The sequence below is a fragment of the Pseudescherichia vulneris NBRC 102420 genome (assembly GCF_000759795.1).
Classification (GTDB): Bacteria; Pseudomonadota; Gammaproteobacteria; order Enterobacterales; family Enterobacteriaceae; genus Pseudescherichia; species Pseudescherichia vulneris.
This window is the reverse complement of record NZ_BBMZ01000015.1, coordinates 1-113,180: the sequence shown is the minus strand read 5'-3', so window position 1 is coordinate 113,180 and position 113,180 is coordinate 1. Positions and strand designations below refer to the sequence as shown.

At 55.4% G+C, this 113,180-nt stretch carries 114 protein-coding genes, 2 tRNA genes and 3 pseudogenes (1 of these 119 running past the window's edge); 47 read left to right on the top strand and 72 right to left on the bottom strand.

The features are described from left to right. The 4 genes in view from nagK to lolC are tightly spaced (at most 44 nt apart) and all read right to left on the bottom strand, a layout consistent with a single transcriptional unit that may run on beyond the window. Positions 1–371: the start of an N-acetylglucosamine kinase gene (gene nagK / locus EV102420_RS14225; protein WP_042392856.1), read on the bottom strand. Its footprint begins 541 nt before the window's first position; only the first 371 of its 912 coding nucleotides appear in the window; it begins with the start codon at positions 369–371; the stop codon falls past the left edge of the window. 44 nt (positions 372–415) lie between these two features. Then, on the bottom strand, positions 416–1,660 hold the full coding sequence (gene lolE / locus EV102420_RS14220) for a lipoprotein-releasing ABC transporter permease subunit LolE (protein WP_042392854.1): 1,245 nt from the start codon (positions 1,658–1,660) through the stop codon (positions 416–418). Continuing rightward, a complete protein-coding gene (gene lolD, locus EV102420_RS14215; protein ID WP_042392852.1) occupies positions 1,660–2,361 on the bottom strand; it encodes a lipoprotein-releasing ABC transporter ATP-binding protein LolD in 702 nt (233 codons plus the stop codon). Before lolD ends, lolE begins: the two co-directional genes overlap by 1 nt. Beyond that, positions 2,354–3,553 carry a lipoprotein-releasing ABC transporter permease subunit LolC gene (lolC, locus tag EV102420_RS14210; protein ID WP_042392851.1) on the bottom strand — a complete coding sequence of 400 codons (1,200 nt, stop codon included), beginning with the start codon at positions 3,551–3,553 and terminating at the stop codon, positions 2,354–2,356. The genes lolD and lolC overlap by 8 nt, the downstream gene beginning before the upstream one ends. A gap of 278 nt (positions 3,554–3,831) precedes the next feature. Here lolC and EV102420_RS14205 point away from each other — a divergent pair, with 278 nt between their 5' ends. The 4 genes from EV102420_RS14205 (at position 3,832) to EV102420_RS14190 (ending at position 10,325) form a co-directional block, all read left to right on the top strand. Continuing rightward, positions 3,832–4,905, top strand: coding sequence for an acyltransferase family protein (locus tag EV102420_RS14205; protein WP_042392849.1), 1,074 nt, complete (start codon positions 3,832–3,834; stop codon positions 4,903–4,905). Positions 4,906–5,014: 109 nt separating this feature from the next. Further along, entirely contained in the window at positions 5,015–8,461 is a 3,447-nt protein-coding gene (mfd, locus tag EV102420_RS14200; RefSeq protein WP_042392848.1) for a transcription-repair coupling factor, read from the top strand. 140 nt (positions 8,462–8,601) lie between these two features. Next, complete coding sequence (gene ldtC / locus EV102420_RS14195) at positions 8,602–9,564, top strand: L,D-transpeptidase LdtC (RefSeq protein ID WP_042392846.1); 963 nt, start codon at positions 8,602–8,604, stop codon at positions 9,562–9,564. A 125-nt stretch (positions 9,565–9,689) separates the two neighbouring features. Next, on the top strand, positions 9,690–10,325 hold the full coding sequence (locus EV102420_RS14190) for a TetR/AcrR family transcriptional regulator (RefSeq protein ID WP_042392845.1): 636 nt from the start codon (positions 9,690–9,692) through the stop codon (positions 10,323–10,325). A gap of 422 nt (positions 10,326–10,747) precedes the next feature. Here EV102420_RS14190 and EV102420_RS14185 read toward each other — a convergent pair whose 3' ends face one another. From EV102420_RS14185 to hinT, 8 genes are all read right to left on the bottom strand, one after another. Next, positions 10,748–11,287, bottom strand: coding sequence for a glycine zipper 2TM domain-containing protein (locus EV102420_RS14185; RefSeq protein ID WP_042392843.1), 540 nt, complete (start codon positions 11,285–11,287; stop codon positions 10,748–10,750). A 191-nt stretch (positions 11,288–11,478) separates the two neighbouring features. Continuing rightward, positions 11,479–12,783, bottom strand: a complete 1,305-nt coding sequence (locus tag EV102420_RS14180) for an NAD(P)/FAD-dependent oxidoreductase (protein ID WP_042392841.1) — start codon at positions 12,781–12,783, stop codon at positions 11,479–11,481. Positions 12,784–13,016: 233 nt separating this feature from the next. Continuing rightward, entirely contained in the window at positions 13,017–13,559 is a 543-nt protein-coding gene (gene ycfP, locus EV102420_RS14175) for an alpha/beta hydrolase YcfP (RefSeq protein WP_042392839.1), read from the bottom strand. A 37-nt stretch (positions 13,560–13,596) separates the two neighbouring features. After that, positions 13,597–14,622 (bottom strand): beta-N-acetylhexosaminidase, encoded by a 1,026-nt coding sequence (gene nagZ, locus EV102420_RS14170; RefSeq protein ID WP_072015271.1) that lies wholly within the window; start codon positions 14,620–14,622, stop codon positions 13,597–13,599. Positions 14,623–14,633: 11 nt separating this feature from the next. Further along, positions 14,634–15,455, bottom strand: a complete 822-nt coding sequence (gene thiK / locus EV102420_RS14165) for a thiamine kinase (protein WP_042392836.1) — start codon at positions 15,453–15,455, stop codon at positions 14,634–14,636. After that, positions 15,436–16,089, bottom strand: coding sequence for a penicillin-binding protein activator LpoB (gene lpoB, locus EV102420_RS14160; RefSeq protein WP_042393003.1), 654 nt, complete (start codon positions 16,087–16,089; stop codon positions 15,436–15,438). The genes thiK and lpoB overlap by 20 nt, the downstream gene beginning before the upstream one ends. 13 nt (positions 16,090–16,102) lie before the next feature. Beyond that, positions 16,103–16,477, bottom strand: a complete 375-nt coding sequence (locus EV102420_RS14155) for a YcfL family putative periplasmic lipoprotein (protein ID WP_042392833.1) — start codon at positions 16,475–16,477, stop codon at positions 16,103–16,105. 4 nt (positions 16,478–16,481) lie between these two features. Then, positions 16,482–16,838: a purine nucleoside phosphoramidase gene (gene hinT / locus EV102420_RS14150; protein ID WP_042392832.1), complete on the bottom strand. Its 357-nt coding sequence runs from the start codon at positions 16,836–16,838 to the stop codon at positions 16,482–16,484. A 315-nt stretch (positions 16,839–17,153) separates the two neighbouring features. Between hinT and fhuE the strand changes: the two genes are divergently transcribed. Continuing rightward, positions 17,154–19,349: a ferric-rhodotorulic acid/ferric-coprogen receptor FhuE gene (gene fhuE, locus EV102420_RS14145; protein WP_042392829.1), complete on the top strand. Its 2,196-nt coding sequence runs from the start codon at positions 17,154–17,156 to the stop codon at positions 19,347–19,349. 107 nt (positions 19,350–19,456) lie between these two features. Here fhuE and EV102420_RS14140 read toward each other — a convergent pair whose 3' ends face one another. After that, positions 19,457–19,879, bottom strand: coding sequence for an OsmC family protein (locus EV102420_RS14140; protein WP_042392826.1), 423 nt, complete (start codon positions 19,877–19,879; stop codon positions 19,457–19,459). A 119-nt stretch (positions 19,880–19,998) separates the two neighbouring features. Between EV102420_RS14140 and EV102420_RS14135 the strand changes: the two genes are divergently transcribed. Together EV102420_RS14135 and EV102420_RS14130 are read left to right on the top strand one after the other, a co-directional pair. Then, a complete protein-coding gene (locus tag EV102420_RS14135) occupies positions 19,999–20,979 on the top strand; it encodes a GlxA family transcriptional regulator (RefSeq protein ID WP_042392823.1) in 981 nt (326 codons plus the stop codon). Positions 20,980–21,084: 105 nt separating this feature from the next. Beyond that, on the top strand, positions 21,085–21,633 hold the full coding sequence (locus EV102420_RS14130) for a cysteine hydrolase family protein (RefSeq protein ID WP_042392822.1): 549 nt from the start codon (positions 21,085–21,087) through the stop codon (positions 21,631–21,633). 61 nt (positions 21,634–21,694) lie between these two features. Here the strand turns inward: EV102420_RS14130 and EV102420_RS14125 are convergent, their stop codons facing one another. The 4 genes from EV102420_RS14125 to EV102420_RS14110 form a co-directional block, all read right to left on the bottom strand. Then, positions 21,695–22,786 carry an LLM class flavin-dependent oxidoreductase gene (locus EV102420_RS14125; protein WP_255211685.1) on the bottom strand — a complete coding sequence of 364 codons (1,092 nt, stop codon included), beginning with the start codon at positions 22,784–22,786 and terminating at the stop codon, positions 21,695–21,697. A gap of 131 nt (positions 22,787–22,917) precedes the next feature. Then, positions 22,918–23,898 carry a GlxA family transcriptional regulator gene (locus EV102420_RS14120; RefSeq protein WP_042392819.1) on the bottom strand — a complete coding sequence of 327 codons (981 nt, stop codon included), beginning with the start codon at positions 23,896–23,898 and terminating at the stop codon, positions 22,918–22,920. 126 nt (positions 23,899–24,024) lie between these two features. Continuing rightward, positions 24,025–24,780 (bottom strand): thiol:disulfide interchange protein DsbG, encoded by a 756-nt coding sequence (dsbG, locus tag EV102420_RS14115; RefSeq protein ID WP_042392816.1) that lies wholly within the window; start codon positions 24,778–24,780, stop codon positions 24,025–24,027. Further along, positions 24,777–26,798 (bottom strand): protein-disulfide reductase DsbD family protein, encoded by a 2,022-nt coding sequence (locus EV102420_RS14110; RefSeq protein ID WP_042392814.1) that lies wholly within the window; start codon positions 26,796–26,798, stop codon positions 24,777–24,779. The genes dsbG and EV102420_RS14110 overlap by 4 nt, the downstream gene beginning before the upstream one ends. A gap of 1,077 nt (positions 26,799–27,875) precedes the next feature. On the opposite strand from EV102420_RS14110, the gene EV102420_RS14105 reads away from it, so the two are divergent. Next, complete coding sequence (locus EV102420_RS14105; protein ID WP_042392811.1) at positions 27,876–29,849, top strand: glycoside hydrolase family 3 protein; 1,974 nt, start codon at positions 27,876–27,878, stop codon at positions 29,847–29,849. Between the two features lie 80 nt (positions 29,850–29,929). Here EV102420_RS14105 and EV102420_RS22365 read toward each other — a convergent pair whose 3' ends face one another. After that, positions 29,930–30,112 carry a hypothetical protein gene (locus tag EV102420_RS22365; protein WP_131406019.1) on the bottom strand — a complete coding sequence of 61 codons (183 nt, stop codon included), beginning with the start codon at positions 30,110–30,112 and terminating at the stop codon, positions 29,930–29,932. Positions 30,113–30,260: 148 nt separating this feature from the next. Between EV102420_RS22365 and EV102420_RS14100 the strand changes: the two genes are divergently transcribed. The 3 genes and pseudogenes from EV102420_RS14100 to EV102420_RS14090 all read left to right on the top strand — a co-directional run. Then, on the top strand, positions 30,261–31,037 hold the full coding sequence (locus EV102420_RS14100) for an MBL fold metallo-hydrolase (RefSeq protein WP_042392809.1): 777 nt from the start codon (positions 30,261–30,263) through the stop codon (positions 31,035–31,037). Between the two features lie 112 nt (positions 31,038–31,149). Then, a complete protein-coding gene (locus EV102420_RS14095) occupies positions 31,150–32,112 on the top strand; it encodes a GlxA family transcriptional regulator (protein WP_042392807.1) in 963 nt (320 codons plus the stop codon). Positions 32,113–32,229: 117 nt separating this feature from the next. Continuing rightward, positions 32,230–33,336: pseudogene (locus EV102420_RS14090) on the top strand (MFS transporter); the annotation flags it as partial. Positions 33,337–33,871: 535 nt separating this feature from the next. Here EV102420_RS14090 and EV102420_RS21475 read toward each other — a convergent pair. Further along, positions 33,872–34,084: a VOC family protein gene (locus EV102420_RS21475; RefSeq protein ID WP_255211684.1), complete on the bottom strand. Its 213-nt coding sequence runs from the start codon at positions 34,082–34,084 to the stop codon at positions 33,872–33,874. Positions 34,085–34,174: 90 nt separating this feature from the next. Next, positions 34,175–35,110 (bottom strand): alpha/beta fold hydrolase, encoded by a 936-nt coding sequence (locus EV102420_RS14085; RefSeq protein ID WP_042392803.1) that lies wholly within the window; start codon positions 35,108–35,110, stop codon positions 34,175–34,177. A gap of 92 nt (positions 35,111–35,202) precedes the next feature. On the opposite strand from EV102420_RS14085, the gene EV102420_RS14080 reads away from it, so the two are divergent. The 4 genes and pseudogenes from EV102420_RS14080 to EV102420_RS14065 form a co-directional block, all read left to right on the top strand. After that, on the top strand, positions 35,203–35,778 hold the full coding sequence (locus EV102420_RS14080) for a CGNR zinc finger domain-containing protein (RefSeq protein WP_042392802.1): 576 nt from the start codon (positions 35,203–35,205) through the stop codon (positions 35,776–35,778). A gap of 253 nt (positions 35,779–36,031) precedes the next feature. Next, positions 36,032–36,607 (top strand): TetR/AcrR family transcriptional regulator, encoded by a 576-nt coding sequence (locus EV102420_RS14075; RefSeq protein ID WP_042392799.1) that lies wholly within the window; start codon positions 36,032–36,034, stop codon positions 36,605–36,607. A gap of 50 nt (positions 36,608–36,657) precedes the next feature. After that, entirely contained in the window at positions 36,658–37,134 is a 477-nt protein-coding gene (locus EV102420_RS14070; RefSeq protein ID WP_042392797.1) for a nuclear transport factor 2 family protein, read from the top strand. 55 nt (positions 37,135–37,189) lie between these two features. Beyond that, positions 37,190–37,738, top strand: a pseudogene (locus EV102420_RS14065) (alpha/beta hydrolase); the annotation flags it as partial. Positions 37,739–37,792: 54 nt separating this feature from the next. Here the strand turns inward: EV102420_RS14065 and EV102420_RS14060 are convergent. Then, entirely contained in the window at positions 37,793–38,518 is a 726-nt protein-coding gene (locus EV102420_RS14060; RefSeq protein ID WP_042392795.1) for a type 1 glutamine amidotransferase, read from the bottom strand. A gap of 90 nt (positions 38,519–38,608) precedes the next feature. On the opposite strand from EV102420_RS14060, the gene EV102420_RS14055 reads away from it, so the two are divergent. Continuing rightward, the gene (locus EV102420_RS14055) at positions 38,609–39,403 is read left to right on the top strand and encodes an AraC family transcriptional regulator (RefSeq protein ID WP_042392794.1); all 795 of its coding nucleotides are present in this window, start codon (positions 38,609–38,611) and stop codon (positions 39,401–39,403) included. Positions 39,404–39,482: 79 nt separating this feature from the next. On the opposite strand, the gene cynS is transcribed toward EV102420_RS14055, so the two are convergent. After that, complete coding sequence (gene cynS, locus EV102420_RS14050) at positions 39,483–39,953, bottom strand: cyanase (protein ID WP_042392792.1); 471 nt, start codon at positions 39,951–39,953, stop codon at positions 39,483–39,485. 27 nt (positions 39,954–39,980) lie between these two features. Continuing rightward, complete coding sequence (locus EV102420_RS14045; RefSeq protein ID WP_042392791.1) at positions 39,981–40,640, bottom strand: carbonic anhydrase; 660 nt, start codon at positions 40,638–40,640, stop codon at positions 39,981–39,983. A gap of 109 nt (positions 40,641–40,749) precedes the next feature. On the opposite strand from EV102420_RS14045, the gene cynR reads away from it, so the two are divergent. Continuing rightward, positions 40,750–41,637 (top strand): transcriptional regulator CynR, encoded by an 888-nt coding sequence (gene cynR / locus EV102420_RS14040; protein ID WP_042392789.1) that lies wholly within the window; start codon positions 40,750–40,752, stop codon positions 41,635–41,637. 97 nt (positions 41,638–41,734) lie between these two features. Here the strand turns inward: cynR and EV102420_RS14035 are convergent. From EV102420_RS14035 to EV102420_RS22760, 3 genes and pseudogenes are all read right to left on the bottom strand, one after another. After that, positions 41,735–41,899 (bottom strand): annotated as a pseudogene (locus EV102420_RS14035) (hypothetical protein); the annotation flags it as partial. Positions 41,900–42,017: 118 nt separating this feature from the next. Continuing rightward, positions 42,018–42,140: a type I toxin-antitoxin system Hok family toxin gene (locus EV102420_RS14030; RefSeq protein ID WP_303621030.1), complete on the bottom strand. Its 123-nt coding sequence runs from the start codon at positions 42,138–42,140 to the stop codon at positions 42,018–42,020. Next, a complete protein-coding gene (locus EV102420_RS22760) occupies positions 42,082–42,264 on the bottom strand; it encodes a DUF5431 family protein (RefSeq protein WP_255211687.1) in 183 nt (60 codons plus the stop codon). Before EV102420_RS22760 ends, EV102420_RS14030 begins: the two co-directional genes overlap by 59 nt. Positions 42,265–42,565: 301 nt before the next feature. On the opposite strand from EV102420_RS22760, the gene EV102420_RS14025 reads away from it, so the two are divergent. From EV102420_RS14025 to EV102420_RS14015, 3 genes are all read left to right on the top strand, one after another. Then, positions 42,566–43,642, top strand: coding sequence for a mechanosensitive ion channel family protein (locus EV102420_RS14025; protein WP_042392787.1), 1,077 nt, complete (start codon positions 42,566–42,568; stop codon positions 43,640–43,642). A gap of 182 nt (positions 43,643–43,824) precedes the next feature. After that, entirely contained in the window at positions 43,825–44,190 is a 366-nt protein-coding gene (locus EV102420_RS14020; protein ID WP_042392785.1) for a hypothetical protein, read from the top strand. Positions 44,191–44,200: 10 nt separating this feature from the next. Then, on the top strand, positions 44,201–46,297 hold the full coding sequence (locus EV102420_RS14015; RefSeq protein WP_042392784.1) for a pyrroloquinoline quinone-dependent dehydrogenase: 2,097 nt from the start codon (positions 44,201–44,203) through the stop codon (positions 46,295–46,297). 85 nt (positions 46,298–46,382) lie between these two features. On the opposite strand, the gene EV102420_RS14010 is transcribed toward EV102420_RS14015, so the two are convergent. The 16 genes from EV102420_RS14010 to yceD all read right to left on the bottom strand — a co-directional run bounded on the left by EV102420_RS14010 (position 46,383) and on the right by yceD (position 61,025). Beyond that, on the bottom strand, positions 46,383–47,249 hold the full coding sequence (locus tag EV102420_RS14010) for an alpha/beta fold hydrolase (protein ID WP_042392783.1): 867 nt from the start codon (positions 47,247–47,249) through the stop codon (positions 46,383–46,385). Positions 47,250–47,308: 59 nt separating this feature from the next. Further along, positions 47,309–48,412, bottom strand: coding sequence for an NADH:flavin oxidoreductase/NADH oxidase (locus EV102420_RS14005; RefSeq protein ID WP_042392781.1), 1,104 nt, complete (start codon positions 48,410–48,412; stop codon positions 47,309–47,311). Between the two features lie 94 nt (positions 48,413–48,506). Then, entirely contained in the window at positions 48,507–49,940 is a 1,434-nt protein-coding gene (gene ptsG / locus EV102420_RS14000; protein WP_042392780.1) for a PTS glucose transporter subunit IIBC, read from the bottom strand. A 295-nt stretch (positions 49,941–50,235) separates the two neighbouring features. Beyond that, complete coding sequence (locus tag EV102420_RS13995; RefSeq protein WP_042392778.1) at positions 50,236–51,033, bottom strand: metal-dependent hydrolase; 798 nt, start codon at positions 51,031–51,033, stop codon at positions 50,236–50,238. Between the two features lie 10 nt (positions 51,034–51,043). Continuing rightward, complete coding sequence (gene holB / locus EV102420_RS13990; RefSeq protein ID WP_042392776.1) at positions 51,044–52,048, bottom strand: DNA polymerase III subunit delta'; 1,005 nt, start codon at positions 52,046–52,048, stop codon at positions 51,044–51,046. Next, a complete protein-coding gene (gene tmk, locus EV102420_RS13985) occupies positions 52,045–52,686 on the bottom strand; it encodes a dTMP kinase (protein ID WP_042392774.1) in 642 nt (213 codons plus the stop codon). Before tmk ends, holB begins: the two co-directional genes overlap by 4 nt. Further along, the gene (gene yceG / locus EV102420_RS13980) at positions 52,676–53,698 is read right to left on the bottom strand and encodes a cell division protein YceG (protein WP_042392773.1); all 1,023 of its coding nucleotides are present in this window, start codon (positions 53,696–53,698) and stop codon (positions 52,676–52,678) included. The genes tmk and yceG overlap by 11 nt, the downstream gene beginning before the upstream one ends. Next, positions 53,695–54,510 (bottom strand): aminodeoxychorismate lyase, encoded by an 816-nt coding sequence (gene pabC / locus EV102420_RS13975; RefSeq protein ID WP_042392770.1) that lies wholly within the window; start codon positions 54,508–54,510, stop codon positions 53,695–53,697. The genes yceG and pabC overlap by 4 nt, the downstream gene beginning before the upstream one ends. Before the next feature lie 130 nt (positions 54,511–54,640). Continuing rightward, on the bottom strand, positions 54,641–55,882 hold the full coding sequence (gene fabF, locus EV102420_RS13970) for a beta-ketoacyl-ACP synthase II (protein ID WP_042392769.1): 1,242 nt from the start codon (positions 55,880–55,882) through the stop codon (positions 54,641–54,643). An 88-nt stretch (positions 55,883–55,970) separates the two neighbouring features. Continuing rightward, positions 55,971–56,210, bottom strand: coding sequence for an acyl carrier protein (gene acpP, locus EV102420_RS13965; protein WP_042392766.1), 240 nt, complete (start codon positions 56,208–56,210; stop codon positions 55,971–55,973). Between the two features lie 178 nt (positions 56,211–56,388). Beyond that, positions 56,389–57,123 carry a 3-oxoacyl-ACP reductase FabG gene (gene fabG / locus EV102420_RS13960; protein WP_042392763.1) on the bottom strand — a complete coding sequence of 245 codons (735 nt, stop codon included), beginning with the start codon at positions 57,121–57,123 and terminating at the stop codon, positions 56,389–56,391. Positions 57,124–57,139: 16 nt separating this feature from the next. Continuing rightward, positions 57,140–58,069: an ACP S-malonyltransferase gene (gene fabD / locus EV102420_RS13955; RefSeq protein ID WP_042392761.1), complete on the bottom strand. Its 930-nt coding sequence runs from the start codon at positions 58,067–58,069 to the stop codon at positions 57,140–57,142. 17 nt (positions 58,070–58,086) lie between these two features. After that, positions 58,087–59,040 carry a beta-ketoacyl-ACP synthase III gene (locus tag EV102420_RS13950; protein WP_042392759.1) on the bottom strand — a complete coding sequence of 318 codons (954 nt, stop codon included), beginning with the start codon at positions 59,038–59,040 and terminating at the stop codon, positions 58,087–58,089. A gap of 6 nt (positions 59,041–59,046) precedes the next feature. After that, positions 59,047–60,081: a phosphate acyltransferase PlsX gene (gene plsX / locus EV102420_RS13945; protein ID WP_106403935.1), complete on the bottom strand. Its 1,035-nt coding sequence runs from the start codon at positions 60,079–60,081 to the stop codon at positions 59,047–59,049. 200 nt (positions 60,082–60,281) lie between these two features. Continuing rightward, on the bottom strand, positions 60,282–60,455 hold the full coding sequence (rpmF, locus tag EV102420_RS13940) for a 50S ribosomal protein L32 (protein ID WP_042392755.1): 174 nt from the start codon (positions 60,453–60,455) through the stop codon (positions 60,282–60,284). A 48-nt stretch (positions 60,456–60,503) separates the two neighbouring features. Further along, a complete protein-coding gene (gene yceD / locus EV102420_RS13935; RefSeq protein ID WP_042392753.1) occupies positions 60,504–61,025 on the bottom strand; it encodes a 23S rRNA accumulation protein YceD in 522 nt (173 codons plus the stop codon). 141 nt (positions 61,026–61,166) lie between these two features. Here yceD and EV102420_RS13930 point away from each other — a divergent pair, with 141 nt between their 5' ends. Continuing rightward, a complete protein-coding gene (locus EV102420_RS13930; protein ID WP_042392751.1) occupies positions 61,167–61,751 on the top strand; it encodes a Maf family protein in 585 nt (194 codons plus the stop codon). Positions 61,752–61,809: 58 nt separating this feature from the next. Here EV102420_RS13930 and rluC read toward each other — a convergent pair whose 3' ends face one another. Then, positions 61,810–62,757, bottom strand: coding sequence for a 23S rRNA pseudouridine(955/2504/2580) synthase RluC (gene rluC / locus EV102420_RS13925; RefSeq protein ID WP_042392749.1), 948 nt, complete (start codon positions 62,755–62,757; stop codon positions 61,810–61,812). A gap of 567 nt (positions 62,758–63,324) precedes the next feature. On the opposite strand from rluC, the gene rne reads away from it, so the two are divergent. After that, positions 63,325–66,669 (top strand): ribonuclease E, encoded by a 3,345-nt coding sequence (rne, locus tag EV102420_RS13920; RefSeq protein WP_042392746.1) that lies wholly within the window; start codon positions 63,325–63,327, stop codon positions 66,667–66,669. A 41-nt stretch (positions 66,670–66,710) separates the two neighbouring features. Here rne and EV102420_RS13915 read toward each other — a convergent pair whose 3' ends face one another. Continuing rightward, positions 66,711–67,646: a LysR family transcriptional regulator gene (locus EV102420_RS13915; RefSeq protein ID WP_042392995.1), complete on the bottom strand. Its 936-nt coding sequence runs from the start codon at positions 67,644–67,646 to the stop codon at positions 66,711–66,713. 109 nt (positions 67,647–67,755) lie between these two features. Between EV102420_RS13915 and EV102420_RS13910 the strand changes: the two genes are divergently transcribed. Beyond that, positions 67,756–68,967 (top strand): MFS transporter, encoded by a 1,212-nt coding sequence (locus tag EV102420_RS13910; RefSeq protein ID WP_042392744.1) that lies wholly within the window; start codon positions 67,756–67,758, stop codon positions 68,965–68,967. An 80-nt stretch (positions 68,968–69,047) separates the two neighbouring features. On the opposite strand, the gene flgL is transcribed toward EV102420_RS13910, so the two are convergent. The 11 genes from flgL to flgB form a co-directional block, all read right to left on the bottom strand. After that, on the bottom strand, positions 69,048–70,001 hold the full coding sequence (gene flgL / locus EV102420_RS13905) for a flagellar hook-associated protein FlgL (protein ID WP_042392991.1): 954 nt from the start codon (positions 69,999–70,001) through the stop codon (positions 69,048–69,050). A gap of 14 nt (positions 70,002–70,015) precedes the next feature. Then, positions 70,016–71,668 (bottom strand): flagellar hook-associated protein FlgK, encoded by a 1,653-nt coding sequence (gene flgK / locus EV102420_RS13900; RefSeq protein WP_042392741.1) that lies wholly within the window; start codon positions 71,666–71,668, stop codon positions 70,016–70,018. 75 nt (positions 71,669–71,743) lie between these two features. Continuing rightward, positions 71,744–72,700, bottom strand: coding sequence for a flagellar assembly peptidoglycan hydrolase FlgJ (gene flgJ, locus EV102420_RS13895; RefSeq protein WP_042392738.1), 957 nt, complete (start codon positions 72,698–72,700; stop codon positions 71,744–71,746). Next, a complete protein-coding gene (locus EV102420_RS13890) occupies positions 72,700–73,797 on the bottom strand; it encodes a flagellar basal body P-ring protein FlgI (RefSeq protein WP_042392737.1) in 1,098 nt (365 codons plus the stop codon). The genes flgJ and EV102420_RS13890 overlap by 1 nt, the downstream gene beginning before the upstream one ends. Positions 73,798–73,808: 11 nt before the next feature. Continuing rightward, entirely contained in the window at positions 73,809–74,507 is a 699-nt protein-coding gene (gene flgH / locus EV102420_RS13885; RefSeq protein ID WP_106403933.1) for a flagellar basal body L-ring protein FlgH, read from the bottom strand. 60 nt (positions 74,508–74,567) lie between these two features. Next, entirely contained in the window at positions 74,568–75,350 is a 783-nt protein-coding gene (flgG, locus tag EV102420_RS13880; RefSeq protein WP_042392733.1) for a flagellar basal-body rod protein FlgG, read from the bottom strand. 13 nt (positions 75,351–75,363) lie between these two features. Continuing rightward, entirely contained in the window at positions 75,364–76,119 is a 756-nt protein-coding gene (locus EV102420_RS13875) for a flagellar basal body rod protein FlgF (RefSeq protein ID WP_042392731.1), read from the bottom strand. Between the two features lie 20 nt (positions 76,120–76,139). Further along, positions 76,140–77,345: a flagellar hook protein FlgE gene (gene flgE, locus EV102420_RS13870; protein WP_042392729.1), complete on the bottom strand. Its 1,206-nt coding sequence runs from the start codon at positions 77,343–77,345 to the stop codon at positions 76,140–76,142. Between the two features lie 26 nt (positions 77,346–77,371). After that, positions 77,372–78,049: a flagellar hook assembly protein FlgD gene (gene flgD / locus EV102420_RS13865; RefSeq protein WP_042392727.1), complete on the bottom strand. Its 678-nt coding sequence runs from the start codon at positions 78,047–78,049 to the stop codon at positions 77,372–77,374. Positions 78,050–78,060: 11 nt separating this feature from the next. Then, a complete protein-coding gene (flgC, locus tag EV102420_RS13860) occupies positions 78,061–78,465 on the bottom strand; it encodes a flagellar basal body rod protein FlgC (protein WP_042392725.1) in 405 nt (134 codons plus the stop codon). A 3-nt stretch (positions 78,466–78,468) separates the two neighbouring features. Further along, positions 78,469–78,885: a flagellar basal body rod protein FlgB gene (flgB, locus tag EV102420_RS13855; protein ID WP_042392724.1), complete on the bottom strand. Its 417-nt coding sequence runs from the start codon at positions 78,883–78,885 to the stop codon at positions 78,469–78,471. Between the two features lie 174 nt (positions 78,886–79,059). On the opposite strand from flgB, the gene flgA reads away from it, so the two are divergent. From flgA to flgN, 3 genes are all read left to right on the top strand, one after another. Then, positions 79,060–79,719 carry a flagellar basal body P-ring formation chaperone FlgA gene (flgA, locus tag EV102420_RS13850; RefSeq protein ID WP_042392721.1) on the top strand — a complete coding sequence of 220 codons (660 nt, stop codon included), beginning with the start codon at positions 79,060–79,062 and terminating at the stop codon, positions 79,717–79,719. Between the two features lie 94 nt (positions 79,720–79,813). Beyond that, the gene (gene flgM / locus EV102420_RS13845) at positions 79,814–80,107 is read left to right on the top strand and encodes a flagellar biosynthesis anti-sigma factor FlgM (protein ID WP_042392719.1); all 294 of its coding nucleotides are present in this window, start codon (positions 79,814–79,816) and stop codon (positions 80,105–80,107) included. Between the two features lie 4 nt (positions 80,108–80,111). After that, the gene (flgN, locus tag EV102420_RS13840) at positions 80,112–80,534 is read left to right on the top strand and encodes a flagella biosynthesis chaperone FlgN (protein ID WP_042392716.1); all 423 of its coding nucleotides are present in this window, start codon (positions 80,112–80,114) and stop codon (positions 80,532–80,534) included. A gap of 47 nt (positions 80,535–80,581) precedes the next feature. Here the strand turns inward: flgN and murJ are convergent, their stop codons facing one another. From murJ to rimJ, 4 genes are all read right to left on the bottom strand, one after another. Then, entirely contained in the window at positions 80,582–82,117 is a 1,536-nt protein-coding gene (murJ, locus tag EV102420_RS13835) for a murein biosynthesis integral membrane protein MurJ (RefSeq protein ID WP_042392714.1), read from the bottom strand. A gap of 123 nt (positions 82,118–82,240) precedes the next feature. Then, positions 82,241–83,164, bottom strand: a complete 924-nt coding sequence (locus EV102420_RS13830; protein ID WP_042392712.1) for a Gfo/Idh/MocA family protein — start codon at positions 83,162–83,164, stop codon at positions 82,241–82,243. Positions 83,165–83,166: 2 nt separating this feature from the next. Next, the gene (locus EV102420_RS13825) at positions 83,167–83,814 is read right to left on the bottom strand and encodes a YceH family protein (RefSeq protein ID WP_042392710.1); all 648 of its coding nucleotides are present in this window, start codon (positions 83,812–83,814) and stop codon (positions 83,167–83,169) included. 12 nt (positions 83,815–83,826) lie between these two features. Continuing rightward, positions 83,827–84,414, bottom strand: coding sequence for a ribosomal protein S5-alanine N-acetyltransferase (rimJ, locus tag EV102420_RS13820; RefSeq protein ID WP_042392708.1), 588 nt, complete (start codon positions 84,412–84,414; stop codon positions 83,827–83,829). A 192-nt stretch (positions 84,415–84,606) separates the two neighbouring features. Between rimJ and mdtH the strand changes: the two genes are divergently transcribed. From mdtH to EV102420_RS13775, 10 genes are all read left to right on the top strand, one after another. Further along, positions 84,607–85,815, top strand: coding sequence for a multidrug efflux MFS transporter MdtH (mdtH, locus tag EV102420_RS13815; RefSeq protein ID WP_042392706.1), 1,209 nt, complete (start codon positions 84,607–84,609; stop codon positions 85,813–85,815). Positions 85,816–85,880: 65 nt separating this feature from the next. Continuing rightward, positions 85,881–86,528 carry a glutaredoxin 2 gene (gene grxB, locus EV102420_RS13810; RefSeq protein WP_042392704.1) on the top strand — a complete coding sequence of 216 codons (648 nt, stop codon included), beginning with the start codon at positions 85,881–85,883 and terminating at the stop codon, positions 86,526–86,528. A 127-nt stretch (positions 86,529–86,655) separates the two neighbouring features. Then, positions 86,656–87,216, top strand: a complete 561-nt coding sequence (locus tag EV102420_RS13805; protein WP_042392701.1) for a lipoprotein — start codon at positions 86,656–86,658, stop codon at positions 87,214–87,216. Between the two features lie 127 nt (positions 87,217–87,343). Continuing rightward, positions 87,344–88,390, top strand: coding sequence for a dihydroorotase (gene pyrC, locus EV102420_RS13800; RefSeq protein WP_042392699.1), 1,047 nt, complete (start codon positions 87,344–87,346; stop codon positions 88,388–88,390). Between the two features lie 75 nt (positions 88,391–88,465). Beyond that, entirely contained in the window at positions 88,466–88,711 is a 246-nt protein-coding gene (gene dinI / locus EV102420_RS13795; protein ID WP_042392697.1) for a DNA damage-inducible protein I, read from the top strand. A gap of 267 nt (positions 88,712–88,978) precedes the next feature. After that, positions 88,979–89,233: a biofilm formation regulator BssS gene (gene bssS / locus EV102420_RS13790; protein WP_042392696.1), complete on the top strand. Its 255-nt coding sequence runs from the start codon at positions 88,979–88,981 to the stop codon at positions 89,231–89,233. Positions 89,234–89,349: 116 nt separating this feature from the next. Next, the gene (gene solA, locus EV102420_RS13785) at positions 89,350–90,471 is read left to right on the top strand and encodes an N-methyl-L-tryptophan oxidase (protein ID WP_042392694.1); all 1,122 of its coding nucleotides are present in this window, start codon (positions 89,350–89,352) and stop codon (positions 90,469–90,471) included. A 51-nt stretch (positions 90,472–90,522) separates the two neighbouring features. Beyond that, positions 90,523–90,639 carry a YceO family protein gene (locus EV102420_RS21465; protein ID WP_072015265.1) on the top strand — a complete coding sequence of 39 codons (117 nt, stop codon included), beginning with the start codon at positions 90,523–90,525 and terminating at the stop codon, positions 90,637–90,639. A gap of 268 nt (positions 90,640–90,907) precedes the next feature. After that, on the top strand, positions 90,908–91,474 hold the full coding sequence (locus EV102420_RS13780) for a cytochrome b (protein WP_042392692.1): 567 nt from the start codon (positions 90,908–90,910) through the stop codon (positions 91,472–91,474). Between the two features lies 1 nt (position 91,475). After that, positions 91,476–92,051, top strand: a complete 576-nt coding sequence (locus tag EV102420_RS13775) for a YceI family protein (protein ID WP_042392691.1) — start codon at positions 91,476–91,478, stop codon at positions 92,049–92,051. A gap of 51 nt (positions 92,052–92,102) precedes the next feature. Here EV102420_RS13775 and trhO read toward each other — a convergent pair whose 3' ends face one another. Then, positions 92,103–93,152 carry an oxygen-dependent tRNA uridine(34) hydroxylase TrhO gene (trhO, locus tag EV102420_RS13770; RefSeq protein ID WP_042392689.1) on the bottom strand — a complete coding sequence of 350 codons (1,050 nt, stop codon included), beginning with the start codon at positions 93,150–93,152 and terminating at the stop codon, positions 92,103–92,105. 132 nt (positions 93,153–93,284) lie between these two features. On the opposite strand from trhO, the gene EV102420_RS13765 reads away from it, so the two are divergent. Together EV102420_RS13765 and EV102420_RS13760 are read left to right on the top strand one after the other, a co-directional pair. Then, the gene (locus EV102420_RS13765; RefSeq protein WP_042392687.1) at positions 93,285–94,223 is read left to right on the top strand and encodes a Kdo(2)-lipid IV(A) acyltransferase; all 939 of its coding nucleotides are present in this window, start codon (positions 93,285–93,287) and stop codon (positions 94,221–94,223) included. Between the two features lie 158 nt (positions 94,224–94,381). Continuing rightward, positions 94,382–94,756: a MysB family protein gene (locus EV102420_RS13760; RefSeq protein WP_042392686.1), complete on the top strand. Its 375-nt coding sequence runs from the start codon at positions 94,382–94,384 to the stop codon at positions 94,754–94,756. Here the strand turns inward: EV102420_RS13760 and EV102420_RS13755 are convergent, their stop codons facing one another. The 3 genes from EV102420_RS13755 to mdoG all read right to left on the bottom strand — a co-directional run bounded on the left by EV102420_RS13755 (position 94,757) and on the right by mdoG (position 99,144). Then, complete coding sequence (locus tag EV102420_RS13755) at positions 94,757–94,984, bottom strand: YceK/YidQ family lipoprotein (protein ID WP_042392684.1); 228 nt, start codon at positions 94,982–94,984, stop codon at positions 94,757–94,759. A gap of 124 nt (positions 94,985–95,108) precedes the next feature. Beyond that, positions 95,109–97,616, bottom strand: coding sequence for a glucans biosynthesis glucosyltransferase MdoH (mdoH, locus tag EV102420_RS13750; protein WP_042392682.1), 2,508 nt, complete (start codon positions 97,614–97,616; stop codon positions 95,109–95,111). After that, positions 97,609–99,144, bottom strand: coding sequence for a glucans biosynthesis protein MdoG (gene mdoG, locus EV102420_RS13745; protein ID WP_106403934.1), 1,536 nt, complete (start codon positions 99,142–99,144; stop codon positions 97,609–97,611). The genes mdoH and mdoG overlap by 8 nt, the downstream gene beginning before the upstream one ends. Positions 99,145–99,415: 271 nt before the next feature. On the opposite strand from mdoG, the gene mdoC reads away from it, so the two are divergent. Further along, complete coding sequence (gene mdoC, locus EV102420_RS13740) at positions 99,416–100,576, top strand: glucans biosynthesis protein MdoC (RefSeq protein WP_042392678.1); 1,161 nt, start codon at positions 99,416–99,418, stop codon at positions 100,574–100,576. Between the two features lie 2 nt (positions 100,577–100,578). On the opposite strand, the gene EV102420_RS13735 is transcribed toward mdoC, so the two are convergent. From EV102420_RS13735 to csgB, 5 genes are all read right to left on the bottom strand, one after another. After that, positions 100,579–102,066: a phospholipase D family protein gene (locus EV102420_RS13735; RefSeq protein WP_042392676.1), complete on the bottom strand. Its 1,488-nt coding sequence runs from the start codon at positions 102,064–102,066 to the stop codon at positions 100,579–100,581. After that, positions 101,999–102,541 (bottom strand): O-acetyl-ADP-ribose deacetylase, encoded by a 543-nt coding sequence (gene ymdB / locus EV102420_RS13730; RefSeq protein ID WP_042392674.1) that lies wholly within the window; start codon positions 102,539–102,541, stop codon positions 101,999–102,001. Before ymdB ends, EV102420_RS13735 begins: the two co-directional genes overlap by 68 nt. 133 nt (positions 102,542–102,674) lie before the next feature. Further along, positions 102,675–102,995, bottom strand: coding sequence for a curli assembly chaperone CsgC (gene csgC, locus EV102420_RS13725; RefSeq protein ID WP_042392672.1), 321 nt, complete (start codon positions 102,993–102,995; stop codon positions 102,675–102,677). Between the two features lie 57 nt (positions 102,996–103,052). Then, on the bottom strand, positions 103,053–103,487 hold the full coding sequence (csgA, locus tag EV102420_RS13720; RefSeq protein ID WP_042392668.1) for a curli major subunit CsgA: 435 nt from the start codon (positions 103,485–103,487) through the stop codon (positions 103,053–103,055). A 42-nt stretch (positions 103,488–103,529) separates the two neighbouring features. Continuing rightward, on the bottom strand, positions 103,530–103,985 hold the full coding sequence (csgB, locus tag EV102420_RS13715) for a curli minor subunit CsgB (RefSeq protein ID WP_042392666.1): 456 nt from the start codon (positions 103,983–103,985) through the stop codon (positions 103,530–103,532). 753 nt (positions 103,986–104,738) lie between these two features. Between csgB and csgD the strand changes: the two genes are divergently transcribed. The 4 genes from csgD to csgG are packed head-to-tail and all read left to right on the top strand — an operon-like array spanning position 104,739 to position 107,096. Beyond that, positions 104,739–105,389, top strand: a complete 651-nt coding sequence (gene csgD, locus EV102420_RS13710) for a biofilm master transcriptional regulator CsgD (protein ID WP_042392665.1) — start codon at positions 104,739–104,741, stop codon at positions 105,387–105,389. A 4-nt stretch (positions 105,390–105,393) separates the two neighbouring features. Next, complete coding sequence (csgE, locus tag EV102420_RS13705) at positions 105,394–105,783, top strand: curli production assembly/transport protein CsgE (RefSeq protein WP_042392662.1); 390 nt, start codon at positions 105,394–105,396, stop codon at positions 105,781–105,783. A 29-nt stretch (positions 105,784–105,812) separates the two neighbouring features. Beyond that, entirely contained in the window at positions 105,813–106,229 is a 417-nt protein-coding gene (gene csgF / locus EV102420_RS13700) for a curli production assembly/transport protein CsgF (protein ID WP_042392660.1), read from the top strand. Between the two features lie 33 nt (positions 106,230–106,262). Next, positions 106,263–107,096, top strand: coding sequence for a curli production assembly/transport protein CsgG (gene csgG / locus EV102420_RS13695; RefSeq protein WP_042392658.1), 834 nt, complete (start codon positions 106,263–106,265; stop codon positions 107,094–107,096). 31 nt (positions 107,097–107,127) lie between these two features. Here csgG and EV102420_RS13690 read toward each other — a convergent pair whose 3' ends face one another. The 4 genes from EV102420_RS13690 to ghrA form a co-directional block, all read right to left on the bottom strand. Beyond that, positions 107,128–107,619, bottom strand: coding sequence for a DUF1097 domain-containing protein (locus EV102420_RS13690; RefSeq protein ID WP_131406018.1), 492 nt, complete (start codon positions 107,617–107,619; stop codon positions 107,128–107,130). A gap of 101 nt (positions 107,620–107,720) precedes the next feature. Continuing rightward, complete coding sequence (locus tag EV102420_RS13685; protein WP_042392653.1) at positions 107,721–108,275, bottom strand: TorD/DmsD family molecular chaperone; 555 nt, start codon at positions 108,273–108,275, stop codon at positions 107,721–107,723. A 20-nt stretch (positions 108,276–108,295) separates the two neighbouring features. After that, positions 108,296–109,033 (bottom strand): phosphatase, encoded by a 738-nt coding sequence (locus EV102420_RS13680; protein WP_042392650.1) that lies wholly within the window; start codon positions 109,031–109,033, stop codon positions 108,296–108,298. A gap of 69 nt (positions 109,034–109,102) precedes the next feature. Continuing rightward, the gene (ghrA, locus tag EV102420_RS13675) at positions 109,103–110,041 is read right to left on the bottom strand and encodes a glyoxylate/hydroxypyruvate reductase GhrA (RefSeq protein ID WP_042392647.1); all 939 of its coding nucleotides are present in this window, start codon (positions 110,039–110,041) and stop codon (positions 109,103–109,105) included. A gap of 242 nt (positions 110,042–110,283) precedes the next feature. On the opposite strand from ghrA, the gene EV102420_RS13670 reads away from it, so the two are divergent. From EV102420_RS13670 to EV102420_RS13655, 4 genes are all read left to right on the top strand, one after another. After that, positions 110,284–110,371: transfer RNA gene (locus tag EV102420_RS13670), tRNA-Ser, on the top strand. 407 nt (positions 110,372–110,778) lie between these two features. Next, on the top strand, positions 110,779–112,005 hold the full coding sequence (locus EV102420_RS13665) for an AAA family ATPase (protein ID WP_042392645.1): 1,227 nt from the start codon (positions 110,779–110,781) through the stop codon (positions 112,003–112,005). A gap of 10 nt (positions 112,006–112,015) precedes the next feature. Then, entirely contained in the window at positions 112,016–112,669 is a 654-nt protein-coding gene (locus EV102420_RS13660; RefSeq protein WP_042392643.1) for an HNH endonuclease family protein, read from the top strand. A 376-nt stretch (positions 112,670–113,045) separates the two neighbouring features. Continuing rightward, positions 113,046–113,133 (top strand) — tRNA-Ser (locus EV102420_RS13655). Positions 113,134–113,180: the final 47 nt, after the last annotated feature.

The following is a 113,180-nucleotide window of genomic DNA, read 5'->3' as shown; positions in this document are numbered from 1 at the left end:
AGCGGATAGCGGGCAAACTCATCGTCCCAGGCTTCCGAGAGAGCAAAACAGTTGGCGTCGTTGTCGAGTCGCACGTCGCGGCCTAACAACGCACAAAGATCGGCCCGCAGCGCCCTGCCGCTGGCGGCGGGAAGATTCGCTGCGTAGAGCGTGCCGTCGGCGGTAACGGGCATGCCGGGAATGCCGATGCCCACCGAGCCGCGTTCACCCGTTCGGGCGTCGGCGTCGTGCACCAGTCCGGCGATGGCGTCTAAAAAGGCGCTGTAGCTCTCATGGGGCGTGGCGATGCGCCGCTCCCACTGTAACGTTCTGCTACTGTCGAAGACGCCCAGCGCAATTTTACTTCCGCCAATGTCCAGCCCGTAATGCATCGCCACTCCTTGTTACTGGCCGCTGAAATTACTGCCCGCTTAAACTATTGTCCGCTTAAAACGCGGGCCGGATCGATATTGCTGGCGCGTCTGGCGGGATACCAGCTCGCCAGCAGGCTCAGCACCAGGGCGGTTACCAGCACGTAGACCACGTCGAGCGCGTGCAGCTCTGACGGCAGGAAATCGATAAAGTAGATATCCCCCGACAGGAATTGATGGCCGATCAGCGTCTCAAGGCCGTTGATAATCGGCGTCAGCTGGAGTGCCACCACAACGCCAATCACCACGCCCGCCACGCTGCCGAACAGCCCGGCCAGCAAGCCATACCAGACGAAGACCGCACGGATCAGACCGTCCTTCGCCCCGAGGGTACGCAGCACGGCGATGTCGCCGCTCTTGTCCTTCACCGCCATCACCAGGGTAGAAACGATGTTGAAGCAGGCCACGCCGATCACCAGCACCATTGCCAGATACATAATGGCGCGGATCATCTGGATATCGCGGTACATGTAGCCGTAGGTGCCGATCCAGCTCTTGATGTAGACGTAGCTGTCGGTCACGCTGCCGGCGTCGCGCACCAGCTTATTGGCGTTAAAGACGTCCTTAACCTTGATGGCAATCCCGGTTATGCCGTCGTTCATCTCCAGGTACTGCTGAGCATCCTGGATTGGGATCATGGCAAAACTGTGATCGAGCTGGCCGCTGAGCTGTAAAATACCGCTGACGTGCAGCCTGACGCGCTTCGGCTGCTGGAGCTTATGGTCGGCACTGGCATTGGGGATCATCACCGATACCCAGTCGCCCTGCTTAACCTTCAGCGCCTCGGCAACGCCTTTACCGAGGATCACCTGCTGCTCACCCGCTTTGAAGTTGGCCCAGGCATTGTTCTGCACGTAGCGCGGCAGCGCGCTCAGGCGCGTCTCCTGCTGCGGATCGACCCCTTTCACCTGGATAGCGCGCAGATTTACGCCGCTCTCCACCAGGCCGGTAAAGTTGATGTAGGGCGCGGCGGCTTCAATGCCCGCCACCTTCTCAACCTTGCCCAGCGCGTCGCGCCAGTTACTCCATGGCTGGTTGACAGGCTCGATCTCGCCGTGAGGCACCACCGCGAGGATGCGGTTATTCAGCTCGCGTTCAAAACCGTTCATCGCGCTCAGGCCGACGATCAGCACCGCCACCCCCAGCGCAATGCCGATAGTTGAGATCACCGAGATCAGCGACACCATGCCGCCGCGCCGACGGCCACGGCTAAAACGCAGGGCAATAAGTAACGACAGAGGTGAAGCCATTACTGCGCCCCCATCAGCGTCATCTCCGGGCTCAGGTGACCGTCGCGCATCTCCATCTGGCGGCTCATGCGTTTTGCCAGCTGCAGATCGTGGGTGACTACCAGAAACGCCGTGCCCTGCGAAGCATTTAGCTCGCCGAGCAGGGCAAAGATCGCGTCAGCGTTGCGTGCATCCAGGTTACCGGTGGGTTCATCCGCCAGCACCAGACGCGGATTGTTCACCAGCGCCCGGGCAATGGCGACGCGCTGGCGCTCGCCGCCGGAAAGCTCGGACGGACGGTGGTTCGCCCGGTGCAGCAGGCCGACCGCCTGGAGCATATCCCGCGCACGCTGGGTAATTTCCGCCGGTTTATGCTTGCCAATCAGCAGCGGCATGGCGACGTTCTCCTGGGCGGTAAAGTCCGGCAGGAGGTGGTGGAACTGGTAGATAAAGCCCAGCTCGCGGTTGCGCAGCTCGGCTTTTGCCGTTGAGGAGAGCTGGCTCAGCTGACGGTCGCCAAAAATTACGTCGCCGGAGGTGGGCGTATCCAGCCCCCCCAGCAGGTGCAGCAGCGTACTCTTACCGGAGCCGGAGCTGCCGACAATCGCCACGGTTTCGCCTTCGTTCACGCTAAAGCTGACATCGTGCAGCACGTCGGTCTGCACGTTCCCTTCCTGATAGCGTTTGCACAGGTTGTCGCATTGCAACAGGATCTTATTCATAACGTAAAGCCTCAGCGGGTTGGGTGGCGGCGGCGCGCCATGAGGGATAGAGCGTAGAGAGCAGCGCAATGGCCATCGCCACCAGCGCAATAATCACCACCTGGAGTGGCTCAATGGCCACCGGCAACGCCGCGCCGTCCAGCAGCGCGCCAATAATCGGCATCAGATTGTTAAGCTGGCTGGCCAGCAGCGCCCCCAGCACGGCACCGAGCAGCGCACCGATAATCCCCGCGCTGGCCCCCTGCACCATAAAGACCGCCATGATCTGGCGTGGGGTCAGCCCCTGGGTTTGCAGGATCGCCACTTCGCCCTGCTTCTCCATCACCATCAGCCCCAGCGAGGTGATGATGTTGAAGGCAGCCACGGCGACGATCAGGCTCAGCAGCAGACCCATCATGTTCTTCTCCATGCGCACGGCCTGGAACAGCTCGCCTTTGCGATCGCGCCAGTCCTGCCACTTGGTGCCGTCCGGCAGCGCCTGCTGGCTCAGTTCGTCCACCTTCAGCGGCTCGTTGAGCCACAGCCGCCAGCCGGTGATGTTGCCCGCCGGGTAGCGCATCAGGCGTGACGCATCCTGAATGTTCACCAGCATCTGATAGCCATCGACTTCGCTGTTGGCAGCAAAGGTGCCGATGACGGTAAAGAGACGCTGGCTAGGCAGGCGGCCCATCGGCGTAAACTGGCTGGCGGAGGGCACCATCACCCGCAGCTGGTCGCCGCGGTTAACGCCCAGTTGCCCGGCCAGCTGCTCGCCGAGGATCACGTTATATTTGCCCGGCTGCAGATCGGTCTGCTTGACGTTGACGAGGTACGGCGTAAGCGGATCTTTCTGCGCGGGATCGATGCCAAGCATCACCCCCACCGAGACGCTACGGGCGCTCTGTAGCACCACGTCGCCGGTGGTCAGCGGTGCAACGCGGCTGACGCCCTGCAGCTTAGCGGCGCTGGCGGGCAGCTGCTGCGGGTTCAGCGAGCCGTTGGCAGAGGAGAGAACCGCCTGCGGCATCAGCCCCAGGATGTTGTTTTGCAGCTCGCGCTCGAAGCCGTTCATCACCGACAGCACGGTCACCAGCGCCATCACGCCGAGCGTAATACCAATGGTCGAGAGCCAGGAGACAAAGCGACCGAATCGGTCCGCTGCGCGCCCACGCATATAACGCAGGCCTATGAATAGTGCGACAGGTTGGTACATGACATCCGTCTGGTTGCGGTTAGCAGACTCACGAGTATATAAGCGAAACAGGGGATGGTAAATCGCTTATGCGTTAAGAATTGTCGGGGATTAGGGTAAAAATTTGTTCAAAATCAATTTGCTAAAACAGTGTTTATCGCCCATGCAGGTGACAACGGACCTCACCTTTTTCTGAAAACTTCCCATAACAGGGTAAATCCAGAGCGTTACCCATTACAGCGCCATTCGCCACGATCACTATATACGCCAAAATTTATCGCAACACGGGCGTTTTAACGATGAAGCAAAAAGCATTGTGGATTAACCAGATCAAAGGGTTATGCATCAGTCTGGTGGTGATCTACCACTCGGTGATCACCTTCTACCCGCATCTTGAGGGGCTGCAACACCCGCTCTCCGGCCTGCTCGCCAAATGCTGGCTCTATATGAATCTCTACCTCGCCCCGTTCCGCATGCCGGTCTTTTTCTTCATCTCTGGCTACCTGATCCGGCGGTATATCACCGAGGCCGAATGGAAGAACTGCATCGATAAGCGGCTTTGGTCAATTTTCTACGTGCTGGCCCTGTGGGGCGTTTTACAGTGGCAGGGGATCGGCTTTCTCAACCGCTGGCTGGCTCCTGAGCGCGATCTTAGCCAGTCCGCCAACGCGGCCTACGCCGACTCGCTGAGCGAGTTTCTCCACGGAATGCTGACCGCCAGCACCAGCCTGTGGTATCTCTACGCCCTGCTGATCTACTTCGTGGTCTGCAAATTCCTGAGCCGCTGGAAACGTCCGGCGCTGGGGCTGATGCTGGTGGCGTCGGTGGCCATCAACTTCCTGCCGCTCCCATGGTGGGGAATGAACAGCGTGGTGCGCAACGTCATCTACTATGCCCTTGGGGCCTGGTACGGCGTGGCTATTATGGGCTGGCTGCAAAGCATCCCCCTGCGCCGCCAAATTTTACCCCTGGTGCCTGCCCTGCTGGTGGCGGTCGCGCTCTGGTTTTGCAACGTGCCGGTGCTGCTCTCCCTGCTTTCGGCATGGCTGATCATGTCCCTCTTCTGGCGGCTGGAGCAGCGCTTTACCCCCGGTGAGGATCGTCTCCTGAACGTGATTGGCTCCAACACCATTGCCATTTATACCACCCACCGCATATTGATCGAAGGCAGCAGCCTCGCCCTATTGCCGCTGTTTCGCCAGGGCGTGCTCTCGCCGACGCTGGAGTTGGGCCTGCTGCTGGTTTACCCCATTCTGAGCCTGCTGGTGTGTACGCTGGTTGGGCTGGGTATCCGCCGCCTCTCCGTGCGCCTGTTTGGCGATCTCTTTTTTTCACCGCCGGCGAAACTGCGTCTGGATCCCGCCACGCGCTAGCGGTCTAACTTTGCTAATATTGAGGGATCAAGGATAATAAACTGCATTGTGTATCAGTGATATGCCCCCATATCAGGGGGCATAAACCTAAGAGATCCCGATATTCGCTATGCCTGAACAATACCGTTACTCCCTTCCCGCCAAGGCGGGCGACCAGCGCCAACTGGGTGAGCTTACAGGCAGCGCCTGTGCCACAGAAGTGGCAGAAATCGTTGAGCGTCATGCCGGCCCGGTGGTGCTGATCGCACCCGATATGCAAAACGCGCTGCGCCTGCATGATGAGATCCGTCAGTTTACCGACAGCATGGTGATGAATCTCGCCGACTGGGAGACGCTGCCCTATGACAGCTTCTCACCGCACCAGGAGATCATCTCCTCGCGGCTCTCGACGCTCTATCAGCTGCCCTCGATGCAGCGCGGCGTACTGATTATGCCGGTGAACACGCTGATGCAGCGCGTCTGCCCGCACAGCTATCTGCACGGTCATGCGCTGGTGATGAAAAAGGGGCAACGCCTCTCCCGCGATGCCCTGCGTGCCCAGCTGGATACCGCGGGCTATCGCCACGTTGACCAGGTCATGGAGCACGGCGAATACGCTACTCGCGGCGCGCTGCTGGATCTCTACCCAATGGGCAGCACGCAGCCCTACCGCATCGACTTCTTTGATGATGAAATCGATAGCCTGCGCCTGTTCGATCCTGATACCCAGCGCACGCTGGAAGAGGTGGAGGCGATCAACCTGCTGCCCGCCCACGAGTTTCCTACCGACAAGGCGGCTATCGAGCTGTTCCGCAGCCAGTGGCGCGATACCTTTGAGGTGAAGCGCGACGCCGAGCATATCTATCAGCAGGTAAGCAAAGGCACGCTGCCAGCGGGGATCGAATACTGGCAGCCGCTGTTTTTCAGCGAGCCGCTGCCGCCGCTGTTTAGCTACTTCCCGGCCAATACGCTGGTGATTAACACCGGCGATCTCGACGCCAGCGCGGTGCGTTTCCAGAGCGAAACCCAGGCCCGCTACGAGAACCGCGGCGTCGATCCGATGCGTCCTCTGCTACCGCCGGAGACGCTGTGGCTGCGCAGCGACGAGCTGTTTGCCGAGCTGAAGCGCTGGCCGCGCATCCAGCTGAAAACCGAACAGCTGGCGAAGAAAGCCGCCAATACCAATCTTGGCTACCAGACGCTGCCGGATCTGGCCGTCCAGGCGCAGCAGAAAGCGCCCCTCGATAGCCTGCGCAAGTTCCTCGAATCCTTCACCGGCCCGGTGGTCTTCTCCGTTGAGAGCGAGGGTCGTCGTGAGGCGCTGGGCGAGCTGCTGGCGCGTATCAAAGTCGCACCGAAGCGGATCCTCCGTCTTGATGAAGCTACCGGCAGCGGACGCTACCTGCTGATCGGCGCGGCCGAGCGTGGGTTTATCGATACCCTACGCAACCGGGCGCTGATCTGCGAGAGCGATCTGCTGGGTGAGCGCGTCGCGCGCCGTCGTCAGGACAATCGCCGGACCATCAACCCGGATACGCTGATCCGTAACCTCGCCGAACTGCACCCCGGCCAGCCGGTGGTACACCTGGAGCACGGCGTCGGGCGTTATGCGGGCATGACCACGCTGGAAGCGGGGGGCATTAAGGGTGAATACCTGATGCTGACCTACGCTAACGATGCCAAACTCTATGTCCCGGTGTCGTCCCTGCACCTGATCAGCCGCTACGCGGGCGGCGCGGAGGATAATGCCCCGCTGCACAAGCTGGGCAGCGATGCCTGGACGCGGGCGCGGCAGAAGGCAGCGGAAAAAGTGCGCGACGTGGCCGCCGAGCTGCTGGACGTCTACGCCCAGCGCGCGGCCAAGACCGGCTTTGCCTTCAAGCATGACAAAGAGCAGTACCAGCTCTTCTGCGATACATTCCCGTTTGAAACCACGCCGGATCAGGCTCAGGCCATCAACGCCGTGCTGAGCGACATGTGCCAGCCGCTGGCCATGGACCGTCTGGTCTGCGGCGACGTGGGCTTCGGTAAGACCGAGGTAGCCATGCGCGCCGCCTTCCTCGCGGTAGAGAACCATAAGCAGGTCGCGGTGCTGGTGCCCACTACCCTGCTGGCCCAGCAGCACTACGATAACTTCCGCGACCGCTTCGCCAACTGGCCGGTACGCATTGAGCTGCTGTCACGCTTCCGTAGCGCTAAAGAGCAGACCCAGGTGCTGGCCGATGCCGCAGAGGGCAAGGTCGATATTCTGATCGGCACCCACAAACTGCTGCAAAACGATCTGAAGTGGCGCGATCTGGGCCTGCTGATCGTTGATGAAGAGCACCGCTTCGGGGTGCGCCACAAGGAGCGCATCAAAGCGATGCGTGCCGATGTCGATATCCTGACGCTCACCGCCACGCCGATCCCGCGTACCCTGAATATGGCCATGAGCGGCATGCGCGATCTGTCGATCATCGCCACGCCGCCCGCGCGCCGTCTGGCAGTGAAAACCTTTGTGCGCGAATACGATAGCCTGGTGGTGCGCGAGGCGATGCTGCGTGAGATCCTGCGCGGCGGCCAGGTCTACTACCTCTATAACGACGTTGAGAACATCCAGAAGGCGGCCCAGCGGTTGGCAGAACTGGTGCCGGAGGCGCGGATCGCCATCGGCCACGGCCAGATGCGCGAACGCGAGCTGGAGCGGGTGATGAACGATTTCCATCACCAGCGCTTTAACGTGCTGGTCTGTACCACTATTATCGAAACCGGGATCGATATTCCTACCGCCAACACCATCATCATTGAGCGGGCGGATCACTTCGGTCTTGCCCAGCTACACCAGCTGCGCGGTCGCGTCGGGCGTTCACATCACCAGGCCTATGCCTGGCTGCTGACGCCGCACCCGAAGGCGATGACTACCGACGCGCAGAAGCGTCTGGAAGCCATCGCCTCGCTGGAGGATCTGGGGGCAGGCTTTGCACTGGCTACCCACGACCTGGAGATCCGCGGTGCGGGTGAGCTGCTCGGGGAAGATCAGAGCGGCTCTATGGAAACCATCGGCTTCTCGCTCTATATGGAGCTGCTGGAGAACGCCGTTGACGCATTGAAGGCTGGCCGCGAGCCGTCGCTGGAGGATCTGACCAGCCAGCAGACCGAGGTGGAGTTACGCATGCCCGCCCTGCTGCCGGATGATTACATTCCAGACGTCAACACGCGCCTGTCATTCTACAAGCGCGTCGCCAGCGCCAAGAGCAGCAGCGAGCTGGAGGAGATCAAGGTCGAACTGATCGACCGCTTTGGCTTGCTGCCCGATCCGGCCCGCACCCTGCTTGAGGTAGCCCGACTGCGTCAGCAGGCGCAGAAGCTGGGGATCCGCAAGCTGGAGAGCAACGATAAAGGCGGCGCAATCGAGTTTGCCGAGAAGAACCATGTCAATCCGGCCTGGCTTATCGGTCTGTTGCAGAAGCAGCCGCAGAACTTCCGCCTCGATGGCCCAACCCGGCTGAAGTTTATGCAGGAGCTGGGCGAGCGCAAAGTCCGCATGGAGTGGGTAAGTAACTTTATGAAGGAGCTGGCAGAGAACGCCATCGCCTGATCCCCAGGCGCACGCTGTTGCGGCAGCGTGCGTCACTCTTTACATATCCTTTCATTTCAAGAAACATCCAGACACACCTTCCGTCCATACTTCACGTTTGCCCTTGCATAACAACAATCTAAAAGCACGGTGGTCTAACGATGAAACAGATGCGTATTACTCGCTGGATAACGCTGTTCGCCCTTGCGGCGACGGCACTCCTCTCCCTCCCCGCTCAGGCCAACACCTGGCCGCTTCCCGCTAACGGCAGCCGCCTGGTGGGCGAGAACCGTTTTCACCTTGTCGAAAACGACGGCGGCTCGCTGGAAGCGATTGCCAAGAAGTACAACGTCGGCTTTCTGGCGCTGTTGCAGGCTAACCCCGGCGTTGACCCCTACGTGCCGCGTGCTGGCAGCGTGTTGACCATTCCGCTCCAGACGCTGCTGCCGGACGTGCCGCGCCAGGGGATTGTCATCAACCTGTCCGAGCTGCGCCTCTACTGGTATCCGCCGGGCAAGAGCGAGGTGACCATCTACCCCATCGGCATTGGCCAGCTGGGGGGCGACACCTTAACGCCAACGATGGTCACCCGCGTATCGGATAAACGCGCCAACCCGACCTGGACACCGACGGCTAATATTCGTGCGCGCTATAAGGCGCAGGGCGTGGATCTCCCGGCGGTCGTGCCCGCGGGGCCAAATAACCCGATGGGCCACCACGCGATCCGCCTGGCAGCCTTCGGTGGCGTCTATCTGCTCCACGGCACTAACGCCGATTTTGGTATCGGAATGCGCGTCAGCTCAGGCTGTATTCGCCTGCGCGATAACGACATTGCGTCCCTGTTCCGCCAGGTCACGCCTGGCACACCGGTGAACATTATCAACGCGCCGGTAAAAGCCTCGGTAGAGCCGGACGGCACACGGCTGGTGGAAGTGCATCAGCCGCTGTCGAAATCCATCAATGACGATCCAAAAACGCAGCCGCTGGTGCTGAATGCCAGCATGGAGAGCTTTAAATCCGCTGCCGAGACCGATACCGCCCTGATGGACGAAGTGATGGCGGTGCGCTCAGGCATGCCGGTGGACGTGACGCAGCATAAGGCCGCGTCAGTGCAGTCTATGTAACCTGGTAAACCGTTAAAAATCATTAAGATATAACATAATTATTTTTAACCATTCCCTGCTGGCCTTCGGGGACAATTATTTTTATAATGATTGTTCAATAATTCAACATTGGGTGAGGAGCCACTATGACCACCGACGTCAGCAGTTGCACAAAAAAAAGCCGTGGCCGACCAAAAGTTTTCGACAGGGAAGCGGCGCTCGACAAAGCCATGACGCTTTTCTGGCAGCATGGCTATGAGGCCACGTCGCTGTCCGATTTGGTCGAGGCCACCGGTGCGAAAGCCCCGACGCTTTACGCCGAGTTTACCAATAAAGAGGGGCTGTTCCGCGCCGTGCTCGATCGCTATATTTCGCAGTTTGCGACCAAGTATCAGGCGGAGCTGTTTTGCGATGAGAAGCGCGTTGAGCAGGCGCTGCTGGACTACTTTACTTCCGTTGCGACCTGCTTCACCAGCAAGGAGACGCCCTCCGGCTGCTTCTTGATCAGCACCTCGGCGGCGCTGGCGGCCTCGTCAAATGAGATTGCCCAGACGCTGAAGTCGCGTCACGCTTTGCAGGAAGCCGCTCTGCTGCGTTTCCTTGAAGAGCGCCAACAGCGCGGTGAGATCCCCGCCACAGCGTCGCCGCAGACCATAGCCCAATTTCTAAACTGCGTGATTCAGGGAATGTCGGTCAGCGCCCGGGAAGGGGCATCGCAAGAGAAGCTGCTGCAAATTACCCGCACCACCCTCGCCCTCTGGCCAGAACTCATCAAATCATAGTTCGTCAAATCGCCGTATTGCTTTGGCCTATCTTAACGATAGGCCAAAACTTTCTCACACTTTTGCATGACCCTTGCTAACCTTAATAAGTGATTATTCTCCTGCTAATGATTAGCAGGTTTTTTTTGAACAATTTTACGACTATTCACATGCGGAAGGATAACGATCATGGTTTTGCTATTACCATTATTTAAAGTGTTAATAGTAATTACATTGTTATTTAGTCTCTGGGTAGTATGTGGTGGTTCGATCCTGTTTGCTTTCATCTCTGTGCTGATCACAGGATGTTTGCTGATCCGCCAGCAGAGTATGATTTGAATCTGAGCGATTATAGAAGCCTTGCGTAAGCAGGGCTTTTTTATGCCATAAAAAAAGCTCCTCAGCCTGAGCGAATGAGGAGCCAAATCGGGGGTACTGCTTTTTTATGCTTTGTTATCCAAAACCAGCTGCCCGTTGCTGTCTAACGGGATCTGCGTGCCGGGATCGTTTTCCATGCGAATTTTCCCGTGCTGGTCACCAATTTTGTAGGTAACGTCGTAGCCGAGCATCTTCTCTGATTTGTCATAGACGGTTTTGCAGCGCTGCTGCGTGCTGGTATAGGTATCCCGCTCCTGCATGGCCCCCTGAACCTGGTTACCGGCGTAGCCGCCACCCAGCGCCCCGACGACCGTGGCGACATCTTTACCGCGTCCGCCGCCGAACTGGTGACCAATCACCCCGCCCGCTACCGCGCCGAGTACTGAACCGGTCAGGCGATTCTCATCCTGAACCGGACGTCGATGGGTTACCGTCACGTTGCGGCACTCTTTACGCGGCGTTTTCACCGTCTCTTTAATGGGTGTAGCAGAAACCACCTGCGCGTACTGAGGGCCGCGATTGAAAACGTCTAAGCCTGCCACCGCAGCAACGCCCAGTGCAGCGGCCACACCGATTCCGATACCCGCTAACATGGATTTATTCATTGAATAGTCCTTCTGGTTGGCTCTGATGTCATAATTCTGCAATCAGAGCGGCGAGAAGCCAATCAGAAAGTCGGTAAAAAACGGGGGGTTATGTGGCAGATCGTGGTGATTCAGAGAAATCTGAGCCACCTGATGGAAATCAGCAGAAGGATATGCTAAACGCCCCGTCCGAAGTCGACGGGGCGACAGGCTTAGTGCAGCTTCAGGCGCGGACGGATCACGCGGTTGATGCTGCCGACCAGCATCATCAGGCCGGTCTTGAAGTAGCCGTGCAACGCGACCTGGTGCATACGGTAGAGCGAGATATAGACAAAGCGCGCAACGCGTCCCTCTACCATCATCGAACCGCGCATCAGGTTACCCATCAGGCTGCCCACGGTAGAGAAGTTGGACAGCGAAACCAGCGAGCCGTGATCCTTATAGACGTAGGCTTTCAGCGGCTTGCCTTTGATCTGCGCCAGAATATTGTGCAGTGCGCAGGTCGCCATCTGATGCGCAGCCTGGGCACGCGGCGGCACAAAGCCCCCTTCCGGACGCGCGCAGGAGGCGCAGTCGCCAATCGCATAGATATCCGCATCGCGGGTCGTCTGCAACGTCGGCTCTACTGCCAGCTGATTGATACGGTTGGTTTCGAGGCCGCCAATCTCTTTCATAAAGTCTGGCGCTTTGATCCCTGCCGCCCAGACCATCAGATCGGCCTGGATATATTCGCCATCTTTAGTGTGCAGGCCGCCCTCGTCCGCACTGGTGACCATGGTCTGGGTCAGCACGCGTACGCCCATCTTAGTCAGCTCGCTGTGAGCCGCCCCGGAGATGCGCGGCGGCAGCGCAGGCAGAATGCGTTCACCCGCCTCGACCAGAGTCACGTTCAGCGCCTCGTTGGTCAGGCCCTTATAGCCGTAGCTGTGCAGCTGCTTGACCGCGTTGTGCAGCTCCGCCGACAGCTCAACGCCGGTGGCCCCGCCGCCAACAATGGCAATGTTAACCTTGCCGCTGGCCCCCAGGTTAGCCGAGTACTTCAGGAACAGGTTCAGCATCTCCTGATGGAAACGGCGCGCCTGATGCGGGTTATCGAGGAAAATACAGTGCTCTTTTACGCCCGGCGTATTGAAGTCGTTGGAGGTACTTCCCAGCGCCATCACCAGCGTGTCATAAGGCAGCTTGCGCTCAGGCACCAGCAGTTCACCTTTTTCATCACGCAGCTCGCCCAGGGTGATGGTTTTGCCTTCACGGTTAATATCCACAACCGAGCCAAGCTGGAACTGGAAATCATGGTTGCGCGCGTGGGCCAGGTAGCTCAGCGCGTCTACGCCCTCATCCAGCGAGCCGGTAGCCACTTCATGCAGCAGCGGCTTCCACAGGTGGCTGTGGTTGCGATCGACAAGGGTAATTTTGGCTTTTTTACCCCGGCCCAGCTTCTTACCTAGCTGGGTTGCCAGCTCCAGTCCGCCAGCTCCACCGCCAACAATCACAATCTTTTTCAATGGTGTAGTCAACACGACCCCCTAAAATATTAACCAATTGTTAACTAAAAGTTATATAAATAGCTTTTAATTAACAACAAGTTAGCTGCTAAATTTGTCATCTACCCCTTGAGAATAGCATGAACGGTGCATTGGTCATACCAAAATTGATATATATCAAGTTTTGCTGCATAAAAGATAATCAGGTTTCAGCCGAAGGGCGAAAAAAAACCAGCCATTAGAAGGCTGGTTTATAGGATGGCGTCTCAACCAAGGGTTTTAAAGGCCTTGATGCGCTGGAGGTGCGGGGAAATATTCTTGAACTTATGCGTCTGCGCTTCGTCCCAGACAATCTCATAGAAAGGGTGCAGCACCTCGGCGGTGCGCTGACTGTTCAGCGCCTCATCGTGGCGGGAGAGGATCGTCAGGCAGCGGTCGCGGTTCTTCTCACGAAAGTTAGTCACACACTTGGTAGCGATATCGGCGTACTCTTCCGGCCTGTCGATTTTGCCCTCCATATTCTCCTGTGGATAGAGATTAGGATTGAAGATCACCTGACGGATGTCGCAGAGAAAGCCGATGCGCTCGGCCCAGTATCCGCCCAGACCTACGCCGCAGATCAGCGGTCGCTCATCGACGTTGAGCTGCAGCATCTTGTCGACCTCTTTCAGCAGATGCTGCATATCATGCTTCGGATGGCGCGTGCTGTAGCTCAGCAGGCGTACGTCAGGATCGATAAACTGTAGCTGCAGTACCTTTTCGTGATTGCCCGGACTGTTTGAATCAAAACCGTGTAAGTAGATGATCATCTGTCCTCACCCTGTGCTTTCTCCCTTTCAGGGAGGGTTAATGAGCCGCTGACCGCTCCAGCCAGCGGGCCTGAAGCTGTTCCAGTTTGCTATTCACCGCTTTCCATTCGGCAGACGCAACCAGCTCCTGACGCGTAAACGAACCTCTATGATACAACTCTGTAACACGCGCTGCATTGATCGGCGACAGGTTATCCAGCACGCTCACCGCCCCCTGCCGATTATTGCAGACCAGAACCATGTCGCAGCCGGCATCCAGCGAGGCCTGGGCACGTTCGGCATAGCTGCCCATGATCGCCGCTCCCTCCATAGAGAGATCGTCCGAGAAGATCACGCCGTCAAAGCCCAACTCACCGCGCAGAACCGTTTTCAGCCAGTGTGGCGAGCCGCTGGCCGGACGCGGATCCACCTCGCTGTAGATGACGTGTGCGGGCATAATGGCATCCAGCTTGCCGTCGCGGATCAGCGAGCTAAAGATCGCCATATCATGCTCGCGGATCAGCGCCTCCGGACGCGGATCGTGCGGGGTCTCTTTATGGGAGTCCGCCGCGACCGCCCCGTGACCGGGGAAGTGCTTACCGGTGGCTTTCATGCCTGCCCGATGCATACCGTCAATCACGCGGATGGCGATAGCCAAGGCCTTGTGCGGATCGGCATGGTACGAGCGCTCGCCGATGGCCGCGCTGATGTGGCCTACATCCAGCACCGGAGCAAAGCTGATATCGATATCCATCGCGATCATTTCACAGGCCATCAGCCAGCCCGCCTCCTCGGCCAGCCTGCCGCCTTCCTCCATACCGAGCAGTGCAGCAAACGACTGAGCGGCAGGCAGGCGCGTAAAGCCGTCGCGAAAACGCTGTACCCGGCCTCCCTCCTGATCCACGGCCACCACCAGCCGATGGTGCGAGGCGGCGCGGATCTGCCGCACCAGCTCGCGCAGCTGCGCCGGATCGTGATAATTTCGGGTAAAGAGGATCAGGCCTCCCACCAGCGGATGCGCCAGAATCTCGCGCTCCTCCGCATCCAGCTCATAGCCTGCCACATCTAACATTACCGGACCCACACTGACCTCTCTTATCCTTTTGTCTCTAGCTGACACCATGTTTCATTTGCCAGCGTAATAAATTGCTGCTCCCCGGTCTGCTGCCAGCGGCATTCGTACCAGCCCGCCATCAGCATCAGCACCCAGGGCCGCCAGCGCCGCACCTGCTGCGCCAGTTGCGCAGGCACCAGGTTTGCCACCTGGGCATAGGCGACAATAAGCCGCTGACGCTCAGCCTCATCCCCCGTCCAGATCGAAGCCAGCTCCAGGGCGATATCGCCATCGCCGGCATACTCCCAGTCAATCAACCGCAGGCCCGAAGCGGTATGCACCAGGTTACCTGCATGCACATCCATATGTAACGGGGCCAGTCTGATTGCGCCCGGCTCGCCCTCACGCTTAAGGCGTTTTAGCCACGCCAGCCAGCGCGGCGTGCGGCGTACAGGGTCGCACGCCTGCCAGTAGCGCTCCAGCAGCGGCAGCAGGGTAATACGCCAGCCAAAACGGGGCTGCTGATGCAGATGATACAGCAAGTCGGCAAGGTGATGGGGTTCCGGCAGCGTGGTTTTCACCTCGCCGGCAAGATAGTCAACGGCCATCCAGCCCTGCCCCAGCCACTGCGGGCGCGGTGCAAGAGAATTGGGGAGCCGCTTTAAGGCGCGATACTGACGGAGAAACGGCGCGGGTGTGGTGGCCGCATGCTGCTGGCGCAGCACCAGACGCTGCGGGCCGTTAGCAATGACGCAGCTCCCGCCGCTCAGCCCGGTATGTTCAGGGCTGGCGACGAGCGCTGCGTGGGGAAAGAAGCGTGACAGGATCGCGTCACGCTCGGGGTTACTGTTGCTGAACGGCACCTTTACCTGACCAGACGATCTCGCCCGTCTGCACCAGCATCAGCTGCATCTGTAGCGCGGGGGAATTAACATTGCCGGAGGCGCTGGTGTAGAGCACATACTGCGCCCCCACGTTGCGGGCGATCCCGATCGCTTTACTGCGCGTGCCCAGGCTATCCTGCGGCGACAGGCCGAGCTGCTGCTTGGCAACGGAGAGCTGCTGGGCAGAAACCAGCGTAAACTTGCCGTTATTTGCCAGCGCGCCGCGCAGCACTTCCGTGGCTTCCGCGGTGTTCAGCGACCCGTTGGTACGGTTATTGACGCTGTCGACCAGCAGCACGCTGCCACCGGCCGCGCCGCTGGCCTGCAGCATTTTGCTTACCATCGGCGACACCGCCCCGCTCCAGTCAAAATGACGTTCGCGCGGCGTCGGCTGCGCCGTTTGATCCTGGTGCTCAATCGGCCCCGGCTGGGATGGGACCGACGGTACGGACGGCACCTCAGGAACCGGCTGCGGCTGCGGCTGTTCAACCGGCTGCTGCGGCTGCGGTTTGGCTTCCTCTACGGGTGCTGGCTGCTGCTCGCCCCGCATAATACATCCCGAAAGGATCATCGCTACGGTCGTGAGTAGCGCATAACGACCCAGTTTATTAATCAAGATTCACCCCTTACAGATAGAGATAGAGTCTCACCTTACGCGCGCCTAAATAGTTGGCGCTGCCGTAGAGCGTTACCGATGAATGCGCAGGAATGGTAATGCGCCGGGGCGCTTCCAGCGGATGCATTTCGAGACCCCTGGCGTCATACCAGAAAAAACGATAGTTGACGGTGGCGGGTTCGCCCCGTTCGTTATAGAGCGTTGAGGACGCAGAGGGCTGGATCTCAGCGTTATTCAGCGTCGGCTTTTCTGCGCTTATGCCTGCCGCCAGCACGGTTGCTTCCATTACCAGCGTCTGCTCATCGCTGACCGGGATCGATGGACGCGAGCTACAGCCGGTCAATACAGCCAGCGCCAGCAGCGCGGCCAGGCCTCCTCTCAGCATCGGTTTAACCTTTATGTGTCAGCATGGGACCCAGCGCGCGACCACCCAGCAGATGCAGGTGAATATGGTACACCTCCTGGCCACCGTGGCGGTTGCAGTTCATGATCACCCGATAGCCATCTTCGGCAATCCCCTCCTGAGCAGCAAGCTTCGCGGCGACGGTAAGCATACGCCCCAGCGCCTGCTCGTGCGCCTCGGAGACGTCGTTTAGCGTTGGGATCAGCAGGTTAGGCACAATCAGGATATGCGTCGGCGCTTGCGGAGAGATATCACGGAATGCCGTGACCAGCTCATCCTGCCAGACGATATCCGACGGAATTTCGCGGCGGATAATTTTACTGAAAATCGTTTCTTCGGCCATGACGTCTTCCTTAATGAATAACTGCGGGACTCAACAAGAGAGTATGATCGAGAATCTCCTGATGTTTCAACTATTACGCCGCTTTTCTTCACGCATTAGGATTAAGCACTGCCGTTACGTCTGATTTTTCGCCACTCAACGCCCTGCAATAATTCACTTAATAAATATTACATCTGTTTACAGCGATAAGATGAATGCGTATATTTCGCATTTGCATTTTCATGCGCAATTGCATGATGAGAACAAACACAGCACGCTCGGCATCGGCAACGTATCGGTCAGAGCGCACTATTTAACTTGCGAAAAGGGTTCACCATGTCTTTCACCGTTCACGCCAGGGATGGACGCTGTCCTGCCGCCGCGCCATCACTGCTGGCAGTCTGTATTGCCTTTGCACTTGCTCCTGCCGCTGGCGTTGCCGCCACGCCGGATACCACCGCGGGCGATACCGTTATTGTTGATGGCTCCACAGACAGCGCCTATGCCGATCAGGAGCGCCAGGACTACAGCGTCAAAACCACCACCTCCGGCACCAAAATGCTGCTGGTTCCGCGCGATATTCCCCAGTCCGTGAGCATCATCAGCGAACAGCGCATGAAGGATCAGAAGCTGGAATCCGTTGGCGACGTGCTGAAAAACACCACCGGTATTACCCAAAGCGCGACGGACTCTGAACGCATCAACTTCTACTCCCGCGGTTTTGAGATCGATAACTTCATGGTCGACGGCATTCCGACCCTGTTCGAAACCCGCTGGAACCTGGGCGACTCCCTGTCCGACACCGCTCTGTATGAACGTGTGGAAGTGGTTCGCGGCGCGAACGGCCTGACCACCGGCTCCGGCAACCCCTCCGCCGCCATTAACCTGGTGCGCAAGCACGCCGACAGCCGTGAATTTACCGGCAACGTCTCCGCTGAGTATGGCAGCTGGAACAAGCAGCGCTACGTGGCCGACCTCTCTACCCCGCTCACCGATGACGGTCGCATTCGTGGCCGCATGGTGTCGGGCTACCAGCACAATGACAGCTGGCTGGATCGCTATAGCCAGGAGAAAAAATTCTTCTACGGCGTGCTGGATGTCGATCTGACCGACGCGACCACCTTCTCCGTCGGCTACGACTACCAGGAGACCAACTCCAACAGCCCAACCTGGGGCGGCATTCCGCGCTGGTACACCGACGGTGGCCGCGTCAACCCGGACCGCAGCTTCAGCACCGCGCCGGAGTGGGCCTATGTAGACAAAGAGACCGAGCGTACCTTCGCGACGCTGAAGCAGAAGCTGGGCGACAACTGGCAGCTGACCGTCAACGGCACGCATACCGAAACGGATCTCGACAGCAAGCAGCTCTATCTCGATGGCCAGGTTGACCGTGAGACCGGCCTGATGGTCAGCCCCTACGGCGCATCCTATCCTTTCGTGGGCGGCACCGGCTACAACACCGGCAAGCGCAAAGTTGATGCTATCGATACCTTTGCTAACGGCTCTTATGATCTGCTTGGCCGTCAGCATGAGCTGATGATCGGGACGAACTACACCCGCCAGAACAACATCTACTACAGCTCCTGGGAGAACATCGGCGATACTCAGCTGGGTAACTACGCTGATTACAACGGTAACTTCCCACAGACTAACTGGAACCCGCTGAGCCTGGCGCAGGATGATACCATCCACCAGAAATCCGTCTATGCGGCGACCCGCCTCTCGCTGGCCGATCCGCTGCACCTGATCCTGGGCGCACGCTATACCAAGTACAATTTGGATACGCTGAACCAGCAGATGGAGAAGAACAACACCTCGCCTTACGCGGGCGTGGTGTTTGATATCAACGACACCTGGTCTACCTACGCCAGCTATACCTCGATCTTCAAGCCGCAGACCGAGCGTGATGCACAGCGTAAGTATCTGTCGCCGATCACCGGTAATAACTATGAGGCTGGCGTGAAGGCGGACTGGATGAACAGCCGTCTGACCACCTCTCTGGCCGTGTTCCGCATTGAGCAGGATCACCTGGCGCAGTCTACCGGTCTGGTGATCCCTGGCAGCAACGGTGAAACCGCCTACCGCGAAGCGGACGGCACGGTGAGCAAAGGCGTTGAGTTTGAGATCAACGGGGCGCTGACCGATAACTGGCAGATGACCTTTGGCGCCACCCGCTACGTAGCGGACGATGCCGAAGGCGACGCCGTTAACCCGAACCTGCCGCGTACCACCGTGAAGATGTTCACCAGCTACCGTCTGCCGACCATTCAGGATCTGACCGTCGGCGGCGGCGTCAACTGGCAGAACCGCGTCTGGTCTAACGTTGCGGTTGCCGACGGCACGCTGCGCGCTGAGCAAGGCAGCTATGCACTGGTGGATCTGTTTGCCCGTTATCAGGTCACCAAAGCGTTCTCTCTGCAGGCGAACGTCGACAACCTGTTCGACAAATCCTACGAGACCGACATCGACAGCCGCACCATTGTCTATGGCGAGCCGCGTAACTTCTCTATCAGCGCTAACTACAGTTTCTGATAGCAGTGATGTGAAGGAGGGAGCCGAAAGGCTCCCTTTTTTATCGTCATCGAAGCAGCCACCTCTCTGCTCCCGCCTCTGTCGCGAATTTCACATACCTTTTATATTTACGCTGTTGCTTTGCTTGTAATAGTAATTTTAACACCGGACTCTTTAATAAGATTACCTATCATGCAAGACTTATCAGCCTTTTCAATCAAACTCTGAGCATCTTGCTTCTGTTCAGGCTGCGCACCTTCTTGCAACTCAAGCTGCACAGTATGTACGATATGCATATTAGCTGGTTTATCACCTGATAATTCTGTCGTCATGGTAACGCCTGTTGCAGGAATTTTATGCCCCTGGAGCATTGCTACCAGAGTCATTAGGTAGCATGATGCTGCAGATGCCGCCAGCAACTCTTTAGGATTAGCGCCCTCACCTGTCCCGCCAAAATGCTCTGGAATAGCAATGGGCAGCTTCATTTTATCTGCTTCAATAGTTCCCGAGCCTTTGGTTGATCCACTCCAGTTCATTTGTAATGTCGTCATAGTTATCTCCTTTTAAAAATCACCTAAATACTTTGTCCAGTGTGTTCTTGCAGTGTTAAGGTAACAAGCGTCGAAACCGACATTTTTAGGGGCGTAAACGACATGACGGGAAGACAATAATGGTAGAAATAGGTTTGTTTATTTATCCGGGCGTGCAGCAGGCCGCCGTGCTTGGTCTGAATGATCTATTTTGTGTAGCTAATATGTTTTCTCAGAAATATCAAAAAAATAATGAGAACTTATTAAGAGTGACGCACTGGCAACAACCTGGTCCGCAAGAAGAACCTCAATGCATTTTTGATACGGTTCCGGGAGCTGTTTCGTCGGAACTTTCTGCAATGATCATTCCGCCAACATTAAAAGAGCCTGATGTGGTGGATGCAACGCCTGAATTAACGCGATGGCTAACCAGACTACGCGATCGCGGTATTATCCTGGGCTCAGTTTGCGCCGGTGCATTTGTACTCGCTTCAACAGGATTAATGGATGGCCGTAAAATGACGACCCACTGGGCTTATGCCGATTTACTTAGCCAACGTTTTCCAGAGATTGAAGTTGATGCTAATCAGCTCATTATTGATGATGGGGACATCATCACAGCCGGAGGGCTGATGTCGTGGACCGATCTCGGCTTACGGTTAGTTCATCGCTTACTGGGTCCAACAGTGATGATAGATACCGCACGCATGCTGCTCGTCGATCCGCCCGGGCGTGAGCAACGTTACTATAGTGTCTTCTCGCCGCGCCTTTCGCACGGTGATGCATCAGTCCTGAAGGTGCAGCACTGGCTCCAGGCAACGCAGGCAAAAAATGTCACCATGTCAACTTTGGCATCCCTGTCAGGATTAGAAGAAAGAACCTTTTTGCGACGATTTCAGAAAGCAACGGGCATGACCAGCACTGAGTATTGCCAGCACCTCCGTGTAGGACGCACGCAGGAGCTTTTGCAATTCAGTAGTGAGTCATTCGATCGCATCGCCTGGGAAGTAGGCTACAGCGATCCGGGCGCATTACGTAAGATTTTTACTCGCATTGTGGGCCTGACGCCTGGAGAGTACCGCCGTCGCTTTAGTGCCAGCCAGACAAAGGACAGCGCCTGATAAAATGACGCTATTGCCCCTAATAATGTCGTTTACGCCACTTCATCCTGCACTCAAATACTGTCAGAATTTTGCTTCAATAAGCAAGCCAACAGGAATGACATGATGAAACATCGCGGTTTAATTGTAATCGATTTGCAAAACGAATATCTGCCAACCGGTAAACTACCCCTTACCGGCATCGAGGCGGCAGCAAATAACGCAGCCCTTGCTATTGCTGATGCGCGCTCAAAAGGCATCCCCGTTTTCCATATTCGCCATGAGTTCGCCAATGGCGAAGCGCCGGTATTTATTCCAGGCACAGATGGCGTAAAAATTCAGGAATCGGTCACGCCAGCTGCGGGTGAAGCGGTAATCGTAAAAAACTTTATCAACTCCTTTCGCGAAACTGACTTAAAAGCGCAGCTGGAAGCGAAGGACGTTGAAGAAGTGATTATTGTAGGGGCGATGAGTCATATGTGCGTAGATGCGTGTGTGAGAGCAGCGGCAGACATGGGCTATCCGGTTACCGTTCTGCATGACGCCTGCGCCACCCTTGACCTGACATTTGGCGGCGTCTCTGTACCGGCGGCACAGGTTCATGCTGCCATGATGGCGGCATTTGAATTTGGCTATGGAAAAGTCCAGTCAACGTCAGACTACCTGTCGGCATAACTCCTATGCCAGCGTCCCTTCTTAGGGACGCTTCATTATCAGCTTTCTTCGGTAGATTTGCTTACCTTGCGCAGGCGACTGGCATGTCATACGCATCCGCAATCAGTTCAGTCGAGCGATAAATAGCCTCCTGAGAATGCCCCAGGTTAAGCAGCATAATCTCATCTGCATTAATGCGCTCCTGCCAGACCGTTAGTTTATCAACCACCTGCATGCCGGTACCGCACATTATTTTTGCATTCCACGCTTCAATCAACTGTGACTCTGCGAGAGAATAGGCGTAGTTTTCCGCTTCCTGCGGAGTAGGTACAATGAAAGAACGGCCGGTGCTCATGCGCATCATGGCGTGGGAATAGGCCCATGCCTGGCGTCGGGCTTCATGAGGATCATCTGCCGCCATTACACCAAAACTGGCGATGACATATGGCCGGTCCAGAACAGCGGAAGGACGGAAATTCTGTCGGTACACTTTGATGGCCATCATGACATTCTGATCGGCAAGATGGGCTGCGAAAGCGAACGGAAATCCCATTTGTGCTGCCAGCCGTGCCGAATAGTCGGAAGATCCCAGCAACCAGACGGGGGGACGTTGATAAGCGCCAGGCACCCCATTCTCCAGGTCCTGCACGGGCCCTGGTACAGCATAAACGCCCCCTTTTTGCCATGGATGGCTTTCAGGGAAATCGCCCTTTAGGAAGTGTAATAACTCATCAAGTTGTTTAGGGAAACTTTCTGCCCCTATATCCCCGCGACGCAGCGCTGATGCCGTGAGCATATCTGTACCCGGCGCGCGTCCTACGCCTAGATCAATGCGCCCTGGTGCAAGAGAGGCCAGTAATCCGAACTGCTCAGCAACCACCAGCGGCGGAAAGTTAGGCAGCATCATACCGCCAGCGCCGAGCCGGATATGGGTGGTTTCACCGATGAGCCGAGCAAGCAGCAGCGGCGGAGAAGGCGTAGTTACGCCAGGCATGGCATGGTGCTCAGCAAGCCAGTAACGGGTAAAACCGCGCTTATCGGCCAGGCGGGCAAGCCTGATGCTGCCCGTCAGTGCTTCATGGGCAGTTACCCCTTTTCCCGCCATGGCAAAGTCCAGCAGAGAGAGAGGAACCGGAGCCCCGCCCCGGCGCATACCTAAAATAACCTGATTCACAGAGTAGATCCTTAAAATGACTAAGCGACTGCGCCTTTAAGACACGCCGCAGAAGGATCAAATTTTGGAGATAATAACGACAATGCACAATTGACCTGAATGACAATATCAGAAACTATTGGGCCAATTGCTCATTCTCGATCAGGCGATGCATTACGCATCTGGCAGAAGGTGCGCCGGTATTCTGAAGGCGAGGTGCCAAGATAAGTCGTAAATTGCAGGCGTAACGACATGGGAGTGCCGAAACCCACTTCTGAAGCGATGCACTCTACCGGCAGCTCCGTGATTTCGAGTAGTTGCTGTGCCCGCGCAACCCGCTCTGCATTTAGCCATTTCGTGACGGTTGTGCCGGTTGTGTCGCGAAAACGACGAGTAAACGTGCGTCGACTCATTTTCGCTACGCTCGCCAGCATATCGAGGGTTATAGGTTCGGACAAATGCTCACGGGCCCACTCCAGTACTTCTACAAGGCGTCCGACACAGGATAATTGCGGAACCGGTTGTTCGATATATTGCGCCTGCCCCCCCTGTCGATGTGGCGGCGTCACCAGTTGTCGGGCTATCCGGTTGGCCATATCAGACCCATGCTGTTGTCGGATCATTTCAAGGCAGCAATCAAACGCCGCAACGGTGCCTGCGGAAGTCACAATATTTCCATCCGTCACATACAAAACATCCGGACGAAACTTCGCGTCAGGGAAAAGACGCGAAAAAATATCGCGGGCAACCCAGTGAGTCGTCGCTTCCCGTCCGGCAAGCAACCCGGCGGCACCAAGAACAAACGCCCCGAGGCAAAACCCGACGATCAGCTTACCCTCTGTATTTGCTGCTTTAAGAGCTTCGGTGATATCATGAGGCACTTCCTCTTCAGGATCCTTCCATGCTGGAACGATAATTATATCGGCATCCTGCATCGCCTCAAGGCCAGATGAAACAGTAATCGGCAGCCCCTGATCGCTGATAATAAGCCCTGGGGACTGCGCGCAATACTGTACATTGTAGGCCGGAAAGCCTGCAGGCTTGTTAACAACGCCGAAGGCTACTGCGGGCACGGAAAGCTGAAACAAGCTGACGCCTTCAAAAGCCAGGACTACAATACGAACCGCAGACACATGAACCTCTCAGATGAAAAATCAGTATATTAGTAGAGTCTAAGCTCGTAGATGATTGTTACTAAGACCTACTGCGCAATTATATTTTTATCTATTAAGGCCATTCCTGAGAATGGCCAGTGAAGATTATTTGCAGGCGACCAGGTTAGCCATTTGCTCAGCATTAGGCAAGCCAAGGATTTGTTGTAAGGCACGATCCTTATTAAGATAGTAAATAGCCGGTGTACCGGTGGCCCCTAAACTCTCCATAAGCTGCTGATTATGTTGCACCTGCTTAAAAATAGCAGGCGGAGTGTTCTCTTTCAGTTCAGGTTTATTTTTTCCGTCAGAATTTTCAAGGTCATACCAGACTTTATCTGGATGCTGGGCGGAGAGGATCGCCGCTGCATACTGACCGCTGTCGGGGCGGATCACACCGACCAGCAATGTTTTCGTGCTGATACTTTTGTCCTTGATAAAAGGCTGGGCCTGGTGCCAGAACTTATTGCAGTAGGGACAGAAGGGATCGGCAAACACAACCACCTGACATTTAGCGTCCTTACTGCCTTCTACAATCCCCTGTGCTGTGGTAAGCGTCTTCCACATTTCGCGGCCAGCCGGAACATAAACCTCATCGTTAATGATTTTCTCGCTCAGGTTATTTCCCTGCGCATCATACATATAACCTGAAATAACGTGCTTCTTATCGGGGGTAAGGTAAAGCGTTACCCCCATGTCCTGATACTTACCTAACCACCCTTCTACCCCACCGGGTGCGCTGAACGGTTTAATAATTTCAATTCCCTGCTTCTCGACTTGCTTTACAGCCTCGGGTAATTCAGAGGATTGCGCCTGAGTGGCGCAGCTTACAAACAGGGTTAACAGGGATAAAATCTTTTTCATTCTTTTTCCTTAATAAAATCAGGTGAACTCGCCGAATTCGCCTTTGCCAGTACGGACAGCAGCTCATCTTTGCTTAGAAGTGAAGGGAGGACATGCCCTTGTGGTGTTGAAGGGCCAAAAATGGCGTTAAACGGAATACCACTGGCACCGTAGCGGCTCAAGAATTGCTCTATTTCAGCGGACGGCTTGCTCCAGTTTCCCTGCAATAACACAATGTCATCTCGGTTTAACGCAGCAACCACCTCAGGGCGATGAAGTACCAGCACCTCATTAACCCGACAGTTCAGGCACCAGTCAGCGGTAATGTCTACAAGCACACTCTTTTTGGCTTCCAGCGCCTCATTAAGTGCCGTCTGGCTAAGAGGCTGCCAGTTAAGGAGAGAACTTTTCTCAGTTTGTGGATGAGGCGCCAGGAAGGCATACAATCCCGCACCAAACAGCACGCCAAAAACCAGGGTCCGCAGATTTTCTTTGTGCTGGGGCATGGACACGGCGCATCGGTAAAGGAAAAAGGCTACCATGATTCCTCCGCCGATAAGCACATAGCGTGCCCCCCACTCTTTTACGAGTAGCGACATGAGCCAGAGACAGGATCCCAGCATCAGGAGGACCAACACAAGGCGCAATTTTCCCATCCATGGTCCGGGCCTGGGCAACCAGCGAGCCACACCAGGGACCATGCTGATAACCAGCCAGGGAAGGCTCATTCCCAGACCGAGAACAAAAAAGATGAGCCATAGTTGATGCAAGGGTGCCGCTAGCGCAAATGTCAACGCAGTGCCAAGGAAAGGTGCGGTACAGGGCGTGGCCAGAAGCGTCGCAAAGGCCCCTTCAAGAAAACTTCCTCCGATGCCATTCCCTCCAGCGGTAGCAAGCCGTGTGGTTAAACCTGAAGGCAGGCGCAATTCAATGAGACCCGCAAGACTGAAACAGAAGAGCCATGTCACTACGACCATGGTGGCAATAAACCACGGACTCTGGAATTGAAAACCCCAGCCGATCCAAGCGCCGGAAAGACGCAGGCCGGTAATTACCGCTGCCAGTACGAGGAAAGAGAAAATTATCCCGGCTGCCGTTGCCAGAAAACGAAGACGTGTCTCACGCCGACTGCTCTGTGCCAGCGTCATCAGCGAAGCAAGTTTTATCCCAAGAACAGGCAGAACGCAGGGCATCAGATTGAGAATAAGACCACCTGCCAATGCCACGGCCATTATCTGCCATAGGGTTGTGGAGACACGGATACCCGCAGTAAGTTGCTGGCTCTGCGCACCATTGCTTACTACCAGGGAGAGCGGCTGCAAACGGGATGCGTCCAGCGGTTTACCCTCATCATCACTAACGCTGAACCGTGCCGTCAGCGTGTCACCGGCGAATTCAATCTGCGGCGGCGACAAATTAGTACCCGTCGGGTTGTCAGTAAATACATCTGGCTGTAACCAGCCGTCCGCTGAGGTTACCTTAACCGTAAGCATATCCCCATCAGTTGTAACAGAGCTGACAGTCATATTACCGCTTTCCGGGGGAACGGCCGCCATTGCATTTTCCCATGCATCGGCAAAATCGGGTGAGGCTCCGGCCGACAAGTCAATATCAAGCGGGAAGGTATTTACTACACAAAGATTGCTACACAAAGAAAGCGTCAGCTTTCCATGTAACTGCTGCGTCTCGCTGGTTGTGATTTCCAGTGGAAACACGACTCGCTGGTTATAGCCTACTGAGCTGAACCCGGCAGAATCGAACCGGATAGGCCGGGGCCAACGCCACTGTGTTTTAACCTGGGGATCCCACTCAATTACAGGTCTGAACCCGCCGTCGCCGGGGGTCCTCCAGTAAGTTTTCCAGCCCTCATTGGGAATGACATCCAGCAGCAGGCGAACTTTGCCCTCTGCTGGCACATCGTTATAGACGTGAACCTGAGCATGTGAGTTTTCAGGCTTCAACGACCAGCCCGGTATCGCAGCAGAAGCCGCAGACAGGCTGAATAACAGGAGCCACAGGCCCCTTAGAAGCGTTTTCATATATTTTCTCCGTGAAAAATTGACAGGACGGGTGCTTCCTGTTCAGTCATTCACGGAAAACGCAGTTCTTGAGATGTATTCGAAGTAAGGGGGGACGAAAAAGAGTGACCGGTAACGGCAGTACGCTGATTTTTACGATTACTGCTAACACAAGAACAAGCAGACCGGGCAAAAGAAGAATGGTATCAAAGTGAAGGGGCTGTGCAGCAAGCAACGAATGGGCGCTGAGTTCACAAGGTGACAATGTTGCCGGCGCACGTTCCTGAGTATTGTTATCGGCTAACAGGGTAAGGGTGGCTGCTTTAATCTGCATGTGATGCAATACGCTGGCCCGCTGCGCCAGACAAATCAACATGACAAAGCAGGCAACCACCAAAAGCGCTACGGCTTTTAGTTGCCTGTTTTTTTGTTGAGTCGGACACGTCAGGAGGCTCATGGGCAATGAGGATAGAGAGCGACTCGTATTTGGGCAAGCGGCAATTTGTAAAGGAATTGCTATCAGGACCTTTCACATGGATCAGGTTTAGGCCTCCCCCTTCACTCAGCATCCCTTTACCCTCTGACTAATCGTCACGTTATACGGCTGCTTTCTCTGGTAGACGGCTACAGACCGATTTACTTCTGCCTCGACGCCACCCGGTACTTCAGGGTTTAAAAATTCGCCCCCACTGGAAAAGGCCGGTTCGTTTTGCATGGTGTCTTTTAGATTGCTGTTAAAGAGCGTGATTATTTCAGCAAAATGCCGGGTATCTAAAATGACTGCAATTTACGCGTCCTGAATGTGGTCTTTATTTTTTATATTCTTTCGGGACACGAGCACCCCTGCTTTCGCCATGGTATTAAATGGTTAAAATTACGTGAATAATAAAAACACGCCAAACATAACGGGCCAGATCTCGTTAATATCGGGCCGATATTGTTATCACAATTTGCAAAAAGGTGACTGCAATCACAAACCGGCATTTTACGAATTGTTTCATTACTCGAAATAAACGCAGAATCCTTTCGGTGGGTGGTAATAGCCACAACCGAAAGGTCATTATTATTTAATTTTTGAGTTCAGGGTGTAAAAGGTATATGCAAAACGACAAATTTTTCGTCAGATATAAATTATTAGCTATGTTATGCGCACCACTGGCATTAACAGCTAATGCTAAAGACACCCTTCAGCCTCAACTCGGTCATACGAGCGCCCCGCTTTTGTCACAGGATGGCTATCAGTTTAAAGATCTTAATCGTGATGGAAAGCTTAATCAGTATGAAGACTGGCGTTTGTCTGCTGCGCAACGAGCCGAGGATTTACTACGGCAAATGACGCTTAAGGAAAAAGCGGGACTAATGATGCATGGTACGGGGCCAGTAAGCGGAAACAATTTTGGCAATGGCGATGTATACGACCTGAATGCCGCCAGGAAAATGATTGTTGATGCGCATATCAATAGCATCCTTACGCGTCTTGGTGGTCAGGAGCCCCGCCGCCTTGCCGAACAGAACAACCACTTACAAGAAATTGCTGAAAGCGCCCGCCTGGGTATTCCGGTGACTGTCAGTACCGACCCGCGAAATTCTTACCAGGCGCTTGCCGGTATCAGTAATCCCGCCGGTAAATTCAGCCAGTGGCCTGAACCTGTCGGGATTGGCGCAGCCGGAAGCGAAAGCCTTGCCAGACAGTTTGCCAGCAGAATTGGTCAGGAATACCGTGCGGTAGGGATCACCGAAGCCCTCTCTCCACAGGCAGATATCGCTACTGAGCCGCGCTGGGCTCGCATCAGCGGAACTTTTGGCGAAGATCCTGAGCTGGCAAAAAAACTGGTACGAGGCTATATCACCGGCATGCAGAACGGCAGTCAGGGACTAAACCCGCACGGCGTGGCAGCCGTGGTCAAACACTGGGTGGGTTATGGCGCTGCTGAAAACGGTCTGGATGGTCATAATGCGTATGGCAAAAATGTCGTTTTCAAAACGAATAATCTTGAACAGCATATCGTTCCTTTTAAAGGCGCCTTTGAATCTCAGGTGGCAGCCGTTATGCCCACCTATTCGGTGTTGAAAGGCGTGGACTGGAAGGGTAAATCACCTGAACCGGTAGCCGCCGGCTACAGCCATTTTCTTTTAACTGATTTGTTGAGAGGCGAGTATAACTTTAAGGGCGTTATCATCAGTGACTGGCTAATTACTAACGACTGCGATAACGAATGTCTTAATGGCGCTCCAGAGGGTAAAAAGCCTGTAACCGGCGGCATGCCCTGGGGTGTGGAGTCGTTAACGAAAGAGCAGCGGTTTGTTAAGGCTATACATGCGGGTATCGATCAGTTTGGCGGCGTCACAGATTCAGATATCATTACCGGGGCCGTTGGAAAAGGCCTTGTTACAGAAAGTCGCATCAACGAGTCTGCTAAACGTATCCTGATCCAAAAACTCGAGCTAGGCCTGTTCGAGCAGCCTTATGTGGATGCCGGGAATGCTGAGAAGATTGTGGGTCGTGAGGAAACGCAGAAAGAAGCCAACCTGGCGCAGATGCACTCCCTGGTTCTCTTGCAGAACAAGCATATCCTTCCTCTCAAACCGGGAACCCGTGTCTGGCTTTATGGCGCCGAAGCCACAGAGGCAAAGAAGGCAGGGCTGATCGTGGTTGATCACCCTGAAGATGCAGATGTTGCAGTATTGCGCGCATCTGCGCCTTATGAACAGCCTCATTACAATTACTTTTTCGGGCGTCGCCATCATGAAGGTTCGCTAGAGTATAAAGCGGACAGCGAAGTCATGAAGATCCTTAACAAGGTCTCACATAAAGTGCCGGTGGTGATGACGATGTATATGGAAAGACCCGCCATACTGACAAATGTAACTGATAAAACGCAGGCATTTATTGCTAACTTTGGTCTGAGTGATGGCGTGCTTTTTTCACGCCTGACATCTGATGCACCTTATTCAGGCCGCCTGCCTTTTGCCTTGCCTGCATCAACAGATGCCGTACTCAAACAAGATCCGTCTGTGCCGAATGATTTGAAAGCGCCTCTGTATGCATTAGGCTTCGGGCTTTCACGTTGAAATACCTATCCAGGCGAATAAAACACTATCTAGACTAAATCCGGAGGGGCCTTCAAGTTAATAAGGAAGGCTCCTCTGTTTTATTCAGCCCTTGCTTCTGATGTTCGGCATAATACCAGGCCTTGTTTGATTTCATCTTCCCCATCGTAGGCAACTGAAACTTGCCCCGGTCCGGCTTTGCCATAGTCATTATCCTGGGTTAAAGCTATTTCGGCTTTTATCTTCTGGCAGGCGCAGGTTGTGATGAGGACGTTATAAAGCATAGTTGACCCGATTCCATTGTTTATTGGCTGAAGGGTCTCTCACGTTGTTCTTTAGCCCTCCCTATACTGGGCCCTAACCAGCAGTCAGGAAATATATACCTGACAGGGCACCAGAGCCTGCTGAGAAATCAATTTAACCGGAAGAACAATGAAATTAACTCAAATTCGCAATGCCACTCTCGTCCTGGAGTATGCAGGTAAACGTTTCCTTATCGATCCTATTCTGGCGAAAAAAGAAGCGTGGCCTGGTTTCCCCGGAACGGCTTGCTCGCATCTACGCAATCCCCGGGTTGAGCTCCCCGTATCTGTTGATGAGTTGCTGAATGTGGATGCAGTCATCGTCACGCATACCCATCTGGATCACTGGGATGAGGCTGCACAGCAACTCATTCCAAAAGACAAAACCATTTTCTCACAGCATGAGGCGGATGCCGCCCTCATTCGTGGACAGGGTTTCACTGATGTACGGGTGCTAAAGGTGGAAAACAATTATGCCGATATCACCATTATAAAGACCGACGGGCAGCACGGGAGTGACGAAGCCTATGCTAATCCGGAGATGGCGGCATTTCTTGGTGACGCCTGTGGGCTGATTTTCAGTCATGAAAATGAAAAGGTACTGTACATTGCCGGGGATACCATCTGGGTTAAATCTTACGCTGACAGCCTTGCAACCTATACTCCGGATGTGGTCGTCATCAATGCCGGCTTCGCTCAGGTAGATGGGTACGGAGCCATTATAATGGGAACCGAAGATATCTTACGCACTCATCAGGCGCTCCCTGGCGCGGTGGTGGTGGCCTCTCATCTGGAAGCCATCAACCATTGTCTGCTGACACGCAGTGAAATCAATGAATTCGTTCAGATGAACGGGATCCAGCAGAGTGTGCGTATTCCTGAAGACGGTGAAACGCTGACCTTCTGAGAAACAGCCTCAGGAAGCGCGTGACAAAATCTGTAGGCTTAAGACAGCACCCGTGCGTTTTCCGGGTGCTGTACATCATCAGGCCGAGATAATTCAGAACCGGAGATATAACGTGAGCGTACCTGTCGTTGCTGTTGTTGCCACTGCCGGCGTCAGTGCATTTCATTTTTCAGCGCCGTGCATAATTTTCGGACAGGCCTTACCTGAACCCGACCGTTTTTTCCTGAGGATCTGTGCCGAAACGCCCGGCATAGTCCAGTCCGATGCAGGGATGCAGATCCATGTTGAAAACGGTCTCGAACTACTAGAGATCGCCAGTATCATTATTGTTCCTTTCTGGAGCCATCCGGAGGAAGAGCCAGCCCCCGCGCTGCTGAAAGCGCTGCAGGATGCCTGGGTTCGGGGTGCAGAGGTTGTGGGATTATGTCTGGGCACCTATGTACTGGCCTACGCGGGCCTGCTTGATAACCGAAGGGCAGCCACACACTGGGAATACGAGCGGGATTTTACCGGACGCTTCCCGACAGTCCGGCTGGATACTAATGCGCTATACATCAATGATGAACGGCTCATCACCTCTGCTGGCACAGCTGCAGGGATTGACTGTTGTCTAAATATCGTGCGTGCGCATTACGGCAGCGCATTTGCCAACAGAGTAGCGCGCAGGATGGTCATGCCACCTTACCGGGAAGGTGGACAGGCGCAGTATATCGAACGTCCGGTACCGGAAACCACCCGCGACAGCGTTGTAAATGAACTGACAGGTTATTTGCGAAGGAATTTGGAGAGACCGCATAACATCGATTCACTGGCGAAATTTTGCAGCATGAGCCGCCGGACGCTTACCCGACACTTTCAGGCCGCCACCGGCATGACGATCGGAGACTGGCTCAACAGCGAACGCCTTCAGCGCAGCCAGGAGCTGCTTGAATCCACCGATCACAGCATTGAGGTCGTTTCCTCGATGTCAGGATTTCAGTCACCTATTTCTTTCCGCCAGAGTTTTAAAGCGCGGTTTAGCGTAAGCCCGAGCGAATGGCGGCGCGCTTTCAGAGGGCCTGGTACTCAGCTCTGACTACCACTTGCTTGTTAATTGTCACAATTTTTAGGCCCGGCTGGCAATCACGGTTGAGTCTGCACATTTATCCTGCCTGTCACAGCAAAACGGGCATGCTTAACCGGGTTAAATCCTATGCAAATAATGTTTCGCCAGGTCTGGATCCTGGCTGGTTCCCAGGCCATTTTTCAGACCGTTTCTATTCTTGTCATGACCATCGGAGGACTGGCAGGAGAGATGCTTGCTCCCACACCGGCACTAGTCACCCTGCCGATTGCGGCTGTCAGTCTGGGCACTGTCCTGGCAACATTCCCTGCATCAATATGGATGAGTCGGGCAGGCAGGAAGAAAGGGTTCTGCACCGGCGCGGGCGCGGGCATTGTTGCCAGCATTCTTGCCGTCATTGCCCTGAGCATCCATTCTTTCACACTGTTGTGTGTGGCCACGTTTATGGTCGGTATCTATCAGGCTTTTGCGCAGTTTTACCGCTTTGCTGCAGGCGAGGCGGCGAAAAAATCGTATCGTACCCGCGCCATTTCACTCGTCATGGCCGGAGGGATCGTGGCAGCCCTGATGGGGCCCTTACTGGCAAATGCAGGGAGCCATCTGTTTTCTGTTCCTTTTCTGGGCTCTTTTCTGCTAATGGGAATTATTGCGCTGTCAGGGCTGGCGTTATTGAGTCGCCTGCAGATGCCAGCAGCAGAAAAATACGAGGCCAGTGGGTCCATTTCCCGTCCCTGGCTAAAGGTCATTACCCAGCCGGCATATGCCGTGGCGCTCTTCTCGGCAGCATCTGCATTTGGAATAATGGTCCTGGCAATGACGGCCACCCCGCTGGCCATGAAACATCATGACTACTCCCTAACTCAGAGCGCCACGGTTATCCAGATCCACGTTCTGGGCATGTTTTTACCCTCCTTTTTTACAGGTCGACTGATTGAACGGTTTGGTATCATTACAGTGATGATGACAGGTGCAGGGACGCTGGTTCTGTATATTCTGCTGGCATTATCGGGTACGGGCTTCAGCCAGTTTGCAGGCGCACTTTTTCTTGTGGGGCTGGGCTGGAATTTTCTTTATATTGGCGGAACTAGCCTTCTGGCGACATCATTCTCGTTAGCTGAAAAAGGATTTGCTCAGGCTATTAATGATATGAGTATTTTTGTTTTTACACTACTCTGCTCACTTGCCGCGGGGAAGCTTCTTAACGCATTTGGCTGGGAGAAAATGAATTTCTTGCTCCTGCCCTGGGTCCTGTTTCTGATGGTTCCACTTGCAGGACTGGCTTTTCACAATAAAAGGGGGATTAGCCAGCCAGAACATATCAGTCAGCCAGGCAAGCATCGAACGCATGCTGCCCGGAAGCGCAAGTAACGCAACTCGCATGTTTATCCCCTGAGCTTAAGAATGGCGGCTTCCAGAAGAGTACCGCTCTAGTTCGTCCATTCGGTCTGGATCCCCGAGGAGGTAAAAGTGATTAGTGCACTTTCAGGAAGCACTGCCGCCGAGGATACTTTTCCAGGTTCATCGGGTTCACCAAGTTCTGGTGTAATTATGCTGAAATATTTCGTCATTTTTCCGAAGCCGTATCGGCAGGAACTGTCCCGCCCAATACGTATCAACCGGACTGCCGTCAGCGGGTGTAAGGCAGAAAGAGGTGATGTTATCGCTCTCTTTAATCTTCGAAGCTATCCGAAAACGCCTGTAGCCATCCTTTTTGCGTTCGGCCAGGCGCGCCTCACTCCAGGTTCCGGTGGCACCAAGTCCGGGCCACTGCTCAGATACCGGCCCGATCACCGGCAGCACGGAACTGGCATGCCAGATTTCCTCCGGCACCACGTCTACAATAACCGTCTCTCACAAAGATGGCCGGATAGTCTTCGCGTCGCTTAACTTCCTGCCAGCCCAATAAATGAGTGAAGAATGCCGCACTCTCATCAAGATTTGATACCGCTAAGCCAATATGCTGAACACCATGAGTCACTGACATTGTTCATGTCCTCCTTCTGAAATACTTTGTTCAGGTTTGATTGCTTTAAAGCGAACTCTTTCGCCATTATTGCTCGGACGGCCCAGGCCGCTAAGCTTCTGAAGGAAGTGAATCCGCCTGGCGGACATGACGGTCAAGAAATTTCCGAACGTCGTCCCCTATCTCTTTCGCATGCGTTTCAAACGCGAAGTGGCCGGTGTCATAGAAGTTTATCTCGGCTTTTGGGATATCGCGCTTCCAGGCTTCCGCACCCGCGGCCATGAAGAACGGATCGTGTTTCCCCCAGACCGCCAGCAGGGGTGGCTGATACTCTCTGAAATAGTGCTGAAACAGAGGGTACATCTTCACGTTCGAGGCGTAATCCAGCAGCAGGTCAAGCTGGATCTCCGCATTGCCAGGCCGTAATACCTGCATCCCTTCAAGTGAGTAGCCATCTGGGGAAACCAGACTCGGATCGGTTACACCTTCCAGATACTGCCATTTGATTGACGCCGGTGTTGGGAAATCACGCAACGCGCTCCGATTCTCGGAGGTCGGGTCGGCCCAGTACTTCTGAATAGGTGCCCAGGCTTCTCCCAGCCCCTCTTCGTAAGCGTTGCCATTCTGGGAAATGATGGCGGTAACCCGCTGCGGATGAGATAGCGCAAGACGCCATCCGACGGGAGCACCGTAGTCATGGACCAACAGAGCATAGGTGTTGAGGCCCAGCTCTTCAGTGAACACGCCGATGGTTTCAGCAAGCTGATCAAAGGTATAAGCGTATTCACCCCGTGCTGGCGCCTCGGTAAAACCGAAGGCCGGCAAATCTGGCGCTATCAGATGGTAACGATCTGCCAGCTGGGCAATCAGGTCACGGAACATAAACGATGAGCCGGCGAAACCGTGCAACATCAGCAGAACTGGCGAGGCCGGATCGCCGGCCTCACGGTAAAAAACGTTAACGTTGCCCGCCTGTTTGTAGCGGTAATGCACCTGGGTGGCAGTTGTGTTATCTGCAGCTGATAACTCCGAAAGAGAAGACGTCATAGCAAGCCTCTTGTAACCGTTAAAGTGTTAAATTGAAGGTTACACATAATTCTGGTAACCTGTCAAAATTATTTAATAGGTTACAGGTGCGTATGGAAATCAAAAAACGTTCTTCCCCTCCTCTCTTCCTGGCCGATAACCTCGCACTGGATTTCATCAACAGTGAATACGGGACGGGTGATGACCGACATGATTGCTTTGATGACGATACAAGCGTTATCGACTGGCTGGAAACGGCGGGCCTTGCGCCGAAAGGCGTTGTGGCTCCGCCTGAATTACTGGCGGAGGCCCGCCAGCTCCGCGATGCAGCCAGAGCAGTCGTGCATGCTGCGATGAAGTCCAGTGAGGCAGACCTGACGGTAATTAACAGGATCCTTGAAAAAGGCCGTCCTGAGACGCGGCTGAAATGGGACCAGGATACACAGCGCTATCATGTGGATGTTCGTTCAGCTACTGACAGCGCCGAAGGCCTCCTCTGGCCGGTTGCCGACGCGCTTGTAAAACTGGTCACGGATGAAAAGTTCGAATACGTGCGGCAGTGTGAAGCCGACAACTGTATTTTACTTTTTCATGATTTAAGTAAATCCCATCGCCGCCGCTGGTGCAGCATGGCCACCTGCGGCAATCGCATGAAAGTAGCTGCATTCCGCAACAGAAAAGGCGTTTAGCAAACCAGGCCGCACCTGTAAACGTGCGGCTTCGGTTAGAATTTATATCCCCTCTCCCCAATCTTTCATCCCTCCCCTCAACGCTCATTTTATCCCTGACGGCATTGTCTTTTCAAAAAACCACCTTGCCGCACAAAAAATTTTACCATTTATCATTTGATTTAAAAGGACTTTTTTTCGTCCGGCCCACCTGGATCTAAATACGGCAAAACAAACGCTTGACCAGGTAGAACGATCGTTCTACCTTAAAGCCATGAACAAAAAGCCAAGTGATACCCGAGAAAAAATCCTCGCCAACGCTGAGCAGCTCATCTATCAGAACGGCATCCACGCCATGGGCATGGACCTTCTGGTGAAGACCTCAGGCGTCGCCAGGAAAAGTATTTATCGCCATTTCGCGAACAAAGAGGACGTGGCGTCGGCCGCGTTGAATGAGCGTGACGAACGGTGGATGCAGTGGTTCAGAACCGAGTCTGATAAAGGCGAAACGCCTCAGGAACGCATTCTGAACATGTTCACTGTTCTGAAAGGCTGGTTTGAGTCTGAAGGCTTCCGGGGCTGTGCCTTTATCAACACGGCCGGAGAAGTGGGCGATCCGGATGACCCCGTTCGCCAGATTGCGAAAATACATAAACAGAAACTGCTGGATTACACGCTCGAACTCAGCGAGCAGTTGAACATAGAACACCCTGTCGTTCTGGCTCGGCAACTGCTGATTCTCGTGGAGGGGGCTATCACCATGACATACGTGATGGGCGACCAGAACGCCGCTGACGACGCACGGGACGTCGCAAAAGTTTTGCTGGCACGGGTCTCCGCCGGGGCCTGAGTAACGAATATTGCTATTACCTATTAACTGAAATTAACAGGAGTTTTACCATGACAAATGCACAAGTACGTCCGCCGCTTCCGCCATTTACGCTGGAAACGGCTATTGAGAAAGTGCGTCTGGCTGAAGATGGCTGGAACACCCGCGACGCGGCAAAAGTCGCGCTGGCTTATTCTCTGGATACCAAATGGCGTAACCGTGCCGAATTTGCGAATAATCGTGAAGAAGCCGAAGGATTCCTCGCCCGTAAGTGGAAAAAAGAGCTCGAGTACCGCCTTATCAAAGAGCTGTGGGCGTTTGGCGGAAACCGCATCGCTGTCCGTTACGCTTACGAATGGCGTGATGACTCAGGTAACTGGTTCCGCTCTTACGGCAATGAAAACTGGGAGTTCGAAGCCGATGGCCTGATGAAGCGTCGCTTCGCATGTATCAATGATATGCCTATTAAAGAAAGCGAGCGGAAATTCTTCTGGCCGCTGGGGCGTCGTCCTGACGATCACCCGAGCCTCTCTGATCTGGGTCTGTAAGTTATTACGTTATCCCGCGTAAGGCCCACGACTCCTGTCCTGGCCGGGGCTTTACTCAACCCGTTGGGTCGCCGAGCACGGTAGCGAAATTGGCGTTGATGGAAATCGCCTGGCGCTGGTAGGTAACAGCGTTGGCGGTAACATGGTTGCAGCCGTAGCGCTCCAGGCCAAACAGCATAAAGCGCCGGTAATCCGCTATGAGGTCATGCTCTGGCCTGTGACTGACGCAAATTTCAATACCGGTTCTTACAACCAGTATGAGAACGGGTATTTCCTGTCGCGTAATATGATGAAGTGGTTTTGGGATGCCTACACCACTAAAGAAAGCGATCGAAACAACATCCTGGCATCGCCGCTGCGCGCAACGTCTGAACAGCTGAAGGGACTGCCACCCACTCTGATCCAGACTGCCGAACTTGACGTGCTTCGCGATGAAGGCGAGGCTTTTGGCCGCAAGCTTGATGCCGCCGGCGTCAACGTGACGGTTACCCGCTACAATGGGTTAATTCATGACTACGGTCTGCTGAACGCGCTGAGCGACGTGCCTGCCGTGCGGACCGCACTTGGTCAGGCCGCTTATGGACTAAAAGAACACCTGAAATAACTGCCCGCTGACCGGTCGGTTTCATCGGCCGGTCGTTCCGCTGCGGTAATGACGTTATGTTCTGGTACAGCGATAGCGTGACTCAAGTTTATCGAGAAAAGTGAATAACGCGCTGTTCATTTCGCTGTAGTCATGGGTCCGTAACGCTTCCGGTGACTGAACGAATCGATAGTCTGCAGCCCGACTCAGATCCCCCTCGGAATGCGCAATCAGCATTTCAACAACGGACCGTGTAAGTTCCATATGGCACTGAAACCCGTAGACCAGCTTAGAATAAGCCACTATCTGTCGTGGGCAGCCTTCGCTGTAGGCGATGATCTCCGCCTCGGGTGTCAGTCCCGGCATATCGTTATGCCAGTGCCCGACGTCGAGCTTATTACCGAAGTGAGAAAAGAGCGGGTTCCGCTCGCTTTCTGCTGTCATAAAAATAGGAAACTTGCCGATCTCTTTTTCTGGACTGTGCGCGAAGCGTGCCCCCAGGGCTTCCCCAATCAGCTGCGCGCCCAGGCACACGCCGATGACGACTTTATCCAGACGCACTGCAGAGGCAATAAGCGCCTGTTCAGCTCTGGAATCAAAATGCGCACATTCATCAGGGGTGACGGACGGATCCTGTGGCCCGCCCATGACTACCAGCAGATCAATGTCCCGTGCATCTTCAGGAAGCTTTTGCCCCGCATAAACGCGCGAAAAGGTTACCTCATGGCCACGCATCATGGCCCAGGTTTCGAACGCGCCGGGTGCTTCGAAGTGTTCATGCACAATAAAATGTACGCGCATAGGCTTATCTCCTTCTGAGTCTTGTTAAGAAATGAGTCAGGCGCACATAATCCCTCGCAAAAAACCGGTCGGGTAACGCCCAGTCGGATCATGATAAACGGGAGGTTTAAATCTGAAATGCCAGTAAGCATTGATAAAACGCCAAGACACGATGACTCGACGGGTTGGTCAGCAACGGCCATAACTTACCGCCGTGGAGAAGAAGATCTCCCTCATTATCATCTGGAGGGGCAACTGTTATATGCGATCAGCGGCGTTATGCTGGTTGAAGCTGCAGACAGGCGATGGGTTATTCCCCCTCAGAGGGCGCTCTGGCTCCCACCGTTGATGGAACACGCCTACAGGCTTCTGTCGCATACGGAGCTGCGTGCGGTTTACTTCAGCGGTAACCTGATTTCAGAGTGCACGCGTTTCGCAAAGAATAACCAGGTACATGTGATCGACGCCGTTCCGCTGGTAAAGGAGTTAATCGCCGGCCTGTTTATAAATGATTACCACATGCTGACGAAGCGAAAAATGGCGCTTTTACTTCTGGAAATTATCAGCGAGGCACCATCCGTATCCGCAGAACTCCCAATGCCGCAGGATGAACGATTATTCCGAGCTGTAGGAGAGCTAATGCGAAGCCATCGCTGGGAAGCCTCTTTAACCGATATGGCTGACATTGCAAACATGTCGGAAAGGTCTTTCTCCCGCCTGTTTGTACGTGATACGGGGTTCAGCTTCCGGACATGGAAGCAGCGGGCAAGAATATACGCATCATTGGATCTTCTTTCTGAAAACGTACCTGTTAAACAGATTGCCTGGCAGCTTGGTTTTTCTTCGCCTGCCGCATTCTCTGCTGCGTTTCGTGCAATTATGGGCGTTACACCCGGTGAGTTTTGAAAGGGGGTCAGTTGGGGGCACCGCGACTGCAAACACAGGCAGCCCAGCGCTTCAGTTGCCGGGCTGAATGGTGAGAGGATCAGAAAGGCTTAGTCGGCAGGTACTTACCATCCAGGGTGATCACGGCACGATGCCCACCGTCCGGATCTTCAACTTTCTTGATGTCCAGTTTGAAGTTAATGGCGCTGATGATGCCGTCGCCGAACTTCTCATGAACCAGAGCCTTCAGGGTAGGACCGTAAACTGACATCATCTCGTAGAAACGGTAGATTGTCGGATCGGTCGGGATGCCATCTGCAAAGCTGCCGCGAACGGGTATCGACTGCAACAGTTTAACTTCATCAGCATTCAGGTCGAGCTTTTTGCCCACAACGTGTGCTGCGTCGGCAGGCAAGGGATGCTGGCCAAGCAGAGCGGCGGTAACGAAGGCTTCGGACAAACCGGTGCCGTCAACGATTTCGGCGAAGGAGAGTTCCTTGCGGGCTTTAGCCAGAATGATGGTTTCGGTGAGTACCTGACGTGCGGCCTGAGTGACTTGAGTCTGGATCATGGTCTTTTCTCCTGATAAGTAAGATGTTCAGCCGACATGCCTGGCTTGTGAGTAAACGGCGTTTACTTCTGGATTTTCAGCAAGGGATACGAAGGCACCGGTTCTGCCATCAAAAGCATCAATACGACCGCTCTCAATGTCATAGATCCAGCCGTGAAGCGTTATGCGGCCTTCTTCAAGCGCCAGTCGCACGGACGGGTGAGTCTGGATATTAGCCAGCTGAGCGATGACGTTTTCGCGCACCATCGCCGCGACTTTCGCGGACTGGTCGGGATGCTGACGGGCCTCATTCACCACCCGGGCAGAGTCAGCGTAGCGCAACCAGCTCGATACGGCGGGCATATGGTCGAGACATTTGCAGGTGGCAACGGCAGTCATGGCACCACAGTCAGAGTGGCCGCAAATTACGATGTCATTCACCTGGAGCGCGGCGACTGCATATTCCACTGAGGCTGAAACGCCGCCCGGTTCCGGGCCATAAGACGGCACAATGTTACCGGCATTGCGGATCACAAATAAATCGCCAGGTTCGCGCTGAGTAACCAGTTCAGGCACCAGGCGGCTGTCGGAGCAGGAAATAAACAATGCTCTCGGGCTCTGCTGGTTGGCCAAACTTTTGAACAGCTTAACTCGCTCGGGGAAGGCGTTTTTCTGGAACCTCAGAAAACCTTCAATGATCTCTTTCATGGTTGCAATCTCAGTGTCGGTGGTGTGTGACAAAGAGTAAGCAACCCATGGTATAAGGTAAAAGTCTAAATTATTATGGATTACTTCAGATAATCTTATGGGGTAAATTATGCTCGCCCGGCACATACGGTATTTCCAGGCGGTTGCTGAACATCTCAGCTTCACCAAAGCTGCGGCGGCGCTGCACGTCTCTCAGCCCGCTCTCTCGCAGCTTGTAAAACAGCTGGAGGAGGAACTTGATACCCAGTTATTCGATCGGTCTGGCCGTACAACACGTCTAACTGATACCGGACACGCTTATCTACAGTATGTACGTCGCGCTTCTTATGAGCTGCGGGACGCTACGCGCGCTATCCACGACGTGAACGATCTCAGCCGTGGATCGCTTCGCTTAGCCGTGACGCCAACCTTCACAACGTATCTTGTCGGGCCGCTGGTCGAGGCATTCCACCTTCGCTATCCAGAAATCACCCTCAACGTGAGGGAAATTTCACAGGAAAGCATCGAAGAACTGCTCCAGGAAGGAGAGCTGGACGTGGGGATAGCATTCGGTGATGTTCACTGTCCGGACATTGACGCGATACCGTTGCTGGACGAAACGCTTGCCCTCATCGTTAACCGCGGGCATAGGCTTGCGAAGGAAAAATCTGCCGGGCTACAGGCTTTAAATACCGAGTCCCTCGTATTACTCAGCAAGGAATTCGCGACCCGCGAGCAGATTGACAGCTACTGCCGTAAACACAGCATTCATCCAAAGGTAGTGATGGAAGCAAACGCTCTCGGGGCGGTAATCGAAATTGTCCGCAGGACCACTTTATCCACGCTGCTGCCCGCCAGGACCGCCCTTGCCCAGGATAATCTGGTAGCGATCGCGCTCGAACCCGAACGCCTGACGCGCACAGCAGTCCTGATGCGTCGAAGGGATGCTTATCAGAGCTTTGCAGCCCGGGCATTTACTGATATGGCAGTGGACGTATCCGCTCAGCTGAACGCATAAACGCCTTTATAGCAGTTACAGACAGTTGCCAGGGCGGCGATTGAAAAAGTTTTGATGATTTTCATCGTCTTCCTTAAGAGCATGATTAATCCTGCTGCTATTTAAACTCCGACATCGTTTCCTGGAGCGGCGAAACGGCAGCCACCGTATACTGGAAAACGTAGGGATCGGAGAGCAGTTCAAACTGTTCATCATCCGGATAGGTGACCGCCACATGATAATCTTCACCTGCAAACGCCTTCACCGCCGATAGGTCTTCCCAGATTATGCTCCTTTATAGAAAAAGGCTGCTGGCCTAAACCAGCAGCCCTTATAAAGGCGCTCGCGATGCTCAGACACATCGTTCCTGAAAAGGCGGGGTTGCCCCCGCCTCCAGGTTGCTACTTACCGGATCCGCAGGCCATCGAAGCAGCCACCTCTCTGCTCCCGTCTCTGTAGCGAATTTCACACAGTGATTTTCGCGTCAGCCAGGTGAATACCAACAGCGTTAAAAACACTATCAATACGCACCAGATAAGAGCGTTCCATGGCAGCTTCATAGCCTTCTTCTCCTTGCCTTGCGGCGGGTAAACGGCTACTCTGATGTTGTCTAGCATAAGAGCAAGCCTCGTTGGTTAATTGAAAAATGACCTTCGGGGCTTTCTTCTTTCTGCCTCACCACATCTTTACCAATTCAACGTTATGAGGCAAAAAGCCTCAAGCGCCACGGCTATTCTACTGCGTCCATGCTCTCTGTGTTGCGGCGCGCTACGCATAACGCCTCGCGGCTGCAAAATATTTTAATATACTAACGAGGCCAGATTTTCATCCTTTTCTTCTAATAATGCGCCTAAAGCAGGCTAATCTATAGAATGGCTTCAGAAGAAGGATTACTGATTGTTTAACCGCGCTGACTACACAGGGTTGTTGGCAGGTATAAGGGGAAAGAATGTCTTTTTTATTTGGTGAGTTATCTGTCGCGCCGACGTGGGTGCCTGCTGTACTGGTTGTGACGCTCTCGCTCGCGGTGGGTTTTCTCGCGAGATTTATACTTCTACGATTCATCCGCTACTGGCAGAGTCGTGACAGAAAGCTATTCAAATCCCTTGAGAAACACCTTCGCGGCTCAATGTTCCTGTTCATACCCCTGCTGTTGATACGCGTAGGGGTTAACTATGTCCATATTCAACCTGAATCTTTTCAATTTATTATAACTACAATTAATATATTTATTATATTGTCATTTTGCTCCGTCCTGATTCGATTGATTAATGTTGCTCAGGATATGCTTTTCATACGCTATGACATTAATATTTCCAATAACCTTCGCGCACGCAAAATTCGCACTCAGATAATGTATGTTAAGAAGGTCGCTATTGTTGTGCTGGTGACCTTCTGTCTTTCATTGATTTTACTTAGCCTCCCTGGCGTCAGGAAATTCGGTACGACTATCCTGGCTGGCGCAGGGGTTGCCGGGATAATCATTGGCTTTGCCCTACAGAAATCACTCGTTAATTTGTTTGCCGGAATTCAGATCGCGTTTACGCAGCCTATAAAAATTGATGATGCTGTGGTGGTTGAAAAAGAGTGGGGTTGGATTGAGGAGATAAACCTGACGTATGTCGTGGTGCGTCTCTGGGATCTGCGCCGACTGGTCTTACCGATTACCTACTTTACAGAAAATCCATTCCAAAACTGGACGCGTAACAATGCACAAATTTTAGGGTCTGTATTTCTTTATCTGGATTACTCGATGCCCTTAGAGCCTCTTCGAAAACACTTTGAAAAGGTGCTCAGTGAAACCAAACTCTGGGATCAACAGACGCAGGTCCTTCAGGTTACCGATACGACTGAAAAGAGTATGACAATCAGATTGTTAATGACGGCGCAGAATTCGCCTACAGCTTTCGATTTACGCTGTCACGTGCGGGAAAAAATGATTGAGTTTATTCAACAAAATTATCCGCAGAGTCTTCCTCAGGTAAGGGCTACATTGATGGGTCCCGGTGTCGCCGAAAATGAATGATTATCTTACGGGCAGAACGTATCGAATATGCCTCTTCACGCCCCATGAAAAAATCCTTCTTCTATACTGATTTACGTTTAGTGAGCTATGCGGCTGTCGTTGCCCCGCGTGATGAATAGCCGCAGTAGACTACTATGACAGTAGATGACTCATTGTTCTTTTTGGAGAGAGGATTTCCTGGTATGTTGCAATCTCAACCCTCACGCCTCGGCAGTATACTTTTGCTGCTATCAGCCGTGATTGGCTTCGCGGTCGCGTTATATGCGTGGCTAACGCCGCTTACGGGCGTCACCGGCACTATCGGCGCCCTCGGCGTGGCCATTGCCAGTGTGCTGCTGGCGATACTGGCCTTTATACTGCGTGCCGCATCCCACCGTGGAACGCGTATTTTCCTGATTGTTGTCACCCTTGTCATGCTGTTTGGTATTGGTTTTGCAGGCGCGTTGCTGCATCAGTACCTCATTACTGCGGCAATGGTGGTCGGCCTCATTGGTCTGATTGCGCTGAGCAACACTTCCGTTCGTCCCAATCATCGCGCCAGAGTGTGAGGAGCCGCCCGTGCATAACGAAAAACATTCTCCATTACTGAAAGTCAGCATGACGGCGCTCGCGTTGTTGGTTGCTCCGCTTCCGCTGTATGCGCAAGAGAACGCCGCGGAGGCCTCTCAGGGAACCCAGGAAAAGCTGAACGTAGATGCAGCCGATCAACAGGCACCAGGAACGACAAAAACCACTGACGAGGCCTCAACGGGCAAAAATGACGGACAGAAGGTAGACGCTGTCACACAGCCAGCCACATCGCTGGTGCCTTCCACTGCCACCTGGGACAGCTTTCATGGCCAGCTTAACGCCCAGAAATACAGTCCACTGACGCAGATTACTGCGGACAACGTCAATAAATTAACCAAAGTTTGGGAGTTTCATACCGGCGACGTCTCGGATGGGAAAGGTGATACCCCTGCCACCGTCTGGTCAGCAACGCCTATTTTTGCCAACGAAACGCTCTATATCGGTACACCATTTGATCGCCTGATTGCGCTCGATCCGGGTACAGGGAAAGAGAAGTGGCATTACGACACCAAATCATCGCGCAAAGCCCTGACTCAGCCCGTCCTTAAAAACCGCGGCGTTTCGTACTGGCAGGCTAAAAATCCGGTCGCCGGACAGGCATGCCAGAAAATCGTTTATATGGGTAACGTAGATGGCCACCTCTATGCGCTGGATGCCGATTCAGGCAAGCCGTGCAGCGGCTTTGCTGATAATGGCGTGCTGAATATTAATCAGTGGAATACGCTCAACGCCAAATACCCGCTATCTATCCTGCAGCCACCAACGGTGGTAGGTAATCATCTGCTGATCGGCTGGGCTGGGAAGGACTGGGCCTATGCCGAAGCGCCTCCGGGTACCGTGTTCTCAATTAACGCACAAACCGGCGAACGTGAGTGGACCTTTGACGCGATCCCGGCAGAAATCCGCCAGCGCACCGGTACGGCCAACGTCTGGACCCACATGTCTGCCGATGAGGCTAATGGTTTAGTCTATCTGCCGGTGTCATCCCCTTCCCCTAACTACTGGGGCGGCAACCGTGTTGCACCTATTCCACTTGCAACCTCCACGACCGCACTGGATATCAACACCGGTAAAGTCGTCTGGTCTCGTCAGTGGGTCCATCACGACGTATGGGATTACGATATCAACTCTGCGCCGACCCTGATGGATATTACCGTCGACGGCAAGCAAATCCCGGCATTGATTCAGGCAACCAAACAGGGCTTTCTGTTTGTTGTGAATCGCCTGACAGGTGAGGATGTCTGGCCGATTGAAGAGCGTCCGGTGCCGCAGGGAGATGGTTCGGTACAGGGTGAGGTGCTTTCGCCAACGCAGCCCTTCCCGACGAAACCTGCGCCGCTGCTCGATCAATCTAAGAAGCCAGAGATCTGGAAACTGGCAGATGCCGTGGGTGCGGGTCAGTGCTCTCGCCTGTGGGATAAGCTGAGCTATGAAGGCATGTACACGCCGCCGACGACGAAGGGCGAAGGTGCCCTGACCTATCCAGACAGCGCCGGTGGCGTTCAGTGGGGAGGCGTGGCCTTCGATCCGAAAAAACAGATTGCCATCGTCAATACCTCACACATTGTGCAGTACCTGAAGCTATATAGTCGTGAAGATTATAAAAAGGCGGATAAAGGTTCCGGCAATGAGAGCGGCTTTGCGCCTCAGGAAGGTGCCCCTTACGGTATGCGTCTGATGGTGGCGAATAACTGGCTGGGTATGCCGTGCTGGCAACCACCGTTTGGCGAAATCGTGGCGCTGGATATGCACACGGGGGATGTGAAGTGGCGTCGTCCGGTTGGTGCATCGCAGCAGTATGGCTTCTTTATGCCTGAGAGCTGGGGCTCCCCAACTATCGGTGGTCCAGCCGTGACGGCGGGAGGCGTGGTGTTTATCGGTGCTTCCATGGATGCCAAGGTTCGCGCCTATTCAGTGGATAGCGGCGAAGAGCTGTGGTCCGATCAGGTAGAAGCGCCTGCGGTAGCGAACCCTTCGATCTATGAGTACAAAGGTCGTCAGTATGTCGCGTTTGTCGCGGGCGGCAATACTATTCTGAAGGATCAGGTAGGCGATCAGGTCGTCGTTTACGCGCTTCCTGAATAACCGTTTAACATACCGTTAATGCAAGCTGCGTGGGGCCTTCGGGCCCCACTTTTTTATTGCAAAACGCCTATTCTCTTCTGGTGTATTACGGGCCTGGTTGTAACAGAAATTGCCGGAGTTCAGCCGTGAGTTCTTCCGGGGCTTCTTCAGCCATATGGTGACCGCTGGCGATGGCTTTACCCTGAACGTGCGGTGCCCACGATTTCCAGATGCCTAACACATCACCGTAGATATCTTCCAGATCGTCATACTTTGACCATAAACAGAGCGTCGGGCATGTAATCAATTTGCCTTTCTGACGATCGTGTTGCTCGTGCTCTTTATCGATACTCAGACCGGCGCGATAGTCCTCGATCATTCCATGCACGGTTTCTGGATCGTGTATGGCTCGCCTGAATTCGAGATACTCCTCGTCTCCCATTGTTTCGGGCTGGCCGCCATACCATTTATCAGGATCGGCCAGTATTGCCCGCTCTGGTTTTTCTAATTGAGCAAAGAAGAACCAGTGATACCATTGCCGGGCAAACTTCTCATTACAGCGGTTAAGTGCTTCAAGGATTGGAATGCAATCCAGTACCGCCAGTCGAGTGATCCGCTCCGGGTAATCAAGTGCGGCCCGGTAAGCGGTGTAGCTCCCTCTGTCATGTCCCACAAGGGCAAATTGCTCAAACCCCAGCTGGCTCATTAACTCAACACAATCTTTTGCTTTAGCGCGTTTAGACGAGCCCGCGTGATTGGGTTGGTCAGCAGGTTTAGATGAGCGCCCGAATCCCCGTAAATCAGGGCAAACGACGGTAAAGGATTTGGCAAGCTGGGGCGCGACCTTTGACCAGGTTACGTGGGTACGAGGATGTCCATGTAATAGCAGCACCGGAGGGCCACTCCCTCCATAGCGGACATCAAGCACAGCTTCCGAAAGGCTAATTTGTGTATGCGTAAATCCTTCAAACATAGGCTACCCCCCGCCAACCACATGCCCCTGAAAAGGCGGAGTTACCCCCGCCTACTATGTCAGGACTTAAACAGGTCCTTAAGGGTGTGAGGCTGGCAGCGAAGATACTGGCTGGCTGCCCTCACCTGCGCCCCCAGCGTTGCCGCCGCATGCCAGGGCCAACGCGGATCGTACAGCGCCGTACGGGCAATCCCGATAATATCTGCATCGCCGCTCGCGACAATGGCCTCTGCATGCTGGGGTTCGGTAATCAAACCAACGGCCACAACCGGAATAGTCACTGCGGATTTCACCGCTCTTGCTAACGGAACCTGATAGCCCGGATAGACATCGATTTTTTGATCGGGGTGGAGACCACCGCTAGAGACGTGGATCGCATCAACACCGCGCGCTTCAACCATTTTTGCAAACGCCACGGCTTCCTCAATATCGAATCCGCCCTCTACCCAGTCCGTCGCGGAGATGCGCACGCTGATCGCTTTTTCTGCCGGGAAGGCTTCACGAACCACGTCAAAAATTTCCAGTGGGAATCTGGCGCGGTTCTCCAGCGAGCCGCCGTACTCATCGGTACGCTGGTTTGATAACGGGGATAAGAACTGATGCAGCAGATAACCATGCGCGGCGTGAATTTGGATCAGATCGATATTCAGTTTGGCCGCGCGTTTCGCGGCATTGGCAAACTGGGAGCGGATCTCGTCTAGTCCGGCACTGTCCAGCGCGGTCGGAGGCGTATAGCCCGTGGTGTAGGGAACCGCGGAGGGGGCGAGCGTTTGCCAACCACCCTGCTGGTCAGGAGGAATTTGCCCCTGCTTATCCCAGGGTTTGTAGGTCGATGCTTTTCTGCCTGCATGAGCCAGCTGGATCGCAATGGGCATATCCGACCATTTACGGATGGCATCAAGCACCCGGGCCATGGCTGCCTCTGACCGATCATCATAGAGACCGACGTCGGCAAAGGTGATGCGCCCTTCCGGAGAGACGGCGGTGGCCTCAATCGTCAGCAAACCCGCACCGGATTGCGCCAGCTGTCCCAGATGCATCATGTGCCAGTCAGTCATACATCCCTCTTCAGCGGAGTATTGGCACATGGGTGCAATCACGATCCGGTTTTCAATCTCCAGATTTCTGATGCGTAGCGGTGTAAACAGCGTGGGTTGAGACATAGGACTTCCTTTCGGTTTCAGCATTTATAGAAATCTTAATATAGCGCATAAAAAAGGGAGCCTTACGGCTCCCTCAGTCTCCCCAGACTGCAAATTAGCTGTTGCGGATGTACTCATCCATTTCGGTTTTCAGGTTATCGGATTTAGTACCGAAAATAGCCTGAACGCCCGAACCTGCAACCACCACACCCGCTGCACCCAGTTTCTTCAGGCCAGCCTGGTCAACCTTCGCCACGTCGGCCACGCTTACGCGCAGACGAGTAATACAGGCGTCGAGGTTAGTGATGTTCTCTTTACCACCGAAGGCAGAGACCAGTGCCGGAGCCATCTCGCTGGTTGCACCAGCTTTTGTGTCTTCGGTTGCGTCTTCACGACCCGGGGTTTTCAGATCCAGCGCTTTGATCAGCACGCGGAACACGGTGTAGTAGATTGCCGCGTAGCACAGGCCAACAATCGGGAACAGCCACAGTTTGCTGCCGTTACCGCTCAGCACGATGAAGTCGATCAGACCGTGTGAGAAGGAGGTCCCGTCACGCATACCCAGCAGGATACAGATCGGGAAGGCCAGACCTGCCAGCACCGCATGGATCCCGTAAAGGATCGGTGCAACGAACATGAAGGAGAACTCGATCGGCTCGGTGATACCGGTCAGGAACGAGGTCAGCGCGGCGGAGATCATGATACCGCCCACTTTGGCACGGTTTTCCGGTTTAGCAGAGTGCCAGATGGCAATCGCAGCAGCCGGCAGGCCGTACATTTTGAACAGGAAGCCACCGGAGAGTTTACCTGCGGTCGGGTCACCTGCCATGTAGCGCGGGATATCGCCGTGGAAGACCTGGCCTGCCGCGTTGGCGTATTCACCAATCTGCATCTGGAAAGGAACGTTCCAGATGTGGTGCAGACCGAACGGCACCAGGCAGCGCTCAATGAAGCCGTAGATACCAAACGCCACAACCGGGTTCTGGTAAGCAGCCCACTGGGAGAAGGTCTGGATAGCCGTACCGATCGGTGGCCAGATGAAGGAGAGGATCACGCCCATGAAGATCGCAGCCAGACCAGAGATGATCGGCACGAAGCGCTTACCGGCGAAGAAGCCCAGATACTCAGGGAGCTTGATGCGGTAGAAGCGGTTGAACATGTAGGCAGCAATCGCACCTGCGATGATCCCGCCGAGAACACCGGTATCCGCAAGGTGTTTCGCCGTAATCTCTTCCGCAGGCAGATGCAGCACCAGCGGCGCCACCACGGCCATGGTTTTCACCATGATGCCATAGGCAACCACTGCCGCCAGCGCAGACACGCCGTCGTTATTGGTGAAGCCAAGTGCAACACCGATAGCGAAAATCAGAGGCATGTTAGCAAAAACGGAACCGCCCGCTTCTGCCATTACATGGGAAACCACTTCTGGAAGCCAGGTGAAGTTAGCCGAACCGACGCCAAGCAGGATCCCTGCGATAGGCAGTACGGAAACGGGCAACATCAGTGATTTACCGACCTTTTGCAGGTTAGCAAATGCATTCTTAAACATAATTGAGAGTGCTCCTGAGTATTTGTGCTTTTTTGTACGTTTTCACGCATTGGCACGGGGGGAGAACCGCGCCCTGGACAGAGCATCTAAGTGCCCTTTATTTATTACACAGAGTAAAATAAATCGCCCTAAGTTTGTTTGACGGTTATCACGTTTCAAAACGCGGTCACCTGAAAACTTTCACTTATTTACAAAAACGGGGTCTGAAAGTATCAAAAACTCGACTCACCGCCAAGTTTCTGGCGGTGCACTCTACTCGCATTGTCAATTAATTACGAGCCTTAAAAAAACAGACTTATTGGCGGGATAGCAGACGCGCGGGGTCGATATGGAACAGCGTGGCAAAGTTTTGCGTGGTCTGCTGCGCCAGCGTTTCCAACGATACGCCCTTCAGCACGGCCATGTACTCCGCAACGTCGCGGGTCATCGCAGGCTGATTCTCTTTGCCCCGGTGCGGAACCGGTGCCAGATAGGGTGAATCCGTCTCCACCAGCATTCTGTCCAGCGGTACGTAGCGTGCAGCATCGCGCAGCTGTTCAGCGTTACGGAAAGTAACGATGCCAGAGAACGAGATATAGAACCCCATATCCAGCAGCTTTCCTGCCGTTTCTCTGTCTTCTGTGAAACAGTGTAGTACGCCACCGCAATCCGTCACCTTTTCCTCGGCCAGAATTGCCAGCGTATCTTCGCGAGCGTCACGGGTATGGACAATCACGGGCTTATTCAGCTCGCGGCCAATGCGGATATGGTTGCGGAACGACTCTTGCTGAATGGGTTTGGTCTCCGGGGTATAGAAGTAGTCCAGCCCGGTTTCACCCATGGCGACGACGCCCTCTTCTGCCGCCAGGGTTCGCAGCTCCTCAACGTCATACACCTCGTCCTGATTGAGCGGGTGTACGCCGCAGGAGAAGGCCACGTTGTCACGATTGCCCACCAGCTCACGCATGGCGCGGTAGCCCGGCAGCGTCGTGGCCACGGCGAGGCAAAACTTAACGTCGCGGGCAGCCGCTTTGGCCAGCACGTCGTCCACGTCCCGGTGCAGGGATTGATAATCAAGGCCATCAAGGTGGCAGTGGGAGTCGACTAAAAACATAATGTCTCTCTTAAAGATGGGATACAGGCAGCACGGCGTCGGGTTGCAGCCAGTGCTCCTGGCTCAGGAGTAAATCGGTTAACAGCAGTTCACGATTGACGCCGGTCACGGTCAGCAGCTGCTCCCGGCAGGTAAAGATCGCCGTTAAGAGCGCGCGCAAACGCGCAGGCGCGATAATTTTAGCCAGCCGGGTAACCAGCGGATACGCGTCGGCGTTGCCGAGCTGCGTAGCTCCCTGCTGGATTTTCATGGCGTCAAGATAGAGCGAGGCCAGCCAGTGCAGACGATCGGCAACGCTGTCATGGTTAAGCGCAGGCAGCAGAGAAAGCCAGTCGCTGCTGGTCAGAGCCGCATCCACGGCAGCACACAGCGTCTGGCGCTGCGCCCACGCATCAGTAGAGATCAGGGTTTGTGCCGCGCCCGGGGCACCGCCGCAGAGCCGCAGCGCCGTCAGGATCGCTTCGGGCGGAGCCTGAACCTCCCGTGACAGCCAGGCGCAGGCATAGCGCTCGTCCGGTGGCGCAAGGTGATGCAGGCGACAGCGGCTGCGCAGGGTGGCCAGCAGGCGGGCCGGCTCACGGCAGGCGAGGAAGAACCAGGTGTTGGCTGGCGGCTCCTCCAGCGTTTTAAGCAGGGCGTTGGCAGCGGCCTCGGTGAGTCGGGCCGCATCGCTGACCCATACCACCTTCGCGCCGCTCAGGCGTGCATGCTCGTAAAGCTTCTCGCTCACCTCGCGCACCGCATCAATACCGAGCGTGCTTTTGCCCTTCTCTGGCTCCAGCACATAGTAATCCGGATGGGTTCCGGCCTGCATCAGCTGACAGCCGCGGCAGCGACCGCAGCTTTTATGGCCATCGGGCTGCTGGCAGAGTAGGTAGCGCGTCAGGGCATAGATTAACGCCTCGTCACCCATACCGGGCAGAGCATGGATCAGTAGCGCATGGTGTCCGCGTCCGGCCTGGTAGCTGGCCACCAGGCTTTCAAAGTCCGGGCGTAACCATGGATACCATTTCATGCGCCCTGCTCCTGCACCCAGGCGGTGACCGTCTGGCGAATGTCGCTCATCACCTCGTCGAGGGAGCGGGTGGCGTCGATGGTTTTAATGCGCGGATCGGCAGCGGCAAGCTCAAGGTAGCGAGCGCGGGCGCGATGGAAGAAGTCATAGGACTCCTGCTCGATGCGGTCCAGCTCGCCCCGGGCGCGGGCGCGTTTCAGGCCCACTTCCGGCTCAACGTCGAGGTAGAGCGTCAGGTCCGGGCGGAAATCGCCTAATACGGTGTCACGCAGGGTGGCCAGCATATGGGCGTCGATACCGCGTCCGCCCCCCTGATAGGCCTGAGTCGAGAGATCGTGGCGATCGCCAATCACCCAGCAGCCGCGGGCCAGCGCGGGCTTGATGACCGTCTCCACCAGCTGGACGCGGGCAGCATAGAACATCAGCACTTCGGCTTTGTCGGTAATGATCTCATCACCTACCGATTTGATATCCAGCACCAGGCTGCGCAGCTTCTCGGCAAGCTGGGTACCGCCCGGCTCGCGGGTAAAGATCATCTCGCCGACCCCGAGCTGGGTCAGCGTCTCCACGACGGTATCGCGGGCAGTGGTCTTTCCGGCCCCTTCCAGCCCTTCGATAACGATGTATTTACTGGCCATTTTTTTCCTTAAGCACTTTCAGATAGTCCTGCACCGCGCGGTTATGGCTGACGAGGTTGGTGGTAAAGGTATGCCCCCCCTTGCCGTCAGCGACAAAATAGAGATACGGCGTTTTAGCCGGATGCGCAGCGGCACGCAGCGATGCGTCGCTCGGGATGGCAATCGGTCCCGGCGGCAGGCCGCTAATGGTATAGGTATTATACGCCGTTGGCGTTTCCAGATCGCTACGGCTGATTTTACCGCTGTAGCTCTCCCCCATACCGTAAATAACGGTGGGATCGGTTTGCAAACGCATGCCGGTACGCAGACGGTTGATGAAGACCGAAGCGACCCGATCCCGTTCGCTGGCAACCGCCGTCTCTTTTTCAATAATCGAGGCCATGGTCACCAGCTGGTTTTGATCTTTATACGGCAGGCCTTCCGCCCGCTCTTCCCAGGCCTTATTCACCGCGGCGACCATTTTATCATGGGCGCGTTTAAGCATTGTGATGTCAGTGGTATTGGCAGTGTAGAGCCAGGTATCGGGCCAGAACCAGCCCTCAATCCACTCAGGATGCTCAAACTTCAGCGCCTCTGCCACGGTGGCGTAGCTGTCATCCTTCAGGGTGTGCTGAATATAGGGCGCATCGCGAAGCTGCTTCAGGAGGTCGCTAAGACGCATTCCCTCCACCAGCCGCAGCGGGAACTGCGCCTCTTTGCCGCTCTCCAGCAGCCGCAGCATGTCGCGTACGGTCATGTCCGGCGTAAAGCGATAGGTCCCGGCTTTAAAATGGGAGAGAGTCGGCTCCACGCGCAGCAGCCACTGGAAAACGCGGGGGCGGTTGATGATCTTCTCGCTATAGAGCTGGGTTCCCAGTGCCTGACGGCCGGTGCCCGCTTTCAGGGTAAAGATGGTCTCTGCGTTAATCAGCAGTTTGCTCTCCGCCAGCTGGCGAACCTTCCAGTAACCTGCCCCGGCAGCAATGCCCAGAATCACCAGCAGAAGTACAACAAAACGAAACATTTTCTTCATGACGAGATCGCACGCTCACAAAGGGGAGATAAAAAGGAATACAGCTCGCGGGATGTCCATTCCCACTCGCCGCAGGCGTTAACCGGCACGACCGGCATCAGTGCGTTACAGATCAGCACCTCATCGGCATCAGCCAGCGCCTTTGGCCGGGCGTTAACTTCGGCGAAGGTAAAGCCCGAGACGGCCAGCCGGTCGATAATAAACTGACGCATAATGCCCTTTACACCAGCCTGATTAAGACAGGGCGTAAATACCGTCCTGCCCTGCCGCCAGAATAAATTCGCGGCACAGCATTCCGTAAGCAACCCGTCGCTGTCAAGAACCAGCGCCTCGTCGCCTGCCGTCTGCTCAAGATGAGTACGAATCAGGACCTGTTCCAGGCGGTTGAGATGCTTTATACCTGCCAGATGCGGGTTGCGCCCGAGCCGAATTGGGCTGAGCGCGAGGGTGATACCCGCCTGCTGCCAGCGGGCATAGTGGGCAGGCGGCGCTGACAGGCTCAGGATACGCGTGGGCGCCTGACAGCCCGCGGCACTATAACCGCGCCCGCCCGCGCCCCGGGTGATCATCACCTTCAGTACACCTGCCTGCTGGCGACCTGCCAGAGCGATCATCTCCTGCTCAAGGAGAGGCCAGTCGGTAAACGGGATAAACAATCGCTCACAGGCCTCGCGCAGGCGGGCAAGATGGGCCGAAAGCAGCTGAACCTCACCGGTCTGGATCCGGGCGGTGGTAAAGCAGCCGTCGCCGAACTGTACAGCCCTGTCATTCGCCGCCAGCGTCTGCTGTTGGCAGCCATTTATCAAGAACATAGCGGCTCCTGTATTCGTGACCGGGTAGTCTGGCAGGATGCGAAACGCAGGACAAGCGGAGAAAGCTGAATTGAAAGGGAAAACGTGCAGAACGGACCGGGCAGCACAGGGGCTACCCGGTCATACGGCGTTAGATCCGTTTAAAGATCAGCGAGCCGTTAGTACCACCGAAGCCAAAGGAGTTACACAGGGTGTACTCCAGATTGCTCACCTGGCGTGCGACATGCGGAACGTAGTCCAGATCGCAACCCTCATCCGGGTTATCCAGGTTAATGGTCGGCGGGATCGCCTGATCGCGCAGGGCCAGGATCGAGTAGATAGCCTCTACCGCGCCCGCCGCGCCCAGCAGGTGACCGGTCATGGATTTGGTGGAGCTGACCATAACGCGGCTTGCCGCTTCGCCAAACACGGATTTCACCGCCTGGGTTTCGGCTTTATCGCCGGCCGGCGTGGAGGTGCCGTGGGCGTTAACGTAGCCAATCTTCGCCGGATCCAACTGGGCATCACGCAGCGCATTGGTCATCGCCAGTGCTGCACCCGCGCCGTTTTCCGGCGGCGAGGTCATGTGGTAGGCATCGCTGCTCATACCAAAGCCAATCAGCTCAGCGTAGATTTTCGCACCGCGTTTTTTCGCATGCTCATACTCTTCCAGCATGACCATACCTGCACCGTCGCCCAGCACAAAGCCGTCACGATCTTTATCCCACGGACGGCTTGCCGCCTGCGGATTGTCGTTACGGGTGGAGAGCGCACGCGCTGCGCCAAAGCCACCCACGCCAAGCGGGGTACTGGCTTTCTCAGCGCCGCCTGCCAACATAGCGTCAGCATCGCCGTAGGCGATAATACGCGCCGCATGGCCGATGTTGTGCACGCCAGAGGTACAGGCCGTGGCGATGGAGATGCTCGGGCCCTGAAAACCAAGCATAATCGTCAGGTGACCGGCAACCATGTTAACGATGGTAGAGGGCACAAAGAATGGGCTGATTTTACGCGGGCCGCCGTTAACCAGCGAGGCGTGGTTCTCTTCGATCAGGCCAAGACCGCCGATACCTGAACCAATAGCGGCCCCGATACGGTGAGCGTTCTCTGGGGTGACCTCAAGGCCAGAATCCTGCATGGCCTGCCAGCCCGCAACAACTCCATATTGAATGAAGGCATCCATCTTGCGCTGTTCTTTGCGCGAGATGATGTCATCACAGTTAAAATCCTTTACTAAGCCAGCAAATTTTGTTGCATAGGCGCTAGTATCGAAATGGTCGATCAGGCTGATGCCACTCTGACCGGCAAGGAGAGCACTCCAGGTAGACTCTACGGTATTGCCGACAGGAGACAACATGCCAAGTCCGGTCACAACTACACGACGCTTAGACACGTTTGTCCTCCAGGGAGGGATAAAAAAGAGACGGGTGGGAGAAAAAGATAAAACTCAGGCGGTCGAATGACCGCCTGGAGATGTTCACTTATGCCTGGTGACCGTTGATGTAATCAATGGCAGCCTGAACAGTAGTGATCTTCTCAGCTTCTTCGTCCGGAATCTCAGTATCAAACTCTTCTTCCAGAGCCATTACCAGCTCAACGGTGTCAAGAGAATCCGCGCCCAGATCGTCAACGAAAGAAGCATTGTTAGTGACTTCTTCCTGCTTAACGCCCAGCTGCTCGCCAATAATTTTCTTAACGCGTTCTTCGATAGTGGTGCTCATACTCTTAAATTTCCTATCAAAACTCGCTTTCGCGATGGTTTTCGTAGTGTATAAAATGTTGAAAAATTTGCAACTAAATCCCGGCAGGTCGTACCACGATTTTGCGCTATTTTGAGGCCAATTGGGCTGATAACGCAAATAAAATTATTTCCATTTGATGCTTTAGGAAATAACGTGGTTAAACCATATACATTCCGCCGTTGACGTGCAGGGTTTCACCGGTGATGTAACCCGCTTCGTCAGAAGCTAAAAATGCTACCGCGCTGGCAATCTCTTTTGGATCGCCTAAGCGACCCGCCGGAACGGCTGCCAACGTACCCGCACGCTGATCTTCGGTCAGCGCACGCGTCATGTCCGTTTCAATAAAGCCCGGAGCAACAACGTTTACAGTAATGCCGCGGGACGCAACTTCGCGCGCCAGCGACTTACTGAAACCGATCAGGCCTGCTTTCGCCGCAGCGTAGTTAGCCTGACCAGCATTTCCCATGGTACCCACCACAGAACCGATAGTGATAATGCGACCATGACGCTTCTTCATCATAGCCCGCATTACCGCTTTTGACAGGCGGAAAACAGAAGAGAGATTGGTTTCGATGATATCGTTCCACTCATCGTCTTTCATCCGCATTAACAGGTTGTCGCGAGTAATCCCGGCATTATTGACCAGAATGTCCACTTCGCCAAACTCTGCCCGGACATTTTCCAGCACAGATTCAATAGATGCAGGATCGGTCACGTTTAACAGTAAACCTTTGCCGTTTGCACCTAAATAGTCGCTGATGGCCTGCGCGCCGCTTTCGCTGGTCGCGGTGCCGATCACCTTCGCGCCACGGGCGACGAGAGTTTCAGCGATTGCGCGGCCAATGCCACGGCTTGCACCGGTAACCAGTGCGATCTTTCCTTCAAAACTCATGGTTTTGGGTTCCTTTTTATTGCTCAGCCGCCGCTAACAGTGCCGCAGGCTCGTTAATGGCCGAGGCGGTCAGGGTGTCAACAATACGCTTGGTCAGGCCAGTAAGCACTTTGCCCGGACCGACTTCATACAGGTGCGTAACGCCCTGAGAAGCGATAAATTCAACGCTCTTAGTCCACTGTACCGGACTGTAGAGCTGGCGAACCAGCGCATCACGGATGGCTTCCGGCGTGGTTTCGCACTTCACGTCAACGTTGTTCACCACCGGAATAGCCGGTGCGTTGAAGGTGATTTTTTCCAGCTCGGCGGCCAGCTTCTCTGCTGCGGGCTTCATCAGCGCGCAGTGGGACGGCACGCTCACCGGCAGCGGCAGCGCGCGTTTAGCACCCGCTGCTTTACAGGCCGCGCCTGCACGCTCAACCGCCTCTTTATGCCCGGCGATGACCACCTGGCCCGGGGAGTTATAGTTCACCGGAGAAACAACCTGGCCTTCAGCGGCCTCTTCGCACGCTTTGGCAATCGCCGCATCGTCAAGGCCGATAATCGCCGACATGCCGCCGGTGCCTTCCGGTACCGCTTCCTGCATAAATTTGCCGCGCAGCTCAACGAGGCGTACGGCATCGGCGAAATCGATCACGCCCGCGCACACCAGCGCAGAGTATTCGCCCAGGCTATGGCCTGCCATCAGCGCCGGGGTTTTACCGCCCTGCTGCTGCCAGACGCGCCACAGTGCGACGGACGCCGTCAGCAGCGCAGGCTGGGTCTGCCACGTTTTATTGAGCTCTTCTGCCGGGCCCTGCTGGGTCAGTGCCCACAGGTCATATCCCAGCGCCGCAGAAGCTTCACGGAACGTCTCTTCAACCAGCGGAAACTGTGCTGCCACATCGGCCAGCATACCCACGGTCTGAGAACCCTGTCCCGGGAACACAAAAGCAAATTGCGTCATCTTATTTATCCTTAATACTAGAAACGAACCAGCGCAGAGCCCCAGGTGAAACCGCCGCCGAAGGCCTCAAGCAGCACCAGCTGGCCCGGCTTAATACGTCCGTCGCGCACGGCTTCATCCAGCGCACAAGGCACCGACGCCGCAGAGGTATTGCCGTGACGGTCAAGGGTGACCACCACTTTATCCATATCCATACCCAGCTTTCTTGCCGTCGCGCTGATAATGCGCAGGTTCGCCTGGTGCGGAACCAGCCAATCCAGCTCGGCGCGATCGATATTGTTCGCCGCCAGCGTCTCTTCAACGATGTGCGCCAGCTCGGTCACGGCCACTTTGAAGACTTCGTTACCCGCCATGGTCAGGTAGGTTGGGCTGTCCGGCGTGACGCGATCCAGGTTTGGCAGCGTTAACAGCTCGCCGTAGCTTCCGTCCGCGTGCAGATGGGTAGAGATGATACCCTGCTCTTCAGATGCGCTCAGCACTGCCGCGCCCGCGCCGTCACCGAAGATAATGATGGTTCCACGATCGTTGGGATCGCAGGTACGGGCCAGCACGTCAGCGCCGATCACCAGCGCATGCTTCACCGCACCGCTTTTGACATACTGATCGGCAATGCTCAGGGCATAGGTAAAGCCTGCGCAGGCGGCAGCCACGTCAAATGCCGGGCAGCCTTTGATCTCCAGCAGGCTCTGCACCTGGCAGGCCGCGCTTGGGAACGCGTGGGTCGCCGAGGTGGTGGCGACGATGATCAGACCGATCTCAGTTTTATCAATGCCCGCCATGTCGATGGCGCGCTTAGCGGCTTCGAAACCCATGGTTGCCACGGTCTCATCCGGGGCGGCAATGCGGCGCTCACGAATGCCTGTGCGGGTGACAATCCACTCGTCAGAGGTATCGACCATCTTTTCCAGATCGGCGTTGGTTCGCACTTGCTCGGGCAGGTAGCTGCCGGTACCACTAATCTTCGTATACATATACGCTCAGTCTTTTTCCGGTAACACAGATTCCAGGCGAGCGGCAATCCGTTCGGGGACGTGCCGCTGCACCGCCTGCACTGCCTGTTCAATCGCGACAGCAAACGCGCGCTGATTGGCTGCACCATGACTCTTAATCACCGTGCCGCGCAATCCTAACAGACAGGCACCATTATACTGGTCGGGGTTGAGGTGACTGAATCGCCTTGTCAGGCTTTTTTGTAACCAACGCTTTAATAAAAGCAGCCACCACGACCGTTTTTTGCCCTCGCCCTGCGATTTCAGCAACGACAGGAACATTCTGACCATGCCTTCCATCGTCTTCAACGTCACGTTGCCGGTGAAGCCGTCGCAGACCAGCACGTCCGTTTTGCCGGTGAGCAGCTCATTGGCTTCAAGATAGCCAATATAGTTGATCGATGGGATCGATTTTAGCAGCGCCGAGGCATCGCGGATGCTGTCAAGGCCTTTGACCTCTTCTTCGCCGATATTGAGCAGCGCCACGCGCGGATGTTCAATACCAATGACCTCTTCGGCCATTACCGCGCCCATAATGGCGAACTGCACCAGCATAGTACTGTCACAGTCAACGTTAGCGCCGAGATCCAGCACCACGGTTCTGCCCTTCTGCTGATGCGGCAGCACCGTCATCAGCGCCGGACGTTCAATACCGTCAATGGGCTTAAGCAGTAGCTTAGCCAGCCCCATCAGCGCCCCGGTATTGCCTGCGCTGACGCAGGCCTCGGCGCGCCCCTCTTTGACCAGCTCCAGCGCGATACGCATAGAGCTACCCCGGCTGTTGCGCACGGCCTGGGCGGGACGGACATCACTGGCAATAACCGACTGGGCAGGAATAACCTGCAGGCGCGAGCGCTGATCAAAATCGGCTTTGGCAAGTAATGGCGTGATAGCGTCGGGATGACCGACTAACAGAAGTGTGAGTTGAGGGTTAGAATGCAGTGCCTGCAATGCTGCAGGCACTGTCACGGAAGGGCCAAAATCGCCCCCCATGACATCTAACGCCAGGGTTAGACGTGTCAAGGTATCGTCGTGCCTGGTTCGGTTAACCCCCGCAAACACGGGGGATTCCCTCACTAAGCCTCACGCTTTTTACTCTTCGTCTTTCACGCCGCAGGGGCGTTGGCTGCGTTCGGTCACCCCAATCGCATAGTTATCTATGCTCAGGGGCTTCTCTCACTTGCCGCCTTCCTGCAACGCGAAATACTTTGAGTAAAGCGTGATTACTTAGTGATAACCTTGCGACCGCGGTAGAAACCGTCAGCGGTCATGTGGTGACGCAGGTGAGACTCACCAGAAGTTTTGTCTACAGACAGGCTGGTGACTGCGGTCAGCGCGTCATGGGAACGACGCATGCCACGTTTGGAACGGGTTGGTTTATTTTGTTGTACGGCCATGGACCTTACTCCTCAATTACGGTAACTCCATTACTACGGAGAAACCTGTTACTTACGCTTTAAGCTGGCTAATACGGCAAATGGGTTTGGCTTCTGTGCCTCTTCAGGCAGTTCACCAAAGACCATGTCCGCGTCGGACACTTCACAGTGTTCAGAATCATGCACCGGCACTACCGGCAAGGAGAGGATAATTTCATCCTCGACCAGAGCCAGCAGGTCGATTTCACCGAATTCGTTAACCTGAATCGGTTCATACGCTTCCGGGAGTGCTTCGGCCTGCTCGTCTTTGACGATCGGGCTAAAACAATATTGTGTGTAGACCTGATGGGCAAATGTCTTGCCGCAGCGCTGACACTCGAGCGTTACCGAAACTTTTGCATCGCCGGTTAAAACCGCAAGGCGCTGGTTATCGATAGCGAACGACATGGAGCATTCCACATCACTGTCTACACTGACTACGGATTCAGCGACGCGCTCGGCCTGCTCACGAGTGTATACACCCTCGTAATCAAGGCGTTTTTGAGCGGTACGAACCGGATCAAGAGTCAGGGGTAATTTTACCTTTTGCATAGGGCGCGCATATTAACTTTGTAACGTTCTGGAGTCAAAGAAAAAGGCAGTCTGTGATTGCCTTTTGCCAATTATTCGCACACATTGCGGCCTGTAGTTTAAAATGCCTGACCTCGTTATGCCATATAGGGTGGAAAAAATATGTCGAATATTATTCTTGCGTCCACGTCTCCTTACCGCCGCGCGCTGCTGGAAAAACTCGGCATTGCCTTCGAGTGCGCCGCGCCGGACGTGGATGAGACCCCAGAGCCTGGCGAATCTCCGCGTCACCTGGTGCTGCGTCTGGCGCAGGCCAAAGCCCAGTCGCTGGCGGAGCGCTACCCTAACCATCTGATTATTGGCTCCGACCAGGTCTGCGTGCTGGACGGAGAGATCACCGGCAAGCCGTTAACGGAGGAGAAAGCCTTCCAGCAGCTGATGAAAGCGCGGGGCAATATCATCACCTTCTATACCGGGCTGGCGCTCTATAACTCCACCACCGGCCATCTGCAAACCGAGTGCGAGCCGTTTGACGTCCACTTCCGCCACCTGAGCGAGCAGGAGATCAACGACTATCTGCGTAAGGAGCGGCCGCTGAACTGCGCCGGCAGCTTTAAAAGCGAAGGATTGGGGATTGCGCTGTTTGATCGCCTGGAGGGCCGGGATCCGAATACGTTGGTGGGGCTGCCGCTGATTGCGCTGTGCCAGATGTTACGCCGGGAGCATGCGAATCCGTTACTGATGTAAATAACGTCCGGCGGTACGATTTTGTAGGCCCGGCCAGCTTGCGCCGCCGGGCGTTACGTTACCCGCGCAACACCTTCAGGCAGCGTTTGAGCTGCTCATCCAATGGGGCTTCAATACGCAGGGTTTCGCCGGTTCCCGGATGGGTAAACTTCAGCGCCGCCGCGTGCAGGAAGAGACGGTTTAATCCGGTGCCTGCCAGCTGCTTATCAAACTCGCGGTCACCGTAGCGATCGTCAAAAGCGATGGGATGCCCGGCGTGCTGAGTATGGACGCGGATCTGGTGGGTACGGCCGGTAATCGGGCTACAGCGCACCAGGGTAGCAAAGGCATAGCGCTCTTCTACCTTAAAGCGCGTCTCCGACGGTTTGCCTTCGCTATTCACGCGGACGATCCGCTCCCCGCTCTGCAGAATATTTTTCAGTAGCGGCGCCTGGACTGCTTTAACATGCGACTGCCACTGGCCGCGCACCAGCGCCAGGTAATCTTTTTGCATGCCTTTATCACGCAGCTGCTCATGCAGAGCACGCAGCGCCGAACGCTTTTTGGCCACCAGCAGCACGCCGGAGGTATCCCGGTCCAGACGGTGTACCAGCTCCAGGAAGCGCGCTTCCGGGCGCAGAGCGCGCAGGCCTTCAATGACGCCAAAGCTCAGCCCGCTGCCGCCGTGGACGGCAGTGCCTGACGGCTTATTCAGCACCAGAATATGATCGTCTTCATAAAGGATGACATCCGCCAGCGCCGCCACCTTATTCAGATGCGGCGACACCGCCTCCTCTTCGCGCTCGGCGACGCGCACCGGCGGGATACGCACCTCATCCCCGCCCTCCAGCTTATACTCGGGCTTCACGCGCTTCTTGTTAACCCGCACTTCGCCTTTACGCAGGATGCGGTAAATCATACTTTTCGGCACGCCCTTCAGCTGGGTGCGCAAAAAGTTATCGATGCGTTGCCCGGCGTCGTCGGCCGCGATAGCAACAATTCTTACGGATGGAGTCTCAGTTTTCATGGGGGGCGATTCTAAAAGCCCTGCCCGATTCGCGCCACTCATTTTTATGTGCTTATATTTATCTCTACCGGTGTCATGTTGACCGTCATCACGCTTTTCGCTGGGTTTTAGAACAATCCCTGGGCAAACGTGAAAAAACTGTTAGTAACCGGGTGATAAATGGCAAAAGTCATCTTGCTATAACAGATTTAGCAAGGAATAATGAGGCTGTTTTCCGCTTGAATCTTGTTAAACAAGGAAATTTGCGGAATGACCAGTTTTGCCTGTCCGATCATCCACGCAGCAATGGCGTAAGACGTATTGATCCTTCAGGCACTTAGCGGGCTGCGGGTTGCAGTCCTTACCGGTAGAGGGATCGACCCTGGAGAGTAATACCCAGGCAGTTCCCCTGATAATTGCGCTGTTTTTCCGTATGAAATACAGGCAACCGACACTCTGCGCCTCTTAAGCGTGCGATAACCGTGAGGTTGGCGACGTGAACAGACACGAGGCCATCGGTTCACCCCGGAAAGGCGTTAACTATGCCCGCAGCCTAGTCGTCAATGTAAGAATAATGAGTAAGTTACGATGAAAAGAATGTTAATTAACGCAACTCAGCAGGAAGAGTTGCGCGTCGCCCTTGTTGATGGGCAGCGCCTGTACGACCTGGATATCGAAAGCCCGGGACACGAACAGAAAAAAGCGAACATCTACAAAGGTAAAATTACCCGTATTGAACCGAGCCTTGAAGCCGCATTTGTTGACTACGGTGCTGAGCGTCACGGTTTCCTACCTCTGAAAGAGATCTCCCGCGAATACTTCCCTGCTAACTACAGTGCCCATGGCCGCCCGAACATCAAAGATGTGCTGCGCGAAGGCCAGGAGGTCATTGTCCAGATTGACAAAGAAGAGCGCGGTAATAAAGGCGCAGCCTTAACCACCTTTATCAGCCTGGCCGGTAGCTATCTGGTTCTGATGCCAAACAACCCGCGCGCGGGCGGCATCTCTCGCCGTATTGAAGGCGATGACCGTACCGAGCTGAAAGAGGCGCTGGCAAGCCTGGAGATGCCGGATGGCATGGGGCTTATCGTGCGTACCGCAGGCGTAGGCAAATCTGCCGAAGCGCTGCAGTGGGACTTAAGCTTCCGCCTGAAGCACTGGGAAGCGATTAAGAAAGCCGCTGAAAACCGCCCTGCTCCGTTCCTGATCCACCAGGAGAGCAATGTTATCGTTCGCGCCTTCCGCGACTATCTGCGCCAGGATATCGGTGAGATCCTCATCGACAACCCGAAAGTGATGGAGATGGCACGCCAGCATATTGCTGCGCTGGGCCGTCCTGACTTCAGCAGCAAAATCAAACTCTACACCGGTGAGATCCCGCTGTTCAGCCACTACCAGATCGAATCGCAGATTGAATCCGCCTTCCAGCGTGAAGTGCGTCTGCCGTCTGGCGGCTCTATCGTTATCGACTCCACCGAAGCGCTGACCGCGATTGATATCAACTCAGCCCGCGCAACCCGCGGCGGCGATATCGAAGAGACGGCGTTTAACACCAACCTGGAAGCGGCTGATGAAATCGCCCGCCAGCTGCGCCTGCGCGACCTTGGCGGCCTGATCGTTATCGACTTTATCGACATGACCCCGGTTCGCCACCAGCGCGCGGTTGAAAACCGCCTGCGTGAAGCCGTGCGCCAGGATCGTGCCCGTATCCAGATCAGCCATATTTCTCGCTTCGGCCTGCTGGAGATGTCCCGCCAGCGTCTGAGCCCGTCTCTCGGCGAGTCCAGCCATCACGTCTGCCCGCGCTGTAGCGGTACCGGCACCATCCGTGACAACGAATCCCTGTCGCTCTCTATTCTGCGCCTGATCGAAGAGGAAGCGCTGAAGGAGAACACCCAGGAAGTTCACGCGATTGTTCCCGTGCCGATTGCCTCCTACCTGCTTAACGAAAAACGCGCCGCGGTAAGCGCGATCGAAGCGCGTCAGGGCGGCATTAAGTGCGTTATCGTACCGAACGACCAGATGGAAACCCCGCACTACTCCGTGCTGCGCGTGCGTAAAGGCGAAGAGACCTCGACGCTGAGCTACAAGCTGCCGAAGCTGCATGAAGAGGCGATGGCCCTGCCGTCCGAAGAGGAGTACGCCGAGCGCAAACAGCCTGAACAGCCTGCGCTGGCCACCTTCGTGATGCCTGACATTCCGCCAGCACCTGCGCCACAGTCTGCGCCGGTTGTTGAAGAAAAAGCACAGCCAGCCGCTGCACAGCCTGCCGCTCCGGCGGAAACAGGCCTGCTGGGCCGTCTCTTTGGCGCCCTGAAGAAGGTGTTCGCCAGCGAGCCTGCCAGCCAGCCGGTAGAGGTTAAAGCGGAAGAAGAAGTTAAAGAAGAGAAACCGGCCCGTTCCCAGGAGCGTCGTAAGCCGCGCCAGAACAACCGCCGTGACCGCAACGAGCGCGGAGACCGTGGCGATCGTAACGAACGTCGCGACAGCCGTAGCGAAGGCGCTGAAGCGCGCGAAGGCCGTGATAACCGCGACAATCGTGATAACCGCGACAACCGTGAGCGTGACGAGAATCGTCGTGGCCGCCGTGAAAAACAGCAGCCGAACGGTGAAGTCCGCGAAGTCCGCCAGCCGCAGGCCGTTGTTGAGGACGCGGATAAGTCTAAATCCCGCGATGAGCAGCAGCAGTCACGCCGCGAGCGCAACCGTCGCCGTAACGACGAGAAACGTCAGGCTCAGCAAGAAGTTAAAGTGCTGAACCGCGAAGAGCAGCCAGCCCCGGAAGTCGAAGTGGAACAGGACGATCGCGTTCAGGTGATGCCGCGCCGTAAACAGCGCCAGCTGAGCCAGAAGGTGCGTTTTGAGTCTGCACCGTCCGCCGATGCTGCTGTTGATGAGATCGCTGCCGCGACGCCGATGACGGATGCCCAGGCATCTCATACCGAGCTGGCGAAGGTCGATCTGCCTGCGGTTGTTGAGCAGCCGGTTCAGGAGCAGGAAGAGTCCAGCGAGAATCGTGATAACGCCGGGATGCCGCGTCGCTCACGTCGTTCGCCGCGTCACCTGCGCGTCAGCGGCCAGCGCCGTCGTCGCTACCGTGACGAGCGCTACCCGACCCAGTCCCCGATGCCGCTGACCGTAGCCTGTGCATCGCCGGAAATGGCGTCAGGTAAAGTGTGGATCCGCTACCCGGTCGCTCAGAACATCGAGCCGGTACAGGATGAGACCACCGTTGAGACCGCACCGGAAGCTATCCAGCAGCCGATCGTTGAGCCAGTAGCAGAGCCGATTGCGGCATCCGTTAGCGCTGAACCTGCTGTAGTTGAACCGACAGCAGTTGAACCGACAGCCGTTGAACCTACCGTCGTCGAGCCGGAAGCTATCGTAAGCGAGCCGCAGCCTGCCGCAGTGGACACCACGCATCCTGAAGCGATTGAGACGCCGGTTGACGAGCAGCCGCAGCTGATCGCCCCGGAAGACGTGCCGGTTGCTGAGCACATCGCTGAGATCGCCGAGCCCGCTGAAGAAGTGGAAGAAGTAAAAGCCGTTGAGCCGGTCGTTGAGACTAAGCCAGAAGTTGAAGCCCAGCCTGAAGTTGAGGCGAAGCCAGCCGTGGAAGCGCAGCCTGTGGTTGAAGCCCAGCCGCAGCCAGAAGCGAAACCCGCTGTCGAGCCGAAGCCGGAAGCAGACGTTAAGCCTGCCGCGGCGGTTAAACCGGCCGCTGCCGCTGAACCTGTTGCCGCTAAGCCGCTGCACAGCTTTGCCACCGCGCCGATGACCCGTGCCCCGGCCCCGGAATACGTTCCTGAGCCACCGCGTCACAGCGATTGGGTTCGCCCGGCGTTTGATTTCGATGGTAAAGGTTCTGCGGGCGGCCATAGCGCTAGCCATCAGGCTACCGCCCCGGCAACACGCCCGCAGCAGCCTGAGTAACGCGCTCTGCGAGTAAAAAGCCGACCTCCGGGTCGGTTTTTTTATGCCCCGGTGGCGGGAAGGCGCATTCCGGTGATGCCGGGAACCGCCTCGCGCATCATTTGCAAAAAGGCCCGCAGCCGGGCTGGATAGTAACGTGCCCACGGATAGACCAGATGCACCGGCAGCGGGGCCGGCTCCCAGTCGGGCAGCAGTCTGACCAGCCTCCCTTCACGTACATCTTCCGCCACCGCCCAGCTTGAGATAATCACCGCGCCTAATCCTTGCAGGGCCGTACTACGCGCAACGTAGAGGCTGTCGGTATAGAGCCGTGGGGCAATAGTCACCTGCTCAACCGCCCCGGCGGTATCGGTCAGGCTGATACTGTGCTGATAGAAAGTACTGAGCGCCACCCACGGCAGCGCCGCCAGCTGCTGCGGCCCGGTCACGGCTGGGGAGTGAGCAAGCAGCGCAGGCGCAATCACGACGCTGCGTGGCACCTCCGCCAACAGCACCGACACCGTACTCGGATCGATCTCCGCGCCGACGCGAATAGCGCAGTCGATGTTAGCGCTTAGAAAATCGACGTTTTTATCGTTCAGCATCCACTCCACCGAAAGCTGCGGATGCTGGCTCAGAAAGCGGGTCAGCGGCGCGAGCAGTTGCTCCTGGCCGAAGGCGTGCGGAGCGCGCACCCGCAGCGTACCGACCGGTTCATCTCCGGCGTGACTTACCTCATCCTCAAGGGTGGACCAGGCCGAAAGCAGCCGCCTCGCATGCTGGAAGCAGCGTTCGCCGTCATCAGTCAGCTTCATGGCGTGGGTGGTGCGCAGGATCAGCTTGACCCCTAGCAGCGCCTCCAGCGACTGAAGACGACGGCTTACCGTAGCCTGGGTGGTTTCCAGCAGCCTCGCGGCGGCAGACAGGGAGCCGCTCTCAACGATGCGGACAAAAGTGTGCATCAGATCGACCCTGTCTATACGTTCAGTTCGCTTCATTTTATTTTTGCCTATACGTTTCGCGTATAGCTCTTTTACCATTGGACCGGCTACCGCGTCACGCCATCTTCAGCAAAAATGTCTTCACACCCCCTTTGAGGACTCTATTATGAACCGCCAGGCATCACCTTTTGACGTACCGCGCTGGATTATCTTTATCCTGGCGATGGGAGCCGGATTCAGCGTTGCCGCCATCTATTATGCTCAGCCTCTGCTGCCGCTGATGGGTCGCGATCTCCATTTAACCGTTAACGGCATGGGGCTCGTGCCGACGCTGACTCAGGCGGGCTACGCGCTGGGCATTCTGTTCCTGCTGCCGCTGGGGGACCGCTACGATCGCCGAATGCTGATCCTGGTGAAATGTGCCGCGCTGGCCCTCTTCCTGCTGGCCTGTAGCCTGACCAGCCATCTCAATACCCTGCTGGCGGTAAGCCTGCTGCTGGGGATGGCCGCCACGATGGCGCAGGATATCGTACCTGCCGCCGCGATCCTTGCCCCGGAAGGTAAACAGGGAAAAACCGTCGGCACCGTGATGACCGGCCTGCTGCTGGGGATCCTGCTCTCCCGGACGGTAAGCGGCTTCGTGGGGGCGGCCTTTGGCTGGCGAGTGATGTACCAGCTAGCGGCGGCGAGCATTGCGTTTATTGGCGTCGTGATGTGGGCGGTGCTGCCGCGCTTTGCTACCCACTCCAACCTCAGCTATCCGGCGCTGATGCGCTCTGTCGCCCAGCTGTGGGTGCGCTACCCTGCCCTGCGCAGCGCCGCGCTGGCACAAGGTTTCCTCTCGGTGGCCTTTAGCGCCTTCTGGTCTACCCTCGCAGTCATGCTGCTGGATCGTTTTCACCTGGGCAGCGCGGTAGCAGGCACCTTCGGGATTGCTGGCGCGGCGGGTGCGCTGGCTGCACCGCTGGCCGGTGGCCTGGCCGACCGGGTCGGGGCAGCGAAAGTCACCCAGCTGGGTGCGGCGTTGGTAACCCTCTCCTTTGCGCTGATGTTTGCCCTGCCGCTGCTCTCAACCCAGATGCAGCTGGTGGTGATTGCGATTGCGGCGGTAGGTTTCGATCTGGGACTACAGTCGAGCCTGGTGGCTCACCAGAATCTGGTTTATAGCCTGGAGCCGCAGGCGCGGGGTCGTCTCAATGCGCTGCTGTTTACCATGGTGTTTATCGGCATGGCGGCTGGCTCGGCCCTCGGCAGTAAAATCTACACTATGGCGGGCTGGCCTGGCGTTGTGGCCCTGGCGACGGTCTCAGGAATTATTGCCCTGACAATCCGCCTGACAGCCGGTACGCGTCGCGCAGCGGTAGTCAACGTTGGATAAAAAAAGCCGCCCCGGTCAATGAGGGCGGCCTGCAAAGAGAGCTCATACCTGTCCATTTAACCGGACAGGTTTTCTTTTTATTAAGAGTTAATCTGGAACAGCGACATGCCCTGCATATCGGAAAACGCTTTATAGGATGCCTGTAGCGCCGCCTGCTGCATGGTGTAGGAGGAGATAGCCGCATTCCAGTCAACGTCAACCAGATCGCTCATCTGCTGGGTCTGGCCCAGGGCGCGATCGGTACCCAGCGTGTCAAGGTTGTCCAGCTCATTAAGCTGGGTCCCGACTTCGGCACGCACGGCCAGAACGTTGTTAAGAGAATTGCGCAGGCCGCGGTTGGTTTTATCCATCACCTCTTGCGCCTTGGTCTGGGCCGTTTCATCCCCGCTTACCGGAGTCTTCAGCGCGGCAATGGCCGAGTCCAGCATGGCAAACAGGTTCGTTTCCGGGGCGGTGCCGTCCGGCTCGGGTACCGCGTTGCTGGTCACGCTGTCAAAAACCTGGGTGCCGGTGTGGGCAATCACCATTGAACGTGCGGCGTCTACCTGCTGGGTAATCGGCTGCGCACCGCCACCGTACTGACCGTTGGCCTGATTGAACGGTGCGCTTTCGGTTTTATAGCCGCCAAAGATATAGCGACCGTTACCGTCAGTACTGTTGGCAAGGTTCATGATCTGGTCACGAATACCCTGCAGATCGGTTGCCAGCGAGGCACGGTCATCATCGCTCAGGGAGCCGTTGCCGCTGTTAATGACCTTGGACTGGGCCGACTGGATCGCGGTAGAGACCTGATCCAGGATGCTGTCTTCCAGCGAGACTTTCTGCGTTGCGAAGGTGCGGGCCAGCTGATACTGGCTGTTCTGCGCCTGGGCCTGAGAGAGCACCACCGCCTGCGAGGCGGCGATAGGGTCGTCGGAAGCACGGTTGACGCGCTTGCCGGTAGACATCTGCTCACCGTAGGCTAGCCACTTGCTCTGCGAACTGGTGACACCACGCATGTTTTGTTCATACATCATCTGAGTGCTAACGCGCATCATTAACCTCTTGCTTAGCGGATGTTCAGTAACGCATCAAACAGCGAGCTCGCCGTCTGTAAAACCTGTGCGTTTGCGAGATAATATTGCTGGTAACGCTGAAGGTTACCGTACTCTTCGTCAAGGTTAACGCCGGAGATAGACTGCTGCTGGTTGCTCAGCTGAGTGACCACGTTATCCTGGGTCGTGCTGCTGCTCTTCAGCGTGGCCGTGGTGCTGCCCACGGTACTGACCAGCGCGGCATAGGCATCGTTGAAGCTCTTGTTGCCGCCAACGCTCTTGCTTTTTTGCAGATCCAGCAGCGCCTGGCCGTTGACGTTATCGCTATCGCCGCTGGTGGCCGACGCCGCCATGGCAATTTTTGACTCGTCCTTGAAGGCCAGATCCATATTGACGATGGCGTTGGCCGTCGGCTTGATAATAAAGCTGTCGTTATTGCCCGCGCCGTTGGTGGCACTGATGTTGACCTTCAGGCCGTCAAAGTTCAGGCTGCCGTCGTTAGCATCCGGCGTGGCGGTAAACGAGGTGTTGTCTGACAGGCGAGTCACCTGCCACTTAGAGCCGTCGTATGCCACCTTATAGTCGGTCGCCTGCACCTTGCTGCTGTCGCTTACCGTGGTGGTCAGCGACGCATCGCCGGTATTGCGCGCGTTGCTCAGCGTAGAAGGCGATCCAATGGTAAAGAAGTCGCCGCCCTTGTCGCCGTTAGCGTCATAGCCTTTGGCATGCTGGGCGTTGAAGGCGTCAGCAAAGGAGAGCGCCAGCTGGCCCAGCGAGTTGCGGGTCTGGTCGAGGTTCTGGCTGCGGAAGGTCATCAGCCCACCGAGGGAGCCGCTGTTGAGCAGCTTCTCTGGGATCTCCACGTTGCCCGCGGTGGCATCAACGTAGGCCACGGTGGTGCGGGACGGATCGGCGCTGGACGGCACGGCAGCCAGCTGACGCGAAGAGCTGCCCTGAACCAGGGTGTAGCCATTAGCCATGCTGATGTTATAGGTGCCGCCGTCCTGAACGCTCACTTCTACGCCAACGATCTTGTTGAGCTCGCTCACCAGCTGATCGCGCTGATCCAGCAGGTTGTTTGGCGAAGAGCCTGCGCCCACGCCGGTCAAGCGGGAAATCTGATCGTTAAGGTTAGCGATCTGGGTGGTGTAGTTGTTGATCTGATCCACGCTGGAGGAGATAGACAGGTTAACCTGCTTATCCTGATCGCGCAGATACTGATCGGTCACCTTGAACTGGTTCACCAGCCCGTCGGCTTTGCCCAGCAGCGTCTGGCGGGAGGCCGGATCTTCTGCGTTGCTGACCAGCGTTTGCAGGCTGGTGAAGAAGCCCTGCATGGTGGTGGCCAGGGTGTTCGTCGAGCCAGAGAGCATGTCATCAATTTTGGACATCTGCTCATAGCGCGTGGTCAGGCCGCTGCTCTGAGTCTGCGCGGCGCGCAGCTGATTGGTGATGAAGGCATCATATTCGCGCTGGACGCCGGTGACGTTCACCCCGTTGCCAACCCAACCGCCTGCACCCAGCGTACTGTTTGCCTGTGCCAGCACCGTCGTCTGACGGGTATAACCCGCGACGTTATAACTGGAGATGTTATTACTGACGGTATTCAACGCGGCCTGGGCTGCATTCAGCCCGCTCATGGCGCTGTTAATCAAGCTACTGGACATGGAGATTCCTTATACACTTTTAGACATAAGTCCTGCTAACGATTATCGGCAGCGCCAGGCTGAACTTGAGAGCTGTCAGAACAGATTTTCAATATCGTTGCTGTAGGCTTTACTCACCTTATCGCTAAGGGATTTCAGCTGCTGGATCATGCTGGTCAGCTTACGGGCATAGTTCGGATCGGTGGCGTAGCCCGCACTCTGCAACGCCTGCGCCCCCTGCTCGGCGGTTGCCGCAGTGGTGACAGCGGCATAGCGCGGGTTGCGCGACAGCAGACCAACGTAGTCCGACAGCGCCTCCAGATAGGAGCCGTAGACGCGGAACTTCGCCTTCACCTTCTTCGCCTCACCGTTCTCATATTCGGTGGTGGTGATCTCGGTAGTAGGCCCCTTCCAGCTGCTGCTGGCCTTGACGCCAAACAGGTTAAAGCTCGGCTCACCGTTTTCACGCTTGATCTGCCGCTGCCCCCAGCCGGACTCCAGCGCCGCCTGGGCAAGGATCAGGTGGTGCGGCACCCCGCTCTGCTCACTGGCCAGCCGCGCTGGCAGTGAGAGCTGAGCGAGGAACTCTTTGCTGTCGCCCGACAGTGCGGCATCGTTGCCCCCACCGTCGGGCGTTTTCGGCATCGCCTTGCGCACCATCTGGGTCAGGGCCTGGTTTTGATAACTGGTCACCGTTTCGAGCGGGAACTTCATTGGCACCTGCGAAGGTGCCTCTGTCGGTTCACTCTGGCCGCCGGACATCTGCTTCACCATCATCTCCGCCAGCCCCAGCCCCTTGCCCGCGGTCAGCTGCTGGGCAATCTGCTGGTCATACATGCTGGTGTACATGCGGGTGGAGTCGCTGCTAAACAGGCCGTCTTTTGGCAGGGCTTCACGCATGCTTTTCAGCATCATCTGCACGAACATCCCTTCCACCTGGCGGGCCACCGGGCGCAGGTTAGCCTGCGGATCCTGCCCAGCCTGGGTTTTCAGTTCATTCAGCGATTGCGCATCCCATGCCGCGCTCGCCATCATCCGGCTGTCGGTTAGCATTAGATAATTTCCAGTTTCGCGCGCAGGCAGCCTGCGCTCTGCATTGACTGAAGGATCGACATCAGATCGATCGGCGTCGCGCCCAGCGCGTTCAGCGCCCGAACAACGTTGTTCAGGTTGGCGCTGGAGCGGACGCTCTGCAACGAACCGCCGCTCTGGCGCAGGTCGATCTGCGTCTGCGGAGTGACCACGGTCTGGCCGCCGCCAAACGGCGTATCCGGCTGGCTGACGTTGGCCTGGCGGTTTACCGTCACCGAGAGGTTGCCCTGGGCCACCGCACAGCTGTCCAGCGTCACTTCGCGGTTCATTACCACCGATCCGGTACGGGAGTTGATCACTACCTTCGCATCCTGCGGCGTCACGCCCACTTCCATATTCTGGATATCGGCAAGGAAACGCACCTGCGAGCTGTTGCCGCTCGGCACGCGGATCTGGATGGTTCGTGCATCCAGCGCCGTGGCGCTGCCGTAGCCGCGAGAGCGGTTAATGGTGTCGGTGATCTGCTGCGCCAGGGTGAAATCTTCCTGGTTCAGCTGCAGATTGATGGTGTTGCCGGAGCCAAACTGGCTAGGCAGCTCACGCTCGACCACCGCGCCGCCGGTAATACGGCCGCCGTTGAGCTGGTTAACCTGCACGCTGCTGCCGCCTGCCGCTGCGCCCGCGCCGCCGACCAGCACGTTGCCCTGCGCCAGGGCGTAGACCTGGTTATCGACGCCTTTCAGCGGGGTCATGATGAGCGTACCGCCGCGCAGGCTCTTGGCGTTACCCATTGAGGAGACCACCACGTCGATGGTCTGACCCTGGCGGGCAAACGCCGGGAACTGGGCGGTGACCATCACCGCCGCCACGTTTTTCAGCTGCATGTTGGTCCCGGCGGGGACGGTGATCCCCATCTGGGAGAGCATGTTGTTCAGGCTCTGGGTGGTAAACGGCGTCTGAGTGGTCTGGTCGCCCGTGCCATCCAGGCCGACAACCAGCCCGTAGCCAATCAGTGAGTTCTGTCGTACGCCCTGTACGCTGGTGAGGTCGCGGATGCGCTCGGCCTGGGCAATGGTTGCTACCAGTACCAGCGCGATCCCTGCCAGATATTTAAACATTGGTCACCCCGTTACATCGGCGAGAGATTAAGGAAGAAACGCTGCAGCCAGCCCATATTCTGCGCTTCATTGATATAGCCGTTGCCGACATATTCGATGCGCGCGTCCGCCACCTGAGTGGACGGAACGGAGTTGCTGCCGCTGATGGTGCGTGGGTTCACGACACCGGAGAAGCGGATGAACTCAGTGCCCTGGTTAATGGCGATCTGTTTTTCACCCACGACGTGTAAGTTACCGTTGGCCAGAACCTGGTCAACCGTCACGGTCAGCGTTCCGCTGAAGGTGTTGCTGGCGTTGGCCCCACCCTTACCGTTGAAGCCGTTGCTGCCTGAGGCGTCGACATCCGCACGGGCGTTGCCAAACAGGCCTTCTAAGTAGCGCGGCGCAGTACCGACGCCGAAGTTGGTTTTGCCGTCGCGGCTGGCGTTCGCCGACGAGCTTTTGCTGGCGCTGACGTTCTCTTGCAGCACGATGGTCAGCGTATCGCCTACGTTACGCGGTCTGCGATCCTCAAACAGCGGCTGATAGCCGTAGTTGATGGGCTGGGCAGTCTGAAAAATGGAGCCGTTGACAATGGGCTGCGGGCCGGGCGTGGGCTGCGCAGTGGTTGCGCCCTGCACCAGCGGCGTCGAGGGGATCCAGGCACACCCGTTGAGGGTGAGTGCCACCAAAGCCATAAGCGGATAACGAAACGCGGCGGATTTATGCATTGCTTTCATCTTCGAAATCAGGGGCCCGGCGCGGCGGTTACTGCCGCGCCGGAGCGCGCCTTAGAGTTGCGTCAGTTTTTGCAGCATCTGATCGGTAGTCGATACGGCTTTACTGTTAATTTCGTAAGCGCGCTGAACCTGGATCATATTCACCAGCTCTTCAGCCACGTTCACGTTAGAGGTTTCAACATACCCCTGGTAAAGCAGCCCTGCCCCGTTCAGGCCAGGCGTCGAGTCGTTCGGCGCACCGGAAGACTGCGTTTCGGTGTAGAGGTTCTCACCAATGCTTTCCAGACCGGTATCGTTCATAAAGGTGGTCAGGTTGAGCTGCCCTACCTGGACCGGTGCGGCCTGGCCCTGCTGGGTCACGCTCACCACGCCGTCACGGCCGATGGTAATGCTCAGGGAGTTCGCCGGAATGGTGATGGCGGGCTGCACCTGGAAACCGCCTGCGGTTACCAGCTGGCCGTTCTGATCCACCTGGAACGAGCCGTCGCGGGTATAGGCTGAGGTGCCGTCCGGCAGCATCACCTGGAAGAAGCCCTGGCCTTTGATCGCCACGTCTTTACTGTTGTTGGTCTGAGAGAGGTTACCCTGGCTGTGCAGGCGCTCGGTGGCCACCGGACGGACGCCGGTACCAATCTGCAGGCCTGACGGCAACGTGGTCTGCTCGGAAGACTGCGCGCCAGGCTGGCGAACGGTCTGATAGAGCAGATCTTCAAAGACCGCACGCTGACGCTTGAAACCGTTGGTGCTGACGTTCGCCAGGTTGTTGGCGATGACGTCCATATTGGTTTGCTGGGCGTCGAGGCCGGTCTTGGCAATCCATAAAGAGTTAATCATAGTTAGTCCTGTATTAGCTCATCGACAGCAGTGAGTTAGCACGCTGCTCATTTTCATCAACGCTGCTGATGACCTTCATCTGCATCTCAAAGCGACGTGCGCTGGCGATCATATCGGTCATCGCGGCAACCGGCTTCACGTTGCTCCCCTCCAGCACGCCCGACATCACGCGGATGGTGGGATCGGCCTGCAGGGTAGCGCCTCGGGTCGCCTGAGCAGCCTGGCTGAGACGGAACATGCCGTCATCGCCACGCACCACTTCAGCCCCGGTCGCCTTGACCAGCTTCAGCTTGCCAATGGGTGATACCGTATTCGGCGGATCGCCGGGGGTCAGCGCCGAGACGGTGCCGTCCGCCGCAATGGTGATCTCCGCTCCTTCCGGCACGGCAATCGGACCCGCGTCGCCCATCACCGGGTTGCCCTGGATGGTCAGCTGACCCGTCGGGCTCACCTGCATATTACCGTTGCGGGTATAGCCCTCGGTGCCGTCCGGGGTCTGCACTGCCAGCCAGCCGTCCTGTTGCAGGGCAACGTCCAGCGGGCGGGAGGTGTAGTCCATCTGGCCCTGGGTCATATCCGCGCCGGGGGTAGACGCCGCCACCAGCGTACGGGTAGGCAGCGACAGGCCCTCTACCGGCACGGCGCGCAGCGCGTTGAGCTGCGCACGGAAGCCCGGCGTAGAGGCGTTCGCGAGGTTGCTGGCCGTAACCGCCTGCTGGTTGAGCGTCTGGCTGGCCGCGCCCATCGCGGTATATATTGCGTGATCCATGAAGCCGTCCCGTCAGGCGCTTAGCGCAGGTTAACCAGGGTGTTAAGGATCTGATCCTGGGTTTTGATGGTCTGCGCGTTTGACTGATAGTTACGCTGCGCGACGATCATGTTGACCAGCTCTTTACTCAGATCGGTGTTGGATGCTTCCAGTGCGCCGTTGGTCAGGGTACCGAAGTTACCGCTGCCTGCGGTGCCCAGCAGCGCCACGCCGGAGGACTGGGTCGCCGTCCAGACGTTGTCGCCTTCAGAGGCCAGGCCTTCGTTGTTAGCGAAGTTAGCCAGCACGATCTGACCCAGCAGCTGGTTCTGCTCGTTAGAGTAGTTACCCACTACGGTGCCGTCGTCGTTGATCTGGTAGCTCACCAGGTCACCCGGCTTGTAGCCGTTCTGGTTAGTGGCCACGATGTTGTTCGCGCCGGTGTTCTGCTGCATGGAGTTCAGGAAGCTCAGGCTGAAGGTCGCCGGGGTCGCGCCCGGGATCGTCGCCGTCGTCACGCTGGCGGTACCGCCGGAGGTCAGCGCGCCGGTGTTGCTAAAGCCCAGCGTGGTAGAGAGCGTCGCAGGGCTGTTTGCCACGCTGCTGTCCTGGGTGTAAACGTTCCAGGTGTTGCTGGCCGTGCTCTTCACGAAGTAGACGTTCATGTCGTGAGAGTTACCCTGGCTATCGAAAACGGTCACCGAGCCTTTTTTGTTGTAGCTGTCGGCATTGGTCGGATCGAAGGCCACGGTCGGCGCTGCATCGGTGGAGTTCAGGTTGATCTGCATCGCCGCGGTGTCGGTGGTTTTCGCCGCCATCAGGGTGTTTGGAATGGAGATCGCCGTCGGGTTTGCGCCCTGCTGAATGGTCGGTGGGGTGCCGGAGGCCGGGAAGCCGGTCAGCTGCAGGCCCTGCATGTTAACGATGTTGCGGTTTTCGTCCAGCTTGAACTGGCCGTTACGGCTGTAGAATACCGAACCGTTGCTGTCGACCAGACGGAAGAAACCGTTCTGGCTGATGGCGACGTCCAGGCCGCGACCGGTGTTGGTGGTCGTGCCGTCGGTGAAGTCCTGGGTAATGCCCGCTACCTTCACGCCGAGACCGACTTTAGAACCGGCAAACATATCGGCGAAGGACGCGGTGCCAGATTTAAAGCCATAGGTGGCGGAGTTGGCAATGTTGTTACCAATGACATCGAGGTTGGTGGCCGCAGCATTCAGGCCGCTGACCGCTTGTGAGAAGGCCATGACTTACTCCTGATAAGTGTAAAGGCTTATATAATCTGCCGTACTTCGTCGAGGGTGGTGGTACCGTAGGTACCCAAATCTAAGGTGTTACCGGTGCTGCTTTTGGTGACGCCCTGCACCAGCGCAAACTGCAGCGGCTGAGCCACCAGCTGGGTAGAGCCGTTGCTGGCGCTGATGGAAACGGTGTAGGCGCTGTCCGGTGCGGCGGTGCCGTCGGTCATCTTGCCGTCCCAGCTAAAGGTGTGAACACCCGCGCTCAGGCCGCCAATATCAATGGTGCGTACCACAAGACCATTTTTATCAGTAATGGTGGCGGTGACTTTATCTGCCGGCTGGGTCAGCTCAACGCCAAACGGCGTGGTGGTTTCGCTGCCTGCCAGCACGGTGGTGCCCGGGATCATCACCCCGTGACCGATCAGCGTGCTCGCCTGCAGCGACTGGCTGTTGTCAATCTGACCGGAGATCGCGCCGAGGGTGGTATTGAGCTTCTCAATGCCGCTCACGGTATTGATCTGCGCCAGCTGAGTGGTCAGCTCGTTGTTCTCCATCGGATTGGTGGGATCCTGGTTTTTGAGCTGGGCCACCAGCAGCGTTAAGAAGCTGCTCTGCAGGTCCGTTGCGCTACTGCCGGAGGTCGCGCTGGTCGTTTTCGATGTGGCGGTAGTGCTGCTGGTAGTGTCGTTGAGATTTACAGCGATAGACATGCGACTCTCCTTTACGAGCCAAGCGTGAGCGTTTTCAGCATCATGCTCTTCACGGTGTTAAGTACTTCAACGTTTGCCTGGTAGCTGCGTGAAGCGGACATGGAGTTAACCATCTCGCCGACGACGTCTACGTTGGGCATCCGCACGTAGCCTTTGGCATCGGCAAGCGGGTTGCCTGGCTCAAAGACCAGCTTCTCCGGAGCCTGGCTCTCAATGACGTTGGCGACCTTGACGCCGCCGGTGGCTGCACCTGGAGCCGCATTTACCTGAAACACCACCTGCTTGGCACGATAAGGCTGGCCGTCGGGACCGGTAACGCTGTCGGCGTTCGCCAGGTTACTCGCCGCCACGTTCAGTCGCTGTGACTGAGCCGTCAGCGCCGATCCGGCGATATCAAAAATGTTCAGTAATGCCATCTATTAATTCCCCCCCTGCAGTACGCTCATCATGCCTTTGATCTGTCCACCCAGAACGCTCAGCCCGGTCTGGTATTGCAGGCTGTTATCGGCAAACTGGGTACGCTCCCGGTCCATATCGACGGTGTTACCGTCCAGCGATGGCTGATCGGGAATGCGATAGAGCAGTTCAGTAGACGGTGCGGCGATGGTCTGGGCAGGAATATGGCGAGCGGAAGTCAGTGCCAGCGATACCCCGCTGCTTTCGGCCCGGCCGCGCTCCATCACTTTTTTAAGTTCGCTGGCAAAATCCATATCGCGCGCCTGATACCCCGGGGTATCGGCGTTGGCAATATTGGCAGCCAGAACTTCCTGGCGCTGGGCGCGCAGGTTTAATGCTTCTTGCTGAAATCGTAGCGCGGCATCGAGTTTATCGAGCATGTCTCCCCCGCTGATGACTATTACGCTGATGAGAAATTGACAGATGACAGCTTAAAGGTCAGAGGGCACGCCTTATCGTTGGAATAAACGCAAAATGCGTCGCTATTTATTGCGTTGATAGATTTGCACTCCGGGTAAAATCCCCTCACTTTCTCATCCAGGCAGGAGTTCGCCATGCACAGTGTGAAAAGCCTCTGCGCAGCCCTATTGCTGTTCGTCAGCCCCTTTGCGGCCGCGCAGGATCTCACTGCCCAGCTGACCACCTTTTTTGCCCAGCGGCTGGCAGGCTTTAGCGATGAGGTCGCCGTCACCGTGCGCACACCGGCTAACCTGCTGCCTGCCTGTGAACAACCGGCGCTGAGCGTCGCGGGTAACGCCAAGCTGTGGGGCAACGTTAACGTGCTGGCCCAGTGCGCCAATGAGAAACGCTATTTGCAGGTTACGGTAGAGGCGACCGGCAACTACGTGGTGGCGGCCCAGGCTATTACCCGCGGCAGCACGCTCGAACCGGGTAGCGTGACCCTCAAACGTGGCCGTCTGGATCGACTTCCGCCGCGCACCATGCTGGATATCAACCAGGCCCAGGATGCGGTTAGCCTGCGCGATCTGGCGCCAGGCCAGGCGATTCAGCTCTCGATGCTGCGCCAGTCGTGGCGGATAAAAGCCGGACAGCGGGTGCAGGTGATCGCCAGCGGCGACGGCTTTAGCGTAAACGGTGAAGGCCAGGCGCTGAACAACGCCTCGGTGGCGCAAAATGCCCGCGTGCGCATGACCTCGGGTCAGGTGGTCAGCGGAACGGTAGCGCCTGATGGGAATATTCTTATTAACCTGTAATCTTTTTAAAGAATTTGCGGCACCTGCCGATAATTAAGCAATATATGATGATGGCAAGCCACAATGGCCGCGAACCCTCGATGAGGACAACACTATGAGCATTGATCGTACATCGCCTTTAAAGTCGGTTAGCACTGTCCAACCGCGCGAAACTCACGATACTCAGACCCCAAAAGCGCGTCTGGAAAAATCCGCTACTGCGAACAGTACCAGCGTCACCATTAGCAATGCGCAAACCAAGCTGACCCAGGCGGGCAGTGAAGATATCAATATGGAGCGCGTGGAAGCCCTGAAAACCGCGATCCGCAACGGCGAGCTGAAAATGGATACCGGCAAAATTGCCGACGCCCTGATTAGCGAAGCGCAGAGTTTCCTACAGAGTAAGTGAGCGTATGAGCAAACTGTCAGAAGTTCTTGATCAAATGACAGTTATCCTGAACGCGCTGAAAGGCGTGATGGATGCTGAGCAACAACATCTTTCTGCGGGCCAGATTAACGGCAGCGCGCTACAGCGTATTACCGAAGAGAAGAGTTCGTTGCTCGCCACGCTGGACTATCTTGAACAGCAGCGTCGTACCGAACAGAATATGCAGCAGAGCGCAAATGATGATATCGCAGGCCGCTGGCTGACTATCACGAAAAAGACGCAGCACCTGCGCGAGCTTAACCAGCACAACGGCTGGCTGCTGGAAGATCAGATCCAGCGCAACAGGCAGGCGCTGGAGGTGCTAAAACCGCATCAGGAGCCCGCCCTCTACGGCGCGAATGGCCAGACCTCGGCTTCCCACCGCGGCGGCAAGAAAATCTCCATCTGATCTCGCACCGCACAGGCCCGGGCACCGCTGCCCAGGCCTGTTCTGTTTTATGCCGTCCGGCGAGCAAACTCCTTCACCTTAAAGCCCAGCAGCGCCAGCGTGGCGAAGTAGGCAATGCCTCCCACCGCCACCACCGCCATCAGACGCAGCAGTCGCCAGGCCATGGTGCCCTGCGACCACTCCGGCATCACCGAGAGCACGCCCAGCAGCGCGGCGGCCATCACTACAACGGCAATAACCAGACGCAGCAGAAAACGCTGCCAGCCCGGCTGCGGAGTAAAGATTTTCTGCTTGCGCAGCTGCCAGTAGAGCAGGCTGGCGTTGAGGCAGGCCGCCAGGCCAATGGACAGCGCCAGTCCGGCGTGTTTGAGCGGGCCGATAAAGGCCAGGTTCATCAGCTGGGTCATAATCAGCGTGACGATAGCGATCTTGACCGGGGTTTTGATGTCCTGACGCGAGTAGAAGCCCGGTGCCAGTACCTTCACCACAATCAGCCCCATCAGCCCCACGGAGTAGGCCACTAGCGCCCGCTGAGTCATCAGCGCGTCGGTAGCGGTGAATTTGCCGTACTGGAACAGCGATACCGTCAGCGGTTTGGCGAGGATCCCCAGCGCCACGGCGCTCGGCAGCGCCAGCAGGAAGCAGAGGCGCAGGCCCCAGTCCATCAGGCGGCAGTACTCGTCCTGGTTGCCGCTGGCAAAGCTGCGGGAGAGCGACGGCAGCAGAATGGTGCCCAGCGCCACGCCCAGTATGCCAGAGGGGAACTCCATCAGGCGGTCGGCGTAGTACATCCACGACACCGAGCCGGAGGCGAGAAACGAGGCAAAAATGGTGTTGATGATCAGCGAGATCTGGCTGACCGAGACGCCAAGGATCGCTGGCCCCATCTGCTTAACTACGCGGAGTGACCCTTCATCACGCAGGCTGATGCGCGGCAGCACCAGCATGCCGATCTTTTTGAGGTGCGGCAGCTGGTAAAAAAGTTGCAGTACGCCCCCGACGGTCACCGCCCAGGCCAGCGCCAGCACCGGCGGGTGAAACAGCGGTGCGGCAAAGAGCGCAAAGCCAATCATGCTGACGTTTAAAAGGGTAGGCGCAAAGGCTGGCACCGAGAAGCGGTTCCAGGTATTGAGGATCGCCCCCACCAGCGAGGCCAGCGAAATCAGCAAAATGTAGGGAAAGGTGATCTTCAGCAGCTGGGTGGTGAGCGCAAACTTGTCGGCGGTATCGGCAAAGCCCGGCGCGGTGACCATGATCACCCAGGGTGCGGCCAGCATCCCGGCAATGGTCACAATCGCCAGTACCAGCGTGAGCAGGCCAGAGACATAGGCGACAAAGACGCGGGTCGCATCCTCACCCTCTTTGCTTTTGTACTCGGCGAGAATGGGCACAAACGCCTGGGAAAACGCGCCTTCTGCAAAGATACGGCGCAACAGGTTGGGAAGCTTGAACGCGACAAAAAAGGCGTCGGTTGCCAGGCCTGCGCCAAATACCCGCGCCACGATGGCATCGCGGGCAAAGCCCAGCACGCGGGAAAAGAGAGTCATCGAGCTGACCGCAGCCAGCGATTTTAATAAATTCATTACCGTATTAATCCGAACCCTGCGGCAAAACGCCTGCATAGCAGGCGTTAGAAGAAGCGCTTAGTCTACCTGGATTGCGATGAAATACTACATCCAGAAACTATTACCAGATACTACAGCGAGTTATTCAACCATCGCCTCGCGCCAGAGCCTGTCGATGATGCGCTGGGCCAGCACCGCCTGCTCGCCGGAGGTTTCAGGCGCAGTCTGATTTTTCACACAGGTGATAAAGTGCTGGGCGCAGCCCACGAAGCCGCGCTGCTCCAGAGTGCTTTGCCAGCCGGGAATGGGACGCAGCGTAATGCCGCTGCCCTGCTCTTCCCGCCACTCGCGCATATCGGTCACGTCATACAGGCCGCCGTCGGTCACCGCCTGCACCCACTCGCGCTGGCTACCCGCCCGGCGATGCATGCTGGTGGTGATTTGCAGGGCGTCGTGGCTAAAGTGGTGCTCGGCGTAGATCATCGCCCCCTCGTCGTTGGTCAGCAGCGTGCCGCCGTTAAGCTGGCCTTCGCCTCCCGCCAGCCACAGGGCGGTGTCCACCACGTGAAGGTAGTCGTCCAGCAGCGTAAAGCGCAGATCGTGCGGCCCGACGCTGTCGCTCCGGTGCTTATCCATGCGCAGCGAGGCCCCGCTGGCGAGGCGGGTTTTCAAGTCGCGATACAGGGGTGCAAAGCGACGGTTGAAGCCGACCATCAGGATCAGCTTTTTACGCGCGGCCAGCGCCACCAGCCGCTCGGCATCGGCAAGGTTCTCCGCCAGCGGCTTATCGACGCAGACGTGGACCCCGGCGTTTAAAAGTTCGCTCACCACCGCGTAGTGCGAGGCCGTAGAGGTGTGAACGAACACGGCATCGCACTGGGCGGCCAGCTCCGGCAGCGATCCGGCGTAGGGCATCCGCCAGCGCTGGCAAATGTCTAACGCCTTCTCCCGCGACGGTGACCAGGCCGCCTGCAGCGTCCAGTCGGTGGCCGCGCCCAGCACCGGCAGCCAGGCTTTCTGAGCAATACCGCCCAGCCCCACTACGCCTATGCGTAACTGTGTCATGGTTAATCTCCCAGGTGTGCCAGCAGTGAATCGAGACGCTGCTTCAGTTCGGCGACCTCGCCCTCCAGCACCGCCACCCGCGCCGCGAGATCCTCGGGCTGTGGCGCGTCGCGCTCTACGGAGGTGGCTTCCGGAGCCGCCTCGCCGCTAAACAGGTGCATATAGCGGCTTTCACGTTTGCCCGGCTCGCGCGGCAGACGAACCACAAAGGGCCCATCCTCCCGCGTCGCCAGCGCCTCTAAGGTCTTTTCGACTTCCGGCACGTCAGCAAACTCATGCATTCTTGCCGCCCGCATCCGCAGCTCGCCTGGGGTCTGCGCGCCGCGCAGCAGCAGCGTGGTGATGAGCGCCATCTCGCCGCTGCTGAGCTTGAGGTTACCAAACTCGGAGTTACAAAAGCGCTGCTCGTATTTTGTGACCCGGTTGCCGAAGCCGCTGACGTTGCGCAGGTAGTGGCGCTTGACCAGCGTGTCGAGGAGATCCTGCACCTCGGCGTCGCTGAGAGACATAACGGGTTCACGGTTGGTTTTCTGATTGCAGGCGCTGACCACTGCATTCAGAGAGAGGGGGTACTGCTCGGGCGTCGTCACCTGCTTCTCCAGCAGGCAGCCAATAATCCGCGCTTCGGCGGGGCTTAACAGAATTTTCATTTTCGTCTTTCCTTAGTTGCGGCCTGCGGTCCACTCCTGGGTGGTCAGCGCCGTCAGGACGTGATCGCGCCACTCGCCGTCGATCAGCAGATAGGCTTTGGCATAGCCCTCTTTTTCAAAACCCAGCCGCGCCAGCAGGCCGCCGCTGCGCTGATTATGCGGCATGTAGTTGGCCATAATGCGGTGAATATGCTGGGTGCGCTGCATATAGCGGATCGCGGCGGTCAGCGCCTCAAACATCAGCCCCTGCCCCTGCCACTTCTGCCCGATTGAGTAGCCCAGATAGCAGGCGTGAAACGAGCCGCGTACGACGTTAGAGAAGTTGGCGACGCCCATGATCTCTTTTTCATCGGGATCGAACAGCGCAAAATAGAAGGCGCTTCCCTGCTTGTGAAATTCGTTAATCATGCTGAGGCGCGCCTGCCAGCCGGACGGATAGCAGTGGCTCTCATCGCGGATGGGCTCCCAGGGCTTTAAAAACTGGCGGTTCTCTGCGTAATAGTCTGCTAAACGCCATGCATCGCGCTCATGCACTAAACGCACCACCAGCCGGTCCGTCGTCAAGCGCACTTTTGGAACGTTGTTACGATAGCCGAACATTCATCACCACTCCTGTCAAAACGTCTTGTTACCCCTGCGAATAACTATACCTGCGCCAGGCCACTATTACGATAAAGAGCATCAATCAAAGCGTTGCTTTGATAAAAAAATATCGTCGCCGCAGCGGTGGGAAAATGGTCAGCAACCACGCAAAATAGCAGGGTAACTATTTTGACATTCCCAGGAGGGGAGATGTCCCGCGTATCGCAGGCCAGGCGCCTGGGTAAATATTTCCTGCTCATCGATAATATGCTGGTTGTGCTGGGTTTTTTTGTTGTCTTCCCGCTTATTTCTATTCGTTTTGTGGATCAGCTCGGCTGGGCCGCCCTGATGGTGGGCATTGCCCTCGGCCTGCGCCAGCTTATTCAGCAGGGGCTGGGGATCTTCGGCGGTGCTATCGCCGACCGCTTTGGTGCTAAGCCGATGATCGTCACCGGCATGCTGCTGCGGGCCGCCGGGTTCGCCACTATGGCCGTGGCGCAGGAGCCGTGGCTGCTATGGAGCTCGTGCATCCTCTCCGGCCTCGGCGGCACGCTGTTCGATCCGCCGCGCTCGGCGCTGGTGGTCAAGCTGATCCGCCCGCACCTGCGCGGACGCTTCTTCTCGCTGCTGATGATGCAGGATAGCGCCGGGGCGGTGATCGGTGCCCTGCTCGGCAGCTGGCTGCTGCAGTACGATTTCCGCCTGGTGTGCGCCACCGGCGCGGTGATCTTTGTCCTCTGCGCCGCCTTCAACGCCTGGCTGCTGCCAGCGTGGCGGCTCTCGACGGTGAAAACCCCGGTGCGGGAGGGGCTTAGTCGGGTGATGAACGACAAACGCTTCGTGACCTACGTTCTCACCTTAACTGGCTACTACATGCTGGCCGTACAGGTGATGCTGATGCTGCCGATCATGGTGAACGACATCGCTGGCTCCCCCGCAGCGGTGAAGTGGATGTATGCCATTGAGGCAAGCCTGTCGCTGACCCTGCTCTACCCGCTCGCCCGCTGGAGCGAAAAACGCTTTCGCCTTGAGCAGCGTCTGATGGCTGGCCTGGTGTTTATGACCTTCAGCCTGCTGCCGATTGGCATGGTGAGCTCGCTACAACAGCTCTTTACATTAATTTGCACGTTCTATATCGGCTCGATTATTGCCGAACCGGCGCGGGAAACGCTGAGCGCTGAGCTGGCGGACGCCCGGGCGCGGGGCAGTTATATGGGCTTTAGCCGCCTGGGTCTCGCCTTCGGCGGATTCCTTGGCTACGCGGGGGGTGGCTGGCTGTTCGACGCCGGAAAAGCCTTCAGCCAGCCCGAGCTGCCGTGGATGATGCTGTCGGCGATTGGCCTGGTAACGCTCTTTGCGCTGTGGTGGCAGTTCATCCCCCGACATCCCCAGACAGGGGTGCTCGAACCGGAGGCCTGATTTGAAAGGCGCTTTTTTCTCTTCCATACTGATGGTTACGGACAACCATCACCTGGAGGGGAAACGTGAAGCTCTATATTTACGACCACTGCCCGTACTGCCTGAAAGCCCGCATGATCTTCGGCCTGAAAAATCTGCCGGTCGAACTTAACGTGTTGCTCAACGATGATGAAGCCACGCCCACCCGTATGATTGGCCAGAAGATGGCCCCGATCCTGCAAAAAGATGACAGCCGCTACATGGCCGAGAGCCTGGACATTGTGAAGTACGTTGACCAGCTCGACGGCGAGCCGCTGCTGACCGGCGCACGTAAGCCAGCCATTGAGGCATGGCTGCGCAAGGTCAACGAGTACACCAATCGCCTGCTAATCCCACGCTTTGCCAAAGCGCCGTTTGATGAGTTTGCGACGCCGGAAGCGCGCGCTTACTTCACCAAGAAAAAAGAGGCGGCTATCGGCGACTTTAGCGAGCATCTTGCCCATACGCCGGGGCTGGTGAAAAAAATCAGCGATGACCTGCGCGATCTGGATAAGCATATTGTCCAGCCTAACGCGGTTAACGGTGAACTCTCTGAGGATGATATCCACCTCTTCCCGCTGCTGCGTAACCTGACGATTGTGCCCGGTATTGTCTGGCCCACCCGCGTCGCCGACTATCGCGACAACATGGCCAAACAGACGCAAATTAACCTCCTCTCCTCTATCGCAATTTAACCTCTGGTTCGGCGGAAGCGCAGGTTTCCGCCACCGCTTTCAGCCTTTTCTGCTGTTACGCCTCCCGCTGGTACGCCAGGCTGCTTTATGTCACGATGGCATAAATGGATGGCTTTTGAGGGATCCCATGAAGAAGATTTTATTTGCCGCAGCCCTTGTCGCAGGCGGCCTGCTGGCAGGTTGCAACCAGCTCACCCAGTACACCGTCAGCGAGCAGGAGATCAACCAGGCGCTGCAAAAGCACAACAATTTCTCCCGCGATATTGGCCTGCCGGGCGTGGCGGATGCGCATATCGTGCTAAATAACCTGGTCAGCGCCATCGGGCGCGAAGATCCGGGCAAAGTTACGCTCTCCGGCGATGCCGGGCTGGATCTTAACTCTCTGTTCGGCAGCCAGCAGGCCACCGTCAAGCTGAAGCTCAAGGCGCTGCCGGTCTTCAATAAAGAGAAAGGGGCGATCTTTCTCCAGCAGATGGAGGTGGTAGACGCCTCGGTAATGCCGCAGAAGATGCAGCCGGTGGTGCAGACCCTGATCCCCTACCTGAACCAGGCCCTGCAAAACTACTTTAACCAGCAGCCTGCCTACGTCTTAAGCGAAGACAGCAGCAAAGGCGAAGCGCTGGCGAAAAAGTATGCCAAAGGGCTGGAGATTAAAGCGGGTGAGATTGTTATTCCCTTTGTTAACTGACGCGTAGGCGCAGCGTAATTTTTGCACCTCGGTCAGGAAAGAGGTGCAAACGAAAACGTTTACGCCTATGCTTAGTGCCCGGCATAAAACCAGCCATTACTGACTTCACTTTAGCCGGAGCACTACCATGACAGCACAACCCCAGGTTTTAAAAATTCGCCGCCCTGACGACTGGCACGTACATCTGCGCGACGGCGATATGTTGAAGACTGTGGTGCCCTACACCAGTGAAACCTATGGCCGCGCTATCGTGATGCCAAACCTGGCACCGCCGGTGACCACCGTCGAGGCCGCCATCGCCTACCGCCAACGTATTCTTGCCGCCGTCCCTGCCGGCCACGACTTTACCCCGCTGATGACCTGCTACCTTACCGACTCGCTGGATCCCAACGAGGTTGAGCGCGGCTTCCGCGAAGGGGTCTTTACCGCAGCCAAGCTCTATCCGGCCAACGCCACCACCAACTCCAGCCATGGGGTGACCAGCATTGACGCTATCATGCCGGTGCTGGAGCGGATGCAGACGCTGGGTATGCCGCTGCTGGTGCATGGCGAAGTGACCCACGCCGAGATCGACATCTTCGATCGCGAGGCGCGCTTTATTGAGACGGTGATGGAGCCGCTGCGCCAGCGCCTGCCCGCACTGAAGGTGGTGTTTGAGCACATCACCACGAAAGATGCAGCCGACTATGTACGCGAGGGCAATGAGCTGCTGGCGGCCACCATCACCCCGCAGCATCTGATGTTTAACCGTAACCATATGCTGGTGGGCGGCGTACGCCCGCACCTCTACTGTTTGCCTATCCTCAAGCGTAACGTTCACCAGCAGGCGCTGCGTGAGCTGGTCGCCAGCGGCTTCGAGCGTGCCTTCCTTGGCACCGACTCTGCCCCGCATGCGCGCCTGCGTAAAGAGGCCAGCTGCGGCTGTGCAGGCTGCTTCAACGCCCCGACGGCGCTGCCCAGCTATGCCACCATCTTTGAAGAGATGAACGCGCTAGCGCATTTTGAAGCCTTCTGTTCGCTTAACGGCCCGCGCTTCTACGGCCTGCCGGTCAACGAGAGTTACGTAGAGCTGATCCGCGAAGAGGAGCAGGTGCCGGAAAGCATCGCCCTCACTGACGATACGCTGATCCCGTTCCTGGCGGGCGAACGCGTTAACTGGCGGATCCGTCGCTAAAAAAGAGTTTGCTCCCTGTTGTAAGTTCTGCGTCTATACTGTATAAAAATACAGTACATTACTCAGGGGGCAATCATGCGTATCGAAGTGACTATCGCTAAAACAACACCCTTACCGCCGGGCGCGATTGACGCGCTGGCAAGCGAACTCTCCCGCCGTCTGCAGAGCGACTATCCCGACACTGAAGGCAAGGTGACCGTCCGCTATGCAGCCGCCAACAACCTCTCTGTTCTCGGCGGTGCCAAAGGTGATAAAGAACGCGTTAGCGAGATCCTCCAGCAAACCTGGGAGAGCGCGGACGACTGGTTTACGCAGGATTAATGGTTGTTTCCCTATTGTGCTTTTGCCGGGTCGCCCCGGCTTTTTTCATTTTTAGGCATTATTCTGATGGTGCCGCTTATCTCTGTAATAAGTAAGCCGTAATTAGGCCTTTTCTTGTTCAAAAAATTCTAAGAAAGTTCAGAAAAAATGCCCCCCATTTTTTTATTGGCGCAATCTGCTTAATTATTGATATACTTAAGTTGCTTCAATAAACACGCATTGAACCTCAAGAGTCGTTGTCTCTACACACGCATTTAGGGGGTTAAAATGGTAAAAAATAATGAAGTCATTCAAACCCATCCGCTCGTAGGGTGGGACATCAGCACCGTGGACAGCTACGATGCGCTGATGCTGCGCCTGCACTACCAGACCCCAAATCACGCCGACCGTGACGACACCGAGGTCGGACAGACTCTGTGGTTAACGACCGACGTTGCTCGTCAATTTATATCCATTCTAGAAGCCGGCATTGCCAAGATTGAATCTGGCGACTACCAGGAAAACGAGTACAAGCGGCATTAGTGAATGATCATTTTTCAACCACCAGGCACCCATAGGGTGCCTTATTTATTTCTGGCTTGTATAACGTCGGCGGGTTAATTACTCTCCTGAGCACGCGTTTTTGCCAGGAGAGCCTAATGAAATACGATCTAATTATTATCGGCAGCGGTTCAGTCGGCGCGGCGGCGGGCTATTATGCTACCCGCGCCGGGTTGAAGGTGCTGATGACCGATGCCCATATGCCGCCCCACCAGCAGGGTAGCCATCATGGCGATACGCGGCTGATCCGCCATGCCTACGGCGAGGGCGAAAAGTATGTCCCGCTGGTACTCAGAGCGCAGGCGCTGTGGGAAGAGCTGGCAGCAGAGAGCGGCGAAGAGGTGTTTATTCGCAGCGGCGTAGTTAACCTGGGGCCCGCCCACTCTGATTTTCTGCGCAACGTTGCGCAGAGCGCACAGCAGTTCAACCTTAACGTTGAGCAACTCGACGCTGCCGCACTGATGGCGCGCTGGCCTGAATTTCGCGTGCCGGACGACTATATTGCCCTGTTCGAAGCCGACTCTGGCGTGCTGAAGAGCGAGCTGGCGATAAAAACCTGGATCCGCCTCGCCCGGGAAGCGGGCTGTGCACAGCTGTTTAACTGCCCGGTGACGGCGATCCATCACCATGATGATGGCGTGACCATTGAGACGGCTGACGGCGAGTATCAGGGTACGAAGCTGCTGGTCAGTGCCGGAACCTGGGTTAAGCAGCTGCTACCCGCCCTGCCCATTCAGCCGGTACGCAAGGTGTTTGCCTGGTATCAGGCCGATGGCCGCTACAGCAGTAAAAACAACTTCCCTGCCTTTACCGGCGAGCTGGCCAACGGTGACCAGTACTATGGTTTTCCGGCAGAAGACGATGCGCTTAAGATTGGCAGGCACAACGGCGGGCAGTCTATCAGCAGCGAAGACGAGCGCCTGCCCTTTGGCCGCGTCGCCACTGACGGCTCAGAGTGCTTCCCGTTCCTTCGCCAGTGCCTGCCCGGCATCGGCGGCTGCCTGTACGGTGCCGCCTGCACCTATGATAATTCGCCGGATGAGGACTTTATCATCGATACGCTGCCGGAGAGCACCAACACGATGGTTATCACCGGCCTCAGCGGACACGGGTTTAAGTTTGCGTCGGTGCTGGGCGAGATTGTCGCTGACTTTGCCGCAGGTAAAACGCCAGCGTTTGACTTAACCCCCTTTTCACTGCGACGTTTCATGGCAGGATAAGCAAAAGGCCCCTCGCGGGCCTGTTCACGCTTAATTATCCCTGGAGATATAATGCGCCGGCTATTTACTTACCTCATAGAAAACGTCCGTGAACATTTGATGGCCTATATTGCCTTCTGGTTGCTGCTGGCCTTAATTGACTTTATTTATATACTCTATGCCGGATAGGTAATATTGACAAAAGTTGACATTACTTTAATAAAACCTAATTTTCGCGCAGTTTTTTTGAATGAAAGTAAGCAGGCTAATCAGCCTGCAAGCTCAGTAACAGGCTCATTTTTCCAATGTGAGACGAAATCATTGAAGGTCATAAGGTAAATTATGACGAAAAAACTGAACAAAATTAAATAGCCTCTCCTTTTGTTATTTTTAAGTTGCATTAATATTTTTTGCAGGCCATTTTAAGTTAACTTTATATTTGAGTATGGTTAACTCTATGCAACTGCGTAATTCTGCTCGCCGCTATGGTGCGGTCTCTATTGCGTTACACTGGCTGGTTGCCCTTGTGGTTTACGGCATGTTTGCCCTTGGTCTATGGATGGTGACGCTGAGCTATTATGATGGCTGGTATCATCAGGCCCCGGAGCTGCATAAAAGCATCGGCGTACTGCTGATGATGGGCCTGGTGGTTCGCCTGATCTGGCGTCATGTCTCTCCGCCGCCGAAAGCATTAGCCTCTTACTCCCGTCTGACTCATGTCGCCGCCATTGGCGCGCACATTACTCTCTACGCCCTGCTGTTCGCCATTGTGATCAGCGGCTATCTGATCTCTACCGCTGACGGTCAAGCCATTAGCGTATTTGGCTTGTTTGAGATCCCCGCTACCCTGACCGACGCCGGTGCGCAGGCCGATCTCGCGGGTACTTTACATCTGTGGCTGGCATGGAGCGTGGTCATTCTCTCCGTGCTGCACGCCCTGGCTGCCCTTAAACACCATTTTATTGATAAAGACGACACCCTCAAACGTATGTTGGGTAAATCGTCCCCTGACTCTGGAGCATAAGATGAAGAAAAACCTGCTGGCATTAACCTTCGGTGCGCTGCTGTTCACCACCGGCTCTGCCGTGGCCGCTGATTACAAAATCGATAAAGAGGGCCAGCACGCCTTCGTTAACTTCCGTATCCAGCACCTTGGCTACAGCTGGCTATACGGTACCTTTAAGGACTTCAACGGGACATTTACCTTTGACGAACAGAACCCTGCTGCGGATAAGGTCAACGTCACTATCAATACCAATAGCGTCGATACCAACCACGCCGAGCGTGATAAACACCTGCGCAGCGCGGACTTCCTCAACGTAGCGAAATTCCCGCAGGCGACCTTCGCCTCTACCGGGGTTAAGAAAGATGGCGACGAGCTGGATATCACCGGCAACCTGACCCTTAACGGCGTGACCAAGCCGGTGACCCTGGAAGCGAAGCTGATTGGACAGGGGGACGATCCGTGGGGCGGCGTACGCGCGGGCTTTGAAGCCGAAGGCAAAATCAAGCTGAAGGACTTCAACATTAATACCGATCTGGGTCCGGCATCGCAGGAAGTGGATCTGATTATCTCCGTCGAAGGCGTGCGCCAGAAATAGCGCCGCCTCGCAGAGCCCCTGCCGGGATGGTGCCCGGCAGGGTTGCAACGCTTACTCGGGGTCCGGAATGCCTAATTTGGTATTCAGGCGACCGCGGGATTTATTGAAGATCTTATTCCCGTTCTCACGCCCCGCCCGGCGGCGGCGCTGCTCCTCTTCCGGCAGCTCACGCTCCGTCTGGCACAGCTCGCTACAGCAGCCTTTAAACTTCTCCGCGCATGACGGGCACTGAATGAACAGCAGGTGGCAACCGTCGTTCAGGCAGTTGGTATGGCTGTCGCACGGCGTCCCGCACTGGTGGCAGTGGGCAATCACATCTTCAGAGATGCGCTCTCCCATCCGCTCGTCAAAAACAAAATTTTTACCGATAAAGCGTACCGGCAGGCCCTGCTCCCGCGCCCGGCGCGCGTACTCAATAATCCCGCCTTCGATATGCCAGACCTTATTGAAGCCGTTGTGCTTCATCCACGCGCTGGCCTTCTCGCAGCGAATGCCGCCGGTGCAGTACATAACGATCTTTTTATCTTTATGCTCCTGCATCATGTCGACCGCCTTCGGCAGCTGCTCGCGGAAGGTGTCCGCCGGGATCTCCAGCGCCCGCTCGAAGTGGCCCACTTCATACTCGTAGTGGTTACGCATATCGATAAAGATCGCATCGGGATCGTCCAGCATGGCGTTGACCTCAGCGGCCTTCAGGTAATCACCGACGTCGCTGGCGTCAAAGGTCGGATCGTCGATACCGTCGGCCACGATGCGATCACGTACCTTCATGCGCAATACCCAGAATGATTTACCGTCATCATCCAGAGCTACGTTCAGACGCAGGCCGTCCAGTGCCGGATCGAAGGCGTAAAGGCAGGCACGCAGAGCCTCAAACTGGCTCTCCGGAACGCTTATTTGCGCATTAATCCCTTCATGGGCCAGATAGATGCGACCAAAAACGTTCAGAGCGGTCAATGCCTTGTATAATGCATCGCGAGTGGTCTGAGGATCGATAATGGTAAAGTATTGATAGAATGAGACAGTGATGCGCGGCTCGGTTTCGGCAAGCATACGCGCCTTCAGCTCCTCATTCGAAATGCGGTTGTGTAACACTGGCATGGTGTACGTTTCCTGCGTTCGGTGAATGATGAATGAAAATCGGGCAGCATCATAAAGCAATTACTGTTAATTTACATCCCTGGCGTTTACGTTACATTTGCACACCAGAATGATTAAAAAGGAGAACCGGCGTTGGATAACAGGAAAGACCAAACGCATTTACCCCAATTTTCAGCAGCGTTGCTGCACCCTCGCTACTGGCTGACGTGGTTCGGCATAGGGATTTTATGGCTTATCGTCCAGCTTCCCTACCCGCTCCTCTACCGCCTGGGCTCGGGTCTTGGCCGTCTGGCCATGCGTTTTATGAAGCGCCGGGCGCACGTTGCTATGCGCAACCTTGAGCTGTGCTTTCCTGAGATGAGCGCCAATGAGCGTCATGCCCTGGCGGTAAAGAACTTTGAATCCACCGGCATGGGCCTGCTGGAGACCGGCATGGCCTGGTTCTGGTCAGATAAGCGTCTTGCCCGCTGGATGGAGGTCATCAATTTTGAACCTGTGTACGAGCTACAGCGGCAAAAGCGCGGTATTTTGCTGATCGGCGTGCACTTTTTAACCCTTGAGCTGGGCGCACGCATGTTCGGGATGCAGACGCCGGGCATTGGCGTTTATCGTCCCAACGACAATCCGGTGATCGACTGGCTGCAAACATGGGGACGCCTGCGCTCCAATAAAAGCATGCTCGACCGCAAGGATCTGAAAGGCATGGTGAAGGCGCTGAAGAACGGTGAAGTCGTCTGGTACGCGCCGGACCATGACTACGGCCCGCGTGCCAGCGTCTTTGTGCCGCTGTTCGGCGTCGACCAGGCTGCAACCACCTCGGGGACCTGGATGCTCTCGCGTCTCTCTGGCGCAGCGCTGGTTCCCTTTGTTCCACGCCGCAAAGCCGACGGCAAAGGCTACGAGCTGGTGATGCTGGATCCCGAGCTGTCCCCGCCGCTGGACGATGCTGAAACCACCGCGGCCTGGATGAATAAGGTTGTCGAGAAGTGCATTCTGATGGCCCCGGAACAGTACATGTGGCTGCACCGCCGCTTTAAAACCCGCCCCGAGGGCGTGCCGTCCCGCTACTGAGTATTGCGTCCCGTAACGCCGGATGGCGGCATAACGCCCTGTCCGGCCTGCCCACCCTCTCGCCCGCCCGTGAATTATTTTCCGCAATCATTCTTGTAAAATCTCAGATTCAACTATTCTTTCCCTGAACAACATGTCAATTTCACAGGGAGAAACCAATGACCATGTACGCCACGCTGGAAGAAGCCATTGATGCTGCTCGTGAAGAGTTTTTGGCCAACAGTCCGGAACTGGACGAAGAGAGCGCCAATATTCAGCAGTTTAATATGCAGAAGTATGTGCTACAGGATGGCGAGATCATGTGGCAGGTGGAATTTTTTGCCGATGAGGGCGAAGACGGGGAGTGTCTGCCATTGTTGACCGGTGAAGCCGCGCAGAGCGTTTTCGACGGTGACTTCGATGAGATCGAGCTGCGTCAGGAGTGGCTGGAGGAGAATACCCTCCATGAGTGGGATGAGGGTGAATACCAGCTCCAACCGCCGCTGGATACCGAAGAGGGTCGCACCGCAGCGGACGAGTGGGACGAGCGTTAATTACTCGTAGGGACCGTGATGCGCATCAATAGGCAGCAGAAGCGTGTCAAAGACCAGCGAGAAAGGCAGATCCAGCACGGTGAGATAGCGCCACTTTGAGTCGCGCACGTCCCACTGGACGCCGGGGTAGTACTGGTTTCCATGTCCCTGCCCCGGAAGAGTACGACTGATAATGCTGCCGCACCCGCTAAGCAGCATCGCCATGATCGCCAGAGTGATTATCCGCATAATTCATCCCATATAAAAATACCGGCTACTGGGCCGGTATTGTTTTTGCCGGGTGGCGCTACGCTTACCCGGCCTACTTACTCTGTAGGTCCGTGCAAGCGCAGCGCCGCCGGGCGTTGCAAACTTATTTCGTTTTCAACGCCTCGTATTCGCTAATCCATGAGGAGTAGCGTTCCGGCGAAGACCAGACCCGATAGTGCATACGTGACATTGTCACCGGATCGCTCAGCAACACCAGACGGCGATCGCGGGTGAGCTTGTCCGGCGTCTCGTTCAGCGCCTGCTCAACGTGACGATCGCGGGCAATCTCCAGCACCTGGCTTGCCCGGTGACGGGCGGTTGCCATGGCGGTAGCCAGCGCATTATACGACGGGTTGAATACCGCGTGCATAAAGCCATTTTCCAACGAACGCGCACGGTTCAGCGTCAGGTATCTATCGGTATCTACCAGCACCTGCGGCGGGGAATACTCTTCCGGGATCAGGAACAGCTTCCAGCGCTTGGTACGCAGGCCTACCGTCGCCCGGCTCGAAATCACCGAGACAAACGGAGAGAGGATCAGCGAGACAACGATCGGTGCCAGCCAGAACAGGAAGCGCAGATCCAGCCACGCCATGCCGATTGCCCATACCAGGCCAAGCAGCATCTGCGAGCCGTGACGCATAAACGCCTCGCCCCACGGGGTAGAGTCATCGTCACGCTGGGGTGAGTTCCAGACCACTTCCCAGCCGAGGAACGCGCTGACCACGAACACGGTGTGGAACAGCATACGCACCGGAGCCAGCAGCACGGAGAACAGCACCTCCAGCAGCAGCGACGCCGTCACGCGCAGGAATCCACCGTACTCTTTCGTGCCCTTGCACCAGATAAGGATGATGCTCAGCAGCTTCGGCAGGAACAGCAGCACCATGGTCGAAGCAAAGAGCGCGATCGCCAGCTCCGGACGCCACTGCGGCCAGACCGGGAACAGCTGTCGCGGCTGCAGGAAGTACTGCGGCTCGGTCAGGGCGTGAACCACCTGCAGCGCCGTCGAGAGCGCGAGGAACATAAACCACAGCGGCGCAGAGAGGTAGGACATCACCCCGGTCAGGAATACCGCGCGGTGTACCGGGTGCATCCCTTTTACCAGGAACAGGCGGAAGTTCATCAGGTTACCGTGGCACCAGCGGCGGTCACGTTTCAGCTCATCCAGCAGGTTCGGCGGCAGCTCCTCATAGGAGCCAGGCAGATCGTAGGCGATCCACACCCCCCAACCGGCGCGACGCATCAGAGCTGCCTCAACGAAGTCGTGAGAGAGGATAGAGCCAGCAAACGAGCCCTCGCCCGGCAGCGGCGCCAGCGCACAGTGCTCAATAAACGGCTGCACGCGGATGATGGCGTTATGGCCCCAGTAGTGCGACTCCCCAAGCTGCCAGAAGTGCAGACCGGCAGTAAACAGCGGCCCATAAACGCGGGTAGCAAACTGCTGGCAACGCGCGTAAAGGGTATCCATGCCGGACGCACGCGGCGACGACTGAATAATACCGGCGTTCGGGTTAGCTTCCATCAGACGCACCAGACCGCACAGGCAGTCACCGGTCATCACGGAGTCTGCATCCAACACCACCATGTAGCTGTACTGGCTGCCCCAGCGGCGGCAGAAGTCATCGATATTACCGCTTTTACGCTTCACGCGACGGCGGCGGCGGCGATAGAAGATCTGCCCTTCGCCCTGCACCTCGGCAATCAGCTCCATCCACGCCTTTTGCTCTGCTACGCAGATATCGGGGTTGTAGCTGTCGCTGAGTATATAGACGTCGAAGTGCTCGGCGTTACCCGTTGCCTTTACCGACTCCCAGGTTGCACGCAGACCGGCGAAGACGCGATCGACGTCCTCGTTACAGATCGGCATGATCAACGCGGTACGGTGCTGCGGGTTGAGCGCCTCATCCCCTACCGTAGAGGCTGAAATGCTGTATTTGTCGCGACCGATCAGCAGCTGAAGGAAGCCCATCAGCGCCGTCCAGAAGCCGGCCGACACCCAGCAGAAGAGCACCGCAAAGAGGATCAGGATCCCGGTTTGCAGCACATAGGGTAGAAGCTGCATAAAGGAGACAAGCAGATCCTGGCCCATCATATCTTCCGGGGCGATCAGCGCCCAGCCCTGATACGGGAGAATAGTTTTCATATACCACGTGGCCACCACCGTCTGGGCGATAGTCAGCAGCAGCAGAATGTAACGGCGGATAGAACCCACCGCACGCCATTTCTGCTCGTTGGCCTGCTGCTCTTTCGTCAGACGGGACAGGTAGCGCGGCGGCACGTCGCGACCGCGTAGACGATCCCAGAAGCGGCCGATCGGGTTGGTACGCCACGGATCGGGGAACATTGAGGAACGCTTCGCCTCAGGCATTGCCTTCAGCTGAGTACGCCCTTCATCGTCCTTGATCAGCTGGCCTTCCGCCAGCGAATCCGGCCATTGGTGTTCAAGACGCGCCTGCACTGAACCCAGCGGAGTGTCATCGTCCCGCTCATAGCGACGATGCTCAGCATCCAGCGCTTCGTGCACGGCGCGCAGATCCGTTGTCGGCAGCGCCGCTTTCCCCTCAGCGGAAAGCGACAGCGCGTCGATATACTCAGTTGTCTTATTCATTGGCAGGTAGCTGATAGCTCCAGGTTTCACTCAGCGGCTGCTCGGCATTTACCAGCGCAGCACGCATATCGGTCGTCTTTTTCTGGTCTTTAACCTTAACGCGCAAGGTTAAACGCCATCCCTGAGTGACCGGGTTATAGCGCACAACGTTTTCAACGATTTCACCGTTATCACCGATGCTGACCTGGGCAGTAACCGGGGTATCCTGCGCCAGTTTTTTCATCTCTTCCCCGGTGAAGTCGACGACAAACGCCAGAGTACCGTCCGGCTGGCGGATCAGGTTGGACTGTTTGACATCGCCAGTAGAGCGGCGCGTCTGCGTAACCCAGGCGTTATCCGGGGCGTGCAGTTTGTCTTCATCGCGGCTAAAGGTGATGGTGTACTTGAAGTTCATCTCTTTACCGGCTTCCGGCAGCTGATCCGGCGTCCAATAGGCCACGATGTTGTCGTTGGTCTCATCGTTGGTCGGGATCTCTACCAGCTCGATTTTACCTTTGCCCCACTCGCCTTTCGGTGTGACCCAGGCGCTTGGACGCTGATCGTAGCGATCGTCGATATCTTCGAAGCGGCTAAACTCGCGGCCACGCTGCAGCAGGCCAAAGCCCTGCGGGTTTTCCATGGCATAGCTGCTTACGGCCAGGTGTTTCGGGTTGTTCAGCGGACGCCAGATCCACTCGCCGTTGCCGGCATGCATTGAGAGGCCGTTGGAGTCATGCAGCTCCGGGCGATAGTTCGTCGCCGGTGACGGCTGGTTTGGCCCAAACAGGAACATACTGGTCAGCGGGGCGACGCCCAGCTTGCCGACTTTATCGCGCAGGTAGACTTTTGACTGCACGTCCACCACGGTGTCACGGCCTGGGATCACCACAAACCGGTAAGCGCCGGTTGCACGCGGAGAATCCAGCAACGCATAGATGGTCAGACGCTTGTCGGTGGGCTTCGGACGCTCGACCCAGAACTCGCGGAAGTGTGGAAACTCTTCGCCGGACGGCAGCGCGGTATCAATGGCGAGACCACGGGCGGAGAGGCCATAGACCTGACCGGCTCCGATTACGCGGAAGTAGCTCGCCCCCAGCATGCTGACAATTTCATCGTTCTTGTCTTTGCTGTTGATGGGATAGAGAACCTTAAAGCCGGCGAAGCCTAAATCTTTGACCGTATCCTTGTCATGCTGGACGTTGCCAAAATTGAAATAGTCCGGATTGTACTTGATCTTATGCACGGCCGACGCCGTCACTTCATTGACGGTTACGGGCAGGTCGAAGTACATACCCTGGTGATAGAACTCAAGCTTGAATGGGGTTTTAACGTTGTTCCAATACGCTTTGTCGTGATTGAATTGAATCTGCTGATAGTCCGCGTATTTCATGTCGCGGAAGACAGAGGGCAGGTTGCTTTTCGGGGCTTCATAGCCTTTTGCGGCTAATGACTGCGCCTGTTTTGCTACGTCATCGATGTTAAAGGCCCAACCCGATGAAGAGTACAGGGATAACAGCACCGCTGCGCCTAACCAACGCATTTTCATCACTTGTAGATTATGTTTCATAGTAACTAAGCACTTCCCCCTTTGTGTGCTTAAATCGATCCGATCTATTTTAATGGTATTTCAGGCAATCCGACAACTTAATCCCCGCTTTGTTCAGCCGCTGGCTCAGTGGATAAGCAAATAAAAGCAACACCTTGCCAATTGCGTGTTTATCCTGGAGACAGGCTGCGACGCTTAGTGTAGGGTTGCCAACGAATGTAATCATAACTGGTCTTAGGGATAAGACGATAAGTCTGATATTGCACGGAGTGATATGAGTAAACTACCCGCACAGCGCGAATACTTTCTTGACTCCATTCGCGCGTGGCTGATGCTGTTAGGCATCCCCTTTCATATCTCATTAATCTACTCAAGCCACGTCTGGCACGTGAACAGCGCTGCGCCTTCGTGGTGGCTGACCCTGTTCAACGACTTTATCCACGCCTTTCGGATGCAGGTCTTCTTTGTTATCTCGGGCTACTTCTCGTATATGCTCTATCTGCGCTATCCCATGAAGCGCTGGTGGAAAGTGCGCGTCGAGCGCGTGGGCATCCCGATGCTGACCGCTATCCCGCTGTTAACACTGCCGCAGTTTCTGATGCTGCAGCACGTCAAGGGCAAGGCCGACAGCTGGCACACCCTCTCTATTTACGACAAGTATAATACCTTAGTCTGGGATCTGGTTTCTCACCTCTGGTTTTTACTGGTGCTGGTCGTGCTCACTACGCTTGGGCTGGTGCTGTTTCGCAAACTTAAGCAGGCCGTCGCGGCTAACCCGGAGGCGCTGCTCAGCCAGCTTAGCCTACCCAAGCTGACGCTGATATTTCTGCTGCTTGGCGTGCTGTATGCCGCGTTCCGCCGTACGCTGCTGGTGCTCTATCCGCCTATTCTTAGCGATGGCCTGTTTAACTTTGCCGTTATGCAGACCCTGTTCTACCTGCCGTTTTTTGTGCTGGGGGCGCTAACCTTTATTACGCCTCGGCTTAAGGCGCTCTTTACTACGCCGTCGTGGGGCTGCACCCTGGGCGCGGCGCTGGCTTTCGTGGCCTATCTGCTTAACCAGCGTTACGGCAGCGGTGACGGGTGGATGTATGAGACGGAGAGTGTCATCACCATGGTGATGGGGCTGTGGATGGTCAATGTAGTCTTCTCGCTGGGGCATCGGCTGCTCAACTTCCAATCGGCTCGCGTAACCTACTTCGTGAATGCGTCGCTGTTTATCTATCTGGTGCACCATCCGCTGACGCTGCTCTTTGGCGCATGGATCACGCCGCATATTCACTCAAATACGCTGGGCTTTATCTGCGGACTGATCTTTGTGGTGGGCTGTGCGATTGCTCTCTATGAAGTGCATTTGCGTATTCCGCTGCTGCGTTTTCTCTTCTCCGGCAAGCCCGAGGCGAACAAAGCGCAGCCAAAAGAGGTGCGAAACTAGCCTTAAAGAAGCCACTCTACTGGCAGCCGGGAGGCTAATCGCACCAGCATCCGCTGCCAGAAGCGCGTTTTTGGCTCCTTCTTTAATACCTGCTCTTGACCGTCATGGGTGTCGATCCAATTAATTCGCCCCCAGCGGTCAAGACGCAGTTCCCATGCCGCATCGCGCTGGCTCTGCTGAAAACGTTTATGGATCACCTTCGCCAGCGGCTCGCTCTCAATCACGAAACCCATCTCGGTGTTGAGCATGGCCGAGCGGGGATCGAAGTTAAACGAGCCGATAAACACCTTCCCGCCATCAATGCTAAAGGTTTTAGCGTGCAGACTGGAACCCGAGTTACCCGTCAGGCCGCGATCGTGTATATGGCGGCCACCTTCCCGGGTGGGTTTTAGCTCATATAAGGCTACGCCGTGGCGCAGCAGCTTTTTACGCCAGCGTGCATAGCCCGCGTGCACCACTGCCACATCGTTCGCCGCCAGCGAGTTGGTCAGGATGGCAATTTTCACCCCTTTACGCACCATCTGCAGCAGCTGTGCTACCCCGGCGCGGGTCGGGACGAAATAGGCGGAAATGATATCGATCTGCTCCTCCGGCATCCCCATCACTTTTACCAGACGCTGCGGCAGCAGGGTATGCTCCCGAGCCCTGCCCTGCCCCTTGCGTGGATCGTCGCTTAGCAAGCGAGTTTTGGCCCACAGCATAGGCAGCGTTCCCGCCTCTAGCCGGGTAGAAAACTGGGTGGTTTCAAGCTTGGAGAGGTAGCGCCGCGCCGTCTCATCGTTATACCAGGACTCTGGCACCTGAATCTTGCCGTCGATATCGTCATCTTTAATATCGAGCACTTTCTCAAGGGTGGAAACCGACTGGCAGTTCCAGTAGCGTTCAAAGTCAGCCACAACGTCGCTTACCACCGGGCCTATCGCCAGCACGTCAAGATCGGAGAAGAGCGGCTGCTCCCCCGCGCCAAAGTAGGCGTCGCCGATGTTTCTGCCGCCCACGATAGTGACTTCACCATCGGCGGTGAAGCTTTTATTGTGCATGCGCCGGTTAAGGCGAGCAAAATCGGTTAGGTAGCCCAGCGATCTGAAGAGGCGAAACGAGAAGGGATTAAACAAACGAACATCGATATTGGCATGGGCATTAAGCTTGCGCAGAATATCGTCCAGTCCTTGGGTATTGTTATCGTCCAGCAGCAAACGAATTGTCACGCCCCGCCGGGCTGCCTTAAGCAGCTGCGACAGCAGCAGCCGCCCGGACATATCGTCTTCCCATATATAGTACTGAATGTCCAGGGTACGCTCGGCCATCTCAATCAGCCGGTAGCGAGCGGCAAAGGCATCAAGACTGTCATCCAGCGCCAGGATGCCGCACGCGTCGGGATGAGCCGCACGGGCGGGGGCGATAGCGCGCCCCAGCCGCGTACTAGGCGTCTGGTTCGTCACCCTGCTGGGTGAGGAGTCGTTGATAAAGTCGGGTATTTTCATCGTCATAACAGACAAAGTATACCTGACCAATCGACGGATGCCGGGTTAGATAATCCGAAACCGTAGCGACAGCGATTTCTGCCGCCGCAGGTTTAGGAAAACCGTATATGCCGGTGCTGATAGCGGGGAACGCTACCGAGTGATAGCCGTTGGCTTCAGCCAGCTTCAGGCTATTACGGTAGGCATCCTCCAGCAGCCGCTGCTCATGCTCTTCGCCGCCGCGCCAGATGGGCCCCACGGTGTGGATCACCGCCTTTGCCGGTAGCGCCCCGGCAAGGGTGATCACCGCATGGCCTGGCGGACACTCGCCCTGCTGCTCCCGCACGGCTTTACAGGCGGCGAGCAGCGCCGGCCCGGCGGCACGGTGGATAGCGCCATCGACGCCGCCCCCGCCCATTAAGGAGGGGTTAGCCGCATTAACAATGACATCTACCTGTAATGTAGTGATGTCACCCTGAATAACCTCCATACGCGATTGCATATTTGCCTCTCTTATCTCATCGCTTTCAACTAAGTGTATAGCAGGGTGTGGCAGGCGGGAGAAATTACACGGCGCTCGGTCAGTCTATATAATGATACAGCAGATTGATTTTACACCGGATCTGGCTGCGTTATTACTCAGCGGGCCACTGCTGTACGAGGTGCAGGGTATCGCCATCGGTCACGGTAACCACGACTTTAACCGTGTCTTTGGGCGAGATATTCATGCTCAGGCGGGCAAGTTTTGTCGGCTGGTTAGCTTGCAGCGTTAGGGTTTTTCGCTGCTGGGTATTGCTCTGCCCGCTCACGCCCGCATGGACGGTGAGGATCTGGATCTGGCATACACAGGGCTGGGTGACAACGACCTGGGGAGTAATGGTATAGATATCTTGCTGCCGCTCGGTCAGGAAAGTGATTTGGCTGGCCATGGCGGCAACGAAGAGCAAGGAATGCATAGCGACCTCCTGATAAAAAAACAGGGCCGAAGCCCTGTTTTTTCGCACCAGACAGAATTAGTACTGGTTAGCCGTTGCGTTGTTGCCGTAGCCAACCTGACGTACTTCTACGTAAGACTGAGACGCGGTCTGGTTAACCAGCGCGCCGTTAGCGGTACCGTATTGACGTACGTCGATATCAGAGTGGCGGCTGTTCCACTGGTCGATAGTGGCATTGTTACGAGAACCGTTCTGAGACAGGCTGATAGAGCTGTCATCAGAACCCTGGCCTACGTCTGCGGCGTTACGTGAGCCATGCTGAGTCACGGTCAGATCGGAGTCACGAGCATCGGTCTGCAGAGCCAGAGCGGAGTTGTTGCTACCGTACTGGAAAATGCTTAATTCAGAGTTCGGGCCGCCGTAGCTGCCGCCACCATATTGACCAACGGAACCTGCGAAAGCGCTGCCGGAAATAACGATCGCTGCCAATGCTGCCACTTTAATGAATTTCATGGTTAACTCCCATCGGATTGATATATTAGTTTCACAACGGATTTAGCGTTGAATAACGCGAATAGCCATTTGTGATTGCCTCTGCACTACAACTGCCGTTTTTTGCGTACCATACTGCGTAATATTCGCTTTGTTACCTGAACCTTTCTGGATAATCATCGCGGTATTACCGTATGCACCTTGCGTTATACTCGCGTCATTAGCACTGCCTGACTGATCGATATACGCAAAGTTATAGGCTCCTGCCTGATCAATTTTTGCCCGGTTACTCGCCCCTTCCTGGGAGATAACAGCGTGCATTTTAGATCCGTCCTGACGTAGCTGGGCGCTATTATTGGTACCATCCTGGCCAATTATCGCAGCCTGATTGTAAGACGTTTTGCTCAATTCATTTACCGCAAAATTATATTCTGACACGGCCAGATCATAACTTGACGCGGCGGCTATCCCAGGCGCACCCAGCATTGTTAACACCATAATCAACGTTCTGTTTTTCATGTTGTCACCTGGACCTGGAGTATTTTCACTATGAATAATGTGCTCCGCTGTTATTAACGTATTTTTACATCCGTTAACGCTGCGTTACGGAAAAGAGTATGTAACGGTAAATATTAATAATATCTCACCCGCCAGTGGTATTTTTATCTCTATGTTCACCTTAAAGTACTAACGGTCTAAAAAAAGGAGGGATAATGTATTAAATAAATTCTCGCACCTTCGTTTGGTACAGGTTTGAGCGTTATAGCAACCGGAAATGAGTTATGCCTTGCTAGCACCCCCTGAGGGATAGGCGTAAAAAATTTGTGGCTTTGCGATCATCAAAGCAAATTTTTCTTTCCCTTCCCTGATTTTGATAACACTGACGCATAAAAACATGACGCATAAAAAAATCAAAATCGCACAAAAGAAGATATATTTATAATAAAATCATGAAGTTAAAATAATTTGTATGATTTTTAAATGTGATGCAAAAGTATTAGTTTGTACAACTTTTCCGTGAAAATTAAACATCAAAAAAAGCACAAAATAACATTTTAAAATTTATTTTTACATTTTGTTACATGTTTAACACTTGATTTAAGATTGGTAATAGCTAGATTGAAATCAGCAGTATGTTTGAGTTTTTGTTAAATTTTGCCCATAGGGCTCACTCTTATTGATTACACACAGCAGTGCCACATCTGTCAGTACTTCTGGATACCCAGTTATACCTGGGGAAAAAGACAGGTGTACCAACAAGCGGGGTTTATTATGTTTAATGAAGTCCAGAGTTTTCAAAGTCAGTCTATTCTGTTGATTACTAAACCTTCCTTACAGGCTGCCGCTCTACTGCAGCATCTGAAGCAGTCCCTCTCTCTTTCGGGGAAAGTGCATAATATTCAACGTTCTCTGGATGATATATCGCCCGGAAGCGTGATCCTGTTTGACATGATGGAGGCAGACAAAAAACTGATCCATTACTGGCAGGATAATTTAGGCAGGAAAAACAATGCCGTTAAGCTGCTGTTACTGAATACGCCTGACGAATACCCGTTCCGTGACATCGAAAGCTGGCCGCACATCAACGGCGTTTTCTATGTAACAGAAGATCAGTCCCGGGTGGTCGATGGCCTTCTTAGCGTGCAGCGCGGCGAGTGCTACTTCTCCCAAAAGCTCGCTAGCTACCTCATTACCCACTCCGGTAACTACCGTTACAACAGCTCCGAAGCCGCGCTGCTCACGCACCGGGAGAAGGAGATCCTCAATAAGCTGCGCATTGGCGCATCGAACAATGAGATCGCCCGCTCGCTGTTTATTAGCGAAAACACGGTAAAAACCCATCTTTACAATCTTTTCAAGAAGATATCCGTAAAAAATCGTACGCAGGCCGTCTCATGGGCTAACGATAACCTCAGGCGATAACACCATGAAACGGTTCGTTGCATGGTTTGCAGCCGCAGGTCTTCTGCTGGCTGCCGGGAACCTGCGTGCTGTCGAGGTGGAAGTTCCCGGATTACTGACCGATCGTACGGTCTCGTCTGTTGGACACGATTTTTATCGTGCTTTTAGTGATAAATGGGAAAGCAGTTATACAGGGAACCTGAGTATCAATGAACGTCCCAGCGCGCGGTGGGGAAGCTGGATCACGATTACGGTCAATCAGGACGTCGTGTTTCAAACGTTTTTATTTCCCACTAAACGCGACTTTGACAGCAACGTTAATGCCGCGGTAGCGCAAACCCAGGAAGCACTGGATCGCCGGCAGATCGATCAAGCTCTGCTGAGTACTGGCGATCTGGCGCGAGATGAATTCTAAAACACGATAAATTTCTTTCGGAGGCTCACATGCGTATCGCCTGTGCCGTAGTCACGCTTTTGCTTGTCTCGCCGTCACTATTTGCTGCAAATATGACATTTCAGTTTCGTAACCCTAATTTTGGTGGCAACCCCAATAACGGCGCTTTTTTATTAAATAGCGCCCAGGCACAAAACTCCTATAAAGACCCGGACTATGGCTCTAATTATGGAATAGAGACACCGTCGGCGTTGGATAACTTTACCCAAGCCATTCAATCACAGGTGCTGGGAGGACTACTGACCAATATCAATACTGGCAAGCCGGGAAGAATGATCACCAGTGATTTTATTGTTGATATCGCTAATAACGACGGGCAGCTTCAGCTCAACGTAACAGATCGAAAAACCGGAAAAACATCCACTATAGAGGTGTCGGGTTTACAGAATGGTTCAACCGACTTTTAAAGCACAGCTACCGTTTCTACAGGAATAATAATTATGCAGCGCTTACTCACCATACTGGCTGTCTGTTTACTCAGCGGATGCTTAACGGCTCCACCGAAAGAAGCAGCGAAACCAACATTAATGCCTCGGGCTCAGAGTTATCAAGATTTAACCCATCTGCCGATGCCAACCGGTAAGATATTTGTCTCTGTTTATAATATTCAGGATGAAACCGGACAGTTTAAAGCCTATCCGGCGAGTAACTTCTCTACCGCCGTCCCGCAGAGCGCCACCTCTATGCTGGTCACGGCGCTGAAGGATTCGCGCTGGTTTATTCCGCTTGAGCGTCAGGGGCTACAGAACCTGCTTAACGAGCGGAAGATCATCCGGGCTGCACAGGAGAACGGCACGGTGGCGGTCAATAACCGTTTCCCGCTCCAGTCTTTGACTGCGGCTAACGTGATGGTCGAAGGCTCGATTATCGGCTACGAGAGCAACGTGAAGTCCGGTGGAGTGGGTGCGCGTTACTTTGGCATTGGAGCCGACACCCAGTACCAGCTTGACCAGGTCGCGGTTAACCTGCGCGTGGTCAACGTGAGCACCGGGGAGATCCTGTCGTCAGTCAACACCAGCAAGACCATCCTCTCCTATGAGGTGCAGGCCGGGGTGTTCCGCTTTATTGACTACCAGCGTCTGTTGGAGGGTGAAGTCGGCTTTACCGCGAATGAACCCGTTATGCTGTGCCTGATGTCAGCGATTGAAACCGGCGTGATCTACCTGATCAACGATGGCATCGATCGTGGGCTGTGGGATCTGCAAAACAAGGCCGAGAGCGAAGATCCGGTTCTGGTGAAATACCGCCATATGGCAACGCCGCCAGAGTCATAATCGCGGCTAAGCAAGACCGAAGCGTGGCGGATCACTCCGCCGCGCTTTTTTTTGCGCTGGAATTTGCCGCTCTGTCGCGCCATGCCGCCAGCCACAGGCCGCTATTTTTCATGGCGTAGCCAAACAGGAGCCCAACGGCCAGCGAGGGAACCACCGTTCGCCAGTCGCCCTGGGCGGCAAAGGTGGCGCAGGCGCCGATAAAAGTACCGGGAACAAAGGAGAGCAGCAGGTTTTTCGCCTGGATGCACATCAGGAAGGCCACAACGCCGGTAAGCAGGTAGCTGACAATGCTGAGATGCGGGCTTAACGCACTGCCGTAAATAATCACCTGCGCCCAGGCGACGCCGCTCATGACGGTAAAGGCCGAGATCAGCAGGCCTTTTACCCCACCCTGCGGGCAGGCGAAATAGGCTGTACAGCCAAGAAAGCCGGCCCAGCTCAACAGGCCCAGTGAGACGGCAACCCAACCCCAGAGAGCGGAGAGAATGCCCGTCGTTAATGCAATTGAGAAGAGTATGTTCATGGCGCGCATCTTAGCAGAAGCGCACCATTGAAATGAGATCGCCCGCACGTTATTTGCAAGCGATCGACACAAGTTACATTTTATTTGTGATTTAGATCACATTACTCTGCGGACTCTTCTTCAAGCTCATCCCACATGGCGGCGATGGCCTCTCGGGTAAGCCCTGCCAGGGTGCGCCAAAACGGCGTTACCGCATGGGCCTCAACCTTGCCAAGGAATGTTCCGCACCACGGCAGCAGGTAGTCAGCGAACAGCGTTTCCAGAGCCTCACTCTCATCCTCCGCTGCGTTATCCTCCAGCCAGGAGGCGGCCAGCAGCAGCGTACCAATGTGATCGGCTGGTGCATCGGTCAGCGGCATGCCCCGTGCGGTTAAAAAGGCCCGCACCTCTGCCTCGTTTGCCCCCTCCTGCCACGCGCTACGATATGGCGCGACGCTGCACGATTCGCCGACAAACAGGGCCTGGTAGTCCGTCGCCAGGGCCGGATCGTCAACGCTTTTCTGCAGGCGGGCAAGCAGCTCATCCTGCTCCAGCGGCCAGTTTGCCGCCAGCTTACCGTCGCGGATCAACGCAAAGAGCGGGACCAAAACCGGATCCTCAGACTGGCGGTAGTAGAGTGAGCCAAGCACGCGGCAGAGGATTGAAAACTCGTTCATTATAGGTTCCGTGATAAAAATTAAAGTTCAGCAAACTCATCAATCGGCGGCATTCCGCGCGATTCAAGGAAGTTTAACAGGCGGCGCGGCGAGACGTTAAGGATCCGATCTTCCGGAAAATCGACGTCATCCAGCACCTTGCGACACTCGGTAAAATCACCCAGCGAAAAAGCGGTGTGCGAATCGGATCCTAACGCCACCCAGCCTCCCGCGTCACGCACGGCAGCGGCAATAGCGCGGCAGTTCGCCTCGCTGCCTTTACGCGAGTGAAGGAAAGAGGAGTTGTTGATCTCCAGGGCGACATCATACTTCGCTGCTGCGGCGGCAATCGCCGGAATATCAACAGGATACTTTGGGTTGCCCGGATGGCTAATAATATGCACGTTACCGCTGGCCATGGTAGCAATCATCGCCTCGGTATGGGTCGCCCGATCCTGTGGCGCGAATACCGGCTCATGGAAACCGGCGATGATCAGATCCAGTGCGGGAAGCATCGGCCCGGTGCAGTCAATTTCACCGGCGGTGTTTTTGATGTTGGCCTCGATACCGCGCAGGATCCCTACCCCATCCACCAGCCGCGGCCAGATCCGCATATTCACAAAGTGCCAGTAGTGCGGGGCATCGGCCATATCGGGGCCATGATCGGTGATAGCAAAAAGCTTAAGGCCTTTGCTTTTGGCTATCGCAATATAGTCGTGGAGGGTGCTGTAGGCGTGGGTGCTGGCGACGGTGTGCATGTGCAGGTCAACGGGGTACATGACGCTCTCCTCTGTTAATGACGCTCAAGGATAACAGGAATTATTACCCTTTTTAATGAAAACCCGGGGCTAGTAGCCGCGAGTGCGGTCAACCTGGCCGGTTACCGGCTCGCCCTGTTCCAGTTTGGTAATCGTACGGGCAATATAGTCGATCGCTTCATTAGGGCGCGTGACCGCAGCGATGTGCGGGGTCATCGCCACGCGGGGATGCGCCCACAGCGGGCTGCTGGCCGGGAGCGGCTCTTTACTGAAGACGTCCAGCATGGCCCCTTTCAGCTTGCCGCTCTCCAGAGCCTGGAGGAGATCGTCTTCCACTACGTGCACGCCGCGCGCCAGGTTGAGCAGATAAGCGTTATCCGCCAGCTGGTTCAGCAGTGATACGTTAATGATGCCTCGGGTCTCTGATGTATTAGGCAGGAGGTTAATCAAGACGCGGGTGCCTTGCAGGAAATTGCCCAGCTCGTTTTCGCCGGCAAAGCTTTGAACGCCTGGCCAGGATTTACGGCTACGGCTCCAGCAGCGCAGCGGGAATCCCCACGCTTGAAGGCTTTCGGCCACCTTCGATCCCAGCACGCCTGCACCGAGAATGCCGATGGTAAAATCTTCACGCTGATACTCATCCAGCTCCTGCCAGCGGGCCTGCTGTTTCTGGGCGTGGTAATCATCAAAGCGGCGGAACCAGTGCAGAACCTGGCTCACGGCATACTCCTGCATCTGCAATGCCATGCCGGTATCTTCGAGGCGAAACAGCGGAATGCTTTCAGGCAGCATATCCGGGTGGGCATTAAGCTGGCTCAGGATAGAGTCAACGCCTGCGCCGAGGGCAAATACGGCTTTCAGGCTACGGCCCTGAAGCATGTCGACTGGCGGATGCCAGACCAGGGCATAGTCTGCGGGTTCATTATCGCCCGGCTTCCACTCACGGACCCGGGCATCGGGAAGGGCCTGAGAGAGTTTATCCAGCCAAAATTGCGTATCGAAAGACGGATGATAGAAGATGATATCCATACTGACTCCAGATGCATTCATGCGATGGTATAGTTGAAACATTATCTATTGATGAGGATAACAAATTTGTTCCGGGGACAGGGATAAAGGTGGCTGATGATAAAAAAAACAGTTTCTGGATATTTAGAAAGCACGTTGCTTGAAGTTTGTCTAAACGCGCTAAATTATTGAAAAAGGAGATTGACGGTGAAGCCGGATTTCCCTACATTAGCGCCGTCCCAGCGATGCTGGGAAGACAATATGGTGAGGTGTCCGAGTGGCTGAAGGAGCACGCCTGGAAAGTGTGTATACGGCAACGTATCGGGGGTTCGAATCCCCCCCTCACCGCCATATTCGAAGAGAAGCTCGCATGCAAATGCGGGCTTTTTTTTCGCATGTTGCACCCCACCGGGGGGGATGAGAACCTCCGACCGGGGTTCGACAACGGGCAGTTGCCCGTTGGACAGACCGGGAGCGCAGCGAGCTGCTCGACACAAAAACGTCTGCGTTAGTTTTTGATAGGCCGCGCAATGTTATCATCATGATATGGCCTATTTATAATTGACCCTAAACACCCAAAGGCCACTCTACTTAAACAAAAACCATCATCCAGCTACATAAACACAAGGATTTTCATCTAAACACATAAATCAATAAGTTAGTCATAATTTTTCTGCGGCACCATTCCAATTAACAAAAAAAGTGATAAAATACACCACTATTATTTAGATCAAATCTATTTTCATAAAGGAAACCATATGCTCTGTAGCATCTCTAAAATAAATACTCCAATTCCGTTCTCTAGGAAAAAGGTTGACATCCAATTAGATGGAAGAAGCTTAATTATTACCGGAGGAAATGGTTGCGGAAAAACTAGTTTTATAACAGCCATTTATAATTACTTAAAAAAAGGGATAGATGATCCAAGAAACAATGATGTTCAGTATTTAATGGGTCAAATTAACCATATACAAAACCAAATAAAAAATATCGGTAGAGATGGTGGCCATTATAATTACTACCAAGATGAGTTAAGTAAACACAAAAATCGAATAGAAGAAATTAATAATTTTAACATCGAAACAAACTCTATTGATAACAAAGATATTAGATCTTTACTTAGATTTCATAGTGCAACAAGACAATCAGCGATCTCATCCCCAATTCAAACACCAAAGCACTCCATACTTGTTGAAGAAAATAAACATTTTGCCAATGATAAAGACGGCAGCCAATTTTTTGAAAGTTATTTATTAAGTCTGAAAAAAAATCAAAGTTATGCAATAGCTTTTGATAAAAATGTAAATGAGGCGAATCGCATAAACAATTGGTTTGAAAAAATACAGTCAGATTTGCGTTCACTGTTTGAAGATGAAAACTTAGTTCTTGATTTCGACACAAAGGATGAGAAGTTTTATTTACACCAAGACGGTAAGGACAAGTATACTTTCCAAACGTTATCGGCTGGATATTCATCTATACTGAGTATTTATACAGATTTAATAATGCGAGTTGAAATGTGGGGCGTTTCACCAGATAATATACAAGGGATTATATTTATTGATGAAATTGATGCTCATCTTCACGTATCGTTACAAAAGCAAATACTGCGATTTTTTATAAAATCCTTCCCTAAAGTCCAATTCATTGTAACTACTCACTCACCCTTTGTAGTTACATCCGTTACAGACTCGGTTATTTATGACCTTACAGCCAATGAGCAAATTATAGATGTTTCTTCATACTCATATGGAGTAGTTATGGAAGAAATATTTGGCGTACTACCGGATTCACATGCATTAACGGATAAACTTATACATATTGAGAAGTTATCTCAAAACATAACTATTGATAACATTTGCGAACTAGAAAACATCATATCTTCTTTAGCAACTGAAAAGGAACATATGAGCGATGACACTCAAGCTTTTCTTGATACCGCACAATTAAAACTTATTAAAACCAAAAAAAACATCAGTAAGTAGGGAAAGAATCATGTTCAATGTAATTAGAAAAATGCCCGCTCCTAATTCATTGCTAGCTCAAAAAAAATATGATAGCGATGATGTTCATTCAGCGCTACAGGAATGTTTTCATGAGAAATGTTATTTATGTGAAACTAAAAAACCTTTAGATATAAATATTGAACATTTTGACCCACACATGGGTAATGTAAATAAAAAATTTTCATGGCACAATTTATACCTTGTATGCTCGAGATGTAATAACATTAAATTAACTAAATATACTAACCTGCTTGATTGTTGCTCAATAAGCGTATGGGATAGGGTCAAATTAACTCCCGGCTTTTCTCCAAAATCGAAAGAATTCATTATCACTCCACAGTATTTTGATAATAAGACTCTTGAAACCGCACAACTGCTAAACGATATTTACAACAACGATAATACGATCAACAAACGACTCACAGCACGTTCTCTTCGGGCAAAGGTGGTCGAAACGACACACAAACTAACGCAATATATGATTATCTACTATGATGATGATTCGACAGATGAAGAAAAAGAGAATGCATTTAATAAAATCAAAATTATGATAAAGAAATCTTATCCTTACTCTGCCTTTTGTCGCTGGATAATAAAAGATGATGAAGAACTTGATAAATTATTGACACCATTGATGGACTGACTGACAAAAATAATAAAGAGCCATTTGGCTCTTTATTATTTTAAGGGAAGCATTTGCTACCTGTCTGCCCATAGGGCGAGCGAAGCGAGTCAATCCCCCCGGTGGCGCTCTGCTTACCGGGGCTACGGTTTGTGCCAAATTTTAGCACCATGTCTGATGTCTGGACGTAGGCCGGATAAGCGGAGCGCCATCCGGCGATGCTCCCGATCCTCCGGTGGCGCTTTGCTTACTGGGGCTACGGTATCTACCCTTCTGGTGCATTTGCTCACGGCTTAACCGAACGCACGTTAAAGCAGAAATTAAGCTTGACCGCTTCAGTGCAACTCCCTATAGTAGCGCCCCGTTGCCCCCGAGAGGAAGGCAGCAAAAACAATACGGTGAGGTGTCCGAGTGGCTGAAGGAGCACGCCTGGAAAGTGTGTATACGGCAACGTATCGAGGGTTCGAACCCCTCTCTCACCGCCACATTTAAAGAAGAGCCCGCATGCAAATGCGGGCTTTTTTTTCGCCTG

Coding starts and splice junctions, on each gene's coding strand:
- lolE (WP_042392854.1), bottom strand. CDS start 1,660: ATGGCTTCACCTCTGTCGTTACTTATTGCCCTGCGTTTTAGCCGTGGC.
- lolD (WP_042392852.1), bottom strand. CDS start 2,361: ATGAATAAGATCCTGTTGCAATGCGACAACCTGTGCAAACGCTATCAG.
- lolC (WP_042392851.1), bottom strand. CDS start 3,553: ATGTACCAACCTGTCGCACTATTCATAGGCCTGCGTTATATGCGTGGG.
- EV102420_RS14205 (WP_042392849.1), top strand. CDS start 3,832: ATGAAGCAAAAAGCATTGTGGATTAACCAGATCAAAGGGTTATGCATC.
- mfd (WP_042392848.1), top strand. CDS start 5,015: ATGCCTGAACAATACCGTTACTCCCTTCCCGCCAAGGCGGGCGACCAG.
- ldtC (WP_042392846.1), top strand. CDS start 8,602: ATGAAACAGATGCGTATTACTCGCTGGATAACGCTGTTCGCCCTTGCG.
- EV102420_RS14190 (WP_042392845.1), top strand. CDS start 9,690: ATGACCACCGACGTCAGCAGTTGCACAAAAAAAAGCCGTGGCCGACCA.
- EV102420_RS14185 (WP_042392843.1), bottom strand. CDS start 11,287: ATGAATAAATCCATGTTAGCGGGTATCGGAATCGGTGTGGCCGCTGCA.
- ycfP (WP_042392839.1), bottom strand. CDS start 13,559: ATGATCATCTACTTACACGGTTTTGATTCAAACAGTCCGGGCAATCAC.
- EV102420_RS14155 (WP_042392833.1), bottom strand. CDS start 16,477: ATGCTGAGAGGAGGCCTGGCCGCGCTGCTGGCGCTGGCTGTATTGACC.
- hinT (WP_042392832.1), bottom strand. CDS start 16,838: ATGGCCGAAGAAACGATTTTCAGTAAAATTATCCGCCGCGAAATTCCG.
- fhuE (WP_042392829.1), top strand. CDS start 17,154: ATGTCTTTCACCGTTCACGCCAGGGATGGACGCTGTCCTGCCGCCGCG.
- EV102420_RS14140 (WP_042392826.1), bottom strand. CDS start 19,879: ATGACGACATTACAAATGAACTGGAGTGGATCAACCAAAGGCTCGGGA.
- EV102420_RS14135 (WP_042392823.1), top strand. CDS start 19,999: ATGGTAGAAATAGGTTTGTTTATTTATCCGGGCGTGCAGCAGGCCGCC.
- EV102420_RS14130 (WP_042392822.1), top strand. CDS start 21,085: ATGAAACATCGCGGTTTAATTGTAATCGATTTGCAAAACGAATATCTG.
- dsbG (WP_042392816.1), bottom strand. CDS start 24,780: ATGAAAAAGATTTTATCCCTGTTAACCCTGTTTGTAAGCTGCGCCACT.
- EV102420_RS14110 (WP_042392814.1), bottom strand. CDS start 26,798: ATGAAAACGCTTCTAAGGGGCCTGTGGCTCCTGTTATTCAGCCTGTCT.
- EV102420_RS14105 (WP_042392811.1), top strand. CDS start 27,876: ATGCAAAACGACAAATTTTTCGTCAGATATAAATTATTAGCTATGTTA.
- EV102420_RS22365 (WP_131406019.1), bottom strand. CDS start 30,112: ATGCTTTATAACGTCCTCATCACAACCTGCGCCTGCCAGAAGATAAAA.
- EV102420_RS14100 (WP_042392809.1), top strand. CDS start 30,261: ATGAAATTAACTCAAATTCGCAATGCCACTCTCGTCCTGGAGTATGCA.
- EV102420_RS21475 (WP_255211684.1), bottom strand. CDS start 34,084: ATGTCAGTGACTCATGGTGTTCAGCATATTGGCTTAGCGGTATCAAAT.
- EV102420_RS14085 (WP_042392803.1), bottom strand. CDS start 35,110: ATGACGTCTTCTCTTTCGGAGTTATCAGCTGCAGATAACACAACTGCC.
- EV102420_RS14080 (WP_042392802.1), top strand. CDS start 35,203: ATGGAAATCAAAAAACGTTCTTCCCCTCCTCTCTTCCTGGCCGATAAC.
- EV102420_RS14075 (WP_042392799.1), top strand. CDS start 36,032: ATGAACAAAAAGCCAAGTGATACCCGAGAAAAAATCCTCGCCAACGCT.
- EV102420_RS14070 (WP_042392797.1), top strand. CDS start 36,658: ATGACAAATGCACAAGTACGTCCGCCGCTTCCGCCATTTACGCTGGAA.
- EV102420_RS14060 (WP_042392795.1), bottom strand. CDS start 38,518: ATGCGCGTACATTTTATTGTGCATGAACACTTCGAAGCACCCGGCGCG.
- EV102420_RS14055 (WP_042392794.1), top strand. CDS start 38,609: ATGATAAACGGGAGGTTTAAATCTGAAATGCCAGTAAGCATTGATAAA.
- cynS (WP_042392792.1), bottom strand. CDS start 39,953: ATGATCCAGACTCAAGTCACTCAGGCCGCACGTCAGGTACTCACCGAA.
- EV102420_RS14045 (WP_042392791.1), bottom strand. CDS start 40,640: ATGAAAGAGATCATTGAAGGTTTTCTGAGGTTCCAGAAAAACGCCTTC.
- cynR (WP_042392789.1), top strand. CDS start 40,750: ATGCTCGCCCGGCACATACGGTATTTCCAGGCGGTTGCTGAACATCTC.
- EV102420_RS14025 (WP_042392787.1), top strand. CDS start 42,566: ATGTCTTTTTTATTTGGTGAGTTATCTGTCGCGCCGACGTGGGTGCCT.
- EV102420_RS14020 (WP_042392785.1), top strand. CDS start 43,825: ATGTTGCAATCTCAACCCTCACGCCTCGGCAGTATACTTTTGCTGCTA.
- EV102420_RS14010 (WP_042392783.1), bottom strand. CDS start 47,249: ATGTTTGAAGGATTTACGCATACACAAATTAGCCTTTCGGAAGCTGTG.
- EV102420_RS14005 (WP_042392781.1), bottom strand. CDS start 48,412: ATGTCTCAACCCACGCTGTTTACACCGCTACGCATCAGAAATCTGGAG.
- ptsG (WP_042392780.1), bottom strand. CDS start 49,940: ATGTTTAAGAATGCATTTGCTAACCTGCAAAAGGTCGGTAAATCACTG.
- EV102420_RS13995 (WP_042392778.1), bottom strand. CDS start 51,033: ATGTTTTTAGTCGACTCCCACTGCCACCTTGATGGCCTTGATTATCAA.
- holB (WP_042392776.1), bottom strand. CDS start 52,048: ATGAAATGGTATCCATGGTTACGCCCGGACTTTGAAAGCCTGGTGGCC.
- tmk (WP_042392774.1), bottom strand. CDS start 52,686: ATGGCCAGTAAATACATCGTTATCGAAGGGCTGGAAGGGGCCGGAAAG.
- yceG (WP_042392773.1), bottom strand. CDS start 53,698: ATGAAGAAAATGTTTCGTTTTGTTGTACTTCTGCTGGTGATTCTGGGC.
- pabC (WP_042392770.1), bottom strand. CDS start 54,510: ATGTTCTTGATAAATGGCTGCCAACAGCAGACGCTGGCGGCGAATGAC.
- acpP (WP_042392766.1), bottom strand. CDS start 56,210: ATGAGCACCACTATCGAAGAACGCGTTAAGAAAATTATTGGCGAGCAG.
- fabG (WP_042392763.1), bottom strand. CDS start 57,123: ATGAGTTTTGAAGGAAAGATCGCACTGGTTACCGGTGCAAGCCGTGGC.
- fabD (WP_042392761.1), bottom strand. CDS start 58,069: ATGACGCAATTTGCTTTTGTGTTCCCGGGACAGGGTTCTCAGACCGTG.
- EV102420_RS13950 (WP_042392759.1), bottom strand. CDS start 59,040: ATGTATACGAAGATTAGTGGTACCGGCAGCTACCTGCCCGAGCAAGTG.
- rpmF (WP_042392755.1), bottom strand. CDS start 60,455: ATGGCCGTACAACAAAATAAACCAACCCGTTCCAAACGTGGCATGCGT.
- yceD (WP_042392753.1), bottom strand. CDS start 61,025: ATGCAAAAGGTAAAATTACCCCTGACTCTTGATCCGGTTCGTACCGCT.
- EV102420_RS13930 (WP_042392751.1), top strand. CDS start 61,167: ATGTCGAATATTATTCTTGCGTCCACGTCTCCTTACCGCCGCGCGCTG.
- rluC (WP_042392749.1), bottom strand. CDS start 62,757: ATGAAAACTGAGACTCCATCCGTAAGAATTGTTGCTATCGCGGCCGAC.
- rne (WP_042392746.1), top strand. CDS start 63,325: ATGAAAAGAATGTTAATTAACGCAACTCAGCAGGAAGAGTTGCGCGTC.
- EV102420_RS13915 (WP_042392995.1), bottom strand. CDS start 67,646: ATGAAGCGAACTGAACGTATAGACAGGGTCGATCTGATGCACACTTTT.
- EV102420_RS13910 (WP_042392744.1), top strand. CDS start 67,756: ATGAACCGCCAGGCATCACCTTTTGACGTACCGCGCTGGATTATCTTT.
- flgL (WP_042392991.1), bottom strand. CDS start 70,001: ATGCGCGTTAGCACTCAGATGATGTATGAACAAAACATGCGTGGTGTC.
- flgK (WP_042392741.1), bottom strand. CDS start 71,668: ATGTCCAGTAGCTTGATTAACAGCGCCATGAGCGGGCTGAATGCAGCC.
- flgJ (WP_042392738.1), bottom strand. CDS start 72,700: ATGCTAACCGACAGCCGGATGATGGCGAGCGCGGCATGGGATGCGCAA.
- EV102420_RS13890 (WP_042392737.1), bottom strand. CDS start 73,797: ATGTTTAAATATCTGGCAGGGATCGCGCTGGTACTGGTAGCAACCATT.
- flgH (WP_106403933.1), bottom strand. CDS start 74,507: ATGCATAAATCCGCCGCGTTTCGTTATCCGCTTATGGCTTTGGTGGCA.
- flgG (WP_042392733.1), bottom strand. CDS start 75,350: ATGATTAACTCTTTATGGATTGCCAAGACCGGCCTCGACGCCCAGCAA.
- EV102420_RS13875 (WP_042392731.1), bottom strand. CDS start 76,119: ATGGATCACGCAATATATACCGCGATGGGCGCGGCCAGCCAGACGCTC.
- flgE (WP_042392729.1), bottom strand. CDS start 77,345: ATGGCCTTCTCACAAGCGGTCAGCGGCCTGAATGCTGCGGCCACCAAC.
- flgD (WP_042392727.1), bottom strand. CDS start 78,049: ATGTCTATCGCTGTAAATCTCAACGACACTACCAGCAGCACTACCGCC.
- flgC (WP_042392725.1), bottom strand. CDS start 78,465: ATGGCATTACTGAACATTTTTGATATCGCCGGATCGGCGCTGACGGCT.
- flgB (WP_042392724.1), bottom strand. CDS start 78,885: ATGCTCGATAAACTCGATGCCGCGCTACGATTTCAGCAAGAAGCATTA.
- flgA (WP_042392721.1), top strand. CDS start 79,060: ATGCACAGTGTGAAAAGCCTCTGCGCAGCCCTATTGCTGTTCGTCAGC.
- flgM (WP_042392719.1), top strand. CDS start 79,814: ATGAGCATTGATCGTACATCGCCTTTAAAGTCGGTTAGCACTGTCCAA.
- flgN (WP_042392716.1), top strand. CDS start 80,112: ATGAGCAAACTGTCAGAAGTTCTTGATCAAATGACAGTTATCCTGAAC.
- murJ (WP_042392714.1), bottom strand. CDS start 82,117: ATGAATTTATTAAAATCGCTGGCTGCGGTCAGCTCGATGACTCTCTTT.
- EV102420_RS13830 (WP_042392712.1), bottom strand. CDS start 83,164: ATGACACAGTTACGCATAGGCGTAGTGGGGCTGGGCGGTATTGCTCAG.
- EV102420_RS13825 (WP_042392710.1), bottom strand. CDS start 83,814: ATGAAAATTCTGTTAAGCCCCGCCGAAGCGCGGATTATTGGCTGCCTG.
- rimJ (WP_042392708.1), bottom strand. CDS start 84,414: ATGTTCGGCTATCGTAACAACGTTCCAAAAGTGCGCTTGACGACGGAC.
- mdtH (WP_042392706.1), top strand. CDS start 84,607: ATGTCCCGCGTATCGCAGGCCAGGCGCCTGGGTAAATATTTCCTGCTC.
- EV102420_RS13805 (WP_042392701.1), top strand. CDS start 86,656: ATGAAGAAGATTTTATTTGCCGCAGCCCTTGTCGCAGGCGGCCTGCTG.
- pyrC (WP_042392699.1), top strand. CDS start 87,344: ATGACAGCACAACCCCAGGTTTTAAAAATTCGCCGCCCTGACGACTGG.
- dinI (WP_042392697.1), top strand. CDS start 88,466: ATGCGTATCGAAGTGACTATCGCTAAAACAACACCCTTACCGCCGGGC.
- bssS (WP_042392696.1), top strand. CDS start 88,979: ATGGTAAAAAATAATGAAGTCATTCAAACCCATCCGCTCGTAGGGTGG.
- solA (WP_042392694.1), top strand. CDS start 89,350: ATGAAATACGATCTAATTATTATCGGCAGCGGTTCAGTCGGCGCGGCG.
- EV102420_RS21465 (WP_072015265.1), top strand. CDS start 90,523: ATGCGCCGGCTATTTACTTACCTCATAGAAAACGTCCGTGAACATTTG.
- EV102420_RS13780 (WP_042392692.1), top strand. CDS start 90,908: ATGCAACTGCGTAATTCTGCTCGCCGCTATGGTGCGGTCTCTATTGCG.
- EV102420_RS13775 (WP_042392691.1), top strand. CDS start 91,476: ATGAAGAAAAACCTGCTGGCATTAACCTTCGGTGCGCTGCTGTTCACC.
- trhO (WP_042392689.1), bottom strand. CDS start 93,152: ATGCCAGTGTTACACAACCGCATTTCGAATGAGGAGCTGAAGGCGCGT.
- EV102420_RS13760 (WP_042392686.1), top strand. CDS start 94,382: ATGACCATGTACGCCACGCTGGAAGAAGCCATTGATGCTGCTCGTGAA.
- EV102420_RS13755 (WP_042392684.1), bottom strand. CDS start 94,984: ATGCGGATAATCACTCTGGCGATCATGGCGATGCTGCTTAGCGGGTGC.
- mdoH (WP_042392682.1), bottom strand. CDS start 97,616: ATGAATAAGACAACTGAGTATATCGACGCGCTGTCGCTTTCCGCTGAG.
- mdoC (WP_042392678.1), top strand. CDS start 99,416: ATGAGTAAACTACCCGCACAGCGCGAATACTTTCTTGACTCCATTCGC.
- EV102420_RS13735 (WP_042392676.1), bottom strand. CDS start 102,066: ATGACGATGAAAATACCCGACTTTATCAACGACTCCTCACCCAGCAGG.
- ymdB (WP_042392674.1), bottom strand. CDS start 102,541: ATGCAATCGCGTATGGAGGTTATTCAGGGTGACATCACTACATTACAG.
- csgC (WP_042392672.1), bottom strand. CDS start 102,995: ATGCATTCCTTGCTCTTCGTTGCCGCCATGGCCAGCCAAATCACTTTC.
- csgA (WP_042392668.1), bottom strand. CDS start 103,487: ATGAAATTCATTAAAGTGGCAGCATTGGCAGCGATCGTTATTTCCGGC.
- csgB (WP_042392666.1), bottom strand. CDS start 103,985: ATGAAAAACAGAACGTTGATTATGGTGTTAACAATGCTGGGTGCGCCT.
- csgD (WP_042392665.1), top strand. CDS start 104,739: ATGTTTAATGAAGTCCAGAGTTTTCAAAGTCAGTCTATTCTGTTGATT.
- csgE (WP_042392662.1), top strand. CDS start 105,394: ATGAAACGGTTCGTTGCATGGTTTGCAGCCGCAGGTCTTCTGCTGGCT.
- csgF (WP_042392660.1), top strand. CDS start 105,813: ATGCGTATCGCCTGTGCCGTAGTCACGCTTTTGCTTGTCTCGCCGTCA.
- csgG (WP_042392658.1), top strand. CDS start 106,263: ATGCAGCGCTTACTCACCATACTGGCTGTCTGTTTACTCAGCGGATGC.
- EV102420_RS13690 (WP_131406018.1), bottom strand. CDS start 107,619: ATGAACATACTCTTCTCAATTGCATTAACGACGGGCATTCTCTCCGCT.
- EV102420_RS13685 (WP_042392653.1), bottom strand. CDS start 108,275: ATGAACGAGTTTTCAATCCTCTGCCGCGTGCTTGGCTCACTCTACTAC.
- EV102420_RS13680 (WP_042392650.1), bottom strand. CDS start 109,033: ATGTACCCCGTTGACCTGCACATGCACACCGTCGCCAGCACCCACGCC.
- ghrA (WP_042392647.1), bottom strand. CDS start 110,041: ATGGATATCATCTTCTATCATCCGTCTTTCGATACGCAATTTTGGCTG.
- EV102420_RS13665 (WP_042392645.1), top strand. CDS start 110,779: ATGCTCTGTAGCATCTCTAAAATAAATACTCCAATTCCGTTCTCTAGG.
- EV102420_RS13660 (WP_042392643.1), top strand. CDS start 112,016: ATGTTCAATGTAATTAGAAAAATGCCCGCTCCTAATTCATTGCTAGCT.